Genomic DNA, 114,125 nt, shown 5'->3' on the forward strand with positions numbered 1-114,125 from the left:
CGATTGGGTCGCCCGCAGCCTGAAGGCCGTCTGGCATCCGTGCACGCAGATGAAGCACCACGAGCGGCTGCCGCTCGTGCCCGTGGCTCGAGGTAAAGGCGCCTGGCTCTACGACCGGGCGGGCCATCGCTATCTCGACGCCATCAGTTCGTGGTGGGTCAACCTGTTCGGCCACGCGAACGACGACATCAATGCCGCGTTGAAGCTGCAGTTGGACACGCTCGAGCATGCGATGCTCGCGGGCTGTACGCACGAATGCGCCGTCGAACTCGCCGAGCGGCTGTCGGCCATGACGCACGGCACGCTCGGCCACGCGTTCTTCGCATCGGACGGCGCATGCGCCGTCGAGATCGCGTTGAAAATGAGCTTCCACTACTGGCGCAACCGGGGCCGGGCGGAAAAGCGCGAATTCGTCTGCGTCGCCAACGGCTATCACGGCGAGACGATCGGCGCGCTCGGCGTGACCGACGTGGCCTTGTTCAAGGATGCCTACGACCCGCTGATCCGCTCCGCCCACATCGTCGCCTCGCCCGACGCGCGCCGTGCCGGATCCGGCGAAAGCGCGGGGGACGTCGCGCAGCGCGCGCTCGAGGACGTCCGAGCCCGGCTCGAAACGCATGGCTCGCGCATCGCCGCGCTCATCGTCGAGCCGCTCGTGCAATGCGCGGCCGGGATGGCGATGCACGACAGCGCCTACGTGGCGGGCCTGCGCAAGCTATGCGACGAATACGACGTGCATTTGATCGCCGATGAAATCGCCGTCGGCTGCGGCCGCACCGGTACCTTCTTCGCCTGCGAGCAAGCCGGCATTTGGCCCGATTTCCTTTGCCTGTCGAAAGGGATCAGCGGCGGCTACCTGCCGCTCTCGCTCGTCCTCTCGCGCGACGAGATCTATGCCGCGTTCTACGACGACGACACTACACGCGGCTTCCTGCATTCGCATTCGTACACGGGCAATCCGCTCGCCTGCCGGGCAGCGCTCGCCACGCTCGACCTGTTCGCGCGCGACGACGTGCTCGCGCAAAACGAAAAGAAGAGCGCCCTCTTGATGGAGGCGCTGTCGCCGCTTCGCTCGCATGAAGCCGTGCGCCACTTCCGTCGCACCGGCACGATCGTCGCGTTCGACGCGGCCGTCGAGGGGGACGCCGCACGCACGTTCTCCCGTCGCTTCTTCGAACAAGCTTTGTCGCGAGAGCTGCTGCTGCGGCCGATCGGCACGACCGTCTACTTGATGCCGCCGTATATTTTGGACTCCGAAACGATTGCACTGCTCGCCTCGCGCACTCGCGAGACGTTCGAAGCCACACTGGCAGCGGGAGTTCGATGATGGTTCTGCTCGATACCTTGAAAGAAGGCCTCTCCGATCTCGACGCGCGCGGGCTCACGCGCCGGCGCCGCGTCGCCGACACGCCGTGCGCCGCGCATATGACGGTGGACGGCCGTGCGATCGTCGGCTTCGCGAGCAACGACTACCTCGGGCTCGCCGCGCATCCGCTGCTGGCCGAAGCCGTCGCGCAAGGCGCGCATCGCTACGGCGCGGGCAGCGGTGGCTCGCACCTGCTCGGCGGCCATTCGCGCGCGCACGCGATCCTCGAGGACGAACTCGCGGCGTTCGCGGGCGGCTTCGTCGATACGCCGCGCGCGCTCACGTTCTCGACGGGCTACATGTCGAATCTCGCCGCCGTCACCGCGCTCGCGGGACGCGGCACGACGCTGTTTTCCGACGCGCTGAACCACGCCTCGCTGATCGACGGTGCGCGGCTGTCGCGTGCCGAGGTGCAAATCTATCCTCACGCGGATACCGAAGCACTCTCGGCGATGCTCGACGCCTCCGATGCCTCGGCGAAGGTGATCGTCACCGATGCCGTGTTCAGCATGGACGGCAGTATCGCCCCCCTCGCGCGGCTGCTCGAACTGGCCGAGCGGCATGGCGCGTGGCTCCTCGTAGACGACGCCCACGGCTTCGGCGTGCTGGGCCCGCAGGGCCGGGGCGCCGTGGCGCAGGCCGCGCTGCGCTCGCCGCATCTCGTCTACCTGTGCACGTTCGGCAAGGCCGTCGGCGTGGCCGGGGCTGCCGTCATCGCGCACGAGACGGTCGTCGAATGGCTGCTGCAGCGCGCGCGGCCCTATATCTTCACGACGGCCGCGTCGCCTGCCGAAGCGCATGCCGTCTCGGCCAGCCTCGCGCTGATCGCGGGCGAGGAAGGCGAGGCGCGCCGCCGGCATCTGCAGGCGCTGATCGAGCGCACGCGGACGATCTTGCGGAGCACGCGCTGGCGCCCGATCGATTCGCCGACCGCGGTGCAGCCGCTCATCATCGGCAGCAACGAGGAGACGCTCGCGCTCGCGGCCCGCATGGACGCAGAAGGATTATGGGTGCCGGCCATCAGGCCGCCCACCGTGCCGGCCGGTACTTCTCGCCTGCGCGTTTCGCTTTCGGCGGGCCACAGCTTCGCCGATCTCGACCGGCTAGAGGCCGCCCTCGCTCTCACGGGAGAATCTGCATGACGCGCATGACGCCGCCGCTTTCCTTGTTCGTCACCGGCACCGATACCGAGATCGGCAAAACGCTCGTCTCGTGCGCGCTGCTGCGCGGATTCGCCAAGGCGGGGCTGTCCGCCGCGGCGATGAAGCCGATCGCCGCAGGCGCGTATTTGAGCGCGGAAGACGGCCTCTGGCACAACGAGGATGCCGATCAGCTCGACGCGGCTTCCGGCGCGCTGCTGCCGCCCGAGGTCAGAACGCCTTACCTGCTCAAAGCGCCGGCCGCCCCGCACATCGTGGCCGCGCAAGAAGGCCGCACGCTCGAGATCGCGCCGATCGTCGACTGTCATCGCGAAGCGCTGCGACGCGCGGACGTCGTCGTCGTCGAAGGCGTCGGCGGCTTTCGCGTGCCGCTCGATCACAAGCGCGACACGGCCGACCTCGCGCTCGCGCTCGGGCTGCCCGTCGTGCTCGTCGTCGGCGTGCGGCTCGGCTGCATCAACCACGCGCTGCTCACGGCCGAGGCGATCGCCTCGCGCGGCCTGCATCTCGCGGGCTGGGTCGCGAACGTCGTCGATCCGCAGATGCGCTTCGCCGACGAAAACATCGAGACCCTCCGCACCTGGCTCCACCGCGAGCACGGCGTGCCGCTCATCGGCACCGTGCCTTATCTCGCACCGCCGTCGGCGGAACTGGCCGCGACGCACCTCGACATGACGACGCTGTTAAGCGCGCTGCAAGCGCACGCGGGTTGATCGGACCGCTTTCGACCCGCCCTTTAGACTCCATCGATTCCCAACCGGATCCACGCTATGACTGAAGCCCAAAACGCCATGCAGACCGCCTCGCAAGACTCCGACACGGCGCGCGGCGGCGATGCGAAGGAGACTGCCGCCCCGCGCTGGCGCGTCGCCGACGTCGTCGCGCTGTACGAGATGCCGTTCAACGATCTGCTCTACCGCGCGCAGCAAACGCATCGCGAGCACTTCGACGCCAACGAGATCCAACTCTCGACGCTGCTCTCGATCAAGACGGGCGGCTGCGAGGAAGACTGCAAGTACTGCTCGCAATCGTCGCACTACGACACGGGGCTCAAGGCCGAGAAGCTGATGGACGTCGACGCGGTGCTCGATGCGGCGCGCGTCGCGAAGGAAAACGGCGCCACGCGCTTTTGCATGGGCGCGGCGTGGCGCAGCCCGAAAGAGCGGCACCTCGAGCCGATCACGGCGATGATCCGCGGCGTGAAGGCGATGGGCCTCGAGACCTGCATGACGCTCGGCATGCTCGAGGACGACCAAGCGAAAACGCTGCGCGAGGCCGGACTCGACTACTACAACCACAACCTCGATACGTCGCCCGAGTTCTACGGCCAGATCATTTCGACGCGCAGCTATCAAGAGCGCCTCGATACGCTGGAACGCGTGCGCGATGCGGGCATCAACGTTTGCTGCGGCGGCATCATCGGCATGGGCGAATCGCGCCGCGAGCGCGCGGGGCTCATCGCGCAGCTCGCGAACATGGACCCGTATCCCGAGTCGGTGCCGATCAACAATCTCGTCGCGATCGAAGGCACGCCGCTCGGCCACGTCGATCCGATCGATCCGTTCGAGTTCGTGCGCACGATCGCCGTGGCGCGCATTACGATGCCGCGCGCGGTGGTGCGGCTTTCGGCCGGGCGTCAGCAGATGGACGACGCGCTGCAGGCAATGTGTTTCTTGGCCGGCGCGAATTCGATGTTCTACGGCGATCAATTGTTGACGACGGGCAACCCGCAAGCCGATGCCGACCGTAAGCTGCTCGACCGGCTCGGCATGCGCGCGGGAAGCGCGGAGCCGATGGAAGCCGGCGTATCGTGCTCGGGCGGCTGCGGCGGCCACTGACATCGCGCGCGCCTTGACGACGGAGGCCGCTCGCCCTAGCGGCCTCCGTCGTCTCGTTGTCGGCCTTTCTGCTCCGAGCCCCGCTCACGCGGCATCGTCCGCGAAACGAATGACACGGAATCGGCTTGCCTCGCCCGCGTTCGTCGCGCTCGCGGCGAGGTACGCTTGCGGACGGCCGATGTCGATCCGCGACACATAGTCACCGTTCACGGTACGCAACGTCATCGACGTTCGATCGGCATCGGCAAATTCGTAGTTGAACGTCGTCCATTCGTTCTTTTGAGCCGTGACAAGGCCGTCCACATGCGGTGTTGCCGGATCCGGCGCGACCGCCCAAAATCTGTCCGCGGCCGGATTGTAAAGAACCACGGTGGACTCGCCCGCGCCCCAACCTGCCCGCTGCCTGCAGCTCGCATCAGCTCGATCGTTCTTGATCGTCAGATCGCCGAATTGATCCGTGCAGACAAAACGTCCATTCTCCGTCATGAGATAAATCGTCTCGAAATCCATAAGCTCCAGCTCCGCTGAGTAGGTCAATCACGCCCCGGCCGTTCGCGAGAAACCTGGGCTGGGTTCTTGCGGCTAGGTTCGCGCCTTGCTGCCGTGCATTTATCGCACGTACAAAGCGGCCTACTAGCGGGTTCTCGAAATTTCAGACCATCGCGCCATCCGCTCCCGCGCCAGACATTGACGACACGCGTCGCCCCGTCTCGATTCACAAATTCTTCTTATCGTTTCGCCACACTGTCCGCCGCGCAGCCGCGCCTCGCGTGCGTGCGTGCGTATAGCGCTCGCCCCCGCCCTGCCTGCCGCAATCGAAAGCCCCGAACCCCTCGAACGAATACGCAGCGAAGAACCAGGAGAACTCGATGACTTCGAACAGCCGCCGTCGTTTCCTTCAATCGATGGCCCAATCGGCCGGCGCCGCCGCCGCGATGACGATCTTTCCGGACTCGATCCGCCGCGCACTCGCGATTCCGGCGGCCTCGCGCACGGGCACGATCCGCGACGTCGAGCACGTCGTCGTTTTCATGCAGGAAAACCGTTCGTTCGATCATTACTTCGGCCATCTTCCCGGCGTGCGCGGCTACAACGATCGCTTCCCGATCCCGCTGCCGAACGGCGCTCCCGTGTGGCGGCAGCCGTCGAAGGAGAACCCCGCGCAGCCCGTGCTGCCGTTTCACCTGAACACGCAGACGACGAGCGCCCAATGCGTGGGCGACCTCGATCACTCGTGGTACGCGACGCAAAACGCCATCGACGCCGGCCGCTACGACATGTGGCCCGCGTACAAGACCGACTTGACGATGGGCTACTACCTGCGCGCGGACATTCCGTTCCACTACGCGCTCGCCGATGCGTTCACCGTCTGCGACAACTACTTCTGCTCGATTCCCGGCTCGACGCACCCGAATCGCTCGTATCTGATGACGGGCACCGTGGATCCGACCGGCACGATGGGCGGGCCGCTGCTCGACAACAACGACTATGTGGACGGCGACGGGCCGCCCGCCTACCAGATTCTGTCGTGGCCGACTTTCCCCGAGCGCCTGCAGGCGGCCGGCATCTCGTGGCAGGTCTATCAGCAAGGGCTGACCTGGGTCGATCCGCTGAACGGCAACTACGGCACGAACATCCTGATGAACTTCGCGCAGTACATCGACGCGCCGCAGGGCTCGCCCCTGCAGCAGCGCGCGATGACGGTGCGTTCGCTCGATCAGTTGAAAGCCGACGTCCTCGCGAACAATCTGCCTCAGGTCTCGTGGCTGCTGCCGCCTGCCGCGTACTCCGAGCATCCGAAGTACACGCCGGCCTACGGTGCCGAGTACACGTCGCAGATTCTCGACGCGCTGACGGCGAACCCCGAGGTGTGGAGCAAGACCGTCCTGTTCATCATGTACGACGAAAACGACGGCTACTTCGACCACATCGTGCCGCCGCAGCCGCCGACCACCCGCGCACAGGGGCTCTCGACCGTCACGACCGACGGCGAGATCCACAATGTCGTCAACCCGGCCCGCGGCGGCCACTACACCGCCGACAACCTGCCCTACGGCCTCGGACCGCGGGTGCCGATGACCATCGTCTCGCCTTGGACCAAGGGCGGCTTCGTGTGCTCGCAGGTGTTCGATCACACGTCGGTGATCCGCTTCATCGAGACGCGCTTCGGCGTTCATGAATCGAACCTGACGCCATGGCGCCGCGCGGTTTGCGGCGATCTGACGTCGGCATTCGACTTCCGCTCGCCCGATGCGACGATGCCGCCGCTGCCCGATACGAGCAACTACAAGTCGATCGCCGACAACCAGTGCTCGACGCTGCCCCCGCCCAGCGTGCCGGCTACCCCCGGTGCCGTCGATCCGCAAGAGCCCGGCGTGCGCCGCGCGCGTGCCCTGCCCTACGAGTTGCACGTGAACGGGCACGCGGATGCCGACGAAGCAACGTTCGCGCTGCATTTCGTCAACACCGGCGAGCAAGGCGCGAACTTCTACGTCTATGCGAAGAATCGGACGGATGGCCCGTGGCGCTATACGGTCGAGGCGCACAAGTCGCTGCGCGATGCGTTCGATCTGCGCGTGACGAACGGTGTCTATACATTCACGGTCTACGGTCCGAACGGTTTCGTGCGCGACTTCGCCGGCACCGTGACGCTCGATGGCGCGGATAGTACGAATGGCACGAATGGCGAACTCAGCCGACGCCACGCGGGAAACGTGGAAGTCACCACGGGCTACGACGTCGCGAACGGGCACCTGTGCCTGCGCTTCGCCAATCGCGGCCATGATCACGTGAGACTTTCCGTCGTCGACAACGCCTACGGCGTACCGATGCGGCAAATCGAACTTGCGCCGCACAGCGAACACGAGGCCTGCTGGCGCCTGGCCGACAGCCATCATTGGTACGACTTGACGGTGACGGCGGAGACGACGATGACGGCCGGCGGTGCACCCACGTTCGTCCGGCGTTTCGCCGGTCACGTGGAAACGGGGCGCCCGAGCTTCACCGACCCGGCAGCCGTCGCGCCGGTGACGACGTTCGGCTGAAACCCCTCGCGGCGTTGGATCCGATGCGGCCCGCCGACGCGGGCCGCAGTCATATCGGCCAGCGCAATGGCAATGGCGATGGTGCTGGCAATGGCACGAAGAGGCCTTAAAATAGCGCCCATCGCCCGCAGAGATGGGGCGCGGCACAATCGCGCCCAAGCCACCGCATGAAGATCTTGTTGTACACACCGCAAGCCGATGACGCGCCCGCATGGATCGCGTCGCTCGCGCGCGAGCTGCCGTCTGCCGACGTGCGCCTCTGGTCGCCCGGCGATACGGCCGCCGCCGACTATGCCATCGTCTGGCGCCCGCCGGCCGAACTGTTCGCGCAGCGCGAGCGATTGCGCGCCGTGTTCGTACTCGGTGCGGGCGTCGATGCGCTACTTGCGCTCGAGCGGCGCGAACCCGGCACGCTGCCGGCCGGCGTGCCGCTCGTACGGCTCGAAGATACCGGCATGGCCGAGCAGATGGCCGAATACGCGATCCATGCCGCGTTGCGCTACCTGCGCCGCTTCGACGAATACGAACGGGCGCAGCGTGAAGGCATCGAAGGCACTCAAGGCGTGGCGCCGTGGCATGCGCTCGAACCTCATCCGCGCGAATCGTTTCACATCGGCGTGCTCGGGCTCGGCGCGCTCGGCGCATATGTGGCGACGGCGCTCGCCTCGCTGGGCTTCCCGGTACGCGGCTACAGCCGCAGCGCGAAGACGATCGACGGCGTCGCCACCTTCGCCGGACGCGGCGAGCTGCCCGTATTCCTCGGCGGCTTGAAACTGCTCGTCAACCTGTTGCCGAGCACGCCCGACACCGACGGCATCCTCAACCGCGACACGTTCTCTCATCTTGCGCCGGGGGCCTACCTGGTCAACTTGGCGCGAGGCGCGCACCTCGTGGAGGGCGATCTCATCGACGCGCTCCGCGAAGGCACACTCGCCGCCGCCACGCTCGACGTCGTCGCGCAGGAACCGCTCCCAAGCGAGCATCCGTTCTGGCGCATGCCGCGCGTGACGATCACGCCGCATATCTCCGCGCAGACACTGCGCGAGCCGGCGGTCGCGCAAATTGCGCGTAAGATTGAAGCGCTTGCACGCGGAGAGGAAATCGGCGGCATCGTCAACCTCCTCCGCGGCTACTAAAATCGCCCATCATGGCTGGCGGCTTCGCTTGCGTTCAGGCTCGTTCGCGCCGGACGCCGCGCCCATTTGCTTAGCATTCCAAACGAATATCATCGAGGAGACATTCCATGTCTTTGCCTAGCTCAGTCAAGATCGTCGAAGTCGGCCCGCGTGACGGGCTGCAAAACGAAAAGGAGTTCGTGGCGACCGAGGTCAAGATCGATCTCGTGAACCGCCTGTCGGCGGCCGGCTTTCGCAATATCGAAGCGGCATCGTTCGTCTCGCCGAAGTGGGTGCCGCAAATGGCCGACGGCGCGCAGGTGATGGCCGGCATCGAGCGCCGCCCGGGCGCGATCTACTCCGTGCTCACGCCGAACATGAAGGGCTTCGACGGCGCGCTCGCCGCCCATGCGGATGAGATCGTCATCTTCGGCGCCGCGAGCGAGGCGTTCTCGCAGAAGAACATCAACTGCAGCATCGCCGAGAGCATCGCGCGCTTCGAGCCCGTCGCGCGCGCCGCGAAGGAAAGCGGCCTGCGCGTGCGCGGCAGCATTTCGTGCGCGCTCGGCTGCCCCTATCAAGGCGACGTGCCGGTCCCGTCCGTCGTCGACGTCGTCCAGCGCATGGCCGCGCTAGGCTGCGATGAGATCGACATTGCCGATACGATTGGCGTAGGCACGCCGGGCCGCACGCGAGAGGTCTTCGCGGCCGTCACGAAGGTGTTCCCGAGGGAGCAACTGTCCGGGCATTTTCATGACACGTACGGGCAAGCACTCGGCAACATCTATGCGGCGCTGCTCGAAGGCATCGAGATTTTCCACGCCTCGGTGGCCGGGCTCGGCGGCTGCCCCTATGCGAAGGGCGCCACGGGCAATGTCGCGACCGAAGACGTCCTGTATCTGATGAACGGCCTCGGCATCGAGACGGGCATCGATCTCGAGGCCGTCGTCTCGATCGGCGAGTTCATTTCGAAATCGATCGGGCGCGCGAACGCCTCGCGCGCGGGACGCGCGCTGCTCGCGAAAGCGGCAAACGCCGCATGCGCCTCGTGAATTCGAACGTTCGACCACGGAACGATCGAAGCGCACAATAGAAACGCGGAAACGCAGGAACGAAGGCGACATGGAGCATCAGCACATCACACCGACCAACATGCCCGATGGAGCGGACGCATCGGAACCGCTCGCCGCGCTGCCCGATTCGGCGCAGCGCGTGGCGCTGCTGCTGCGCGAATGCGGACACGAAAAGCCCGTCGTCATGCTGCCGCAAACGGGCAAGACGTCGGCCGAGGCCGCCGCGGGGCTCGGCTGCTCCGTCGCGCAAATCGCGAAATCGATTCTGTTTCGCCGGCGTGACGACGATGCGCCCGTGCTCGTCGTGGCAAGCGGCGTCAATCGCGTGGATGAGGAGAAGGTCGCGCAGCATGTCGGCGACATCGCCCGGGCCGACGCGAAGTTCGTCCGCGAAAAAACGGGCTACGCGATCGGGGGCGTCTGCCCGATAGGGCATTTGACCCCGCCTGTCACGCTCATCGATTCGGATTTGCTGCAGCTCGATAGCCTCTGGGCCGCGGCGGGTCATCCGCACGCGGTGTTCAATTTGTCGCCGCAGGAATTGATCGCGCTGACGGGTGCGCCCGTCGTGGACGTCGCATTGCGCGCGTAGCCGCGCAGGTGCTGCATCGCGCCTAGCGGAGCCCGGAATCGGGAATCGTCGCACAAAAAAGAAAGCCGTTCATCATCGAGGACGAACGGCACAATTTACGACGTGATCAGCGCCGGGTGTCATGATACCGACGCGCCCGCGTGGGTCGCATCGGTGATTTCCCTGCAGATCGGCGAGCGCCGCGTTCAGTCGCATTCCGCGGCGCGATACGCCACGCGCCGGCGCGGCACGATGCGCCATCCGAAGTTCACCCCAGCCGCCGCGAGCAGAATGAGCACAGCGCCCACAACCTGCACCCACGCCAGCGTTTGGCCGAATGCGAAGCGGTCGCAGACGATCGCGACGATCGGGTAGATGAACGAGAGCGCGGCCGTCATCGACGTCGGCAATTTCTGAATCGCACCGTAAAGCAGGATGTATACCAGCCCCGTGTGCACGATGCCGATCGTGCCGAGATCGGCCCATGGCATCGCCGTGGCCGGCAGCGCATGGTAGTTCACGAAGGGTGCGAGCAGGAACACCCCGAGCGTGACTTGAATCAACGCGATCAATTGCGGCGGCGTTCCCTTGAGCCGCTTCGTGATGATCGAGGAGACGGCATAGAAGAACGCGGCACCGAGCGCGTAGCCGATCCCTTTCAGATATTGCCCGGGCACGGCCAGCACGGCCGGCTGCACCTTCACCACCAGCATGAGGCCGGCGAACGCGACGCCGAGCCACGCCGCCGTCGATGCCGTGATGCGCTCGCGGAACACGACCGCGCCGAGCGCGACGAGCATGAACGGCTGCGTGTTGTAAGCGACCGTCGCCATCGATATCGAGGCGCGCGAGTACGCCGCGAACAGCAGCACCCAGTTCGCGACAATCGCGGCGCCGCCCGCGGCTGCGAGGCCGAGCGTGCGCCACGTCAGCATGTCCTTGCGGATCAAGCCGAGCGCCCAGCAAATCGCCGCGAGCGTCGGCGCACCCAGCGCGCAACGCACGAAGACGACGTTTTGGGGCGACTGCCTCGACGCGACGACGAGCCATCCGATCGTGCCCGAGATCAACATCGCGGCAATCATTTCGAAGGCGCCGCGCCGGATTTCCTGTCCTGTCTGGTTAGCCATGGATGCACCTGTCCTGGGTTCTGGGTGTTTGGTTTTGCGGCTTTCGGTGGCTAGCCCCACGATGGAAGGCGCCGCCGAAAATCGAAGTCCGATGCAAATCAGTCTAGCGATTTGAAACTCGCATAGACATGGCTAAACTTAGGTCAATCATCAATTTTGTCTTCGAATCGAAGGTTGATATGTCAAAACGCCTTGCCAATGGTTCGACCGCCGGGGATCTCGACGCGACCGATCGCGCCCTGCTTCGGCTACTGGCCGAGGATGCCCGTACGCCCATCGCGGACCTCGCACGCGAGATCGGGCTTTCAGCGCCGAGCACCGCCGAGCGCCTTCGCCGTTTGGAGGGGCAAGGCGTGATCGAGCGCTACACCGTGCAAATCGATCCGCGCGCGCTCGGCTACACCTTGCAGGCGATCGTGCGCGTGAAGCCGCTGCCGGGGCAATTGCATCTCGTGGAAGACGAAATTCGCCGTATCCCCGAATTCGTCGAGTGCGACAAGGTCACGGGCGACGATTGCTTCATCTGCCGGCTCTTTCTGCGCACGATCGAGGAACTCGACGAGATCTTGATGAAGGTCGGCGAGCGCGCGGAGACGAGCACGGCAATCGTCAAGGCAACGCCCGTCGCGCGGCGCTTGCCGCCGCTCGGGCAGGCCGAGCCTCGCACGGCGCGCGGCGCCGCGGAGACTCGCAAGGACGAGGAGGGTGAAGCGGAGAAGCAACCGCGCGCGCTCAAGCGCGGTGTTCGCTGAGGCGTCCTTCGGGCTTCACCATGCGCTCGCCCGATTCGTCGGCTTCGAAGAAATCATGGATTTCGGCGATTAGCGCATCGGGCGCTTCCTCGGGGATGTAGTGCCCGCATGGGAGCGCGCGGCCGCTGACGTCGCGCGCGACGCGCTGCCACTCGCGCAACGGGTCGAAGCAGCGCGCAACGACGCCCTCCCCGCCCCACAGCACGCGCAACGGGCATCCGATCTTGCGTCCGCGCTCCAGATCGGCCCGGTCGTGCTCGAGATCGATCGTGGCCGAGGCGCGATAGTCCTCGCACATCGCATGGACGGCCCCGGGCGAGCACAACGCGTCGCAATACTCGCGCAGCGCGTCGGGTTCGAACGGCGCCAGCCCCGCGTGACGGTTGCCCATGACGCCTTTCACGTAGGCCTCGGGATCCGCGCCGATCAGCGTCTCGGGCAGCGGGTGGGGCTGAATCAGGAAGAACCAGTGAAAGTAGGCCGTTGCAAACGCGCGATCGGTGGCTTCGTACATGGCGAGCGTCGGCGCGATATCGAGCAGCATCATGCGCTCGACGGCGTCCGGGTGATCGAGCGCCATCCGATGCGCGACGCGCGCGCCGCGATCGTGCGCGCAGACGAAAAAGCGCTCGAACCCGAAATGACGCATGACGGCGACCTGATCGGCCGCCATCGTCCGCTTCGAGTACGGCGCGTGCGTGTTGTCGCTCGCCGGCTTGCCCGATCGGCCGTAGCCGCGCAGGTCGGTGGCGACTACGGTGAAGTGCTTCGCAAGGCGTTCCACGCAGCGATCCCAGATCCGATGCGTCTGCGGATGCCCATGCAGCAGCAGTAAAGGGGGACCGTCGCCGCCAGTCTGCCCGAAGATTTCGACGCCGTCGGCGTCGACGCGAAACGGAGTAAAGTCGGCGAAACTCATAGCGTTCGTCCTGCCTCTTAATCGTTGTTCGAACCTTCCGTATTTTAGGTGTGTGGATGACGCGCGCCCGTTCGGAGGGCCACGAAACGTAGAACCAGAGCACTCACTCCAAAGCTTCGGGCCGCAACGGCGCGGTTTAGATCGTTTATAATTCGAACGTTCGTTCTTTTATCGAGAGGAGACACGCGTCATGGCCCTGCCCGCCGCTTTACAGAATCTGACGCTGCCTGTCGTCGCGTCGCCGATGTTCATCGTCAGCTATCCGGACCTGGTGCTTGCGCAGTGCAAGGCCGGGATCGTCGGCTCGTTCCCCGCCCTGAACGCGCGGCCGGCCGAATTGCTCGACGAATGGCTGACGCAGATCGGCGAAGGGCTTGCCGCGCACCGCGCCGCGAACCCCGATGCGCGGATCGGGCCGATCGCGGTCAACCAAATCGTTCATCAGTCCAATACGCGGCTCGAGCACGACGTGCGCGTCTGCGTCGAACACAAGGTGCCGATCTTCATCACGAGCCTGCGCGCGCCGGCCAAGGAGATCATCGATGCCGTGCACAGCTACGGCGGCATCGTGCTGCACGACGTCATCAACCTGCGCCATGCGCAAAAGGCGCTCGAAGCCGGCGTGGACGGCCTGATCCTCGTCGCGGCCGGTGCCGGCGGACACGCGGGCACGACCTCGCCGTTCGCGCTCGTCGGTGAAGTGCGGCGGATTTTCGACGGCCCCATCGTGCTCTCGGGCTCGATCGCCAACGGCGGCTCGATCCTCGCCGCGCAGGCGATGGGCGCCGATCTCGCCTACATGGGCACGCGCTTCATCGCGACCCAGGAAGCGCACGCCGTGGACGACTACAAGCACGCAATCGTCAGTGCCAGTGCATCGGACATCATCTACACGAACCTGTTCACGGGTGTGCACGGCAATTACATCCGCGAAAGCATCGTCAACGCCGGGCTCGACCCCGAGGCGCTGCCCCTTTCCGACAAGACGAAGATGAACTTCGGCAGCGACAAGGCGAAGGCGTGGAAGGACATCTGGGGCGCGGGCCAAGGCGTCGGTTTGATGGACGATGTGCCGAGCGTGGCCGAACTCGTCGCCCGCCTGAAGCGCGAATACGACGAAGCGCGCGAGCGCGTGCTGGCGGCGCGGTAATTGGTTGAACGAAGCGGTGCGAGGCGGCGCTTCACATATTGCGCCGGTACTGCCCGCCCACCTCGAACAGCGCGTGCGTGATCTGCCCGAGCGAGCAGACACGCACCGCCTCCATCAGCACGGCGAATACGTTCTCACCGTCGATGACGGCGCGCCGCAAACGCTCGAGCATCGGACCGGCTTCGCCGCGATGACGCGCGTGGAACGCGGCCAACCCATCGAGTTGATTCTGCTTTTCCTCGCGCGTCGAGCGCGCTAGGGCGAGCGGCCCGTGCGCGTCGTGCTCCTGTTCGCCGACGAACGTATTGACGCCGACGATCGGATACGAGCCGTCGTGCTTGCGATGCTCGTAGCGCATCGATTCGTCTTGGATGCGTCCGCGCTGGTAGCCCGTTTCCATCGCGCCGAGCACCCCACCGCGCGCGGTCAAGCGGTCGAACTCGTCGAGCACGGCCGCTTCGACGAGATCAGTGAGTTCCTCGATCACGAAGCTGCCTTGGTTCGGATTCTGATTCTTCGCCAGGCCCCACTCGCGATTGATGATGAGCTGGATCGCGATCGCGCGCCGCACAGACGCCTCCGTCGGCGTCGTGATCGCTTCGTCGAAAGCATTCGTGTGCAGCGAGTTGCAGTTGTCGTAGATCGCGATCAGCGCTTGCAATGTCGTGCGGATGTCGTTGAACGCGATCTCTTGCGCATGCAGGCTGCGGCCCGACGTCTGCACGTGATACTTCAGCTTCTGGCTGCGCTCGTTCGCGCCGTACTTTTCGCGCAGCGCCACGGCCCAGATGCGGCGCGCCACGCGGCCGAGCACCGTGTACTCTGGCTCCATGCCGTTCGAAAAGAAGAACGACAAGTTCGGCGCGAATTCGTCGATAGCCATGCCGCGCGCGAGATAAGCCTCGACGTAAGTGAAGCCGTTCGCAAGCGTATAGGCCAGCTGCGTGATCGGGTTCGCCCCGGCTTCCGCGATGTGATAGCCCGAGATCGACACCGAATAGAAATTGCCGACGCCGTGCTCGATGAAATAGGCCTGGACATCGCCCATCATCTTCAAGCTGAATTCCGTCGAGAAGATACAGGTGTTCTGGCCTTGGTCCTCCTTCAGGATGTCGGCCTGCACGGTGCCGCGCACGTCGCGCAGCGCCTGCTTTCGGGTGTCGTCGATTTCGTTCGCGCTCGGCTCGCGCCCCTCGGCCTGGCAGCGCGCGTGCAGTTCCTCGAGCTGCCGATCGATCGCCGCATTGAAGAACATCGCGAGAATCGTCGGGGCCGGGCCGTTGATCGTCATCGACACCGACGTGGCCGGATCGCACAAATCGAATCCGTCGTAGAGCGTCTTCATGTCGTCGAGCGTCGCGACCGATACGCCCGAGTTGCCGATCTTGCCGTAGATGTCGGGCCGCTCGTCGGGGTCCTCGCCGTAGAGCGTCACCGAGTCGAATGCCGTCGAGAGGCGCCGAGCCGGCATCCCTTCCGAAAGCAGCTTGAAGCGCCGGTTCGTGCGCGGCGGATCGCCTTCGCCCGCGAACATGCGAGTCGGATCTTCGTTCTCGCGCTTGAACGGGAATACGCCGGCCGTGAACGGGAAGTAGCCGGGCAAGTTCTCGAGCATGAGCCAGCGCAGCGTCTCGCCGGGATCGGTGAACTTCGGCAGCGAGACTCGGCGGATCGACGTGCCCGAGAGGGTCGTTACGGTCAGCGGTGTTCTGATCTCGCGGCCGCGGATCGTCACGACGCGCTCGTCGCCCGCATATTCGGCCACCGTGCGCGGCCAGGCGTCGAGCAGCGCGTGCTCGCGCGCGCCGAGACGTGCATCGCGCTCGGCGATCAGCGCGTCGAGGCGCGCTTGCAGCGGATCGGCCGTGCTGCTCGCATCGGCACCCTGCGCGGCCATCCGCTTCGCTTCAGTCAACTGCCATCGCTCGCGCGCGCATTGCGCCTGCTCGTCTGCCTTCGCACGGTATGTGCGAACCGCTTCGACAACCTCCGATAGGTACCGGATCCGCGCGGCCGGCACGATCGCGCCGCCCTCATGCGAATGGCGCACATCCGTCAGAGGCAGCCGCGCGCCCGACGCTCCGCGTTCAGGCGCTCGCAAGCCGAGTTCGTGCAACGTGCCTACGATCCTCCTGTACAGCGCCGTCACGCCGTCGTCGTTGAAGCGCGACGCGATCGTGCCGACCACGGGCATCCGCTCGGGATCTTCGGTGAAGGCACCGCGATTGCGCTGCATCTGCTTGGCGACATCGCGCAGCGCGTCGAGCGCACCGCTGCGATCGAACTTGTTGATCGCGACGAAATCGGCGAAATCGAGCATGTCGATTTTTTCGAGCTGGCTGGCCGCGCCGAAGTCGGGCGTCATCACGTAGAGCGAGCGGTCGGCCACCTGCGCGATCGCGGCGTCGCCTTGTCCGATGCCCGACGTCTCGACGATAACGAGGTCGAAGCCGGCCGCCTTGCACGCAGCGATCGCGTCCGGGACGACCTCGGGCACTTCGGTCGCCGCCTCGCGCGTCGCCAGCGAGCGCATGAATATGCGCGGGCCGTTGCCCCACTCGCCGATCGCGTTCATGCGGATCCGGTCGCCGAGCAGCGCGCCGCCCGACTTGCGCCGCGACGGATCGATCGCGAGTACCGCGATCGAGAGGGTGTCGCCGTAATCGAGCCGAAAGCGTCGTACGAGTTCGTCCGTCAGCGACGACTTGCCCGCGCCGCCCGTGCCCGTCACGCCGAGCACCGGGACGGCCGGTGCCGCCCGTACGCGTTCGGCCAGCGCCGCACGCGTGGCGGCGTCGGCACGGCCGTTTTCGAGCGCAGTGATCACCTTCGCGAGCGCGCGCCGAGCCTGTGGGCCCTCGCCGTCAAGCTTCGCTAGTAGCTGGGTCGCCTCTGTTTCGCTGTGGGTATTGTCATGCACCGCCGCCTTCGCCTTCATGCATCGAGCGATCATGTCGTCGATCATGCCCTGCAGCCCGAGCCGCTGTCCCGCGTGCGGCGAGTACAGGCATTCGACGCCGTAGCGCATCAGTTCGTCGATCTCGTCGGCGACGATCACGCCGCCTCCGCCGCCGAACACGAGGATGCGCTCGCCGCCGCCCTCGCGTAGCGCGTCGACCAGATATTTGAAGTACTCGACGTGACCGCCTTGATAGCTCGACACCGCGACGCCGTCGGCGTCTTCCTCGAGCGCCGCGCTCGCGACTTCGGCGACCGACCGGTTATGGCCGAGGTGGATCACCTCGACGCCGCTCGCCTGCAGGATGCGCCGGATGATGTTGATCGCGGCGTCGTGGCCGTCGAACAGCGCGGCCGCCGTGACGAAACGCAGACGCGGGGCCGGCACCGGCCCCGTCGGGCCGAGACGTTGCGGCATCGAAAGATCGGTCATGGCTGCCCTCGCTGGCGCGTGCCGGCTGCGCACTTGATGATCGCAGTATAAGCAACTGTCGGGGCTGCCCGCTCGGGACGCGTGCGCACATAGGCGCAAAAAAAGCGCCTGCCCGTCACCGGGCAAGCGCCTTTTCGCAAGGCCGGACGCAAACCGCCCGGCCTTTCTTCCGAGTCCCTGAACCGCCTTAGAACTTCGCGCGCAGCCCCGCGCCGATCGTCTGGCCCGTCGACAAGCCGCTCAACTGGTCGTTCATGTACGCCGCGTAGAGATCCGTGCGCTTGGACAACGGGTAGTCGTAGCCGAGCGCCCACGTGCGGCGCGTCTGATTGAGACCGCCGGAATCGCGCGAGTACGCGTACGACGCCATCACGGTGCCCGGGCCGGCCGGCACCGTCACACCGCCCTGCCCCGTGTTGACGTGCCAACCGGCGCCGCCCACGACGTTCTCGTTCTTCGTGTACATGTACTGGCCGTAGAACTTCACGAACTTCAGATCGTAGCTGGCGCCGAGCTGGGCCACACCCTGGCTCTTGAAGGGGACGATCGTGCCGAACGCCGCGGGGTTCACGAGGTCGCCGGGGGCATTGTTGAAGTTCACGTACTGATAGACGCCCGTCGCGGCAAACGGACCGTGGAAGTACAGGAACTGCGCGCTCCACTTCTTCGCGCCGTTTTGGCCGGCTTGGTTGCCGAGGCCGTACATGACGCTGCCCGACAAGCCGTTGTAGTTGGGCGTCGAGTATTGCACCGCATTGTTCCAGCCCGAATCGCCGACGACGCCGGTGTCGGTGGCGTACGTCGCCCCCGTCGGAATCGCCGTGTTGCCGAGGAACACGTGATAGACCATCGGCGAGAACGTGTACGAATCGATGAACGGGTTGAACAGGATCGTCGAGACGAACAGATGCGTCGTCAAACGGCCCGCCGTCACCGTACCGTACGGCGATTCGATGCCGACGTAGGCGTTGCGCGAGAAGAAGCTGTCGCCCGTGAAGCGGCCATAGGCGCCGTTTTGCGGCAGGAAGAAGTCTTCCAACGTGAACACGGCCTTATAGCCGTTGCCCAGATCTTCCGTACCCTTCATGCCCCAGTACGACGTGGACATGCCGCCGCCGCCTTCCACCCAAGCGCGTTGCCCGCCCGGGAATTGCTGCATCCCGGCCCACGTGTCGACTTGGCCATAGAGCTGCACGCTCGATTGTGCATGTGCAGCCGTTCCTGCGGCGGCCGCGAAAGCGGCAACGGCCGCCATGCGAATACTGGTTTTCAGCGCGCGGCTGACGGTGGCTTTCATGAGATCTCCTGTCTTTTTTCAGAAAAGTGAAGCGTGCGAACCGCGTGGGGCGCTGTGGTCGCCGAATTTGTTCGGGGGCGGATCCATCGTTACGGACCATATTTATGGACAAAATTACGTCCGCTTATTGCCGGTATAGCGATTCGCTTAAGCGTGCGTCATACGAATGCGCTGTGGCGCGCGTCCGGTGCAGGCAAACCGGGCCGTGCACGGGCGCGGCGCGCGACGAACGACCGGAAAGGCGCGCCGGTGCTCGCTCGCAGCCGCACGCTCAGAGACAGGAACGAATATGACGCACGCGCGACGGACGGCAAAATAATTTCGTCCGAAGAGTGCCTCGCCCGCGCGAGAAGGGGGCTGAGGAGGTCAAAAGTGTGGCGTATTTACATCACGATGGCGTCGGGCACGCAGGCGAGATGCCGAAATCCGTCAGCCGAAAGGAAGAAAAGAGCGCAAACGAGCGGAATGAACTGCAGCGATCGACCCGACGGTGAGCGATGAACCGGTGGAATGAGGATGCCGGACGAGACGGTCGCGGCACCCAGCGTCCCGGGTCCCGGGTCCCGGGCGCGCTAATTGCGGTAGAGCGACGACTGCGGCGGCCGGGGCACACCCGCATTGGGCGGACGCGGCACGGGGCGGTTCGCCTCGCGCTCCTCGTTGTAGCGGGCAATGTCGGCGCGGATCGATCCCGCGCGCAGATAGGCGGCACCGCCTTCGCGCGCGAGCGTGCGGGCCTCTTCGCTGACTGGACGGAACGGTACGGTAGCAGGTGCGATCGCGGGTGCGGGCACCATGTGCGCGCCGCCGTGCCCGTACGGATCGGTTGCCATGACGAAGCTGCGGGAGCCCTGACGCGGAGCCATACCCGCCATCGGACGATTCGGCGCTCGCCAAGCCTGCCGAACGTGCGGCGCGGCGGCAGCAAATCCGCCGCGATGGCCGTGCGGCGGCTGCGCATGCACGGCGCAAGCCGCGGCCGCGCACAGCGCGCCCGCCATCCAACGTCCAATGAGGTTTAAAGCCGAATCCGCCATGATCGATGCACTCGCCTACCGCCCTACAGGATTGCCGTCGCGCACCGGCGCGCCACACGCGCCTTCTTTACCGAGCGGTCGTCAGATAAATCGTGCTCCGAGGGATCTCGATGTGTAATTTATGGGCCGCCCATCGACGTGTCGAGGCAAAAAGTGTTAGACGAGCGACGCCGTTGTAACTCGGTGTTACGGTGACGTTTTGTCTATGCAGCCGCATTTGTGCGACTATTTTGCTGCACCGCAAATCGACATTTGCACCCCATTTTTCACCCCTCGCTTTTTATGCCATTCGGCTAGTCGTACTTTGCGATAACGAGAAGTTTGCCCATGCGCCGTCTTACCTATCTCATTCCGGATAACTTCACCCTCTCTCTCGTCGGTACCGTCATCTTCGCCAGCCTGCTGCCGTGCAGAGGCGAAACGGCCGTCGCCGTCAATTGGCTCACCAATATCGCCATCGGCCTGCTGTTCTTTCTGCATGGCGGAAAGTTGTCGCGCGAAGCCGTCGTGGCGGGCGCCACGCACTGGCGGCTGCACGTCGTCGTGCTGCTGAGCACCTTCGTGATGTTTCCGCTGCTGGGGCTCGCCTTGAAGCCGCTCGTCGCGCCGCTCGTCACACCCGCGCTCTACACGGGCATTCTGTTTCTCTGCACGCTGCCCTCGACCGTGCAGTCCTCGATCGCCTTCACGTCGATCGCGCGCGGAAACGTACCGGCCGCCGTATGCAGCGCTTCGGCATCGAGCCTCATCGGCATCTTTCTCACGCCCGCGCTCGTGAGCGTCGTCGTCACGAACCACGCGGCCACGTCGGGCTCCGGCTGGCATACGGTCGGCGCCATCGTCATGCAGCTGCTCGTGCCGTTCGTCGCCGGCCAGCTGCTGCGGCCGGTGATCGGCCCGTGGCTCGACCGCAATCGGCGCGTCCTGAAGTTCGTCGACCAAGGCTCGATCCTGCTCGTCGTCTATACCGCGTTCAGCGAAGCCGTCAACGAAGGGCTCTGGCATCACCTGCCGCTCGCCGCGCTGGCCGGATTGTTCTTCGTCAACGCCGTGCTGCTCGCGATCGCGCTCGGCATCACGACGGTCACGAGCAAGCGCCTGGGCTTCAACCGGGAAGACCAGATCACGATCATCTTTTGCGGCTCGAAGAAAAGTCTCGCCTCGGGTATCCCGATGGCCAAAGTCATCTTCGCATCGCAGGCCGTCGGTGCCGTCGTCTTGCCGCTCATGCTGTTCCATCAAATGCAGTTGATGGTCTGCGCGGCCCTGGCCCAGAAATGGTCGATGCGCGACGCGCGCGCCGAACGCTCGCAGCCGGCCGGTGCACAGCAGCACTGAGTACCGCGCGACACCCACCCGGTGCCGCGTGCATCGGGTGAGCGCGCCGAAGCGCCGGCCTCATATTGCATCGCATCGAAAATCAGGGTTATAGAAAAAACCTAATACCGCCCGGGTATTTTGCACTGCGAAAGAAAACGGATGCGTCCGGCAAACGTTTGCGTTTTTGGCGATACACAAAAAGTCAGAATCGGCGGACTCCGCATTTGATCACGCCCGCGGCTTTCGGTACTCCGTCAAAGCCCGCCGGGACTGCCTTGCACCGCCCTCGAACCGCCGTCGGCCGCCCGCGGTTCATAAATCTTCTTAAAATCATTCCACTAGACATTTAGCGCTATTAGAATGGCGCGACGAAACGGGGTGCCGATAAGCTTTTCCATAAATGCAGAAAATTGCACGTCCAAGCGAGAGAATAAATGACCAGCGAGGATCGATCCGACAACGTGCGCCATGAGGCGGCGTCGCGCCGCATGCGGCGCATACGGGGGCGGCGCGCCAAGACGATCGAGGCGCCGGAAGACAACTATTCGTTCGAAGACTACGCCGCCCATCGGCTCTGGTCGTTCCTCTGCGCCCAACTCGCCACGGCACTCGTCGGCTATGTCGTGCTCCTTGCCGGCGATGCCTGGCTCGACAAGCAGCGCATGGCGCCGGCCGCGCTCACGAGCGCGCTGCCTGCGCTGCCGATGGCCGCCGCGCTCGTCATCGCTTGGAGCAAGGGCAGCGGATTGCGCGCAAGCTTGGCGGCGCTCGCCTTCATCGCGTCGCTCGAGGCCGGCATCGTCCTGCATGCGCTGCAGTGGGGCGACGGCACGCTGATCGTGCTGCCCGCCTTCGTGCTGATCCCGCTGACGTTCAGCCCGGTGCTGCTGCGAGGATGGGACTTTCCGGCCGCGGCAGCGCTCGCCGTGGCGGGCCCGCTCGCGCTCGTCGCGCTGAGCCAGCCGTCGGCGGTCGAACAGTTCGGCATCGTGCTGTCGATGTTCATCGCGATTTCGACGAGCCTCGTCACGAACCTGTTCGCCCTGCGCTCGCAAAAGAAGAGCTTTCGGCTCGAGCGTCAGTTGCGCGCATTCGCCGACATCGACGAGCTCACGCAGCTCCCGCGCCGGCGCCGCGTGTTCGAGCTCGGACGCCGCATCCTGCTGCGCGCGGAACGCGTGGGCCAGCCGTTTTCCGTGCTTTACATCGATGCCGATCACTTCAAGGCCGTCAACGACCGTTTCGGCCACGAGGCCGGCGACCGAGCGCTGCAGCTAATCGCCCAGCACATCCAGCACAGCATGCGCCCGAGCGACGTCGCGGGCCGGTTCGGCGGCGAGGAGTTCGTCGTGCTGCTGCCGGGCACCGACGAGCAAGATGCCGCGCGGGTGGCGGAGCGGCTGCGCCGGCGGATCGAGGACTGGCGCCAATTCGAAATCACGCTGACGATCAGCGTGGGCGTCGCCCAGCACGTGCGCGGCGAACCGATCGAACGCGTGATCCGGCGCGCCGATGCGGCGCTGCTCGACGCGAAAGGCAGCGGACGCAACCGCGTCGTCATCGCGGAGCGGCCGGCCGACGCAATCGTGCCGATCAAGGATGCGGAAACGATAGGCATGGCCGATCTCGTGCGCGACCACGTCCGGGCCGACGCCGCCAACGACTCGCTGGCCGTGCCCGGACGCGAGCCCCTCGCCGATTGACGGCCGCGCCGACACGGCGCCGGGCCCCGCGGTCCACGGCGACGCACCATCTCAGTGCACCGCTTCACCGAAAATTCACTCAATTCTCAAGCGTTTGGGTCGATAAGCCGAATGTCCAATCTTTCCGGCTTGTTGTCTCGTCATGTCTTTGAGCCAGTCCCCCCCGCCCGGCGAGTCTGACGTTGCCGAGCTGATCGCTCGGCGCACGCTGACCGCCGTCTTCCAACCGATCGTCGATTTCGACGGGGGCGCCATCCTCGGCTACGAAGGGCTGATCCGCGGCCCGGCGGGGACGGCACTCGAGGCGCCGGGAGCCCTGTTCGCCAAAGCGGCCCGCGAGGGGCTGTCGGTGGCGCTCGAACACGCCGCCGCGCGCACCTGCGTCGCGACATTCGCCTCCCTCGGGTGCGAGGGCAAGCTGTTCTTGAATTTCAGCGCCGAGGCCCTCGTCGCGCTGCGAGAAACGCGCGAGAGCACGATCGCCTGGATCCAGCGGCACGGGCTCGCCGTCGATCGGCTCGTCCTGGAGCTGACCGAGCAGTCCGCGATCGCCGACGTGGCGAGCTTCGCGCCGGCCGTCGGCGCGCTGCGCGAAACCGGCATCCAGTTCGCGCTCGACGATTACGGCACCGCCAATGCGAGCATGAATCTGTGGGTGCGCCTGCAGCCCGACGTCGTCAAGATCGACCGCTTCTTCATCCACGGCATCGCGGGCGATCCGCTCAAGTTCGAGGCCGTGCGCGCGATGCAGCATTTCGCCGGAGCGAGCGGCGCGCGGCTCGTGGCCGAGGGGATCGAAACCGCGGCGGATCTGATCGTCGTGCGCGACATGGGCATCGCGCTAGGCCAAGGCTTTTTCATCGGCCGGCCCAGCGCGCAAGTGTCTCGCGAGTGCGCGCAAGGCGCACGCGAAGCGCTCGGCGCCGGGCACATCGCCGTCTTCCCGGGCGCGACGCGCAGCCCGGTGGCCGCCTCGCCCTCGGGCGGCATGGCGGCCGCGAAGATGATCGTCACCGCGCCGGCGCTGCAAAAGAGCGCGACGAACAACGACGTGCTCGAACTCTTCAACCGCTTGCCGACGCTGCATGCCGTCGCCGTGGTCGAGCACGATCGTCCGATCGCGCTCATCAACCGGCGCAGCTTCATGGACCGCTATGCCCTGCCGTATCACCGGGAGCTATTCGGCAAACGCCCTTGCATGCTGTTCGCAAATGCGTCTCCCGTCCTCATCGAAAAATCGATGACCGTCGAGCAGATGGCCAAGCTGCTCGCGAGCGACGATCAGCGCTATCTGGCCGACGGCTTCGTCATCACCGACGAGGAACGCTATGTCGGCCTCGGCACGGGCGAGAACCTCGTGCGCGCCGTCACGGAAGTGCGCATCGAAGCGGCCCGCTACGCCAACCCGCTCACGTTCCTGCCCGGCAACATCCCGATCAGCTCGCATATCGCACGGCTCGTCGAACATCGCGCCGAGTTCTATGCCTGCTATGTCGATCTGAACCATTTCAAGCCGTTCAACGACCGCTACGGCTACTGGCAGGGCGACGAAGTGCTGAAATTCGCGGCGGCCGTGCTCGCGGACGCCTGCGACCCGACGCGCGACTTCCTTGGGCACGTGGGCGGCGACGACTTTCTCGTGCTGTTCCAAAGCGAAGACTGGTCCGAGCGCGCGGTGCGGGCGCTGCGCGCCTTCGACACCGGCGCACTGCGTTTTTACGCGGACGAAGACCGAGACGTGGGCGGCATTCACGGCGAGGACCGGCGGGGCAATCCCACCTTCTTCAGCTTCGTGACGATGGCGATCGGCTGCGTGCGCGTGACGCCCCGCGAGCGCGGCGGCGTGCATTACGGCAGCGAGGAGATCGCGTCCGTGGCGGCGCTCGCCAAGCATCGCGCCAAACAGCAGGCCGACGGCTTCTTCGTCATCGACCTCGACGAAGGCGCGGAGCAACTGCATCTGCATGAGCCGCCGGGCGCGGCGATACACCAGCGCGCACCCGCGCTCGGGTGATCGCTTGGCCGCTTGGCCGCTCGATCGCTCGATCGCTCGATCGGGTGGCGCGGTAACGCGCGGTAACCCCTTCGGAGCTGGGCGGATGCCGGCCTCGCCCTATCCGCATGGGTAACGGTGCCATACTGCACCGGTGCCGGCCGATCCCGCGCAGTGGGCGCGGACGCCTGCCGCGCCGCCACGAGCGGATAAGGGACACCCGACGATGGGACGACTGTACGACAGAGGCGCACAGCTCTTGCGCCGCTGGTATGACCGGCGCCTTGCCGAACCCGCCGTGCTGGACACGGCGCGATATTTCCCGGATGCGGAGCGCTTCGCCGCCGCGCTGCCCGCGCTGCGCGCCGAAGCGCTCGGCATCGCCCAGCAATTCAACGCCATTCCCCGCTTTCACGACATCATGCGCGAGCAGGCCGACATTTCGGCCAACGACGCGCGCGACTGGCGGATGTACATCATGCAGGCGTACGGCGTCCGCGTGCCCCGCAATCTCGCGCGCAGCCCCACGCTGGCGGCGCTCGTCGCGAGTTCGCCCGACGTGCTGTCCGCCTCGTTCTCGTTCCTCGCGCCGCACAAGTACATTCCGCCGCATCGCGGGCCGTTTCGCGGCATCGTGCGCGGTTATCTGCCGCTCGTCATGCCGCTCGACGGGGCCGGCCACCCCGCCGCCACGTTGACCGTCGACGGCACCGCGCATCGTCTGCACGAGGGCCAGTTCATGCTCTGGGACGACACGTTCGAACACGAAGTGCGCAACGCAAGCGAAGAGGTCCGCATCGTGCTGCTGCTCGACATCCGGCGCCGTCTACTGCCGGCGGGCTTGCGGCTGCTGTCGAGCCTCATCGTCGGCGTCGTCGCCTTCGGGATTCGGCTGCAACGCTCTAAAATGGCCGTTTAGCATTTTTTACTAAACAACATTTCTTTGCGTATTCCTTACCGCTTCAACGTTTAAGGTGAATTCCTAACGTTGATTGGGCGGTCGTTCGCCATTTTTACTATACAATTGGCCGCATTCCTTTCCACCGAGTGCGAGCGAGATGGCCACCACGATTCGCGACATCGCCCGAGCGGCGAACGTGTCGATCGGCACGGTGTCGCGTGCGCTGAAAAACCAGCCGGGATTGTCGGAAGCCACGCGGATGCGCGTCGTCGAAACGGCACAGCGGCTCGGCTACGACGCGGCGCAGTTGCGCCCGCGCATCCGTCGCCTCACGTTCTTGCTGCACCGCCAGCACAACAACTTCGGCGCGAGCCCGTTCTTCTCGCACGTCCTGCACGGCGTGGAAGACGCCTGCCGCGCACATGGGATCGTCCCGTCGCTGCTGACGGCGGGCCCGACCGAAGACGTGGCCGAACAATTGCGCCTGCATGCGCCCGATGCGATCGCGGTGGCGGGCTTCGTCGAGCCCGAAACGCTCGCGGCCGTCGCCGCGATGCAGCGCCCGCTCGTCCTGATCGACCTATGGGCGCCGAACATGCGCTCGGTCAACCTCGACAACGCCGCGGGCGCGGCGCTCGCGATGCGGCACCTGTTCGATCTCGGGCGCAAGCGCGTCGCCTTCATCGGCGGTTCGCTCGCGCACTACAGCATCGCCCAGCGGGCGCTCGGCTATCGGCGCGCGTTCTTCGAAGCCGGTCTGCTGTTCGATCCCTCGCTCGAAACGTCGATCGATGCGCACTTGCCGCCCGACGACGGCGCGGCACTGGCGATGCAGCGTCTGCTCGACACGCACGGGCCCGAGCGCGCGCCCAATGCCGTGTTCGCCTACAACGACGTGGCGGCGCTGGCCGCCATGCGCGTCGTGCTCGCACGCGGCTTGCGCGTGCCCGAGGACATCGCCATCGTCGGCTTCGACGACATCCCCGCTGCCGGACATGCCACGCCGGCACTGACGACGATTGCGATCGACAAGGAAGCGCTCGGCGCGCGCGGCGTGCAATTGCTGCTGGAAGATACGCCCGGTGAGCTGACGGTGCGCCTGCCCGTCAGGCTCGTCGTTCGGGCCAGTACGGTCGGCGGGGCCGGCGCGCACCACGCGCTCGGTTCGGCCGGCATTGAATCGGAAACGACGACATGACCAAGCTGCCCAACGCCTCTCGAAGCCCCAAACCCGCATCCAGCGTCGTCCATACGAATGCGATGGTGCCGCCCGTCGACGACTTCCGCAATCGCGGGTTTCTGCTCGAACACGTGGCCGACACGCTGGCGTTCTACGCGCCGGCGGCTCACGATCCGTCGGGCGGCTTCTTCCACTACTTCAAGGACGACGGCACCGTCTACAACCGTGCTTCGCGCCACCTTGTGAGCAGTTGCCGCTTCGTCTTCAACTACGCGATGGCGTACCGCCATTTCGGCGATCCTCAATACCTCGAATACGCGCGCCACGCGCTCGCGTTCTTGCGCGACGGACACTGGGATCCGGAACTGCGGGGGTACGACTGGGAGATCGAGTGGCGCAACCGCGAAAAGCACACGGTCGACGGCACGCGGCACTGCTACGGCCTCGCGTTCGTGCTGCTCGCGCAGGCGCACGCGGCGATGGCCGGCATCGAAGAGGCGCGGCTGCAGATCGCCGAGACGTTCGAGTTGATGGAGCGCCGCTTTTGGGATCCGGCCGCGGGCCTTTATGCCGACGAAGCGACGCCCGACTGGAACGTCTCGACGTATCGCGGCCAGAACGCCAACATGCACACGACGGAGGCGCTGCTCGCGGCCTACGAGGCGACGGGGCATCTCGTCTACCTCGACCGCGCCGAGCGGATCGCGACGAATATCACCGAGCGGCAAGCGAAGCTCTCGCATGGGCTCGTGTGGGAGCACTTTCACGCCGACTGGTCGGTCGATTGGCATTACAACGAGGAAGACAGCTCGAACATCTTCCGGCCGTGGGGCTTTCAGCCCGGGCATCAGACCGAATGGGCCAAGCTGCTGCTGATCCTCGAGCGGCATCGCCCGCTGCCATGGCTGCTGCCGCGTGCCGTCGAGCTGTTCGACGCCGCGCTCACGCATGCCTGGGACGACGAGCACGGCGGCCTGTGCTACGGCTTCGGGCCCGACGGCAAAATCTGCGATCACGACAAATACTTCTGGGTCCAGGCGGAGACGCTCGCCACGGCGGCGCTGCTCGGCCACCGCACGGGCAGCGAGCGCTTCTGGGACTGGTACGATGAGATCTGGAGCTATAGCTGGACGCACTTCGTCGATCATCGCTACGGCGCCTGGTATCGCATCCTCACGTGCGACAACCGCAAGTACGGCGACGACAAGAGCCCGGCCGGCAAGACCGACTATCACACGATGGGTGCCTGCTACGAAGTGCTGAACGCGCTCGGCGAGGCGAACGGCGACGCAAGCGCGCACGCATCGGCTCCGCAGGCAGCCGCCGTCGGTAACGGCCAGAGTAGCGGCAGCGGCTTGAACGGAAACGGAAACGGAAAAGGAAACGGCAGCGACTCCGCGAGCCGAGCTTGAACGGACCTTCTATGCAAACTCCGAGCACGACGAGCCCGGCCACCGCGACCGCCGGCGGAACGAACGCGGCACCAAAGGCTTTCCCGCTGTTCGTCAGCGCGGGCGACATCCTGACCGATCTCGTCCGCATGGACGGTCCGCACTGGGCCTCGCATCCCGGCGGCGCCGGATGGAACGTCGCGCGTGCCGTGGCGCGCCTGGGCGTGCCGACGGCCTTCGCCGGCTCGATCGGCACCGACTGCTTTTCCGACGATCTGTACCGCGCGAGCGAAACGGCCGGACTCGACTTGCGCTTCCTGCAGCGCGTCGATCGCGCGCCGCTGCTGGCGATCGTTCACGAGACGCACCCGCCCGCCTACTTTTTCATCGGCGACGCCAGCGCCGATCTCGCATTCGATCCCGAATCGCTGCCCGAGGGATGGATGGGCGGTGTGCGCTGGGCGCATTTCGGCGGCATCAGCCTCGCGCGCGCGCCGCTTTCCGCGACGCTGGCGACACTGGCCGCCGATCTGCGTTCGCAAGGCGTCAAGATCAGCTTCGATCCGAACTACCGCAACCTGATGCAGCAAGGCTACCGCCCGATGCTCGAGACGATGGCCGCGCTCGCGGATCTCATCAAGGTATCCGACGAAGACTTGCGGTGCCTGTTCGGCACCGACGAAGACACGGCGCTCGAGGAATTGCGCGCGATGAATCGCGAGGCCACCGTGCTCGTCACGCGCGGCTCGGGGCCGGCTACCTTGATCGCTCCGGGCGAGACGATCACGGCGATGCCGCCGCGCATCGAGGTGGTCGACACCGTGGGCGCGGGCGACGCCTCCATCGGCGGCCTGCTGTTCAGCCTCATGCAGCGGCCGGAACGCGCCTGGCGCGATCATCTGGCATTCGCGCTGGCCGCGGGCGCGGCCGCGTGCCGCCACGCGGGCGGCCATTCGCCAACGCTCGACGAAGTCGTTGCGCTCCTGCAATGAGCGCATAGCTTCTCAGAGTCGCTCTTCCGGCGCCCCACGCCTGTGCGCCCCGCCCCGGTGATCGGGGAATGTCCCTTGCTGATCGAGCCCTGCCCGCGGAGGAAATCCCCTTCGCGGGCGCGGTGCGTTCGCGGCGACCCTGCAATTCGCGCGAACAGGCCCTAAGATGGATTCATGCGTCCGACTAGGAGCGCCATCATGGAAGACGTCACCTACACGAAAGGGATCTACACGGCCACGCCCGGCGTGCAGAAACTCGAGGACGGCCGGTTTCAGGGCGTCGTCCAGCTAGCGCGCGACGACGCAACCGAGCCCGAAACGACGGTCTACGAAGTCAAGGGCGTCAGCGCCACGGTGTCGGAGGCGCTCGAGGAAGCGAAGGCGCTTGCGCACCAAATCCTTGGCGAAATCGAACTGTAAACTGCAGCGCGGCGGCGGAAGCGGTCCACGCGCGGGCCGCCCGTCCCTCTGGAACAACGCGCGCCGACGAACGGCGGATGGAGGTTTCAAGATGGCCGAAGAGCAATTCGTTTATGGCGTCTATTCGATCCATGTGCGGCCCATCGAACTGGAAGGCTCGCACTGGGATGCCGAATATGAAATCCGGCAGCACGAAAAGCCCGTGCAGCGCTGGATGACGGTCGGCGGCGACAAGGGCTATGCGAACGTGGCCGAGGCAATCGAATCCGCGCATCGCCAAGCGGTGGCCGACATCGAACACGGCGCGGGCGTGCCGAAGCCGAGGGCGTTCCCGTAGTCGCGCGCCGCGTCCGTGCGTGCTACGCTGCGCCCGTTCACGACGACGCGCCAGCGCGATGGCAACCGACACGCACAACGAGACCCCGCCCGACACACCCGCTCGCGAAACCGGCGCTACCGGCGCTACAAGCTCGCCGCGCCGCGTACCGCGCTCGCCGCATAACCGGCAGGTGCCGAAGCGTCGCGCCGCCGGCGGCCAGGGCGGCCGCATCCTGCGCACGGGCGCGGGCAACATCGTCACGCACGGGATGCCCGATCGCACGCGGCTCGATCTCTACCACCGCGCGCTGACTGCGCGCTGGCCCATGTTCTTCGCCGCGCTCGCCGGCTTCTTCGTCCTGCTGAACGCCTTTTTCGCCGTGCTTTATTCGTTCGGCCACGCGCCGATCGCGAATCAAACACCGGACGGATTCCTCGGCGCCTTCTTCTTCAGCGTGGAGACGCTCGCTACCGTCGGCTACGGCGACATGCATCCGCAGACGATCTACGCGCACACCATCGCCACGCTCGAAATCTTCACCGGGATGTCGAGCATCGCGTTGGCAACGGGCCTCATCTTCGTCCGCTTCTCGCGCCCGCGCGCGCGGATCATCTTCGCGCGCTACGCCGTGATCCGTACGCTGGACGGCCGCCCGACGCTGATGTTGCGCGCGGCCAATGCGCGCCAGAACGTCATCCTCGAAGCGAAAGCGCGGCTGCGACTGATGCGGCACGAGACGAAGCCGGAAGGCTACTCGCTTTGGCGCATCCACGATTTGGAGCTGATGCGCGAGCAGCATCCGATCTTCCTGCTCGGCTGGAACCTCATGCACGTGATCGATGAGGGCAGCCCGCTCTATGGCGAGACGGCCGAAAGCCTCGCCGCCTGCGAGGCATCGCTGATGCTCATGATCGAAGGCGCCGACGAAACGACAACGCAGACGATGTACGGACGTCACACCTGGGCGCACGACGAGATCCGTTGGCAGCATCGCTTCGTCGATCTGCTGCACGACGACGAGGAAGGCATCACGCACATCGACTACACGAAGTTCGACGACGTCGTGCCGATCGGCGAATCGGACGGGATGTCGTCGGCCGAATTGAACTAATCGGCCGCATCGCTTGCGGCGGCTTCGTCGGATGAACGAGCCGCGTCAAGCAGGCGCGCTCCCTCTAACCGGCAAGCCTAGCGGCGCTTACTCCTCGCGAGCCTTCCGCACCCGCTCCGGCAGTCCGTCGTGCGGCCCCAACGCGCGTTCGGGCCAATCCAGCCAGCGATCGGGCCGGGTGGCTTCGTGCGCTTCATTGCGCGGATAGCGGATGCGGTTTTCGTCCTTGGGCCGTTCACCCACGACGATGAGCCGCACCTCGCTGTCCGTATCGTTGATGAAGGTATGGCAAATGCCGGTGCCGGCAGGGAAGCCCACTGCGTCCCCGGGCGCGAGCCGATGCAGATGTCCGTCGATCCAGGCGTCGGGCGTGCCTTCGAGCACGAACACGAACTCCTCTTCGGCGCTTTCCGCATGCGGATACGAGGTGCGCCGGCCGGGCAACAGGCGGATGTGATGAATACCGATCCGAGTGAGTCCGAGCTTGGCGGCGAGCGGCGCGCCGATCGCCATCAATTCGGTGTCGCCTTTGTAGTGGGCGTCGTCTTCGCCTTCGAGTTCAGTCCAGTGGCGAATGAAGCTTGGGCGTTGCATTTTCGGATGCTCCTCGAGTCCAAGAAAAATTCTTCTTCGTTTTTAGGCTGCACGCGCAAGAACCTCCGAGTACAGCGCTCGCTCCAGTATAGATAAGAAAAATCCTCCCCCATCTCCGCGAAAGAATAGACGCTTCACAGCCCCACGCGCGACCCGCGTCATCCATCACCGGCCGCTCGCCGGCACGGCAGGGGCAAAGAAGGATCGAAGGAGACAAAACCATGACTGCCCGCCTGCCGACCGACGGCACGCCCGCTCTATCCGAGTACAAGCTCACCGACAACCTGTCCGCCACGCGCGGCCGGATCTTTCTCACCGGCACGCAGGCGCTCGTGCGCATCATGCTCCAGCAACGCGAACTCGATCGCGCACAGGGCTTGAACACCGCCGGCTTCGTCAGCGGCTACCGCGGCTCGCCGCTCGGCATGGTCGATCAGCAAATGTGGAAAGCGAAGAAGCTGCTCGAAGCGGCCGACGTGCGCTTTCTGCCCGCCATCAACGAAGAACTCGGCGGCACGGCCGTGCTCGGCACGCAGCGCGTCGAAGCCGATCCCGAACGCACCGTCGAAGGCGTGTTCGCCATGTGGTACGGCAAGGGGCCCGGCGTCGACCGCGCCGGCGACGCCCTCAAGCACGGCAACGCGTACGGCTCGTCGCCGCACGGCGGCGTGCTCGTCGTGGCCGGCGACGACCACGGCTGCGTCTCGTCGTCGATGCCCCATCAAAGCGACTTCGCGATGATGGCCTGGCACATGCCCATCGTGAATCCGTCGCACATCGCCGACATGCTCGAATTCGGCGCCTACGGCTACGCGCTCTCGCGCTTCTCGGGGGCGTGGGTCGGCTTCAAGGCCATCTCCGAAACGGTCGAATCTGGCTCCACGGTCGATCTCGACGCGCTTACGATGCACTGGCCCGCGCCCGCCGATTTCTCGGCGCCCGCGGATGGCCTGCACAACCGCTGGCCCGACCTGCCGAGCCTGACGATCGAAGCCCGGCTCGACGCGAAGCTCGACGCCGTAAGCGCGTTCGCACGCATCAACAGCATCGACAAGTGGATCGCCGCGAGCCCCCGCGCCGACGTCGGCATCGTCACCTGCGGCAAGGCCCACCTCGATCTGATGGAAGCGCTGCGGCGGCTCGACCTCACCGTCGCCGATCTCGATGCGGCCGGCGTGCGGATCTATAAGGTCGGGCTGTCGTTTCCCTTGGAGATGACCCGTCTCGACACGTTCGTCGAAGGTCTCAGGGAAGTCCTCGTCATCGAGGAAAAAGGGCCCGTCATCGAGCAGCAGATCAAGGATCATCTCTACAACCGAGCCGCGGCGGATAGGCCCACTGTGGTCGGCAAGCACGACGCCCAAGGCCGGCCGCTGCTGTCCTCGCTCGGCGAACTGCGCCCCTCGCGCGTGCTGCCCGTGTTCGCCGAATGGCTCGCGCGCCACAAGAGCGGGCTCGATCGGCGTGAACGCGTCGTCGATCTCGTCGCGCCGCAGATCCTCTCGAACGCGGCCGACGCCGTGCGCCGCACGCCGTACTTCTGCTCGGGCTGCCCGCACAACACCTCGACGAAAGTGCCCGAAGGCTCGATCGCCCAAGCCGGAATCGGCTGCCACTTCATGGCGTCGTGGATGGATCGCGGCACGACCGGCCTCATTCAGATGGGCGGCGAAGGCGTCGACTGGGCGTCGCACTCGATGTTCACGAAGACGCGCCACGTCTTCCAGAACCTGGGCGACGGCACCTACTTCCATTCGGGCATCCTCGCAATCCGCCAAGCGGTCGCGGCGAAGACGAACATCACCTACAAGATTCTCTACAACGACGCCGTCGCCATGACGGGCGGCCAACCCGTCGACGGCAGCATCTCGGTGCCGCAGATCGCACGGCAGGTCGAAGCCGAAGGCGTTTCGCGCTTCATCGTCGTATCCGACGAACCCGAAAAGTACGACGGCCATCACGGCCAGTTCCCGAAAGGCACGACGTTCCACCATCGGCGCGAACTCGATACCGTGCAGCGCGAGCTGCGCGAAACGGCCGGCGTCACCGTGCTCATCTACGATCAGACTTGCGCCGCCGAAAAGCGCCGCCGGCGCAAGAAAGGCGAGTTCCCCGACCCGGACAAGCGTCTTTTCATCAATGAGGAAGTCTGCGAAGGCTGCGGCGATTGCGGCGTACAGTCGAACTGCCTGTCGGTCGAACCCATCGAAACGCCGCTCGGACGCAAGCGCCGGATCGACCAATCATCGTGCAACAAGGATTTCTCGTGCGTGAACGGCTTTTGTCCGAGCTTCGTCACGATCGAGGGCGGCAAGCTCAAAAAAGCGGCCGGCGCGGCATTCGATGAAGCCGCGCTCGAGCGGCGCGTCGACGCCTTGGCCGTCCCGCAAGCGGGATTGGATGCCGCGCCGTACGACATTCTCGTGACGGGCGTGGGCGGCACGGGTGTCGTGACGGTCGGCGCGTTGATCAGCATGGCCGCTCACCTCGAAGGCAAGAGCGCTTCGGTGCTCGACTTCATGGGCTTCGCGCAGAAAGGCGGCTCGGTCCTCTCGTTCGTGCGCTTCGCCGCGCGCGACGAATGGCTCAATCAGGTGCGCATCGATACGCAGCAGGCCGACGTGCTCCTGGCCTGCGACATGGTCGTCGGCGCGGGCGCCGACGCGCTGCAGACGGTGCGCCACGGACGCACTCGCATCGTCGTCAACACGCATGCGATCCCGAACGCTTCGTTCGTCGGCAACCCGGATGCCAACCTGCACGCCGATGCGCTGATCGACAAGATGCAGCACGCCGCCGGTGCCGAGCGCATGTCGACTTGCGATGCGCAAGCGCTGGCCGCCAAGTTCCTGGGCGACACGATCGGCGCGAACATCCTCATGCTCGGCTTCGCCTGGCAGCTGGGCCTGGTACCGGTCTCGCACGCCGCCCTCATGCGCGCGATCGAGCTGAACAACGTCGCCGTGCCGATGAACAAGCTCGCGTTCGCCGTCGGCCGCCTCGCGGCCGGCGATCCGGCCGCGCTCGACGCGCTGTGGGCCGAGCGCCATGCCGCGCGCGCGGCCGCTGCGGCGGCGAGCGAGCAAGCCGATACGGCCATCGATCTCGACACGCTCGTCGCCGATCGCGAGGCGCGTCTCGCCGCCTACGGCGGCCCGCGCTATGTCGAACGCTACCGGGCGCTCGTTGCCGCGGCGCACGCCGCACAGCAGCGGGTGCCTTCGGCGAACATCGCGCGTGAAGTAGCGATCACGTTCTATCGGCTGCTCGCGGTCAAGGACGAGTACGAGGTCGCACGGCTGCACACCGACGGCGCTTTCCGCGCAGCCCTGGAAGCGCAGTTCGAAGGCACGGCCGGCAAGGACTTTCGCGTGAAGTTCAATCTCGCCCCGCCGACGCTCGCGAAAGCCAAGGCGGGCCAAGTGCCGAGCAAGAAGACGTTCGGCCAGTGGATGTGGCCCGTGCTCGGGCAGCTTGCGAAGTGGCGCGGCTTGCGCGGCACGGCGCTCGATCCGTTCGCCCGGACCGTCGAGCGCCGCATGGAGCGCGCGCTCGCCGACGACTACGAAACCACGATGCAGCGCGCGTTCGCGGTGCTCGATGCAGTCAACGCCGACGACGTGACCACGCTCGCCGCACTGCACGCCAAAGTACGCGGCTACGGGCACGTGAAGCTGCGCAACCTGGCTAGCGTCAAGCGCACCGAGCGCGAACTCGCGGCACGCCTCGCGCTCGAGGCGGCGACGAGCCGAGCCGTCCAGCAGGCGCTCGACGAAATGAAGGGGGCCGGCTCGCTACGCGGCATCCCAGTCGTGGTTGCCAAGTAAGCCGAAAAAGCCGGAACGCGGGCGGGAACGGGACAAGCGAGCAGCCTCGCCCATCCCGCTCCCGCCCCCGCGCAAGCCGCTTTACTTCGGCGATACCCAGTGTCCGTTCGGACCAAGCTCCCGGTAAGCCTTGAAATTTCCGCCTTCCGCGATGACGGCCATATAGACGGCATTGGCGCGGTCGCCCTTCTCGTTGAACGTGATGTCGCCGGTCGCGCCGTCGAAATTCGACACCTTATGCAAGGCGGCGACAATATCCGCCGGCTTCGTCGACTTCGCGTCGGCGATCGCCTTCGCCACCACCGACACCGCGTCATACTCGTAGATCGAGTACGGCCCGGGGCCGGTGTTATACGCCTTCTTGTAGTCGGCGACGAAACGCTTCGCCTTGGCATTGGTGAGGAACTGCGGCAGCGGTGCCGTCGTGCAGATCATGCCTTTAGCGGACGAACCGGCCGTTCGAATCAGCGTGGGATCGGTCGTGCCGTCGCCGCCCATCAGGTATTTGACGGGCAGCTTCAGTTGCCGGACGTCCTTCGCGAGCGCTGCAGCTTCGGGGTAATAGCCCGTGTAGTAGACGACGTCGGGCTTGAGGTCGGCGACATTCTTGGCCACATCGGCATAGTCCATCTGCCCCGGCGTCACGGCATCGTTATAGACGACGTCGACGCCCTCCTTCTTCAGCGCATCGACGGTATTGTCGGCCAAGCCTTTCGAGTAGGTCGTGTTGTCGTTGATGACGGCCACCGATTTCGCGTGCAGCACGTCCTTCATCAGCTTCGCCGCGAACGGCCCTTGCTCGTCGTCGCGGCCAATGGTGCGGAACGCATCGTCCCAGCCCTTCTCGGTCAATCCCGGATTGGTGGATGCATCCATCACGTAGGCGAGACCGGCGCCGTGAAACACGCGCATCTCGGGCAGCGCCGCGCTCGAGCAGTAACCGCCCGCCACGGCCACGACGCCTTTGTCGACGAGCGCCTGCGCCGCACCGGCCGCCGCATCCGCGTCACATTTGTCGTCTTCCTGCACGAGTTCGATCTTCTTGCCGAGCACGCCGCCTTTCGCATTGATGTCGTCGGCGGCGAGCTTCGCGCCGTTCAGGATGTCGTTGCCGGCGGTCGAGTAGCTGCCGGACAGCGGCACGGGCACCCCGATCTTGATCGTCTCTTGCGCAAACGCGGCATTGGGTACGATCGCGATCGATAGCGCGAGCGTGCCGGTACCGACTAGCGACGCTTGCCATAGACGATCGAATACGCGCGATCTGCGTAGATGCCGAACCATCATGTTCTTGCTCCTTGTGCTTGTTATGAATGGGAGCGCGTCTCGGCCTGCGGTGCAGCGAGCGTCGAGGCCCGGTCGCGGCGCGCGTATTGCAGATATCGGTATCGAAGGATATCGAATCGACAGCAAGACGCGCGCCGCGGCCGCTCGAACGGGTGATGCGCCGGTCGCGCCTATTCTGATGATAGGCGCCGAGGCGGACAGATCAAGCCGCCGGCAAGAACGCCGGGGGCTCTCGTAGGGAAAACGCTAGAGACGGCCCTCGCCGAGCCAATCGATATCGCCGCACAGCACGCATAGCCGCTCGCCGATCCGCACGGCCATCGACAGCGTCACGCAAGGCAGCGCTTCGTTGATCGACAGGTAAGGCTTCGTCGCATGAATGCGGTCGGGCGCCTCGAGGGCGGCGCTGAAATAAGGCCGGCGCATCCAATTCGCCCCCTGTGCATCGGCTACCGGCAAAAAGCGCGCTTCTTGCCCCGCACGGTCCGCGCGCAGCACGACGTTACGCCCCGCCTGCCGCCCTTGCTCGTCGAGCAGGAAGCAACGCGCCGCATGATCGAGCGCAAGGAAATTCCAGCACACCTCCTCAAGCGGCTCGCCTTGCGCTAGACGCTCGCCCGCGCGGGCAAACGCGTGCAAATATGGTGCGAGCCGGCCGGTGCGCGAGCGTTCGCGCGCTTCGCTTTGCGCGCGATGCCGCTCGGCCAGCGCCGAGATGCGCTCGCCGGCATAGGGGCCGTCGGCCGCGGCGGGGCTCGGCCGTCCGAAATAGAAGCCTTGGACGAAGTCCGCATCGCACGAAAACGCGAGCTGCGCTTCGTGCTCCGTCTCGATGCCCTCGACGAGCACGAGCTTGCCCGCTTCGTGCAGCATCGACACGAAGCCCGGCAGGATCTCAGCGGCCGGCGTGCGGTGCGCCGCTTGCGAGAGCATCATGCGATCGACCTTCACGATATCGGGATCGAGCTGCCAGATCCGTTCGAGATTCGAGTCGCCCGCGCCGAAATCGTCGAGCGCAATCAAAAAGCCTTGCTCGCGAAAACGCCGGGCCTCCTCGGCGAGCTTGTCGAACTCGTCGGCACGCACGGCTTGAAGCTCGAGCACGATGCGCCGCGGCGGCAACTGGAGCCGATCGAGGTGCGCGCGAAACGCCGCCGCATGATACGAGTCGGCCAACGCACCGGTGTGTACGTTCAGGAACAGCCATTCGCGCTCGGCATGCAGCGTCTTGAAGTTCTCCAGATGCAGGGACTGCGCGAGACGATCGACATAGTGCAGCTCGCCTTGGCGCGCGGCTTCGCCGAACACGTCGAGCGGCGGAATCGGGCGATCGAAGATGTCGTGCGCGCGCAGCAAACCCTCGTAGCCCACGGAGCGCAGGTGGGCCAAGCTGAAGATAGGCTGAAACACGCTCGTCAGCGTGAGGTCGCGATGGCGCAGCGCATAGCGTTGCTGGCCCGACGTCATGTCGGATTCGAGCGCGAGCCCGGCCGCGGTGTCCTCGCGCACGGGCGTCACCATGGCGACCTCCCCGCGCGGCGGCTGAAACTGTTCTCGGAACGAACGGCAAAAAGCGTCATCGACGGCTCCCTCGGATCTTCTCACTGTAGTGGTAGCCGTGACGAAAGCAAGCTCCATGCTCGCGCGCACCCCCAATGCGGGGGCGGCGCAACCGCGATACGGCTCGCGGTGCGGCAGGCGTGCGCGCCGCGAGCTCGACGCGGCATGCGCGCTACGATGCCGCAGGGCGGCGGTGCGGCGCGGTGGCGGACCCATGCACCGCCGCGGTGCAATTTAGCCCACCGCGCGCACGCGCTCAGGTCAAACCACGGTCCCTCGCCGCGCTTCGCCGCGCAGCAGCGCATAGAGCAGGATCGCGCCGAACGTCGCGGTACCGATGCCGCCGAGTGCGAAGCCGCCGATCTGCAGCGAGAAATTGCCGGCCCCGACCACGAGCGTGACGGCGGCGACGATGAGGTTGCGGTTATCGGAGAAGTCGACCTTGTTGACGACCCAAATACGCGCCCCCGTCACGGCGATGAGCCCGAACACGACGATCGACACCCCACCGAGGACAGGGCCGGGAATCGTTTCGATCACCGCGCCGAATTTCGGCGAGAAGCCGAGGATCAGCGCGATCACGGCGGCCATGACGAACACGACGGTCGAATAGATTTTCGTGACGGCCATCACGCCGATGTTCTCGGCGTAGGTCGTTACGCCCGTGCCGCCGGCGAAACCGGAGACGATCGTCGCGAGGCCATCGCCGACGAAGGCGCGGCCGATGTAGCGGTCGAGGTTCTGCCCCGTCATGGCGCTAACCGCCTTGATGTGGCCGAGGTTCTCGGCGACGAGGATCACGGAAACGGGTGCGAGCAGCAGCATCGCATGCGGATCGAAGACGGGCGCCGAGAAGTGCGGCAGGCCGAACCAGGCGGCATGGGCCACGACCGAAAAATCGATCGGCTTGCCCAGGCCCAAGCCGTTCGTGACGACGGCGTAGATCGCATAAGCGGCCACGAGCCCCACGAGAATGAGCAGACGCTGCACCATGCCGCGCGTGAAGACGGCGACGACGCCGACGCAGAGCACCGTCACGACGGCCATCCACGAATCGAACGTCGATCCGCTCACGCCCTTGACGGCGATGGGCGCCAGATTCAAGCCGATCACGGCGACGATCGAGCCCGTGACGGCGGGCGGCATGAGCGCTTCGATCCACTTCGTGCCGACGGCGCCGACGATGAGGCCGATGATCGCGTAGACGACGCCGCAGGCGATGATGCCGCCGAGCGCGACGGGAATGTTGGCGTTGGCGCCGTGTCCGGCATAGCCCGTCACCGCGATGATGAGACCGATGAACGAGAAGCTCGAGCCGAGGTAGCTGGGCACGCGGCCGCCGACGAGCACGAAGAACAGCAGCGTCCCGATGCCCGACATGAAGATGCACAGGTTCGGGTCGAAGCCCATGAGCAGCGGGGCAAGCACGGTCGAGCCGAACATCGCGACAACGTGCTGCACGCCCATGGCGAGCGTCTGCGGCCAAGGCAGGCGCTCGTCGGGCGCGACGACGCGGCCCTCGGCGGCGCGCGGCGCAAGGCGCCAGCGCGGAAAATAGGATTCGGCCATGCTCGTTGGGCTCCTTCTCGCGTGTTTATAGAGGTGAGTACCGGGAAGGCGCCGTCTCGTTGCGACGGCGCATCGGAATCACGCGCGAGTTTAAGGACGGCAATAACCGGTGACAAGCGCCGCGGCCGTTAGGCCTGGGCTTGTCACGCTTATGCCTGTTACGCCCAGGGCGGAGTGGCTACCCCAGGTGAAAGACGGCGACGGCCGACTTCAGCTCCCCGGCTTGGCTCGACATCGAGCCGGCGGCCGCGGCCGCTTCCTCGACGAGCGCCGCATTTTGCTGGACCGTGCGATCCATTTGCGACACGGCGATGGTGACCTGCTCGATGCCCTTGCTCTGCTCGCCCGACGCGGCCGAGATTTCGCCCATGATATCGGTCACGCGCCGCACGGCCTGCACGACTTCGGTCATCGTCGAACCGGCGCGCTCGGCCAGATCGGCGCCGCTGTCGACACTGGCCGTCGACGCTTCTATCAGCGTCTTGATCTCCTTGGCCGAGACGGCGCTTCGCTGCGCGAGCGAACGCACCTCGCCGGCCACAACGGCGAAACCTCGCCCTTGCTCGCCGGCACGAGCCGCTTCCACGGCCGCGTTCAAGGCCAGGATATTCGTCTGGAACGCGATGCCCTCGATCGTCGCGATGATGTCGGTCATACGCTTCGAGCCGCTCGCCAGTTCGCGCATCGTATCGACGACTTCGCCCACGAGGTTGCCGCTCTTCGTCGCGATTTCGGAAGCCGCACCGGCCAGCGTGCTGGCTTGGCGCGCGTTGTCGGCGTTGTGCCGCACGGTGGAGCTGAGCTCCTCCATGCTGGACGCGGTCTCTTCGAGCGAAGCGGCTGCTTGCTCGGTGCGCTCGGACAAATCGGCATTGCCGCGCGCCAGTTGATCCGATGCACCGGCAATCGCCACGCTCGAGCTGCCGATGCGAGCCACGATCTCGGCCAGCCGGTCGCGCATATCCTTCAACGTCCACAACAGGCTCGTACGGTCGCCCGCGCGCGTTTCGATGCGCACCGAAAGATCGCCGGCGGCGACGCAGCTTGCAATATGCGCGGCATAGCCGGGCTCGCCGCCGAGCTGGCGCGACAGCCGCCGGGCGATGAGCCAGGCGAGCGCGGCGCCCGCGACGAGCGATGCGGCCATGAACCCGAAAATGATCGCGCGCATCGACTCGAAATGCGCCGTCGCATCGGCCACGCTATCGGTCGCGATCTGGTGCTTATAGGTGATCGCCGTTTCGAGCGAAGCGCGCAATTCGTCGCTGGCCGCGATCACGCCCTGCACCATGGCGTGATCGTCCATGCCGGCGGGCATCGGCATGGCGCCCGTTTGATACTGGATGTACTTGTCCCAAGCCTGCTCTTTCGTGCGGACGTCCGCCAGGACAGCCTGCCCGTGCTCGTCCTTGAGCGTCGCGCCGAAGCGATCGAGATCCTCGTGGATGTTGGAGAGCGCGTCGGTCATCCGCTGCTGCAGTTTCTGCTTCGCGGCCGCATCGGCGGAGAATCCGAGGTTTGCGCCGGAGAGGTCGGCGTCGAGCCGATACTTGTTCGCTTCTTCGATGGCGTACAGGCCGTCCATCTGCGAGGTGCCGAGGTCGGCCGCGATGCCGTGCATCGTCGCGAGCCCCCATACGCCCACGCCGCCGACGACCATGCCGAGGCCGATAACGACGGCGAACGCCAGCAAGAGCTTGCTCAGCACCGTCATGCTGTCGAGTCGATTCATTTTGGGGTCCTTACCAATTTCCGAAAAAGTGCGCGGTGGCGATCTGACGCATGCCCGACGCACCCTTTCATGATTACGGCAGGACGCCGAAGACTTTTATACGCATATTCCGCAAATAATCAGCGGCGTATGCTTAGGGTCAAACCCGATGGTCGTCTGAATTTAAACGCCACAAGGTGAAAGGTTTTGCGTATGACGACCTGCGCGTTCCAGCGCGGCCGCCGTTCCATTAGCGTTTACCCGCGTCGCCGCGTTCGCAGTGAATGATCCGATAGCTGCCGACCGAACTCGCGTCGACGAACCGCCGAAAGATATTGATCGGCTCGCAGCGCACGCCGCAGGTGAACGCGTCGAAGAATGCGCGCCCCTCGCCGGGGTAGGTATGCAGCGAGACGTGCGACTCGGCGAGCAGCAGCAGCACCGTCACGCCGGCCGGCTCGAACGCATGGCGAATCGTGCCGAGCACCGTCGTGCCTTCGGCCAGCGCCGCCTCGGTCAAGGCCCGCGCGAGCGCCTCGCCGTCGTTCAGCACGTCGGCACTCGTGTCGGCGATATCGGCGAGCACATGCCGCCCATAGGCGAGATGGAGGGAATCAGTCATGGCGGATCGCCGCTCGCGCGGCGCCCACGCAGCCGACGGCAACGACGGCGATGCCGATCACGGAAATGCCGATCCCGACGGGCGCGACCACGCTCAGGGCGCCCGCGAACGCGCCGGACATTGCCTCGCTCGTATTGGCCAGCGTAGAAAACAGGCTGAAGTTCTTGCCGACATTCGCCTCCGTCGACAAGCGCTGGATGTTCGTCGGCAAGACCACGTCGACGAACGCGCCGATGGCGCCGAGCGCGAAACATCCGGCAAGCGTCACCGGGGCGCTGATCGCGCAGAGCGGCAGCAGTGCGAGCGTGAAGCCGTAGCAGCGCCAATAGCTCATTAGGCTCGGCGTGCTGAAATCGCGCGAAATGCTGCCGCACAGCAGCGCGCCGATCACCGCGCCGAGCGCGAGGAAGCTCATTGCGTAGCCGATCATGCTGTCCGCGAAGCCCGCCCCCTTGAGCATCGTCGGAATGAGCACGCGCAGCGCCGCGCCGACGAACAGAATGCACAACGCCGAGTAGCCGATGCTCACGAACAGGTCTCGCCGAACGAGCGCGGCTTTGAAGTTCGCGCCGAATTCGCGATAGAGCCCGCACAGCGTCGTCGAGCGCGTGGGCGTGGCGTGTTCGCTTTTGCTTTCGGCGAGGGCCGGTACCGCGATCGCATGACGAATGCAAAGCGCCGACACGAGGTAAGTCGCCGCATCGATAGCCAGGACGTAGCCCGGGGCCGCAACCGCATAGAGCAGCGTACCGCCGAGCGCCGGCCCCACTAGGCCGCCCAACTCCGCCGCCATTTGCGTCGCGCCGTTGGCCGCCGGCAGATGCTCGGCGCGCACGAGCGCGGGAATCGTGCCTTGAAAGGCCGGTTGGAACACCGTGCGAAACGCCGTCATCGACATGCCGATGAGCGCGAGCGCCGTCATACCGACACGCCCGCTCGAAAGCAGCAGACAAAACGCAACGGTGATCGCCATCCGCGCGAGATCGGCGTGAATCATCAGCGAGCGGCGCGGCCAGCGGTCGGACAGCGCGCCGCCGAGCGGACCGAGCACGACGTAAGGAATGAATCGAAAGAAATAGATGGCACCGGACAGCGCCACGTTCGCATGCGTGGCATGCAAGACCGTGACGATGAAGACGAACTCGTGGACGCCGTCGCCGATCTGCGACAACAGATTGCCGGTCAACAAGACGGAAAGACGGCGCTCCTTGCGCAGCATCGCAAGCATCGTGGCTCCTACGCCGGCACGGGCACGATCGGGAACAGGAGCTCTCGCGTCGAGAAGCGGCGTCCGGGGTCTTTCAGCTTGTCGATCACCATAGCGTTCATCAACAGCTGATCGGCGTGCGGCATCAGGAAAACCATCAGATTCACGTACCAGTACCAGCCGAGCTTGGTTAGCGACAGCGACTCGGCGTCTTCGGCGACGAGCGCCTCTTGCTTCAAGCGCTCGAGCTTCTCCAATACCTCGGGATGCACGGCGTCCCATCGCACGCGCCGCTTGTCGATGCGGCCGTGATAGGGCAAGCGCAGCACGAGGGGCCGCGCGTAATCGAGCGCGGGCTCGTGCATGCTGATCTCGCAAGGGATGCGGCCTTGAGAGATCGCCTCCCGATAAACCTTCTTGCTGTGCGTTTGCGTCATGACATGGCCGATCGTCGAGCTGATCGCATTGATGCCGAAGCCCATGAGGTCATGATCGTGATAGCCATATACGTGCTCGTGATAGGCGAACGAATAAGCGTCGCTAACGACATCGCCGCTCGTGCTTTCGCTCTCTCCGATCCGAAAGTAGCCATGACCGTTATGCGGCATGAAGCCGGCGTGGCGCATCGTTTGGTCGATCAGCACGTTCATGCCGAATTTGCGCATCGCCGAAGTCGGCATCGCGCCGGCTTGCGCGAGCTTCGCATGCAGCCCGACCTGGGTAACGATGTTGTCGATCGGATAGATGTCGACGTTCGTGGTGCCCAGTGCGGCGGCCGCCTGCAAATCGGCCATCAGCTCCTCTTCGTCCTGCCCGCTCATGCCGTACAGAATGTCGAACGTCTGAAAGGAAAAGCAGCGCTTGAGCAACGAGGCGGCGTCATAGATTTGATCGAGCGACGCGGTGAGATCGAACGTCTCGCGCCATTTCGGCGAGAAGGTCTGCAAGCCGAAGCGGGGATGCGTCACGCCGATCTCGCGCATCGCGTCGGCGCGTTCGGGCGTCAGGCTCTTCACTTCGACTTCGAACGAGAATTCGCGCAGGCGCGACAGATCGAACGCCTGGCGAATCGCCTGACCGATCGAAGCAATTTGCTCGGGATCGAGCAGGCTCGGCGTGCCTCCGCCGAAAAAGATCGCCGAGATCGGCACTTGCTTCAAATCGACGAGGTCCGCCTTCAGACGAATTTCCGCGAGCAGCATCGAAACGTATTCGTCGATGACGGCTCGGCTCGAATAGCGCCCCCGCGTGAACGGACAGAAGTTGCAGATCGTGTCGCAGAACGGAATATGAAAATACAGTGCGCGCGATCGGATGTGACGCGCCGCCTCCTCCCAAACTTCCGCGACGGTGGCCTGCGCGCGCGCCTTGCCCTGGCTCGGAAAGAAGAAGTTGTAGATCGGAAACTGCCGATCGAATTTGACGAGCGACTTCCCTGACAGCAGCTGCATGCGTTTCTCCGATTCGAAGGGGGAGATTCCCCCTTCTTCTTGTCTATCCCGAAACCTGCGGGTGGGTTACCAGCCGCCCATCTTCACGGGCATCGGGGCCACTGCCGGTGCTTCGAAGTAGCGTGAGACCTCTTCCATTTCGTACTCCTAAATAAATGAGATGCAGGACACCTCCTGCGGGATGCCGGCAATCGCGCCAACATTCGGTGGGACGGCGGCGCGTTGCCGCCGCGAAAACAGGGGATGCTGTGTGAGGAAGTCGCGGCGTAGCATCGCCGCCGGACCTCCTCGCCTGGGCAACGTTTATCTTGTTCGAGCTAATTTAACAAAGAGAGCCGGGCCGGCGAACCCGTCGAGGCTGATAGTTGCGGGGGGAAAGTGCGATGGTAGAGGGGGGCGAATTCCATCATTGAGTAACTTTACTCACCGATGTAATTCGACGCCGATGCTGCCTTGAAGATGGGCGATCATGCGCGACACGGCTTCGCGTCCTGATAGACGGTTGCCTTCATCGCACCCCGGTCCATTTGCGAAGGCCCCTGTGGGGTAAGCGCGACGCCCGAGCGGGCTAAAGGCTTAGGCTAACCGAGCCAACCGGTGACGGCACCGACGACGCCGGCAGCGCATACGGCGGCGGCGGCCGCACAGACGACCCATCGATATGCTCCACGCAACCGATGGGCCGCCGGCAACGCCACGATGCCGAGCACGATCAACGGGCCGACCACGAAGGGCAGCAGCAGCGCGTTGACGACCTGCGCGGCCACGTTGACCGACACGAGATCGGGCTCGAGCCAGACGAGGCAGGCACTGGCCAAGACGGCCGCGGCATAGACGCCGTAAAACCACGGCGCGCGCGCGGGACGTGATTCGAGCGAGCCACGATGACCCGACACTTCGCTCAAGCCCCATGCGAGCGCGAGCGAACAGACGATCGCGGCCACCAGCGAGGCCCCGAGCACCCCCACGCTGAAGATGAGCCTGCCCGCCTCCTCGCCCGCTACGCCGAAGAACGCGCTGGCGATCTCCCCGACGCTCCGCAGTCCTGACGAAGCGCCATGTCGAGACAGCGTGGCGGCCGCCGCGACGAGCACCGCACCCGTCAGCGCTTGCGTCAGCACCGCACCGACCGCCGTTTCGACGCGCGCGGAGCGATAGTCGGACAGCGAGCGACGTTCGTCGGCGATCGCGGCTTGCTGATAGAAGATCATCCACGGATTGAACGCCGCGCCGATCAATGCCGCGGCGAGATAGACGAACTGCGGATGGCGGATCGGCACGTCGCCCAACTGCCGGGCGAGCATCGGCCAATCGGGCCGAGCGTGCCAAGCGACGATGAAGAAGGCGAGTTCGAAGAGGCCGATGAACATCGCGACGCGGTCGACGCGCTTATGCGATCCCGTCGACACGACCGCCAATAGGAACGCGCCGGCAAGCGAGAGCGAGGCCGCCCGGGAGACGCCGTACATCTCGCCGATGCCGGCGATGCCCGTGAACTCGGTCACGAGCGAACTCATCACCGCGACGAAGAGCGCCGCGGCCGCGATCGCGGCCCACCCGCGACCCAACCGTTCGCGCACAAGCGCGCCGTATCCGCGGCCGCTCACGACGCCGAGCCGCACGCAGAGCGCCTGCACCATATAGAGCGGGACGGCCAGCACGAGCAGCAGCGGCAGCAGACGAATGCCCCATTGCGCACCGCTTTGCGCCGCGGCCACAACGTTGCCGGCATCGCAGTCGGCCAGCATGACCAGCAAGCCGGGGCCCCATCCCGCGAACGCGCGGCAGGTCTTTCGGAGGTTGGCCGCGAGCGACGACAAAGCGGTCACCCGCTCACTCGAGCGTCGGCTCGGTGTCGAGCCCCGCCCAACTGACGCTCGATACGCCCTTTTCCATGCTCAGGCGGCCCGCCACGTGTTCGAGCTTCGATTGGTCCTTCGGATGCAAACGCAGCGTCGCCGTCACTTCGATACGCTGCGGCTGGTCGGGCACGTCGCGGCTCATGAGGCTTTGAAACGACAGCGGCGCCGACGACATAGGATTGGCGAGAATGGAGCGCACGTGGATTTCGTCTTCTTCCCGGCACACGACCGTAATCACGTATTGGCGCACGAGATCGGCGGCCGAAACGGGCGTCGAGTTGATCATCCGGCTGACGTCGCGCAACACCGTGTTAGTAACGAGCACGAGGACGGTTCCGGCTAGTGCAGGCACGTAGTAGCCCGATCCGCACAGTACGCCGACGGCAGCCGAGCACCAGAGCGTCGCAGCCGTATTGATGCCCTGGATGGAGCCTTTGTCGCGCATGATGACGCCGCCGCCGAGAAAGCCGACACCCGAGACGACATAGGACGCGATCCGTGTCACGCCGTCGCCGCCGTTGCCGCCGTTGCCGATCAACGTGCCGAGCGTCACGAACAGCGCGGCGCCGCAGGCCACGAGCGTAATCGTGCGCAAACCCGCCGTGCGCTGGCGAATCTGCCGTTCGAGCCCAATGGCCACGCCACAGGCGAATGCGGCCAACAGCCGCCAAACGAAATCTGAACTCATAAGCATGACGTCGAAATGGTCCGTGCACGGGGCATCGCTATGCCCGGCGCGGTTGCGCACAACGCGAGAGCTTCACCGGCAACGAGAGGTAGGGCCGCGCCATTGTATGCGACTCATAAGACAGAAGCGATCATGTCCGGCCGCGCGATGGCCTTGGCGCCTGCCTTTGCGCGGAACCGACGATCGGCGCGAGAATGTGCTCGCCCCATGCACCGACCAACGATAACCAAACGATGGAAAAGAACCGACTGGAAGCATTCAGCGACGGCGTGATGGCCGTCATCATCACGATCATGGTGCTCGAGCTCAAAGTGCCGCACGGCGAGGATTTGAGTGCGCTGCTGCAGCTCTGGCCGATCATGCTGAGCTACGTGCTCAGCTTCATCTACGTCGGCATCTATTGGAACAATCACCATCACATGCTGCAGGCCACGCGGCGCGTGAACGGGACGATTCTCTGGTGGAACCTGCATTTGCTGTTCTGGCTGTCGCTGTTGCCGTTCAGCACGGGGTGGATGGGCGAGAACCATTTTGCTCGATGGCCGACGGTGCTCTACGGCGTCAATCTGCTCGCCTGCGCACTGGCATGGGCCGTCCTGCAGACGGGGCTCGTCCGCCATCACGGCCCCGACAGCCTTCTCGCCCGGGCGATCGGCAAGGGGATGAAGAGCAAAGCCTCGCCGATCCTGTATCTGCTCGGTATCGCTTCCGCGTGGATCGGCTATCCGAGCATCGGCCTCGCCTTTCTCGCGGGGACGGCATTGCTGTGGCTGATCCCCGATCGTCGCGTCGAACGTCTCGTCGAGGCGCGCGATGCGGACGACGAGGACTAACCGCCCTGTCTGCGCAGCCCTCGGCGCATGGCAGCCGAGATTGGCCCTTGAGGTGATGCGACGCTGTGATGACAGCAGCGTTTCGGTAGCCCGGCAAGATTGTCCGATCGATGCGAATCAGCTAGCTCGTACGGGTTTGTACCAGCTTTGTACCGGCGTTGTGGCCTGCTTTGTGCCGATCCGCCGATCGTTCGCAGAATCTTCTCGGCCGCCGTCAACCATCGCGTTCCGGCACCGTTAACGGGGAGAAGCGTTCCGCTTCACGCCACTTCAGGAGGGATGGTCATGTTGAACAAATTTGTCTTGGCTGCGATCGCGGGCATGTTTGCAGTGGGCGTGGCGCACGCCCAAGCTTCGGCGACCACCGCGGCGGCATCGGGGTCGAGCTGCGAAGCTCAAGCGATGGGCAAGAACAGCAAGCCGCTCGCCGGCGCCGCGAAGACGTCGTTCATGAAGAAATGTCAGGCAAACGCGATGAAAGCGGCCAAGTCCGGTTGCGAAACCAAGGCCGTCGGTTCGAACGGCAAGGCCCTCGCAGGCGCGGCCAAAACGTCGTTCATGAAGAAATGCGAGGCCGACGCGGCCAAGTAGCGCGTCGCTCCCCGCGGGGAACGGGCCGGCACGAAGCCGCGCAAGCGAGCTTCGTTCGCGCCCCGTTCCCGGTCGATATATCGTCGGCATATCAACAGGCTGGCCCACTCCCTCCGCGCGTTCTCGCGCCTCCCCAACGTTCCACCGTTTGCATCCGCAACTCGCCTAGACCTGGGCGCACTCGAATTCAACCCTGGTTTTTCCGCATCGCGAAAGATGTAACGAGCCCTTAGCTTTTGCCGCGCGCCGCCGACAACCAGATTGATGGCGCATCCCGCGGACGAAGCGGTTTGGGACGCCGGTCGGATTTCATATTGAGGGCACGCATGTCTAGTCACGACATCATGCACGATGAGCGCACGCAGCTCACGAGCAAGAACAAGTTCGAACTTCTGCTGTTTCGCCTGGGCACCGCCCGGCAGGGCATGGCGCCGGCGCTGTACGGCATCAACGTTTTCAAGGTTCGCGAGATCATCACGAACCGCGAGATCACGCCGATCGCCGGCGCGCCTGAGTCCGTGATGGGTGCGATCGACATTCGCGGCCAGATCATTCCGGTAATCGATCTGTGCCGTCTGACGGGCAACACGCCTTCGCGCGAACCGAACATCTTGCTGATCACGGAGTTTGCGCGTACGACACAGGCATTCGCCGTGGAGGACGTGGACGACATCGTGCGCCTCGAGTGGAGCCAAGTGCATCCGGCCGAATGCGCCGGCGGCACGGGCTACATCACGAGCATGGCGCGCTTCAACGGCGATTCGGGCGAGTTGCGCCTGGCGCAGGTGCTCGACGTCGAGCAGGTCATGCGCGACGTATTCCCCGAACAGCATCGCGACGTGAACAAAGCCGAACTCAGTGCCGAGGTCAATTACGCGGCCGGCGGCGGAAAGATCCTGGCCGCCGACGATTCGGCGTTCGCGCGCTCGCTGCTAGACCAGGCGCTGACCGCGATCGGCGCGCCGCATGTGATCGCCAATACGGGCGAGGAAGCGTGGCAGATGCTGCTGCGCTATGCCGACGAAGCGGACAAGGACAAGGTGCCGGCACGCGACAAGATCGCGCTCGTCATCACCGATCTGGAAATGCCCGAGATGGACGGCTTCATGCTAACGCGCAAGATCAAGGCGGACGAGCGGCTCAAGCATATTCCCGTGATCATTCATTCCTCGCTGACGGGTTCGGCCAACGAAGCGCACGTGCGCAATGCCGGTGCTAACGGGTATGTCGCGAAGTTCGCGCCGAAGGAGCTTTGCGAAGCGATCACCGAGGCGTTGGCGTCGTAGTCGTTGCGGGCCGGTCTACTGGCCGGCCACTCGAGCGTTTTTCTCGAAATCGAACGAAGCCGAAAAAGAGGAGCATGGCGCCGCGAAGCGCGATTTGGACTGCTCATCGTCCTAAATGCGCTATCGCACGAAACCTCATGAATTAATCTGATTAAAATACACCCCGACCGCGAAACGCGATCGTGCGACCCGAATCGCGCGATCCAACCGGCCGGGGTGAGCGAAGAGAGCGCCAATCCCCGGTCAGGACATCAATAACAGCGACCGAGGAAAACAATGAGCGAAAACCGGCGGCCGATCAAATCCAGATCGAACCGATTCATCGTCGCGATATCGGGCATGCTTGCCCGCAGCGCCGTCACCCCGAATCAAATTTCGAGCGCGAGCGTCATTTTCGCGGCACTAGGTGCGATCGCATTGCTGCGCATCGATAGCCCCTGGGCGATGATCGTCGCGATCGCAGGCATCCAATTACGCCTTCTGTGCAACGTCATCGACGGGCTCGTCGCCGTCGAAGGCGGGAAGAAGTCCGTCGTCGGCGCGCTTTACAACGAATTTCCCGATCGGCTTGCCGATAGTCTGCTGCTCGCGGCCGCGGGTTATGCCTCGGGAGTGCCATCGCTCGGGTGGGCCTCCGCGCTTCTGGCCGCGCTCACCGCGTACGTGAGAGTGTTCGGCGGCGCGGTCGGTCTTGAACAGCGTTTCATCGGCCCGATGGCCAAGCAACATCGCATGGCGCTGCTCACGCTCGCGTGCGTGGCCACGGCCGCCGAAACCCTGCTGCACCGGCATCACGTCTGCCTGCTTATCGCGCTTTCGATCATTGCGGCCGGCAGCGCCGTGACCTGCATCACCCGCACCCGCGCAATCGTTCGGGATCTGCAGGAAGCCAATACGAGTAGCGGGGCCACCCATGCGTAACGTCCTGCAAAGCTGGCTGCTCGGCGTGGTGCGGCTCGTCGTGGGCGCGCACGGCCGCTACGGCACGGCGCGGCCGAGCCCGCGCCAAACGATCTACTTCGCCAATCACTCGAGCCATGTCGACACGCTCGCCATCCTCGCGGCACTGCCTCCCGACGTTCGGGCCTTTGCCAGGCCGGCGGCCGCGCGCGATTATTGGGATTCGTCGCCGGTGCGACGCTTCATCGCGAACCGCATCCTTAACGTCGTCTTCGTCGAACGCAAACACGAGAGCGGCGGCGATCCGCTGGAACGAGTCAAAGACGCGCTCACCTACGGCTCGTCGCTCATCCTTTTCCCCGAGGGAACGCGCAGCCTCACAGGCGAAGTCGGACCGTTCAAAAGCGGGATTTACTGGCTATCCCTGCAGTTTCCGGACGTCTCGCTCGTACCCGTCCACTTGTCCAACCTTGCCCGAGCCATGCCCAAGGGGGCGGTGCTGCCGGTTCCGATCAGTTGCCATGTTTCCTTCGGCACTGAAATCGCTCGCGCCACGAGCGACAACAAGGAAGCCTTTCTCACCGAAGCGCGCGATGCCGTGGTGCGCCTGCAGAACACCGTCAAGGGATAAGCCATGCCTCACGTCTTTTGGATCACGCTCATTGGAATCCTGGCGCTGCTGAGCGTCTTCACGGCGACGGGTGCCGTTCTACGGGCGAGTTATGGCGCAGGCAATGCGACGATCGCCAACATGAACGCGCGCATCTCGGCGTGGTGGGTCATGATTGGCATCGTCTCCACTGCCCTATGGCTCGGTGCCAACACAACGATCGCCCTGTTCTTCCTGTGCTCGTTTTTCGCGCTGCGCGAGTTTCTCGCATTGACGCCGACGAAACCCTCTGACTACTGGTCGCTCGTTCTGACCTATTACGTTGCCTTGCCCGCGCAATACTTTCTGTTGGCGGTGCACTGGTACGGCCTGTTCGCCATATTTATCCCCGTATATGCATTTCTCGTGCTGGCTGCAGCGGCGGCGTTCTCGCAAGATACGGCCGACTTTCTCGAGCGCACCGCGAAGATTCAATGGGCGCTCATGGTCTGCGTCTACTCGCTGAGCTACGCGCCGGCGCTCCTGCTGCTGAAGTTTCCGCACTACTTCGGCAGCAACGGGCCACTGCTTCTCTTTTTCCTGCTGGTGGTGCAAGCGAGCGACGTATTCCAATACGTCTGCGGCAAGCTGTGGGGCAAGCACAAGCTCTCGCCGCTCGTCAGCCCGTCGAAGACATGGGAAGGACTCGTCGGCGGAGGCGCCCTCGCGATTGCACTGGGCGCCGGACTGTATCGTCTGACGCCGTTCAACCTCTGGCAGGCCGCCCTGATGTCGACCGTCATCGTCGTATGCGGCTTTACGGGCGGGTTGGTTTTGTCGGCAGTGAAACGCTCGCTCGGCGCAAAAGACTGGGGCGTCATGATCGCCGGCCACGGCGGTATGCTCGACCGGGTCGACAGCATCTGTCTTGCCGCCCCGGTCTTCTTTCATCTCACGCGGTTTTTCTTCGCGTACCCGTGAGGCAGCGCCTCGCCTGCGCATGCGGAGTTCATCGTTTCGTGGATCGAGGGCGTAACTGGTCAGAGCACCGTCGACGGTTTCACCGACATGCGGATCGCAGGACGAACAGCCACCTTCGCCGGTGCGGAAGCAGCACTGTTCGCCGCGATGCGGAAGATCGAAACCGCACGTCCGAGTTCGCTGCCTTGATCTTCGAGCGACTGAGCAGACGCCGCAGCTTCCTCGACAAGCGCCGCGTTCTGCTGGGTCACCTGGTCCATTTGTGTAATGGCCTGGTTGACCTGTTCGATGCCTCGGCTTTGCTCGTCCGAGGCCGCAGCGATCTCTCCCATGATGTCGGTCACGCGGCCGATGGCGACGGTCACTTCGGACATTGTCCGTCCGGCCTCTTCGACTTCGGTCATGCCGCCGCGAATCTTGTCGATCGACGCGCCGATGAGTTCCTTGATTTCCTTGGCCGCCGCCGACGAGCGCTGCGCGAGGCTGCGCACTTCGCTGGCGACGACGGCGAAGCCCCGGCCTTGCTCTCCGGCGCGCGCGGCTTCGACGGCCGCGTTCAGCGCGAGGATGTTCGTCTGGAACGCGATACCTTCGATGATGCCGGTGATCTCTCCGATTTTGCTCGAGCTTTCGTTGATGTCGCCCATCGTCGCCACCACACGGCCCACGGCGTCGTTGCCCTTGTCGGCGACTTCCGAGGCAGTGGAAGCTAGGCCGCTCGCCTGACGGGCGTTGTCGGCGTTCTGCTTCACCGTCGCCGTCAACTGTTCCATGCTCGATGCCGTCTCCTCGAGCGAGGCGGCCTGCTGCTCCGCACGGGATGACAAATCGGCATTGCCGGCCCTGACCTCGCCCGCGGCAACGTTGATCGAGTCGGTCGACGTTTTGATGGTGGAGATGACCGAGGCGAGCTTGTGCTGCATGCCCGCAAACGCGCGCATCAAGGCGCCCACTTCATCGGTCGTGCGGGAATCGATCGTGCGCGTCAGGTCGCCCGCGGCAATCGCTTCGGCATGAGCCACGGCCTCACGCAACGGCGAGGCAATGAGCCGCGAGATCCACGTCGCGAAAATGAACGCAAGTACAACCCCCAGCAGCGTGCCGCCGATCAGCGCGACCTTGGTCTCCATCTGCCGTGACTCGGCTTGCGCCGCGCGCACCGCAAGCAGCGACGACTCGTTCGCAGCGACCTCGTCGAGCGTTGCACGCATCGCGTCCATCTGCGTTTTACCCGTGTTTGCCTTGTACGCATCGACGAACTGATCCATCGTCATGCTGACCGCCAACACCAATTTGCGCTTCGCGAGCAGATTATCGACGAAGCTCGATACCCATTGCGACTCCTCGGCTTCGAGTTTGCGCAGCAGCTCCTGCTGTCGCGGGTCGTCGCTCGTGAGATTCCGGATCGCCGCCAATCGCTCCTTGAACGATTTCGCTCCGGTGAGGTACGGCTCCAGCATGGCGTCTTCGCCGACGAGCGCGTAGCCGCGAAGGCCCGTTTCCATATTGATCAGGCTTTCGGACAACAGCCGCGTCTCATCGATGACTTGATACGTATGGATGTTCAGGCGGTTCGCGCTCGTCACCGACGAAAAGAACGAATAGAAGGTGGCACCGAGGATCACCAGCACGGCGATCACGGCGCCGAAGGTCGTGTAGAGCTTCCGAGCAATGGAAAGGTTGGCGACTTTCATCTGGTCTCCGAAACGCGGGTTGTTTTTTGGTCACGCGCGGTGCGGGGAACTCACGGTGACAAATTCGTATTACGGCGAAAATTGTAATACTTTATTTGATCGGAAAGGGCTTCCAATGCCGTCTGTAAGGCTCAGGAAATCCCTATGTTGATGGCGCTCTAAGCCCTTATTTAAACGGACATTTACAGGCTATCCACAGAAAGAACCATGACGACGACCGGACAACGGAGCAATCCAGGTCTTTATATTAGTCTTACTTTTTACCGACTACCGGGACACGAACCGGGTGGGCAGCAAAATGATTATTTTTACGGAAGCTCCCCGTTTCTTACGACATTCTTCGTATGATAGAGCCCTAGTTTCCCTCCCCAAAGGGTTCAAGGGGGCGAAGCTAGCTGTGATTGCCGCGCTCCGATCTGGGATCGCGGCAACCCAGGCACGATGTTCATCAGCGTTCACCGGTAACAAGGAACGTCGGGGCGGCGCTCGCCGGCGCCTCTCCATGAAAGTCGCGCCACGCATAGCCGAGGACCTGAAGAATCTGGCCCAAAAAACAGCGATGTCGCAGACAGATGTCATCAAGTCCGTGATTTTTCAGATTGAGTCGGATGTGCTGGAGTCTCGTAAGCCGGCCCTGATGAGAGAACTCAGCACGCTATCGCTGTTCGCCGCCTAACCGCTGTTTATGCGCCGGTCAGGCCGGCCTATCATGAGCAAGGGACCGCGCATTCGATTCCGAAGGCCGTCGACGCGATGTTCCTCGAACAGCATGCGCCCGACGCGCAGCGCATCAAAGACATGATCGAACGGTTCAATCGGTCGCAGGCGGCAAAGCTCGAAGAGGATATGTTCAACCAACGTACCCGGCTTGCCGATGCAGAGCGGGCCCTTCAGGCGAAGGCGACGAAAGCCGCGGCCGACAGCAAGCGAATCGCCACCAACAAAATCGATGCCCTGCGCCGCAGGCTGGATGCGATAGCGTCAAGCAGGTCAGTCACGTGGTTGCATCTCGAGCCACGTCGACGGTCACTCTTTCCATTCGTCGAGAATCTGTTGCGCAAGATAATCGCAAGGGGGCCGATCGGATTTGGCGCTGCGCGCGAGGACGACCTCGGCATCATCCATCGCAGGTACCCCATCGCTCTCCGTGAGTTGAATGAAATTTCCCGGAATGCTACATTTTGCGAGCGGCGCTATCGCGAGGCCTGCCTGGACCATGGCGAGCAGACCGAGGAAGCTCGGGCTTTCATAGTTCATTCGGAACTTGATGTTGTTCCGTCTCAAGGCTCGCACTGCGTGGTCACGCGCCATGCTGCCGTCCGCGAATACTGCGATGGGTAACGGACGCTCGAGCCAAATCTTCCGCTTTTCAGAGCCCGTCCAGATGATTGGCTCATACCGGATAAATTCGCCAGCTAGTCCTTTTACTTTAGTCAGGCAAGCCAGGTCGATGGTGTTGTCTTTCAGCATCGGCACAAGGCCGATGCTGGGCAGTCCGATAACGCGGATGTCCACCCGTGGATGCATGACCGCGAACCTTGCCAGTACTTGAGGCAACAGCGAAGACACATAGTCGTCGGGAACGCCGATTGCGACCTGTCCCTCCACTTCGGGTCGAACGATCGAAGCCCACGCCTCATCACGCATCTCCAGCATGCGACGTCCGTAGTCCGCCAGTCTTTTGCCTTCCGCAGTAGCCGCCACGTTGCGAGTGTCACGCACGAAAAGCTGCTTACCGAGCGATTCCTCGATTGTGCGGATTTGCATGCTGACGGCCGACGGCGACCGAAACACTGTCTGTGCCGCTTTGGCAAATGAGCCCGAGTCCGCCACAGCCACGATCATCTCAAGCACGTCCAAATCGAGCTTCTTCATATTATTCAGAAAATCTGACGAGTTGATGCAGTTTAATTCATTTCCCTTCAGAGGCGGGTGGTCGGAAAATCGAGTCATCAAGCTTATCGAGGTGACTCAATGCACATTTCAGGGTCGATGTACCAATTTCTGGCGGTGGGTGGCATGCTCGCGATTACGCCCGGCCCAAACATGGTCTACGTGATGTCACGCTCGATTGCACAGGGCCGCGGAGCTGGCCTTGTCTCGTTAGCCGGGGTCATGCTCGGATACCTCTTCTACATGTTCAGTGCCGCGTTTGGAATCACGGCACTCGTACTTAAAGTGCCGGGTGCGAGCGCCATTCTCGGCGCAGCGGGCTCGGCATACCTTCTTTACCTTGCCTGGCAAGCTGTGAAGCCCGGGGGACGCTCACCATTTGAGGTGCGTCAATTGCCGCAGGAACCGCCGCTTCGGCTACTTGCGATGGGTGCGACAACCAGCCTGTTGAACCCCAAGCTAGCGATGCTCTTCATTTCGTTGCTGCCGCAGTTCATTGACCACGAACGAAGCGATGTGTTTGGTCAGTCCCTCACGCTCGGATCGTTGCTGATCGCGGCGTTCGCTCTCGCGAACGGCTCGGTTGCCGTCGCGTCTAGCGGGATGGCCAGGTTTCTCAAAGGCAGGCCTGGTCTGATGCTCGCTCAGAGATGGGTGATGGGCGCAATGCTGGGTGGACTTGGGATAAGCCTGGCGATGGACGCCGTGAAGTATCTGGTGATGTCCTGACCGTCGTGAGGCATAGGCCGATGTGGCCTCGCGTCCAAAACCGACGGGAGATTTGCGGAGCGGAGAGAGGCGGAAGCGGCGGGAGAGGCTAGAGGAATCGAGGGGACAAACCTGGGCCGAAACCCGGGTATGCCCGCTCGACGAATTCATTTCGAAGGCGCTATACCGGCGGTAGGGAAGTGTTCGCCGCCCCCCTCACTCCACCGTAACCGACTTCGCCAAGTTCCGCGGCTTATCCACGTCGGTCCCGCGCGCACATGCCGTGTGATACGCGAGCAACTGCAGCGGCACCACATGCAGAATCGGCGAGAGCATGCCGTAATGCTCGGGCATCCGAATCACGTGCATGCCTTCTTCATTGACGATCTTCGTATCCGAATCGGCAAACACGTAAAGCTGGCCGCCGCGCGCACGCACTTCCTGCATGTTCGACTTCAGCTTCTCGAGCAGTGCATCGTTAGGCGCCACCGTCACCACCGGCATCGCTTCCGTCACGAGCGCCAGCGGCCCGTGCTTCAGTTCGCCGGCCGGATAAGCCTCGGCATGGATGTACGAGATTTCCTTGAGCTTGAGCGCGCCTTCGAGCGCGATCGGATAGTGCAGCCCGCGCCCCAAGAACAGCGCGTTCTCCTTGCGAGAAAACTCCTCCGACCACGCGATGATCTGCGGCTCTAGCGCGAGCACGCTGTTCAACGCGGCCGGCAAGTGGCGCAACTGCCTCAGGTAGCCCGCTTCCTTGTCCGCATCGACGAAACCGCGGATCTTGCCGAGCGTCACCGCCAGCGTGAACAGACCGACGAGCTGCGTCGTGAACGCCTTCGTCGATGCCACGCCGATCTCCGTGCCCGCGTGCGTCAAGAATTGCATCTCGGTCAAACGCACCATCGCGCTCGTGCTGACGTTGCACACCGCCAGCGTATGACGATGGCCGAGTTCCTGCGCATGCTTGAGCGCGGCCAGCGTATCGGCTGTCTCGCCCGACTGCGAGATCACGACAACAAGCGCCTTAGGATTCGGCACCGATTCGCGATAGCGATACTCGCTCGCGATTTCCACCTGCGTCGGGATCTTGGCGATCGATTCGAGCCAGTACTTCGACGTCAATCCCGAGTAGTAGCTCGTGCCGCATGCAAGTATCAGAATACTATCGATGTCATCGAATGCCGCCGACGCGCCGTCACCGAAAAGCTTCGCCTCGAACGCGTCGCTGGCCGGAATCGTGTCGGTGATCGCGCGCGGCTGCTCGAAGATTTCCTTCTGCATGAAGTGGCGATACGGGCCGAGTTCGACCGCGCCGCCGTACGAATGCACCGTGCGGATCTCGCGCTCGACGCGTGCGCCGCTGCGATCGCTGATGCGCACGCCCTCGCGCGTCAGCTCGCAAACGTCGCCTTCTTCGAGGAACATGAACTGATCGGTGCTGCCGGCCAGGGCCAGCGCGTCCGAGGCGAGGAAATTCTCGCCCTGCCCCACGCCGACGACGAGCGGCGAACCTTGCCGCGCGCCCACCACCGTGTGCGGTTCGTCCTTGTGGACCACGGCAATCGCGTAGGCGCCGTGCAATTGCTTCACCGCTTCGCAGACGGTGTCGTACAGGTTGCCGCTGTACAGGCTGTGAATCAGGTGCGCGATGACTTCGGTATCCGTCTGCGAGACGAATTCATAACCCTTGCCGCGCAGCATCTCGCGCAACGCCTCGAAATTCTCGATGATCCCGTTGTGCACGAGCGCGACCGTGTCGCGCGAAAAGATCGGATGCGCGTTGTCGGTCACCGGCGCGCCGTGGGTGGCCCAGCGCGTGTGCGCGATGCCCGTGACGCCTTCGAGATGTCGCTCGCTCACTTGCGCGTCGAGGTCGGCCACGCGTGCGACGCTGCGCGCGCGGCGCGGCGCGCCGTTCGTCAGCACGGCCACGCCGCACGAATCGTAGCCGCGATATTCGAGGCGGCGCAGTCCTTCGACGAGGACGGGAACGATATTACGCTGCGCTACGGCGCCGACGATGCCACACATGGGAATTCTTCCTTTCGCAAGTCTTGCTTCATTCTTCAATCATGCGCCGCGCTCGCGCTCGCTTCCGTGCGCGAGCGCATGCGGCGTCAACGCGGCTCAGCTCTTCACGGCTCAGCTTTTCTTCTTGACGGGGCGGACGTAGCCGCCGCGCGTCACTTGGGTCTTTTCGTTGAGCACGAGCGTGCCTTCGGGCACATCCTTCCACACCGTCGTGCCGGCCGCGATCGTCACGCCGCGGCCCACCCGCACCGGTGCCACGAACTGCGTGTCCGAACCGACGAAGACGTCGTCCTCGATCACCGTGCGGTGCTTGTTCGCACCGTCGTAGTTGCAGGTGATCGTCCCCGCCCCGACGTTCACGCGCGCGCCGATGTCGGCATCGCCGATATACGTCAAATGGTTCGCCTTCGCGCCGTGGCCGAGGGTTGCGTTCTTCACCTCGACGAAATTGCCGACGTGCGCTTCCTCTCCGAGCACCGCGCCGGGCCGCAGCCGCGCGTACGGCCCCAGCACCGCGTTCGCGCCCACGTTCGCCCCTTCGATGTGCGTGAACGGCTCGATGCGCGTGCCGGCGCCGATCGTCGCGTCGCGCAGCACGCAGTTCGCGCCGACCGTCACGCCGTCCGCCAACGTCACGCTGCCTTCGAAAACGCAATTGACGTCGATCGACACGTCGCGACCGCACGTGAGTTCGCCGCGTACGTCCAACCGGGCGGGATCCATGAGCGTCACGCCCGCGCCGAGCAACACGTCGGCCAAATTGCGCTGGTGGATCCGCTCGAGTTCGGCCAGTTGCGCCTTGCTGTTGACGCCGAGCGTTTCCCATTCGTCGTCGGGCTGCGTCGTGACGACGTCGAAGCCCGCTTCGATCGCATGCTCGACCACGTCCGTCAGGTAATACTCGCCCTGTGCGTTGTCGTTTCTCAGTGCGCCAAGCCACATCGCCAGCTGCGCCGTCGGCGTCACGACGATGCCCGTGTTGATCTCGGCGATACGCAGCTGATCCGGCGTCGCGTCCTTCTGTTCGACGATGCGGGTCACGTAGCCGCCGGCGTCGCGCACGATGCGGCCATAGCCGGTCGGATCGTCGAGCGTGACCGTCAGAATGCCGTAGCGGCCTTCGACCGCCGCATCGGCCAAGCGCTTGAGCGTCGACGGCTTCGTGAGCGGCACGTCGCCGTAAAGCACGAGGGTCGGGAGAGCCGGATCGAGCAGCGGCAGCGCCTGTTGCACGGCGTGCCCCGTCCCGAGCTGCTCGGCCTGCAGCGCGAACGCGACATCCGGCGCGGCAACGGCCTCGCGAACGGCCTCCGCGCCATGGCCGACGACGACGACGATCCGCGCCGGGGCAAGCGACCGAGCGGTATCGATGACATGCGAGAGAAGCGGCCGGCCGGCCAACCGGTGGAGCACCTTGGGCAGCGCGGAACGCATGCGCTTGCCGGTGCCTGCAGCCAAAATGACGATGTTCATGGCATCGGCGAAAAATAGGAGTACAAAGTGCGCGATTTTAGCATGCAGCCTCTCATGCAAAAGCCGTGCGACGGGCGTCGCCAGCCCATGCTCCGTATGGCCGAACGCGGCGTGCGCGCCTTATAGTTCGTCGAACGGAACGAAGGAAATCGCCTGAGCGCCGCGTCCTTCGCCGCCGTCGCCCGCCGCCCCCGTGGCACACGGCTCGTCGTCGAACGCGATGTCGCCCAGCGGGTCGGCCTGCCCCGTCGCACGCAGCCCCGCGAACGGAAACAGCCCCGCATCCATCAGGTGCGACGGCACCACGTTCGACAACGCACTGAACATGTTGTCGACACGCCCCGGAAAACGCTTGTCCCAATCGCGGATCAGCGCCTTCATTTCCGCACGTTTGAGGTTGGGCTGGCTACCGCACAAATTGCAGGGAATGATCGGAAACGCACGCAATTGCGCGTATTTCTCGAGATCGACTTCCTTCACGTAGGCAAGCGGCCGAATCACGATGTTCTTGCCGTCGTCCGATTGCAGCTTCGGCGGCATTCCCTTGAGCTTGCCGCCGTAGAACATGTTCAGCAGCGTCGTTTGCAAGATGTCGTCGCGATGGTGGCCGAGCGCGATCTTCGTCGCGCCGAGTTCGCCGGCCACGCGATAGAGAATGCCGCGCCGCAGCCGCGAACAGAGCGAGCACGTCGTCTTGCCCTCGGGGACAAGACGCTTGACGATGCTGTAGGTGTCCTGGTTCTCGATATGGAACGGCACGCCCAGGCTCGTCAGGTATTCGGGCAGCACATGTTCGGGAAAACCGGGCTGCTTTTGGTCGAGGTTGACGGCGACGATGTCGAAATCGATCGGCGCGCGCTCGCGCAGACGCATGAGGATATCGAGCATCGCGTAGCTATCCTTGCCGCCCGACATGCAGACCATCACCTTGTCGCCGTCCTCGATCATGTTGAAGTCGCCGATCGCTTGACCGACGAGCCGAGCAAGCCGCTTGAACAGCTTGTTGTTCTCGTACGCTTCTTTTTGCTCGCGGCGCGTCAGCGCGGGACGCGAGAGCGCCTCACCGGGCGTGTCGTTCGACGGCGCTTGCGCAAGCCCTGCGGCGTGTTCGTCGGATGGCTCGGCCGTGCCCTCAGGCGTGATCCTCTCGGGCGCGTTCATGCGGATTCCTCTTTGATGCGAAATACTTCGACGCCCACGGCGTCGCAATCGGGATAGACGTCGGGCTTTTCCGTGGAGACGGATACGGCGCGCACGCGCGGATGCTCGAGCATCATCGCCGCGATGTCGTCGCACAACGTCTCTTGCAGATGGATATGACCCTTGCCGACGCGGCGCGCGATCGTCGCGCGCATGAAGTCGTAATCGACGACCTCGTGCAGCTTGTCCTCGGTCGGCGTCGTTTGCGCGAGCGGCACGAACAGTTCGACGTTGATGACGACACGCTGCTCCCCGCGCTTCTCGAACTCGTGCACGCCGATGTTGATGTAGACCTCGTAATTGCGCAGAAACAGCCTACGGCAGTCGGCGAGTCGGGGATGCAAGAGAGCGGCAACCATATTCGTTCCAATCAAAAAATGCGCTGCTCGAGCGCGACAGACCCATTGCGGCCGGGGCCGGGGCCGAAGCGCCTCAGCGCGTCAAAAACATCACGTCGCGCGGCAGCGGCACCAAGTGCTGTCCGCCGTCGACCACCAGCGTTGCGCCCGTCACGCCGCGCGCATCCGCCAAATAGCAGGCCGCCGCGACGATATCCTCGGGCGTCGAGGCGCGGCCGAGCGGCGTCACGCGATGCGCCTCCTCGAACTCGCCGGGGGTCTGGTCCGCCGACTGCAGCGTCAGCCCCGGCGCGATGCCGACGACACGAACTTTGGGCGCGAGGGCCTGCGCCAGCGTGACCGTCGCCGTTTGCAGCGCCGCTTTCGACAGCGTGTACGACAGATAGTCCGGATTCAAGTTGTACAGCTTCTGATCGAGCACGTTGATGACCACGCCGCGCAGCGTCTCGTCCTCGCGCGCGGCGTCGGGCGTCGCCTCGAACAGCGCTTTGGCCAGCACGAGCGGCGCGCCGACGTTCACCGCCATATGCGCGAGCAGCGTCTCGTAGCCGACGTCGCGCGCCGTATCCTCGACGAAGCGCGACGCGTTGTTGACGATGCAGGCGGGCCGGCCGAGCGCTTGCGTGCAAGCCGCGACGAGCCCCGCCACCTCGCATTCGACCGCCAGATCGGCGGCCAGCACGGCGGCGCGGCGGCCCAGCGCGCGAATCTGCGCGGCGAGCGAATCGGCATCGGCCCGCGCCGTGCCGTAATGGATGGCGACATCCCACCCCTTGGCCGCGAAGCCGAGCGCCAGCGCGCGCCCGATGCGCCGCGCCGCGCCCGTGACGAGTACGACGCGCGAGGGTGGCGCCGCGACGCCGGCGTCAGGGCGAGAATCGACGGAGACGGTCATTTACAATGCGGGAATGAATCAAAATGCTCACGAACCCGCTAGTTTACCCGTTCCGACCGCCGATGCGCTCGCCGCCAGTGCCGAACTGATCGCGCGGATCCGCGATGCGGTCGCAGCCGCCGGCGGCTGGCTGCCGTTCGATCGCTACATGGAGCTTGCTCTCTACACGCCCGGCCTCGGATATTACAGCGGCGGCGCGCGCAAATTCGGCCGCCGCGCCGAGGACGGCAGCGACTTCGTCACGGCCCCCGAGCTTTCACCGCTTTTCGCGCGGACGCTCGCCCGCGCGCTGGCTCAGGCACTCGATGCGAGCGGTACGCGCCAGCTGATGGAATTTGGCGCCGGCACGGGGCGGCTCGCGGCCGGCATCCTGTCGGCCCTCGATGCCCTCGGCACGCCGCTCGAGAGCTACACCATCGTCGATCTGTCCGGGGAGCTGCGCGAACGTCAGCGCGAAACGATCGAAACGCTGGGCGGCCCGCTGGCTTCGCGCGTACGCTGGCTCGATGCATTGCCCGAGCGGTTCGAGGGCGCGATCATCGGCAACGAGGTGCTCGATGCGATGCCGATCCAGCTATACGCGCGCACGGGCGGCGTTTGGCACGCACGCGGCGTCGGCATCGACGAGGCCGGCGCGCTGCGCTTCGAAACTCGTGCCCTCGATGCCCCCGGGATCTCGCTCTCGAAGGAAGACAGCGCCCTGCTCGCGCAACTCGACGCCGAGATTGACCCGCACGTCGACTACGTCGCCGAGGCGCACCCGGCCGGCGCGGCCTTCGTGCGCACCGTCTGCACGATGCTCGCGCGCGGCGCGGCGTTTTTCATCGATTACGGCTTTCCGCGCGGCGAGTACTACCACCCGCAGCGCACCGAAGGCACGTTGATGTGCCACTACCGGCACCGCGCGCATGGCGATCCGTTCCTTTATCCGGGGCTGCAGGACATCACGGCCCACGTCGAATTCACGCGCATCGCCGAAGCGGGCGTCGAAACGGGGGCGGATCTGCTCGGCTATACGTCGCAAGCTCGCTTCCTGATGAACGCCGGCATTACCGACGTCCTTTCCGAGATCGATCCGGCCGATGCGGCCCAGTTCCTGCCCGCGGCCAACGCTGTGCAGAAGCTGCTGTCCGAGGCCGAAATGGGCGAACTGTTCAAGGTGATCGCGTTCTCGCGCGCCATCGACGGGGCGCTCGACGCATTCGCGCGGGGGGACCGGACGCACACGCTGTGAACGGCTAAGCCCAGGGGAGCGGAGCGTCACTCGCCCCGCTTTTCCTTTTCATCGCCTAACGCGTCGGCCACCGCCTTCGCCCGTGCCCGATGCACAGCGTCCTTGATCTTCGCCGGATCGTTCGCGAACGCCTGCGCCACTGCGCCCGCATCGACGCCGCGCGCAGCCACCAGCGCCACGCGCAGCCGATCGGCCTGCGGATACTCGCGCGTCTCGAACCCAAGCCGCCCGCGCGCGTCGGCTTCGCAAGCCTGCAACGCCTCGGCGAAGCGTGCCGGCTTGCGCAGCGCATCGCAACGCTCGAACAGCCGCACGAGCGCCTGCGCGCCCATCTCCATCACACGATGAATATTGCCGTGCTCGCGCGCGACGAGCAGCGCCAAGTCGCGGCACTCGTTCGGCACGCGCAGGCGCTCGCACATCGGCCGCAGCAGATCGACGCTGCGCGTTTCGTGACCGATGTGGCGCGGCAAGATGTCGTCGGGCGTCGTGGCCTTGCCGAGATCGTGCGTCAAGGCGGCGAAACGCACGGTCAAGGCATAGCCGCGAGCCGCTGCGTAATCGACGACCATCATCACGTGCACGCCGGTATCGACTTCCGGGTGATAGTCGGCGCGCTGCGGCACACCGTACAGCGCATCGATCTCGGGCAGCACGCGCGCCAGCGCGCCGCATTCGCGCAGCGCCTCGAACATCCGCGACGGCTTGCGCTCCGAGAGCCCGCGCGAAATCTCCTGCCAGACGCGTTCGGGCACCAGGGCGTCGACTTCGCCCGCTTCGGTCATCGTCCGCATCAGCGAGAGCGTCTCGGGTGCCACCACGAAGTCGTGAAAGCGCGCCGCGAAACGCGCCACGCGCAAAATCCGCACCGGGTCCTCGACGAACGCCTCGCCGACGTGCCGAAAGCACCGGCCGCGCAAGTCGTCCTGCCCGCCGAACGGATCGATGACTGGGCCGACCAACTCGCCGTCGGGCCGCACTTCGCGCGCCATCGCGTTGATCGTCAGGTCGCGCCGGGCGAGATCCTCCTCGAGCGTGACGTCGGGCGCGTAGTAGAACTGAAACCCGTGATAGCCCGCCGCCGTCTTGCGCTCCGTGCGCGCGAGCGCGTATTCCTCGTGCGTCTGCGGGTGCAGGAACACGGGAAAATCCTTGCCGACGGGACGATAGCCCTGCGCGACCATCTGCTCGGGCGTCGCGCCGACGACGACGTAGTCGCGGTCGGATACCGGCACGCCAAGGAGCGCATCGCGAATCGCGCCGCCTACCGCGTAGATCTTCATGCGTCGTCGCCGAAGACGATGCCCATTCGTTTCATCATGATCCTGGGCCGCATCGACCAAGATGGGTCGTTTTTATCACCGATGATGAGTTTCATGCGCCACCGAAAGAAGCGTTTGAGAACAGCGTTGAAGTTTAATCGCGCGGGGCGTGAAAGCTTACGCGAAACGGCCATGGTGCCATGAGCACGCAATCGACGCTCGGCGCACCGCCGAGCCGAGCCGCATTGAACCACACCGCGCGGACCGGGCCGGAGCGGCCCCGGTTTCCTTCCGGCTCAACGTCCCGCCGTCGCGCGAAATGCGCTGAAGCGCGAACGCAGCGAAGCGTCGTTCAGATAGGTCGGCGCGATCGCGTCGATGGCGACGGGTTCGATGTTCAGCTCCTCGGCAAGCGGGCCGCTCATGACCGCGTCGAGCGACATCGAATCGAGGTTGTCGCGCGTGATGAGCGGTGCGCCCGGCAGCGTCTCGAACGTCATCGCCTGCATGTAGGCCAGTGCATCGGGCAGCCGCACGATGCGCGGATGGCGGCCGATCATCTCGCCGCACATGCGCACGAGCGATTCGAGCGTATAGACCGTGGGGCCGCCGAGTTCGTAAGTCCGCCCGGACGCCGCATCGAGATCGAGCGTCCCGACGATCGCCTTGACGACGTCGCCGACGTAGACGGGCTGGAACTTCGCGTCGGGCTTGGCGAGCGGCAGCACGGGAAAGAGGCGCGCCAGCGCCGCGAACGTGTTGAGGAAGCGGTCCTCGGGACCGAAGACGACCGAAGGCCGAAAGATCGTCGTCGCGAGCTGGGCCGCCGCGAGCGCGGCTTTTTCGCCGTCGCCTTTCGAGCGCAGATACATGCTCGGGCCGCTCGAATCGGCGTTGATCGCGCTCAGGTGAACGAGCCGGTGAACGCCCTTGCCTTCGCAGGCCGCGGCGATCTTCGACGGCAATTCGACGTGCAGCCGGGCGAATTCGGCTCCGTAGGGCCGGCCGCGCCCGCCGTGCAGCGTACCGATGAGATTGACGACGGCATCCGCGCCCTCGACGAACCGAGCGAGCGCAAGCGGATCGAACAGATCGAGTTCGATCACATCGAGCGGCAGCATGGTGAGGTGGCTCGCATGGCTGCGCTTGCGCGTGGCGATGCGCACGTTCTTGCCGGCCGCGACGAGCGCGTTGGCGAGATGCGTGCCGATGAAGCCGGAACCGCCGACCAGCGCAATGGATTGATGTCGCATTTTTCGACTCCCTGCGGGCGGCCGCCGCCACGGCACCGCCGGCATGCGGGCGCGCATCGCGCGCGCAGGCCGGCTCGCAGCGCCTCGCTTACTGCGTCTGAGGCAGGATGACGCCGAGGCGCTCCTTCAGCGACTGCGGGCGGCCTTCGAACAGCGCCGCGTAGTAGACCGTGTTCGACAGCACGTTCTTGACATAGTCGCGCGTCTCGTTGAACGGAATCGTCTCCGCAAAAATCGCGCCTTCGACCGGACGCTGCAGCGTCGCCTGCCATTGGCGCGGGCGGCCGGGCCCCGCGTTGTAGCCCGCCGTGGCCAGCACGGCCGAACCGTCGAATTGATTGTAGATCATCGACAGATACGTCGTGCCGAGCAAAATGTTCGTATTCATGTCGTTCATTTGCTCGGCCGAGAGCGGTCCGAGCCCGATCTTGCGCGCCACCATCCGGGCCGTGCCCGGCATCAGCTGCATCAGCCCGCCCGCGCCGACGTCCGACTGCGCGTTGATGATGAAGCGCGATTCCTGGCGAATCAGCCCATACGCCCATTCGACGTCGAGCCCCGTCGATTTCGCGTCGCGCTCCACGATATCGCGAAACGGCGCGAGGTAGCGCAGCGAAAAGTCATGCTCGGTCTGCGTCCGATCGGCCGTATTGACCGTGCGATCGTAGAGCTGAATCCGGCGTGCATACTCGGCGGCGGCCAGCAGTTGCCGATCGGTCATGCCGCGCAGCGGCCAGTTCCACTCGCGATTGCCCTCGAGGCGCAAGTTCAGCGCGTAGAAGCGGCGCGCGAGGTCGAAACCCGGGGTATGGCTCGCCGCTTCTACTTCGGCGTCGGTCACGGACGTCTTCGGCGGCACGGTGATCTTGCGGCCGAGTGCTTCGGTGGCAAGCTGCCCGTAGAAGTTGAAGCCCGAGGCGATGCGCTCGTATTCTTGCGTGGCGAGCGCCTTGTCTTCGGGATTGCCGCTCTGCTCGAGTGCGCGAGCGTGCCAGTAAATCCAAGCCGGCTCGCTGCGCAGCGCGCTCGGCATCTGCTCGATCGACCAGCGCACCATCGTCCAATCGCCGGCGAGCAGCGCACTGCGCGTGCGCCACTTGTAGGCCGGATACGATAGCGGCGCGTTCGACGAGAGCCGGTACCAATCCACGGCGCCCGGCACCTGGCGCACGGCCCCCTGATATCCGATCGTGCCCCATCCGATCGCACGCTCGGCCAGCGACAGCGACGGCGCGATCGTCGCGAACGTGGCCGCGGCCGTGACGACGTCGTTGCGCGCCATCGTCGTGACCGCGAGCAGCGCAAGCGCGTGCGAAGCCGAATCGGGCCCGACGCCGCGAGCGAGCAGGAGCGGCGGCGCGCTCGTCGCCTGATCGATGAGTTTCTGATCGGGACGCTGCGGGCCGAGCGCGTCGAACAGCCGGCTGCCGACGCCCGTGGCGTTTTGCTCGTAGGCCAGGCGAATCTGCTGCCAGACGTCGTCGTCGGTGAATTGATGGCTCGTGGCCAGGGCGGTGATGAGATCGACGCAGCCGTCGCCGTAATACTTCGGCTGAACGAGCAGCGCGCGCGCCGCTTCGGCGACGTTTTCGCCGCGGGCGGCGCGCGACTCGAGCGCGTAGCACTTCACTTGCGTGTCGTCGTTGAGCACGAAGCGCGGATACTGTTCGTCGAAATCGCGCCAGTCGTGGCGCGCACCCAACACCACGAGGTAATCGTTGCGCAGCCGGTCGGCGATCGCTTCGCCGTCATGGCGCTGCAAGAACGAAAGCACGGCCTGGTCCGGCGCGTCGAGGCGCGCATGGCCGCTGCCGTCGAAGAGCTGGGGCCGGAGCTGGTAGTACTCGAGGTACGACGGCGCCGGGTAGTTCGGAATCATCGCCGCGAGCTGCGCCGCGCGCACCGGGTCGTTGCCCAACGCAGCCTGACGCAGCTTCACGAAAATCTGGTCGTCCGTGGGTGCGGCGGTCGGACGCGAATGGCGTCCCGCGGAGGCCGTGCCGCAGGCGACGAGCGCAACGGCGGCGAGGGCGAGAGCGGCCGCGCGATATACTCGAACAAAGCGTTTTGACATCGTGGTTCGGGGAGCAAAAAATTGAGCGAAAGCATAGCACGCAACCCCTCGGCGGAATCGAAAGCCGAACTGCGAAAACGCTTGCTGCAAGCGCGTTGCGAGGCCGCAACAGCGGGCTTCGCCAACGCATCGCTCGCCGTCCATCTGCGCGAGGCGCTCGCGCGTCACGCACCCCACACCGTGGGATTTTATTGGCCGCTCACGGGCGAATTCGACGCACGCACGATCGTCGGGGAATGGCTCGCGCAAGATGCGCGGCGCCAGGCTGCGCTGCCGGTCGTTGCCATGAAGGGACACGCGCTTCGTTTTCACGCATGGACGCCGGATACGCCCATGCGCATCGGACACCATCGCATACCGGAACCGGAACAAACGCAGCCGGTGCTGCCCGATCTATTGCTCGTGCCCTGCGTGGGCTTCGACGGCGACGGCTATCGGCTCGGCTACGGCGGCGGCTATTACGACCGCACGCTGTCGTCATGGTCCGGCGCCGCCAAGCCGGTTACGATCGGAATCGCTTACGAAGCATGCCGAGCGGCATTGCCGCGCGAGGTGCACGACATACCGCTCGACGCGATCGTCACGGACGCCGGGTTGTTCGCCAGCCCGCAGATGCCCACATAAAGGCGAGGCGTAGCACGAAGCGTCATGTCTCACCGCGCGTGCGGCGCAGCACGGCGGGCGAAATCAACTCCAGTCTTAAAGCGATGCAGCGGCGCGCGCGGCCGTATCGTAGAGGCCCGATGCATTCCGCATGAGTTGAGCGGCCTCGCCGATCTGCTCGTTGGCAAGCCCGCTTTCCTTGAGCGCCGCGATGAGACAGCTTTCCCTCACCTCGCGATACTTGTTGCAGAGGTCTCGCCCGGCCGGCGTCGCGGAGAAGAAGACTTCCTTGCCGGTCTTTTCGCTTTTTACATACCCTCTACTCACGAGCTTCTTCAACGCATACGTGGCGACGTGCGTGTCCTCGATATTGAGCACGAAGCAGATATCGGCGAGCTTTTTCTTGCGTTCGCGGTGGCTGACGTGGTGCAGCAGCGACACTTCGATGGCCGTCATGTCCTTGGCCCCGGCCGCCGACATGCATCGCACCATCCAGCGGTTGAACGCGTTGCTCGCCATGATCAGGCCGTATTCGAATTCCGAGAGCTCGACGCTCGTCTCGGAGACGAGGTGTTCCGAAGATACGATCTTGGTCGGATGGCGCGACATAGCGGCGACTAGCAAGCTGATGATGAGAAGAAGGAGTGTGCGAAGTGTACGCTGCCCGCCCCTCGACTATCACTAGCGGAAACGCTTATGGGTAAAATATCGATAATTTATCGATAATGCGACCTGATCCAGGCCCCGCGTGCACTGAGATGACAGAACCTCGAATCTACCCGTTCGGCGATAGCGCGCTCGTGTGCGAGGCCCCGGCGCCGGCGACGCTCGCTTGTCAGGAGCGGATCTGGGCGCTCGCTCAGGCCTTGGGGGAATGGCCGAACGTGGTCGAAGTCGTGCCGGGCATGAACAACCTCACGGTCGTCTTCGATCCGCGGTCCGCCGACCTCGAAACGCTCGCGTCCGAGCTTTCGGTGGCGTGGAACCGGGCGGTCGGCGTACAGCCGTCCACGCGCGAGGTCGACATTCCCGTACGCTACGGCGGCGCGGACGGGCCCGATCTGCAAGCCGTGGCCGACTACACTGGGCTGAGCGTCGACGAAGTCGTCAAGCGTCACGCGAGCGCCGAATACATCGTATTCTTCGTCGGCTTCCAGCCGGGCTTCGCCTACCTCGGCGAGCTCGACGAATCGCTGCACATGCCGCGCCGCGCGGTACCGAGGCTCGAGGTGCCGGCCGGATCGGTCGGCATCGGCGGCGCGCAAACCGGAATTTATCCGGCCGCCTCGCCGGGCGGCTGGCAGTTGATCGGGCGCACGCCCTCCGTGCTCTTCGACCCCACGCGAGATGCGCCGACGTTGCTGCAGCCCGGCGACCGCGTACGCTTCACCGTCTTGGAGATCGTTCGATGATCGACGTACTGCGTGCCGGCGTGCTCTCTTCGGTGCAGGATCTCGGCCGCCCCGGGTACCGGCACCTGGGCGTAGCGAAGGCCGGCGCGCTCGACACGCTCGCGCTCGAAGTCGGCAACCGTCTCGTCGGCAATGCGCCGGAGGCGGCAGCGATCGAGGTGACCGTCGGCCCGACGGCGCTTCGCTTCGCCCAGGCCGCGCGCGTCGCGATCACGGGTGCGCAATTCAGCGCGACATTGGACGGCTCGCCCGTGCACACTTGGTGGAGCCTGCCGGTTCGTGCGGGTCAGGAATTGGTGCTGCTTGGGCCGACGCGCGGCATGCGCGGCTACATTTGTGTGCGAGGCGGCATCGACGTCGTGCCGGTGCTCGGCTCGCGCAGCACCGATCTGAGCGCCGCGTTCGGCGGGCTCGGCGGACGCAAGCTGCGCGACGGCGACCGGCTGCCGATCGGCTCGAACACCCGGCAGCAGGGAAAAGCGACGTCGGTCGATGCGCCGGCATTCGGCGTGAAGGCACCGGAATGGTGCCGTTTCGCCGAGGTGGCGCGCGGGCCGATGCGACGCGGCAAACATGCCGTCGGCGCCGAACGCGCGGCGGTGATCCGCGTGCTGCGCGGCCCCGAGTACGACACGTTCGGCGAGGCGGCGCGCACCGCGTTTTGGCTGGACGAATGGCGCGTGACGCCGAACAGCAATCGCATGGGCTATCGCCTGGAGGGCAGCCCGCTCGTCCGCGAGCAGGAAACCGAGCTGCTCTCGCACGCGGTGCTGCCCGGCACGATCCAGGTTCCGGGCAGCGGGCAGCCGATCGTGCTGATGGGCGATGCGCAGACGACGGGCGGCTATCCCCGCATCGGCGTCGTGATCGCCGCCGATCTATGGAAGCTCGCCCAGGTGCGGCTCGGCGCCGCTATTCGCTTTGTCCGTACGACGCGCGAGGAAGCGCGCTACGCGCTCGCCGAGGAACACGCGTATCTGCGGCAGATCGATGCCGCGATCGCCATGCATGAAGAGCGGATGCGACGTGTTTCGCGCGCCGCTTGAAGGTTTTGTAACGAGGAAGTCATGAATATCGATTTGAACGCCGATCTCGGCGAAGGTGGCGATGCCGATGAAGCGCTACTCGGTCTCGTCAGCTCGGCGAATATCGCCTGCGGCTGGCACGCCGGGGGCGCGAACGCGATGCGCGATTGCGTGCGGCTTGCCGCGCAGCGGAAGGTGGCGATCGGCGCCCACCCTAGCTTTCACGATCCGGCCAACTTCGGGCGCAAGGAAATGCATTTGCCGCCCGACGACATCTACGCCGGCATTCTTTATCAACTCGGTGCGCTGTCCGCGATCGCCCAGGCGGAGGGCGTGCGGGTCGTCCATTTGAAGCCGCACGGGGCGCTCTACAACCAAGCCGCGCGCGATCCCGCGATCGCCGAGGCCATCATCTCGGCCGTGCACGACTTCGATCCGTCGGTCGCGATATTCGGACTGGCGAACAGCCGTTTCATCGAGATGGCGCGCGAAGCAGGCCTCACCGCGGTCGAGGAGGGATTCGCCGATCGCGGCTACCGCACCGACGGCTCGCTCGTGCCGCGCAGCGAGCCCGGCGCGCTCATCGACGACGACGACGAAATGCTCGCGCACGTGCTCTCGATGGTGCGCGACAAGCGCGTGCGCACTGTCACCGGCGAGTGGGTGCCGCTCGACGTGCGCACGCTGTGCCTGCACGGCGACGGTCCGCACGCGCTCGCGTTCGCGCAGAAGCTGCGCCGGACGCTCGAGGAAAACGGTGTCGAGGTGCAGGCGGCTTCGGGCTTGTCGCACTGACCGGATTCAACTCGCAGTCCAAGCAGGGCAAGCGGCCGATAGAGCCGTGTCAAAAAAAGGCGATGAATATTAGATAAACGCATCGCCTGCGTTTGCCGCGACGTGCGTGCAGGCAATACAAAAAGAAGTGGCGCGAAGCGATGTTATCGACGTTCGTGTAATGGAGACAAACCAATGCAGACCAATCTATGGCCGTTACTGGGAGTGGCCGTCATCATCGTCGGCTTCCTCCTGCGCTTCAATCCGATGTTGATCGTCGCCGTGGCGGCGGTCGTCACCCCGCTTTGCGCGCATTTCCCGCCGGACAAAATTCTCGCCGCCATCGGCACCGGCTTTCTGAAGACCCGCAATATCCCGCTGATTATCTTGTTGCCGCTTGCCGTTATCGGCCTGCTCGAACGGCACGGCCTCAGGGAGCGCGCGCAGATGTGGATCTCGAGCATCAAAGCGGCCACGGCCGGGCGTCTCCTGATCGTCTACCTGCTCGTGCGGGAGCTGACCGCGGCAGTCGGCCTGACGGGTCTCGGCGGCCATCCGCAGATGGTGCGGCCGCTGCTCGCGCCGATGGCCGAAGGCGCGACCGAAACGCGCTACGGCAAGATCTCCGACGCCGTGCGCTATCGGTTGCGCGCTTATTCCGCCGCGACCGACAACGTCGGCCTGTTCTTCGGCGAGGATATCTTCGTCGCGTTCGGTGCCATCGTGCTGATGGTTACGTTCTTGAAAGAGGCCGGCATCTCCGTCGCGCCGATGCATGTGGCTGTCTGGGGCATGCCGACCGCGCTGGCCGCGTTCATCATCCACAGCGTGCGGCTGTATCTGCTCGACCGGCGTCTTGCCAAGGAACTCGGGCACGGGGCGCAAGCCTCGTCTGCCGTTGACGGAAGCAGCGCGCCGCGCGTGGGCGGCGTATCCGCGCAATCGTCGGCCAACGCCGCGGGAGAGTGAACATGACGCTTTTACTCACCCATCTCTTTTGGCTCGTCGGGGCCCTGCTCCTCATCGTCGGCGTCATGATCGTCACCGATAAGCAGCATCCGCGCCGCTTCGCGGCCGGGGGCTTTTGGATCATCTACGCGGTGATCTTCCTCGTCGGCGATGCGCTGCCGGCGGAGCTGGTCGGCGTGCTCGTCATCGCAATGGCGGTCATCGCGGGCTTCGGTGGCGTGCTCGGCGCCAAACCGAACATGCCGAGCGACGAGACGCGCAACGCGAGCGCCAAGCGGCTCGGCAACCTGCTTTTCGTTCCGGCACTGACGATCCCCGCCGTGACGGTGATCGTGACGCTGTTGGCCGGGAAGCTCGTCGTGGGCGGGGTACCGCTCATCGATCCGAAGAACGCGACGCTCGTCGGCTTCGGCATCGGCTGCGTCGTCGCGCTGGCCGTGGCCTGCTTCGTCACGCGCGACTCGGTGGGGCAATCGGCCAAGGAGGCGCGGCGCCTGATCGATGCGCTGTCTTGGGCTGCGGTGCTGCCGCAGATGCTGGGGATGCTCGGGCTCGTGTTCGCCGATGCGGGTGTCGGCAAGGCGGTCGCGCACGTGGCGACCGACTATGTGAACCTCGATTACCGGTTCGTGGCGGTGGCGGTCTATTGCGTCGGCATGGCCCTGTTCACGATGGTGATGGGCAACGGCTTTGCGGCTTTTCCGGTGATGACGGGCGGTATCGGCGTGCCGATCCTCGTGAACGTGTTTCACGGCAATCCGGCCGTGATGGTTGCGATCGGGATGTTCTCGGGCTACTGCGGCACGTTGATGACGCCGATGGCGGCGAACTACAACATCGTGCCGGCGGCGTTGCTGGAATTGCCGGACAAGAACGCCGTCATCAAGGTGCAAGCGCCGACCGGTATTGTCCTGCTGATCGTGAACATCGTGCTGCTGAATATGTTTATGTTTCGGTGAGGGGATGTGCTGCGGCCCGTCAGGGCCGCTTGCGCTGCCCCAGATAAAACACGAGTGTAGCCAAAGCGCTGCATGCAGCCATAACAAGCATCAAGGCACGCGTCGGGGTATCCGGTAGAACGTGAGTGACGATCGCGCCGCTGGCTACGCCAATACCGAACAACAATGATCCTAATAGCGCCGCTGCCGAACCCGCGGAATCCGTATGCCTTGCAAGGGCAATCGCCGCAGAATTCGGTGCGACGAACCCGATTGTCGACAAATAGACGAAGACAGCAGCAAACAATACTGAGGCTGGCGGCTTTTCCGCGAAGCCTGCGAGGAACATCAGCGATGCAACCGATGTCCAGAGCCCCCATCTGACGATGCTTTGCAGGTCAACCCGCCGAATCAGCCAAGCATTGATCTGGGCTGCGACCACCATTCCAAGTGAATTGGCCGCGATCATGATGCCGAACCTGCCGGAAGATAACCCGTACTCATCGAGGAAAACGATCGCCGACATCGCGATATAAGCGTACATGCCGCCCTGCAAAAACCCGCTGGACAAGGCGCAAGCGACAAACTGGCGATCGCGAAATATTTCGCGCCAATGATGCGGCCCGGGTGAGCGCGTGTCCAAGTCGCGTCGGCTACGGTCCAGCGTCTCCGGTAAAGCTCTACAGACAGCGAACAGGATGACCCCGAACGAACCCATCGAAGCGAATATCACGCGCCAACCGCCCATATGAAGCAAGGTGGCCCCAAGCAGCGGCGCCATCAGTGGAGCAACGCTCGCTATCAGCATTAGTGCGGAAAACGCGCGTGCCGCATCGCGCGTGTCCGTACGATCGCGAATCATCGCCCTTGTCAGCACCATCCCGACACTTCCGCCAATCCCTTGCAGAAACCGCAAGGCGACAAACCAATCGACTCGCCCCACGCACGCACATGCAAACGACGACACGCTATAGATCAGCAATCCCACGTAGAGCGGCGGCTTCCTGCCGTATCGATCACTCGCGAACCCATGAGCCAATTGCCCGATGAGTACCCCAGCGAGGTAACTCGGGACCGACAGTGCAATCTCATTTGCGCCCACGCCAAACGCGACGGCCATATGGGCCGCCGCGGGCAAATACATGTCGATGGACACCGGCCCAATGGCGCAAAGGGCGCCGAGAGATGCAAACCAGACCTTGTGCTTCACGCGCTTACTTGAAGCGAGCGCCGGTTGCGGCTTGTACCGCACTCATACATTTTTGCCTCAGCGCTCCACCGCTCATTACATCCATCGGCGCGACATGATCCCAATTGCCGAGAGCATCCTCGCCGCTAACCAGCCACGTATAGGCAGGCCTCACAGCCGGGACGACCTGAGGCGCCACGTAGCGCGTCACGAGGCCAATACGGGCCAAATCGCTGTCATTCGGTCCTGATGCATGAAACAACAGCGGATGATGCACCGAAAATTCGCCCGCATTCAGGTTAACCTGTGCAGCCCTGCTCTCATCAACCGCGCCACGCACATGCTGCGCCCGAGTCAGCATGTTATTGGGATTGGGTTGCTCCGTATGTTCGACGAGCAAGGAGTGGCTACCCGGCAGAACCCGCATTCCCCCGTTAGCCGCGTTCGCGTCGGTCAGCGCAAGCCAGACCGTCACCATCGGAATTGCGGGCAAGTCGTTATATCGGTGCTGCCAGTAGTAGAGATCCTGGTGCCAGGAAAAAAATCCGTTCGTCTGCGGCGGCTTGACATTGAACTCACTGACCCATACGAGCATGTCTGGACCTATCAGAGCACGTACGACTTTCAGCACGGCCGGGTGTGCGACGAGTTGCGCGACCCACGGATGCAAAAGATGCCCGAATACTCTCTGCTCCCTTTTCGGCAAAACCTGACCGCGATCACATATGGACCGATAGTTGTCCTGGGTTTCCCTAACCTCGCGCATAGACAGTCCCGGCAGAGGATAGACGGCTCCCGCGTCTCGATAGGTCCTTAACAAGTAATCGGCGTTCAATTCCGCACCTCGTCAACACACAGCGTGTGAATTTCACTGGCGCGAATTGCCGTCGTATGATGCGCCGCCACCTTCTGCGCGGCTCTCTCTGTGATCACGGACCAACACTTGTCGCTGCTGCTAAAGGATCGTTGAACGGCTGCGCAATCCTCCATTGCGTGAAAAATATCGGTCCCGAGATAATGCTCGTTTTCATGGAACCCTAGCGCCGCGAGCCGGAGGCCCAGCGATGATCGATCTGCGACGATCAAACATCCGGCCGCCATTCCTTCAAATACTTTGGCCACCAGGTAGTTGAATATCGAGCCGCATACGAGCATCGCCGGATGACGGCGCAACAGCGACGCGTATCGCTCCCCGCCAACGGCCGCCAGTGCCTTGGTGTCAGCCCGCATTTGATTTGCCTTGTCGCCCGGATAGCCTGGGTAGCCCGGGTGATCGACAACGTGGCAAACCTCGGGCGAGAGCTTCGCGGCGCAAAATTGACGGAAGGGATAGGGCCACGCCCGCGAGCCCGATAGCAATATGCGATCGGAGGCAGGCGCAAATATGGGCGTGAAGTAGGATGCCGCCGCATGAGGCACCCATTTGATATTTCGTTTCGTCTCCGGAAACCAATCGACGAGCTTTTCCGGATAAGTGGCCAAAATTAAGTCTGCCCAATCAAACGCGCGCTGCCGCTGTGCGCGCCGATGAGCGCTGAAATAGTGGACGTCATCGCAAAATACGATACGACGAACGCCGTGGGGCAGCGCAGCGAACGGCTCTGCGTGTCGCTCCAAAAGCTCATAGCACTCCCAAAGCAGCACGACACGTGCTCGATGAATGGACTCCAGTAGTTGCTCCTCTTCTACTGCACCCACAACCATCAACTTCCATCCGAGTGCCACCAAATTCCGATGGATTTCATGGAATTCCCTGGAAATATAGGTATCCCAGCCCATGGGAACACAGAGCACGAGATCACCCGTTGCTACATCGTCACTTGATTCCATCACGTCGACCAATAGTTTTTCCGGCGGTAATGAACAGCGACGATCGAAAAATGCCTGCGGAAAATCGCCGCCACAATCAGGCGATCAGCGGGACAAAGGCTGACCGCGCGCCGGTCGAACTATAGGCATGTGCGAAGCACAAGCGGCTGGACCTTGGAAATTTCGGACGAGTTGAAGTGCAGACCGGCTGCCAATGCGCCGGCATCGACGCAGCCCAAGCGAGCGATCGGCAGGCGGCGAGATGCCGATCACCCGGGCTCGACCGTAAACCCGCGCTGACGCAGGAGCGCGAGCACCCCTTTCGGCCCACCCAAATGCAGTGCCCCGATCGCGACGAAAATCGGACGATTGGGCGCGGCGATCGCGTTCATCCGCACCGCGAAGCGCCGGTTGCGCTCATAGACGATGCGGTTGTCGAGCGCTTGCGCGACAGCGAGCGTGCGCGCGAGCCGCTCCGACTTCGCCGACGCCCAAGCCGCGATCGCGTCGGCATCGCCGATCCGCCACAGCCGATGCAGCGTCTTCACGTCGTCCATGTTCTGCGTCGGCGTCTGCGCGATGTCCTGCGCCAGCATCTCGCGCTGCTCGGCCAGCGTCAGATTCGTGAACGCCCGCATCTGCTCGGCCAGCGTCTCCAGCCCGACGATCTTGCCCTTGGTCGGCAAAAAGACGTTTTCGAGCTGCGCCTCGGTGCCGTATTCGGTTTGCAGGCCCGCGGCCAGCGAATCGTAAGTTTCGACGAGCAGCGCGGCCAGCCAAGGCCGTGTCTTCTTGATTTCCTCGAGCGCAGCCGGATTGCCGCGCAAGCGAAACGCGAGCTTGTGCATGATCGCCTCGGGCAGCAAGCGCGGCAGGCAGGCATAGGAACAGACGCCGTACTTCGAGACGTCGTCTTGCGAACGCAGCAGATCGTCGGGCGAAATCTCGAGCGCAAGCGTAGGCGACGCCCTCAGCGCAGCCATGATCGGCGGCCGAAATGGCTGATTCTGGGGGTAATCGTAGGGATCGCCGACGTGCAGCGTCCCAAGCAGGTAGATCGTCGTCGTGCCTTTCGTGGCGACGTAAAACGGCATATGAGCCGGCTCGGCCCGCACATGGCCGCTCGCGGTGGTCCCGCCGAAGCCGGGCGGCGGCCCATGAAAACCGGGAATCGCCGCGCTCGGCGAAGGCGCCGCTTGCGCGACGGGTGCGGCGGCAGGCCCCGCGAAAGCCGGAGAAATCGGCCCGCCGGAGCGCGGATCGAGCGCCAGCGTGAAGAGAAACGTGAGCACGAGCACCTGCAACCGTCGCAGGCAGGCCCGTGCCCGCCGCGCGAGGACGGCCCCGAAGGCGTCCTCGCGCGAGCGGCGCGCACGGTTACGCGCCGCTCGCGCTTCAGCCATCCGCGTCCCCCACCTCTTCGGCGCGGTGACACGACACGAGGCGGCCGTCGACTTCGCGCAGCTTCGGCTCCTCCGCCCGGCACCGGTCGATCGCGTACGGGCAGCGCTGATGGAACGTACAGCCCGAAGGCGGATTGAGCGGCGACGGCATTTCGCCTTCCAGCTTGATCTGCGTGCGCCGGTCGGCCTCGAAGATGGCCGGCGTGGCCGACATCAGCGAACGCGTGTACGGATGGCGCGGCTTGGCGAAGATCGTCTTTTTCTCGCCCAACTCCGCCACGCCGCCGAAGTACATGACCATCACGTCGTCGGCAATGTGCTCGACGACGGACAGGTTGTGCGAAATGAAGACGTAGCTCGTCTTGAACTGCTCTTGCAGGTCCATAAACAGATTCAGGATCTGCGCCTGGATGGAAACGTCGAGCGCCGAAACGGGCTCGTCGGCCACCACGATACGCGGATCCAGAATCATCGCACGAGCGATGGCAATCCGCTGCCTTTGTCCGCCGGAAAACATGTGCGGATAGCGTTTTGCGTGTTCCGGACGCAACCCGACCGTGCGCATCATCTGCGCCACGCGGCCCGCGCGCTCCGTCGCGCTCATTTGAGCGTTGATGACGAGCGGCTCGGAAAGCGTCTGCTCGACCGTCTTGCGCGGATTGAGCGAGGCGAACGGGTTCTGGAACACCATTTGCACGCGGCGGCGCAGTTGGGCCAGCTTCTCCTTGTCGGCCCCCGCCACGTCCTCGCCTTCGACGAGCAGCCGTCCCGACGTGGGCGGCTCGATCATCGTCAGCTGCCGGGCGAGCGTCGACTTGCCGCAGCCCGACTCGCCGACGACGGCCAGCGTCTTGCCGCGCACGAGCGAAAACGACACCCCGTTCAGCGCCTTGACCGTCGCCTGGCCGAACATGCCGCGCCTGACGGGGTAATGCTTCGCGAGCCCATCCGCGACCAGCACGAGGTTATCGTCATGCCGCGGCGCGCGCGTCACTTCCGGGACTGCGTTCATCGGGCGCCTCCGTGCTGGGTCGTGTTCGAGCGCATGGCTTCGAGGTTCAAAGGTTTGATGCAGCGCACACCTGCGAGCGCATTGTGCGGATCGACCGCATCCAACGCCGGCCGGCCCTTGCGGCAGTCGTCCACCGCGTATTTGCAGCGCGGGGCGAACAGGCACCCGCTCGGGCGGTCGTCACGGCCCGGCACCATCCCGGGCAGCGCCGAGAGCCGCTTGGCACCGCGATTGTGCTCGGGAATGGCCGCGAGCAGCGCTTCCGTGTACGGATGATGCGGCTGCGCGAAGATGTCGGGCACCCGATTCGTCTCGATGACTTCGCCCGCATACATGACCGCCACGCGCTGAGCCACTTGGGAGACCACGGCCAGATCGTGCGAGATCAGCACGAGCGCCATGCCGCGCTCCTTCTGCAGCTTGACGAGCAGATCCATGATCTGCGCCTGGATCGTCACGTCCAGCGCGGTCGTCGGTTCGTCGGCGATCAACAGCTTCGGGTTGCAGGCCACGGCCATCGCGATCATCACGCGCTGATTCATGCCGCCCGAAAGCTGATGCGGAAATGCCGTGATCCGGCCTTTGGCGTCGGGAATGCCCACCTGATCGAGCAACTCGAGCGCGCGCCGATCGAGCGCCGCGCCGCGCAGCCCCTCGTGCAGCTTCAGCACTTCCTTGATCTGATAGCCGACGGTGTAGCTCGGATTGAGGCTCGTCAGCGCATCCTGGAACACCATCGCGATGTCCTTGCCGACGATCTTTCGGCGCGCTTTCGCCGAGGCTTTCAGCAGATCCTTGCCGTCGAACGTGACTTCGTCGGCGGTGACGACGCCTGGCGCGTCGATGAGGCCCATCAGCGCCATCATCGTCACGCTCTTGCCCGAGCCCGATTCGCCGACGACGCCCACGACCTCGCCGGGGGCAACGGTGAGGCTCATGCCGTCGACGGCCGGTGCGCCGCCGAATGTGACAGCCAGATTACGGATGGTCAGAAGATTGTTCATGATTAAGCCAACCGTTTCAGTTTCGGATCGAGCGCGTCGCGCAGCCCGTCGCCGAGCAGATTGATCGCGAGCACCGAAATGAGAATCGCCATGCCGGGCATCGTCACGATCCACCAGGCGTTGTCGATATAGTCGCGCGCCGATGCGAGCATCGCGCCCCACTCGGCCGTCGGCGGTTGCACGCCGAGCCCGAGGAAGCCGAGCGCGGCCGCGTCGAGAATCGCCGACGAAAACCCGAGCGTCGCCTGCACGATCAGCGGTGCCGTGCAGTTGGGCAGCACCTGCGAGAACATGAGCCGCGGCGTGCCGGCACCGGCCACGCGCGAGGCGGTCACGTACTCCTTCTGCAGTTCGCCCTGCGCCGATGCCCGCGTCAAGCGCACGTAGCCGGGCAGCGCGACGATCGCGATCGCGAACATCGTGTTGGTCAGCCCCGGGCCGATGATCGCGACGACGGCCACCGCCAGCAGCAGCGACGGCAGCGCGAGCAGCACGTCCATCGCGCGCATGATCGGCGTATCGGCCCAGCCGAAGAACGCCGCGCAAAGGCCGAGCACGATGCCCGGAAGCAGCGCCAGCACGACCGACACGAAGCCGATCCAGAACGACATGCGCGCACCGTACATCAGGCGGGACAAGATGTCGCGGCCCGCTTCGTCGGTGCCGAGCACGAACTTCCAGTTGCCGCCGTCGAGCCAGGCCGGCGGAATCTTGACGTAGTCGCGGTACTGCGCGATCGGGCTATGCGGGGCGATCAGCGGGGCGAAAATCGCGACGAAAACCAGCACGAGCACGACGATGCCGGCCGCCACCGCGCCGCGATTGCGCGAAAAGTTGCTCCAGAACTCGCGCAGCGCGAGTGCGCGTCCACTGGGCGGCGTGACGCTTTGAGGAACCGTGTTTTGAATGTCTGCCATGATTGCGGGCTCCTTTAGCGCGTGTGGCGAATGCGGGGATTGAGCACGCCGTAGAGCAAATCGACGCAAAGATTCACGACGATCACGAGCGACGCGATCATCAGAATCCCGCCTTGCACGACCGGGTAGTCGCGCCGGCTGATCGCATCGATGAGCCATTTGCCGATGCCGGGCCACGAAAACAGCGTCTCGGTCAGCACCGCGCCCGCGAGCAGCGTGCCGACTTGAAGACCGATCACGGTCACGACCGGAATCAGCGCATTGCGCAGCGCATGCACGACGATCACGCGCACGGGCGAGAGCCCTTTCGCGCGCGCTGTGCGGATGTAGTCCTCGCGCAGCACCTCGAGCATCGAGGACCGCGTCATGCGGGCGACGACCGCGAGCGGAATCGTGCCGAGCACGATCGCGGGCAGGATCAGGTGGCTCACGGCGGATTTGAACGAACCTTCATCGGGCGCCAGCAGCGCATCGATCAGCATGAAGCCCGTCACGTGAGGAATGTCGTACTCGACGGCGATGCGGCCCGACACGGGCGTCCACCCGAGTGCGACGGAGAAAAACATGATGAGGATGAGGCCCCACCAGAAGATCGGCATCGAATAGCCGGTCAGCGCGGTGCCCATCACGCCGTGATCGACGATCGTGCCGCGCTTGAGCGCCGCGACGACGCCGGCCGGCAGGCCGATGACGAGCGCGAACACCATCGCGCAGATCGACAGCTCGACGGTGGCCGGGAAACGTGCCAGAAATTCGTTCATCACGCTCGTATTGGTGATGATCGATACGCCGAGGTTCCCGTGCAGCGCACGCCACACGTAATGGATGTACTGCATCGGCAGCGGCTCGTCGAGCCCGAGCCGGTGCAGCGCGGCCGCGTGCATCGCCGGATCGACGCCGCGCTCGCCCATCATGACTTCGATCGGGTCGCCGGGAATCAGGTGGATGAGCGCGAAGGCGAGAATCGTGATGCCGATGAACGTCGGTATCACCATCCCGATGCGACGTAATACGAATCGGAACATGGTTCGTCCCTTTATCTTGCAGGAGAAAAAACGCGACCGGCGACGAGGGACGCGAGGTCCCTGTCGCCGGAGAACGAGCTAGCGCTCCCGGGCATGCCCGAAAGAGCGTACCGCATCGCCGTTACTTCAGGCTGACGCCGTCGAAACGGGCATAGCCGAGCGGCTCGATGCGCATGTCGACGACGTTCTTGGTCGTCGGTTGATAGATGGTGGAGTGCGCGATCGGAGAGAACGGCAGTTGCTGGGCGAAGATCTGCTGCGCTTGCGTGTAGATCTTCGAGCGTGCGTCCTGCCCATTCGTCGTGCGGCCCTTCTGGATCAGATCGTCGAACGGCTTGTAGCACCACTTCGAGAAGTTGTTGCCGTTCACAGCCTCACAGCCGAGCAGCGTGCCGAGCCAGTTGTCGGGATCGCCGTTGTCGCCGCTCCAGCCGATCAGCATCGAATCGTCTTCGCCCGCGTGCGCGCGCTTGATGTACTCGCCCCACTCATAGGTGACGATCTTCGCCTTGACCCCGATCTTGGCCCAGTCGGACTGGATCATCTCGGCCATCAGCTTCGCGTTCGGGTTGTACGGCCGCTGCACGGGCATGGCCCAGAGCGTGATGTCGAAGCCGTTGGGGAATCCGGCCTTCGTGAGCAGCGCTTTCGCCTTGGTCGGATCGTAGGAGGGCAGATTCAGGTTGCCGTCGTACGACCATTGCGTCGGCGGCATCGGCGCCTTCGCCGGCTGGCCTGCGCCTTGGTAGACGGAGTCGATGATGGCCTTCTTGTTGATGGCCATGTCGAGCGCATTGCGCACTTCGACGTTGTCGAGCGGCTTATGCGACACGTTGAACGACAGGTAGCCGAGGTTGAAGCCCGCCTGCGACGGCATCGCGATGTCGGCGTCCTTCTTCAGATCGGCGATGTCAGCCGGATTCGGATAGCTCATGACCTGGCATTCGTTGCGCTTGAGCTTCTGCGCGCGCACGCTCGCATCGGTCGTGATGGAGAAGATCAGGTTCTTCAGCTTCACGGCGCCCGGCTTCCAGTAGTCGGGGTTGCCGGTGAAACGGATCGTCGCGTCCTTCGTATAGCTCTTGAAGACGAACGGACCCGTGCCGAGCGGCTTCTGGTTGATGTCCGACGCCTTGCCTTCCTTCATCAATTGATCCGCGTACTCCTTCGACAGGATCGATGCGAATTCCATCGCCATGTTCTGGATGAACGGCGCGTTCACTTGGCTCAGCGTGAAGCGCACCGTGTACGGATCGACTTTTTCGACCTTCGTGATCAGCTTGTCGAGACCCATGTCGGTGAAGTACGGAAACGACACCGGATAGGCCTTGCGGAACGGCTGGTTCGGATCGAGCATGCGCTCGAACGTGAAGACAACGTCGTCGGCGTTGAACTCCCGCGTCGGCTTGAAATAGTCAGTCGTTTGGAACTTCACGCCGTGACGAAGATGAAAGGTATACGTCTTTCCGTCAGGCGAAACATCCCACGACTCGGCGAGCGCCGGCTCCACCTGCGTGCTGCCGCGCTTGAATTCGACAAGGCGGTTGTAGACGGTGAACGTGTTCGCGGTGAAGTCGGTACCCGTCGTGTATTGCGCGGGATCGAAACCGGCAGGACTCCCCTCGGAGCAGTACACGAGGGTCTTGTTGGGGATGTCGGCCGCGTGCGAGATCGTCGCTGCGAGCGATACCGTCACGGTGGCGGCCGCGATCGCGCTCAACCGCACAGCGCGCAACAGTCTGTTTTGCTTCATGTTTCCTCCAGGTCTCATGCCGGCCGTAGCCAGCGTACGCGGATATTACTGAGCTTTGATTACCCGAACAAGCGGTCGGGGAAAGCCAACGATCAGCAATTGCTCGCGTTGACTTTTGCCTCGCACATGTTTAGTGCCACTAAAATTGTCTGTCAATCTACGTCCTCTGATATCTAGTCGAAAGATCGGAGGATTCAACGCGGAGTTACCCGCAAGCACGATTGATTCCGGGGGCGCCGCGAGCGTCGCGGCGCGGCGTTGCCGGGTTGCTATTTCAGGCCCACGCCCCAGAACTGCGTGGGGCCGAACGGATCGATCTTGAAGCCCGTGACGTTCTTGCGCAGCGGCTGGTACACCGTCGAGTGCGCAATCGGCGTAAAAGGCACCTGCTGTTTGAAGATTTCCTGTGCTTTCGTGTAGAGCCGCGTGCGCTGCCCGACGTCGTTCGTCTCGCGCGCCTTGACGATCAGATCGTCGAACGGCTTGTAGCACCACTTCGAGAAATTGCTGCCGTTCACGGCCGCGCAACCGAGCAGCACGCCGAGCCAATTGTCGGGATCGCCGTTGTCGCCCGTGAAGCCGATCAGCATCGCGTCGTGCTCGCCCGCATGCGCCCGCCGCACGTACTCGCCCCATTCGTAGGTCGTGATCTTCGCCTGCACGCCGATCTTCGCCCAGTCGGCCTGGATCATCTCGGCCATCAAACGCGCGTTCGGATTGTAAGGACGCTGCACGGGCATGGCCCACAGCGTCAACGCGAAGCCATTCGGGTAGCCCGCTTTCGCGAGCAGCGCTTTCGCTTGCGCGGAATCGTAAGGCGCATCCTTGAGCGCCGCATCGTACGACCACTGTGTGGGCGGCATCGGGTTGACGGCCACCTCGCCCGCGCCTTGATAAACCGATTTGACGATCGCCTGCTTGTCGATGGCCATGTCGAGCGCGCGGCGCACGTCGACGTTATCGAGCGGCTTGTGCGTCGTGTTGTAGGCGAGGAAGCCGAGATTGAAGCCGACCTGGTGCGGCACTTGCAGATTGGGGTCGCTCGACAACGACGCGACGTCCGCCGGGCTCGGATAGTTCATCACGTCGCATTCGCCCGCTTTGAGCTTTTCCTCCCGCACCTGCGGATCGGGCGTGATTTCGAACACGAGCTTGCTCAAGCGCACGACGCCGCTCTTCCAATAGTCGGGGTTGCCGTCGAAACGGATTGTGGCGTCCTTCTCGTAGCTGTGAAAGATGAACGGCCCCGTGCCGATCGGATTGCGATTCAAGTCGGCGGCCTTGCCCTCGCGCATCAATTGACCGGCATATTCCGCGGAGATGATCGACGCGAACGGCATCGCCAGTTCCGACAAGAACGGCGCGCTTGCGGTATGCAGCGTCATGCGCACGGTGTACGGGTCGAGCTTCTCGACCTTAGCCAGGTTCGCGGCTAGACCTAGATCGACGAAGTACGGAAAAGAGACTGGATAGGCCTTACGCAGCGCGTCGTTCGGATCGAGCATGCGCTCGAACGTCTGCACGACATCGTCGGCATCGAACTCGCGCGTGGGCTTGAAATACGGCGTCGTATGGAACTTCACGCCGTGACGCAAATGAAACGTATAGACGCGGCCGTCGTCGGAGATCTCCCACGACTGTGCCAGGCCCGGTTCGACTTTCGTGCCGCCGTGCTCGAATTCGACGAGGCGGTTGTAGACGGTGTACGCCGCGGCGGAAAACTCGACACTCGTCGTGTATTGCGCCGGATCGAAACCGGCGGGGCTGGCATCGGAGCAGTAGACGAGCGTTTTCGCAGGCAGCTCGGCGGCTGCGCTGTGGCCAGTGCCGAGCAGGACGCTGGCCATAGCGGCCGCCACGATCATGAACGAAGTGAAGCGGACGGCGGGAAACGGACGACGTACCGGCATAAACGCTCCTTCATTGGCAAGCGAGCAAGCGTAGCACGGCGCCCGTACGATGAAATGCACCGTCCATGTAATAACCATCACGACACCGATTACCTTAGATGAATCGTATGCGCCTTATGTCGCGGGTAAACACTGAGCCATTGCGCCGTTGACGAACGTTTTTGGCTTGTTAGCATTCCGTCAACGTAATGAACGTTACATTCCGGGCTACGGCCCGCTCATGCAGCCGAAGATTTCATCGATTCATCGAACGAGGCATCGTGACCCGCCCTTCCGTGCGCATCCTGCTCAAGCAGCGTGAAGACAGCTTTACCGTCGCGGAGCGGCGCGTCGTGGCCGTCCTGCTCGCCAACTACCCGAGCGCGGCACTGACGTCGATCTCGCAGCTTGCCGGCGCTGCCGGCGTCAGCGATCCCACGGTTCATCGGCTCGTCTTGAAGCTCGGATTCGAGGGCTATCCCGAATTTCAACGCGCCTTGCTCACCGAAGTCGACGCCCGCATGAACTCGCCGCTCTCGCGGCTCGAATCGTCGGCCGACGAGCCGCACACCGAAGACACGCAGCAGGCGATGCTCGGCTCGATGACGCTCGCGATCGGCAAGACGGCGGAGATGGCATCGCGCGAGGACTTCGAGCGCACCGTCTCGCTGCTCGCCGATCAACAGCGCACCGTGCTTTGCTGCGGCGGCCGCGCGAGCGAGTTCATCGCATCGTGGCTCGCGAGGCTCCTAAGCCAGTTGCGCCCGCGCGCGCGCCACGTCGAACCGTCGCTCGAACGCGGATCCGAAGCGCTCGCCGATCTCGCGCCGGGCGACGTGCTCGTCGTCTACGACTATCGCCGCTACCAAGAGAGCGTCGTTCAATTCGCACGCGTGGCGCGCGAACTCGGCGCGCACGTCGTGCTGTTCACGGACGAGTGGCGCTCGCCCATTGCGAGCTTCGCCGACGCCGTCTTGGTCTCGTTCGGACAGGCCGCATCGCCGTTCGACACGAAGGTGCCGGTCCTCGCGCAAACCGAAGCGCTCATCGCCGCGCTCGTGCAACGCGCGCCCGACGAGGCCAAAGCCAGATTGAAACGCATCGAAGCACTGAGAGCCGGGCGCGTCGCCGAGGACGCATAACCGGCCGTCATTCCCCTGAACCGATAACAAACCTCTCACAGCGAACAGACACGATGAAGATGAAGATGAAGATGAAGAAAGACACCCCCCTCGTTGCCGCGCTGACCGCGGCGTTCATCGCAACGAGCACGCTCGCCGTCGGCGCCATGGCCGCCTCGCGCCCTGCCGTCGAGGCGCGCGACGGCATGGTCGTCACCTCGCAGCATCTCGCCTCGCAAGTCGGCGTCGACATCCTGAAGATGGGCGGCAACGCGATCGACGCGGCCGTGGCAGTCGGCTATGCGCAGGCGGTGGTCAATCCGTGCTGCGGCAACATCGGCGGGGGCGGCTTCATGACGATCCACCTCGCCGACGGCCGCGACACCTTCATCAACTTCCGCGAAACGGCGCCAGCCGCCGCCACCGCGAACATGTACCTCGATGCGCAGGGCAACATCAAGAAAGGCGCGAGCTTGTTTGGCTACGGTGCGGTAGGCGTGCCGGGCACGGTGATGGGGATGGACCTCGCCGAGCGCAAGTACGGCAAGCTCACGCGCGAACAAGTGATGGCGCCGGCGATCAAGCTCGCGCGCGACGGCTTCGTGCTGACGCGTGCCGATACCGACATCCTCGACACGACCGTCAAGCGCTTCGCGCAAGACCCGGGCATCGCCCGCATCTTCCTGCGCAAGGACGGCACGCCGCTGCAGCCCGGCGATCGCCTCGTGCAGAAGGACTTGGCCAATACGCTCGAAGCCATTTCGAAGCGCGGCCCCGACGCGTTCTACAAGGGCAAGATTCCGCAAGAAATCGAAGCGGCATCGAAAGAAAACGGCGGCCTGCTGACGGCCGCCGATTTCTCGAATTATCGCGCCACCGAAATGACGCCCGTGACCTGCGACTATCACGGCTACACGTTCATCTCGGCGCCGCCCCCGAGTTCGGGCGGCACGACGATGTGCGAGATTCTGAACACGTTGGCAGGCTACGATCTGAAGAGCTACGGCTGGCATTCGGCCGAAGCGGTGCACTACATGGCCGAGGCGATGCGTCATGCCTACGCCGATCGCAACACGAAGCTCGGCGATCCGGCATTCGTGAAGAACCCGCTCGACCAACTGCTCAGCCCGTCATACGCGGCGCAGATTCGCGCCTCGATCCCGGCCGACAAAGCCACGCCGTCGATGGACCTGGCCGACGCCGCATCGCTGCCCGAAAAGAAGGAGACGACGCATTATTCGATCGTCGACAAGCAAGGCAATGCCGTTTCGACGACCTACACGGTCAACGGCCGCTTCGGCGCCGTCGTCATGACGCCGGGCACGGGCTTCTTCCTGAACGACGAGATGGACGACTTCACGTCGAAGGTCGGCGCGCAAAACATGTTCGGTCTCGTGCAAGGCCCGAACAATGCAATCGCACCGGGCAAGCGCCCGCTGTCGTCGATGGCGCCGACGATCGTGACGAAGGACGGCAAGGTGTTCCTCGTGATCGGCTCGCCGGGCGGCTCGCGCATCATCACGACGACGCTCGAGACGGCGATCGACATCATCGACTACGGCATGGAGCCGCAGGAAGCGGTCGATGCCGCGCGGATTCACGAGCAGTGGCTGCCTGATGTCGTCTACTACGAGCCGTACGGGATCTCGGCCGATACGCTGAAGATTCTCAAGAGCGAAGGCTACAAGATGGTCCAGCAAACGCCGTGGGGCGCGGCTGAGCTGATCGAAGTGGGACTCCCCGGTCTTGCCGCGGACGCTTCGCAAAGCTCGGGGAACGATTCGTCGGTGGGGGGCAAGGTGCGCGTCGGGTATTTCTACGGCGCGAACGACGAGCGGCGTCCGGCAGGGGAAGCGCTAGGGTATTAAGCGCTGGTAGAGACCGATGATCAGGACTGCCGACGATTCGCAATCGCTATTGCGAACGTCGGCAGTCCTAACGAACAAAGTAACGACGGAACAAAGCCGGCGGCGACTTCAGTTACCGTGGCGACGCGCTGGCCTTACGCCAACCGCTCGCAAATCGCCTTGGTCGCCGTAGCGGCATTGAGCGTATAGAAATGCAGCCCCGGCGCGCCTTCCTTCACAAGCCGTTCGCATAGCTGCGTCACGACGTCGAGCCCGAAAGCGCGAATCGCTTCCCGGTCGTCGCCGAAGCTTTCCAGCCGCTTGGCCACCCAGCGCGGCACTTCCGCCCCGCACATCTCCGAAAATCGCATGAGTTGCGAATAGTTCGTGATCGGCATGATGCCCGGCACGATCGGCACATCGACGCCGAGCTTGCGAGCTTCGTCGACGAAGCGCAAATACGCGTCGGCGTTATAGAAATACTGCGTGATCGCGGCATCCGCGCCCGCTTTGACCTTGCGCGCGAAGTTCTCGAGATCGTGGCGCGGCGAGCGCGCCTGCGGGTGATACTCGGGATACGCGGCCACTTCGATGCGGAACCAGTCGCCGTGCTCGGCACGGATGAAAGCGACCAGTTCGGACGCATAGCGCAGTTCGCCCACCTCGCCCATGCCCGAAGGCAAATCGCCGCGCAACGCGACGATATGGCGGATGCCGTTCGAGCGATAGCGCTCGAGAATCGCACGCAGGCTTTCCTTCGACGAGCCGATGCACGACAGATGAGGCGCGGCTTCGATACCGTCCTTGGCCATGTCGAGCACGGTATCGAGCGTGCCCTGCTGAGTCGATCCGCCCGCGCCGAAGGTGACCGAGACGAACTTGGGCTTGAGCGGCGCCAATTGCGCGCGCGTCGCGCGCAGCTTCTCGACGCCGTCGGGCGTCTTAGGCGGAAAAAATTCGAAAGAGATTTCGATGGGATTCATGATCCGCTTCTTGATCCGGTGTTATCCGAGCCGCGATCAGCCGAGGCTGCGATTGCCGAAGATCAGTGCCGACAACAGCCACGACACGATGCTGTACAAGATCGAACCGAAGAACGCCGACCAAAACCCCGACACCTCGAAGCCCTTCAACAGCGACGCCGCGAGCCAGAAGCACAAGGCGTTGACGACGAGAATGAAGAACCCGAGCGTGACGATCGTGACCGGCAGCGTGAGCACGATCAACACCGGCCGCAGCAAGGCATTGATGAGCCCGAGCACGAGCGCGACGATGAGTGCCGTGCCGAAGCTGCGAATGTGGATCGACGGCACGAGATACGTGATGATCAGCAGCGCGAGCGCATTGATCACCCAAGTCAGCAGCACGGTCATAGCGGGTTCCTTCGGCGTTTGGTCGAATGTTCTCGGACGGTTGACGGCAAGACGGCTTCGAGTCGCGGCGCGATGCCGCGCGGCTCGGTATTGCATTGAACGAAGGCGGCGCCGCGCACCGGCGGCACCGCCTCGATACCGTTACCCGCCTCTGCCGGTGGCGGGCGCGCCTCGCACTCATGTCGAGCGAGACGTCCCGGCCGGCTCACGCGATCAATAACGATAGTGGTTCGGCTTGAACGGGCCGTTCTTCTCGACGCCGATGTAGTTCGCCTGCGCATCCGACAGCACGGTCAGGTTGACCCCGATACGGGCCAGGTGCAGTCGTGCGACCTTCTCGTCGAGATGCTTCGGCAGCACATATACCTTGTTCTCGTACTGGCCGCCGCGCGTGAACAGCTCGATTTGCGCGAGCGTCTGGTTGGCGAACGAGTTCGACATCACGAACGACGGGTGGCCCGTCGCGCAGCCGAGGTTCACGAGACGCCCTTCGGCCAGCAGAATCACACGCTTGCCGTCCGGGAAGATGATGTGATCGACCTGCGGCTTGATGTTTTCCCACGTGTATTGGCGCGTCGAAGCGACGTCGATTTCCGAATCGAAGTGGCCGATGTTGCAGACGATCGCGTTGTGGCGCATCGCCTTCATATGATCGTGACCGATCACGTGGTAGTTGCCCGTGGCCGTCACGAAAATATCGGCCTTGTCGGCCGCGTAGTCCATCGTCACGACGCGGTAGCCTTCCATCGCGGCCTGCAGCGCGCAGATCGGATCGATTTCCGTGACCCACACCGTCGCACCGAGCCCGCGCAGCGATTGTGCGCAGCCCTTGCCCACGTCGCCGTAGCCAGCCACGACGGCGATCTTGCCCGCGATCATGACGTCGGTCGCGCGCTTGATGCCGTCGACGAGCGATTCGCGGCAGCCGTAGAGGTTGTCGAACTTCGACTTCGTGACGGAATCGTTGACGTTGATGGCCGGGAACGGCAGGCGGCCGTCCTTTTCCATCTGATAGAGGCGATGCACGCCCGTCGTCGTTTCTTCGGTCACGCCCTTGATCTGCGAGAGGCGCTTCGAGTACCAGGAGCCATCGATCTCGAGATGGCGCTCGATCGACTTGAACAGCGCGACTTCTTCCTCGTTAGTCGGCTTGCCGATGACCGAACGATACTTCTCGGCCTTCGAGCCGAGGATCAGCAGCAGCGTCGCATCGCCGCCGTCGTCGAGGATCATGTTCGCGAACTCGCCGTTCGGCCATTCGAAGATGCGGTGCGAATACTCCCAGTACTCGTCGAGCGATTCGCCCTTGAACGCGAACACGGGCGTGCCGCTCTTCGCGATGGCGGCCGCGGCATGGTCCTGCGTGGAGAAGATGTTGCACGATGCCCAGCGCACGTCGGCGCCCAGCGCCTTGAGCGTCTCGATCAGCACGCCCGTTTGGATCGTCATGTGCAGCGAACCGGCGATGCGCGCACCCTTCAGCGGCTGAGCGGCTTTGTATTCTTCGCGGATTTGCATGAGACCGGGCATTTCGGTCTCGGCGATCGTCAATTCCTTGCGGCCCCAATCGGCGAGCGACAGGTCGGCAACGATGAAATCTTGATTTTTCGAATCGATAACTGCGGCGTTCATCACGCCCTCCTTTTCTAAATGAGTTCTAGAAAAAATAGACGTGAGCGCCGTTCGATGGAGCGGCACGCCCGCGCAGCTAACGCGCTAACGGCATACCGTCCGATTGAATTCCGAGCCTGGCGGGTGGCCCCGTCGCAACGCTCCTCGGAAGTGGCTGGCATTGTAGCATCAATAATCATCACGCCATTGCGGCAAAGACCGTGCCGCGACGCGGGTGTTTCCTAGCCCAGCGTCGCGCCGAGCAGCGGTGCGAGCAGCACCATGACGACGCCGGCGATCATCATCGTCAGGCTCGCGATGACACCTTCCTCGCTGCCGAGTTCACGCGCCTTCGCGGTGCCCACGCCGTGCGCGGCCGCGCCGAACATGACACCGCGAGCCAGGCGGCTGCGCAGCGGCAGGACAAGCAGCACGAGTTCGCCGAGCAGCATCCCGCAGATGCCCGTCGCGATCACGAACAGCGCCGTCAACTGCTTCGGCGCGTGAATCTGATCGGACACCGCGAGCGCGAACGGCGTCGACACGGAGCGCGTCATGAGACTGCGCGCGACATCCGGTGCGAGATGCAGCAGCTTCGCGAGGGCGAACGATCCGCTGACCGCCACGACGATCCCCACCGTCACGCCGGCCGCGAGCGAGATCCAATGGCGCCGCATCAAGTCGCGGTATTCGTAGATCGGCACGGCGAACGCCACCGTGGCCGGGCCCAGCAGCCACATGAGCCAGCGGGTATCGGCGAAGTAGACCGAGTAGGGAATGCGCATCGCGAGCACCACCACGGCGAGCATCGCGGGGACGATCACGAGCGGCGTGAGCCACGGCTGCTTGAAGCGGGCATACAGGCGCTTGCCCAACGCGTAAAAGGCGATCGTCAACACGAAGCACGCCGCGGCCACCCATTGCGGCCGGGCCTCGGCAACGGGCCAGGACAGGATCGATGAAACCGACATGACGTATTCCCCGGTATCGTTTTGCAGTCTTTCGACGGTTCAACTTTTCAATTTCACGGCGTTGCGTGCTGCGTGCTATCCGCGCTTCACGCCGCCGCCACGTGCGCACGGCGCAGCGCGAGCCGGCGCTCGAGACGCACCGCCTGATCGACGGTGAACGCGACGGCCACCAAGACCGTCAACGTCCCGCAGATGACGACGAGCGCGAGGCGCCACCCGTCGGACTTGAACAGGCCGCCGTATTGCACGACCGCGACAGCCGCCGGAACGAAGAACAGGAGCAGCTCGGACAGCAGCCAGTCGGCGCCGGCCTTGACCCAGCGCGGCCTGATGCCGCCCGTGAGCAGGGCGACGAGCAACACCCCCAGGCCCACTACGCTGCCGGGGATCGGCAGATCCAGATGCCGCGAGGCGAAATCGGCAACGAACCATACAGCGGCCAACAGCGCGCTCTGCGCCACGATCCGGGCCACGCCGGTCAGGCTCTCGATCGATTTCTTCGTCATGGCAAAACCCCCTATTGACTCCACGAAGAAATTGTATAAGCACACACTCCATAAATAAAATGACTTAAACTTATCGCTTGCATTCCAATTTGGAACAATCGCAATCGAGGACCGTCATGGAGCTACGCGCGCTGCGCTATTTCGCCGAGGTCGTCCGGCAGCAGAGTTTCACGCTCGCGGCCGAGCGCATGTTCGTCACGCAGCCCACCATCAGCAAGATGGTCAAGGCGCTGGAGGAAGAGATCGGCGCGCCGCTGCTGCTGCGCGAAGGCCGCCAGATGGTGCTGACCGACGAGGGACGCATCGTCTTTCAGCGCGGGCAGGACGTGCTGGCGGCCTATGCGCAATTGCAGGCCGAACTCGACGACGTCGGCACGCTCGGCCGAGGCGCCCTGACGATCGGCATTCCGCCGATGGGCGGCTCGCTGTTCACGCCCATCATCGCCGCGTTCCGCCGCCGCTATCCGAAGATCGAACTGAAGTTGTTCGAGCAGGGATCCCGCGCCATCGAGGCGGCGCTGCTGGCGGGGGAACTCGAATTCGGCGGCGTGCTGCTGCCCGTCGACGAGCAGGTGTTCGACGTGCTGCCGATGTCGCTGCAGCTGCTGTGGGTCGTCGCGCCCCACGGCTCGCGCTTCGACGCCGCGCGCGAAGTGCGCCTGCCCGATCTCGCCGCCGAGCCGTTCGTCTATTACGGCGAGAGCTTGGCGCTCAACGATGTCGTCACGCGCGCGTGCAGCGACGCGGGCTTCGCGCCGCAGATCGTCTCGCGCAGCAGCCATTGGGATTTCATGGCCGCGCTCGTGCGCGCCGGGGTCGGCATCGCGCTGCTGCCCGCGCCGTACTGCCGGCGGCTCGATCCCACGCAGTTCACCTGCCGGCCCGTGGTCGAACCCGAGATCCGCTGGGAGATGGCCATCGCCTGGCGCAAAAGCGGGTATCTCTCGCATGCCGCGCGCGCGTGGCTCGATGTCGCACGCGAAACGCTGCCGGGCCAGCCGGGTGACGACGATTTCGTCTACACGCGCGCGGACAATGCGGGCGAAACGCCCAAAGACAAGGACGATTGAGCCCCACCGCGCGCCTGCGCGATGAAATCCGCGGCGCGCTCGGCGATCATGACGGCCGGCGCGTTCGTATTGCCGCCGATCAGCGTCGGCATCACCGAAGCATCGACGACGCGCAGGCCTGTGACGCCCCGCACACAGAGCATCGGATCGACGACGGCGTGCGCATCGCTGCCCATGCGGCACGTGCCGACCGGGTGATAGATCGTATCGGCATGGCGCGCGATCGCCTCGCGCAGTTCGGCGTCGGTCGCGTGCGGCGGAACGTAGAGCAGGCGCCCCCCTTGCTCGGCCAGCGCCGGCGAAGCGACGATGCGCAGCGCGACGCGCACGCCGGCGAGCAGCGTCTCGGCATCGGACGGATCCGCAAGGAAACGCGGATCGATTCGGGGCGCCACGCGTGCGTCGGCGCTCGCGAGGGTGACAGTCCCGCGGCTCCTGGGCCGCAGCACGCAGACATGGACCGAGTAGCCGTGCCCCCAATGTAGACGCCGGCTGTGATCGTCGACGAGCGCCGCGCAAAAGTGCAGCTGCAGGTCAGGACGATCGAGCAACGCATCGGTCTTGATGAAACCGCCGGCCTCGGCGACGTTGCTCGACCACATCCCCTCGCCGCGCCGCAAGAAGGCCGGCAATTGCGCGATCATCTTCGCGAAGCCGCGCAGCGAGTAGCCGACCGGCTCCGTGCTGGAGACGCGCACGTTCAATGTGAAATCGACGTGATCGACGAGATTGCGGCCTACGTCCGGCGCTTCGTGCACGAGCGGCACGCCAAGCGCGCGCAACGTCTCGCTCGGGCCGATACCGGAGCACATCAGCAACTGCGGCGAGCCGAACGCACCGGCCGCGAGGATCACTTCAGCGCGCGCGGTCAGCGTTTCGATGCGACCCTCGCGCATGATCTCGACGCCGGTGGCTCGGCGTGCGCCGTCGAACAGCACACGCAGCACGCAAGCGCCGACGATCGTATCGACGTTCGCAAGCGAACCCGCACCAGACGATGAGGCGCTCGGGTCATACAGATACGCACGGGCGACGCTGCAGCGCCGTCCATCGCGCTGCGTCACCTGATAGAAGCCGACGCCTTCTTGATCGGCGCCGTTGAAATCGTCGTTCGCGCGATAGCCCGCTTCGATCGCCGCGGCGACAAAGCGCGTCGAGAACGGATTGCGGAAGCGCAAGTCGGACACCGCGAGCGGCCCGCCCACGCCGTGCCATTCGTTCTCTCCGCGCGCGTTGTCTTCTGCGCGGCGAAAGTACGGCAACACCTCGGACCAGCCCCACCCGGTGCAGCCTAGACTTGCCCATTCGTCGTAATCGAGCGGATGGCCGCGCGTGTAGATCATCGCGTTGATCGCGCTCGAACCGCCGAGGCCGCGTCCGCGCGGCTGGTAGCCGCGGCGGCCGGCGAGGCCGGGCTGCGGCGCCGTGAGATAGCCGTAATTCGTCTTTAGTTTGAACGGCACGAGCGCGGCGAGGCCGAGCGGCGTATTGACGAGCCAATTGCGCGCCGTGTGTGGGCCCGCCTCGATCAATGCGATCGTCGCATCGGGACATTGCCGCGCGAGCCGTCCCGCGAGCGCGCAGCCGCCGGAGCCTGCGCCGACGATGATGTAATCGTATTGCATCCGCCCCTCCCTCTCTCCCATGTTCAGCACCGTGCGGCGTAGGCGCGCCGGCCCGCATTCCGATGTTTTTCGCGCATTGTAGGGAGCGCGGCGAGGCATGCGGAACGCCCATCGCAGAGCGATTCCTCTAAACAAGGGCACTGCGCGAACCTATTATTGAGCCAGACGCGCATGCACGTGCCACCCTTTCCGCATGCGGTTCGAACGCCGACGCATCCCCCTTCCCCAGACCGCTCGCGGCTTGTGCGCCGAATGTCGAACGCATCGCCGCCGAAAGCCCGCGCATGGGACCCGACTGGAGACACGCATATGGAACCGCAAGCCCCGCCGGCGACGCACGAAATCACGAATCAAGTCCCGCCACTCGAGCACTACAACCTCTACGAGTGCGATCCGACGTTGCGCGCCGCTGTCGAACGCGAAGGCGCGGCATGGCATGCGCCGTCGCTGGCGCTCGACGGCGCCATGCTCGGCAAACCCGAGGTCATCGCACTCGCCGGCGCGGCGAACCGCCACGAGCCTGAACTCTTCACATTCAGCCCGCGCGGCGAGCGGATCGATACGCTCGAGTTTCACCCGAGCTGGCATAGGCTGCTCGCGCTGCTGAGGCACGAAGGGCTGCACGCGCTGCCGTTCGACACACCTCGTTCGGGCGCGATGGCCGCGCGCTGCGCGGGCTATTTCCTGCATGCGCAGCTCGAATCCGGCTCGCTGTGTCCGCTGACGATGACGTTCGCCAGCATCCCGGTGCTGCAGCGCGAGCACATGCTGTTCGCCCAGCTCGCCGAGAAGCTTTTCTCGCGCGAGCACGATCCGAGCGATGCGCCGCTCGCGCGCAAACGCTCGATGATGGTGGGCATGGGCATGACGGAAAAACAAGGCGGCTCCGACGTGCGTACGAATCAGACGCGTGCGTCCGCGCTCGGTGCGGCGTCGGGGCGCGGCGCCGAGTATCGGCTCGTCGGTCATAAATGGTTCTTCTCGGCGCCGCAGTGCGACGCACATCTCGTGCTCGCGCGAACGGGCACCGATGCGCCGATCTCGTGCTTTTACGTGCCGCGCTACACACCCGACGGCACACGCAACGCGATCCGCGTCCAGCGTCTGAAGGACAAGCTCGGCAATCGCTCGAACGCGAGCAGCGAGGTGGAATTCGCCGGTGCCTACGGCATCATGATCGGCGACGAAGGGCGCGGCGTGCCGACGATCATCGAGATGGCGAACTACACGCGGCTCGATTGCGTGATCGGCAGCGCGGCGCTCATGCGCGCGGCCCTGGTTCAAGCGATTCATCATGCGCGCCACCGCGTCGCGTTCTCGCGCAAGCTCGTCGATCAGCCGCTGATGCGCAACGTGCTGGCCGATCTTGCGCTGGAAACCGAGGCGGCCACGGTGCTGTTCATGCGGCTGGCGCGCGCGTTCGATGCGCATCTCGCCGCCGGACGCACCGGCACCGCGGAGAGCGATGCCGAACGCGCCTGGCGACGCATCGTCACGCCCGCGGCCAAGTTTTGGGTCTGCAAGCGCGCGCTCGAATTTACCGGCGAGGCGATGGAGGTGTGGGGCGGCAACGGTTACGTCGAAGAAGGACCGATGGCGCGCTTTTATCGCGAAGCCCCCGTCAATTCGATCTGGGAAGGCTCGGGCAACGTCATGTGTCTCGACGTGCTGCGCGCGCTCGAACGCGATACGCAAGGTGCGCACGCGCTACTTGCCGAATGGCGGGCCGATGCGCAGGGCTCGCCCGCCCTCGTCGCAGCGCTCGACGCACTCCAGGCATCGCTCGCCGCACCGCCCGAAGAACGCGAAGCCGGCGCACGCGCGCTTGCTCAGCAACTCGTGCTGTGCGCGCAGGCGGTCTTGCTGTTACGCGCGGGACTAAACGATCACGCGCAGGCATTCATCGCGACCCGCCTCGCGACGTCGAGCACGGGAGGCTCGTGCGGACGCGTCTACGGCACCGTGCCCGCCACGTTCGATCACGGCGCCCTCATCGCGCACGCGTTCAACGCCTGAAAACCGGCGGCGGCCGGGCCGCCAGCGAAAGGAGACAACCGCAGATGAAGAACGACTTGCCCAGCGCGACGACACTAGAGGCGTTGCTGCAATTGCAGCGCGAAGCCCACGCACGTGAGCCGTACCCGTCATGGGAAACGCGAGCCGCACATCTGAAAGCACTGCGCACGATGTTGCTGGACAACGAAGATGCGCTCGCCCAAGCGCTGGACGCCGATTTCGGCCAGCGCTCGAAAGCCGAACTCATGCTCTCCGAGCTTTGGCTCGTCAAGAGCGAGATCGATTCGGCGCTCAAGCACGGCAAGCGCTGGATGAAGCCGCAACGGCGCGCGACGGGCGTTTGGCTCAGGCCGGCCACGGCCAAGGTGATCCCTCAACCGCTCGGCGTCGTCGGCATCGTGGCGCCATGGAACTATCCGATCCTGCTCGCCGTCGGCCCGCTGATCGGCGCGCTCGCGGCCGGCAACCGCGCGTTGATCAAGATGTCGGAGTACACGCCGCGCACGGCGGAACTCGTGCGGCAACTGATCGAGCGCACGTTCGCACGCGAACAGGTGGCCGTCGTCACAGGCGATGCATCGGTCGGCGCCGCCTTCTGCGCGCTGCCGCTCGACCATCTGATCTTCACCGGCTCGACCGCGGTCGGGCGCGAGGTGATGCGGGCCGCGGCGGCCAATCTCACGCCGGTCACCCTCGAGCTGGGCGGCAAGTCGCCCGCGATCATCGGGCCTCACGCGCGCTTCGATGCCGCGGTCGACCGCATCGTTGCCGGCAAGACGCTCAATGCCGGCCAAACCTGCATCGCCCCCGACTACGTGCTCGTGCCGCGCGGCATGGAGCAAGCATTCGTCGAACGAGCGCGTTCGCGCGTGGCGCGCCTTTATCCCGACTTCGCGCGCAACCCCGACTACACGACGCTGATCTCCGCGCGCCACTTCGATCGCATGCGCAACCTCGCCGACGAAGCGCTTCAGGCGGGCGCGTCCCTCCATCCGCTGACCGACGCCTCTCCTGACGCCGCGCGCAGGCAGTTTCCGCCGTGCGTCGTGACGAACGCGCCCGATACGAGCGCATTGATGCAAGAGGAGATTTTCGGGCCGCTGCTGCCGCTCGTGCCGTACGACACGCTCGACGATGCGCTGCGCTACGTCAACGCCAGGCCGCGGCCGCTCGCGCTCTACTTGTTCGATGAAGCGCGCGGAACCGTCGAACGCGTGCTGCGCGAGACGGTCTCGGGCGGCGTCGCGGTCAACGAGACGCTATTGCACATCGCGTGCGAGGGGCTGCCGTTCGGAGGCGTGGGGGCGAGCGGCATCGGCGCCTACCATGGGTACGACGGCTTCACGACCTTTTCGAAGATGAAACCCGTGCTCATGCAGCCGCGCATCAACGCGCGCTCGCTGCTGCTGCCGCCGTACGGACGGCGCTTTCACGCGCTGATGCGTCTGATGTTCAAGCTCTGAGCAACGAAGCAAGGCCCCAAAGAGACGAGGCGATATGACGAAAAGGGTGCGGCGAGGCGCAGCGGCACTCACGTCACACCGGCCATAAAGGCCCTTCCTGCATCGCGCCGATCTGCTCGCGCAACTCGAGCACGCGCTCTTCCCAGTACCGCTGCGTGTTGAACCACGGAAATGCGGCCGGGAACGCCGGATCGTCCCAACGCCGAGCGAGCCACGCCGTGTAATGCATCAAGCGCAGTGTGCGCAGCGCTTCGATCAAATGCAGCTCGCGCGGCTCGAATTCGCAGAAGTCCTCATAGCCCGCGAGCAGATCGGACAGCGCGCTCGACGCCTCCGCTCGCCCGCCCGGCAGCAGCAGCCACAGATCCTGAATGGCGGGCCCCATGCGGCTGTCGTCGAAATCGACGAAGTGCGGGCCGGCATCGGTCCACAGTACGTTGCTCGCATGGCAATCGCCGTGAAGCCGCAAATGGGCTACCTCGCCCGCCGCATCGAAAGCGCGCTCGACGCCTTCGAGCGCCAATGCCGCCGCCGCCTCATACGGCGCGCGCAACTCGGGCGGCACGAATGCGTGCGACAGCAGAAATTCGCGCGGCTCGTAGCCGAACGCCGCGATATCGAGCGTGGGCCGCGCGGCATACGGCTGTCGCTTGCCGAGCGCATGAATGCGGCCGATAAAGCGCCCCATCCACTCGAGCGTGTCGCGCCGATCGAGATCGGGCGCGCGTCCGCCACGCCTGTCGAAAATCGCAAACCGGAAACCGCCGAACGCATGCAGCGTGCGCGCGTCGATCTCTCGTGCCGGAACGGCGGGAACCTCTGCCCGCGCAAGTTCGGCGACGAACGCATGCTCCTCGAGAATCGCTTCGTCGGACCAGCGCTGCGGCCGATAAAACTTCGCGACGACAGGGGGCCCGTCTTCGACACCGACCTGATAAACGCGGTTTTCGTAGCTGTTGAGCGGCAGCAGACGCCCGTCGGTGCGCACGCCGGTTGGGGCCAGCACGCTGTCGATCGCGTCGAGCACGCATTCCGGCGTGAGCCGGGTGAAAGGATGCGCGGCAGCTAGGCCGGGCACATCTGAGGAATCGGAGAAAGGCTCGTTCATGCCGGCATTGTGCCGCATCGGCACGCGGCCCGGCGTACGTCTACTTCGGCAGCCCGAGAAAACCCAACGTCAATGGACCAGCGAACCGGCAGGGCGTGCAACGAGTTCGCCCGTGTCGATCAGATCTTCGAGGAAGAACGGCTCGGTATTCAATTGCAGCGACGCGCCAGGCTCGCCGGCGAACCAGACGACCATCGCCATATCGCCGAGCACGCGCATGACGATTCCGCGCGCACCCGACGGCACGGCCATATGCACCGATCTGACGATCGAACCCACTTGCATGATGTCTCCCCTTCAGGGCATTAAACGATGACTAGATTGTTCACGCAACCGGCCATCGAGGAAAGCCGAATGTAACGGCCGATTGACCGTCATTTCTCGCAATCGTCCTTACAAAAAGCTGACCATTTAAATTATAAGAACCCTCGAAACGCTCGATCGCGCCTGCCTGCCCCTGTAAAACGGTGTCTGAACGCCTGCGCCCCGCATTACGTTACTCGGACCAGGCGGTATAGTCCAAGCATAACGCGCCGTGCCCGATACAGTCGATCCGCGCGCGGCCGCGCAACCCATCTCGCCGACGGCTCCCGCAGGGCACACCGCTTGCGCACCGGCGAGCAAGCGCGCAGGCGCCCTGTGCCTGCGCCGGGCGCCGACAGGAGAACGAATGATGAACAAGCTTTCGCAACACGGCACGCGGTCTGCCCGCCGCGCGCGGCGACTTCTCGCCGTCGGCTTCACCGTCGCACTGGGGGCGTGCGCAAACCATGGTCTAGACGACGTCAAACCCACAGCCACGACGGCGTATCGCTCGGCGCAACCCGCCGCGCCGCAACCGGCGCCCGGCGCGGTAGCAACCCCGGCCCCGCCCCGGGAGTAATGTGCCGGCAACCGCACCGTTTCTCGAACGCGGCTCGCGCGCTTACTGGCGAGCGAGTCTGGCCCTACTCTTTGCCGGTTATGCGACGTTCTCGCTGCTTTACTGCGTGCAGCCGCTCCTGCCGGCGTTTTCCTCCACGTTCGGCACGACGCCCGCGCAAAGCTCGCTCGCCATCTCCCTCACGACCGCCGTGCTCGCCTTCGCGATCTTCGCGGCCGGCTTCGTATCGGAGGGCCTGAGCCGGCACGGACTCATGACGGCTTCGCTGACCGTATCGTCGCTGCTGACGCTCGCCGTCGCGGCCGTCCCCCATTGGTCGCAGCTGCTCGTGCTGCGCGCGCTCGAAGGCGCGGCGCTCGGCGGTGTGCCTGCCGTGGCAATGGCTTACCTCGCCGAGGAAGTGCATCCCGACGGACTCGGCCTGGCAATGGGGCTTTACGTCGGCGGTACGGCGATCGGGGGCATGGCCGGCCGCGTCATCGCCGGCGGGCTGGCCGATCTGTTCACTTGGCGCATCTCGATCGCCGTGATCGGCGTGCTCGGGTTGGCGTCGATGTTCGCGTTCCGCGCCTTGCTGCCGCCGTCGCGGCACTTCGTCCCGCGGCGTGGCCTGCCCCTCGCTCACCATCGGCAGGCACTCGCGGCGCATCTCGCCGAGCCCCGGCTGAGAGCGCTATTTGCAATGGCGTTCGTGCTGATGGGCAGTTTCGTGACGCTCTACAACTATGTCGGCTACCGGCTGCTCGCACCGCCCTACGACCTGAGCCAAGCACAGATCGGAGCGATTTTCGTCGTGTATCTGGCCGGCGTCGTCGCTTCGCCGTTTTCCGGGCGCATGGCCGACCTGTTCGGCCGCGCACGCGTCTTGATAGCGAGCCTGGTTCTGATGCTCGCGGGAGTCGCGCTCACGCAGCTCGGCGCGATCGCGGCCATCGTGGCCGGCATCGCCTGCGTGACCTTCGGCTTTTTCTCGGGGCACGCGGTGGCGAGCGGCTGGGTGGGGCGCCTCGCCGAGCGCGCGAAAGGGCAGGCCGCGGCCTTGTATCTGCTCGCGTACTACCTCGGCTCGAGCCTCGTCGGCTGGTACGGGGGGCGATGCTTCGGCACCTACGGCTGGAACGGCGTGACCGCGCTCGTCGGCGCGCTGCTCGTTGCGGGCGTCGTCATCGCCGTCTGGCTCAGCGCGCGCGAACGCGCCGGTACCACATAACGCAAATCGCGCTCCGTCTCCTATACTCGGATCAATGCGTGTGCGTGTTTGCAGCACTGCAGCGCAGCAAAAACAGGGAGGAGACGAGCATGTCGACTTACTTCACCATCAGCGACTTCATCCTAGTCATTCCGATGGCGCTCGCCGGCGCGTTGTTCCTCGGCGCGTGCCCGGCGCATTCGCGGCTCGTGCACAACGTCCTGCGTGTGATAGGAGCGATGCTCGGCGTCGTATTCGCCGTCGTGCTCGTCGAAGGACTGCCGGTGCTGATATAGCGCCGCACGGAGCCTATCGACGAACACAGGGCCGTATTTCCAGTCGCGCTTCGGTTCAGATGCGCTGATCGGTCGACGGCTTTTCCCACAGGTTGATGCCGCCCTCGGTCGCATGGCGATCGATCTCGGCGATCTCATCGCTCGAGAACGCGAGGTTCGCGAGCGCCCCCACGTTTTCGCGCACTTGCTCGGGACGGCTCGCGCCGATCAGCGCCGAAGTCACGCGAGCGTCGCGCAGCACCCAAGCGAGCGCCATCTGCGCGAGGCTTTGCCCGCGCCGCTTCGCGATCTCGTTGAGCTTTCGCACGTGCTCGATGTTCTCGCGGCTCAAATGGTCTTGCTTCAGTGAGCCGCCGCCGGGCTTGTTGACGCGGGCATCTTCCGGCACGCCGTTCAGATACTTCGAAGTCAACAGCCCCTGCGCCAGCGGCGTAAAGGCGATGCAGCCGGTGCCCTCCTCCTCGAGCGCGCCGAGCAACTCGCTTTCGATCCACCGGTTCAGCATGTTGTACGAGGGCTGATGGATGAGCAGCGGAACCTTGTGCTCGCGCAGCAGCGCGGCCATCTCGCGTGTTTTCGCGGCCGAGTATGACGAGATCCCGACGTAGAGGGCTTTGCCTTGCTGCACCGCGGTAGCGAGCGCGCCGGCCGTCTCCTCGAGCGGCGTATCGGCATCGAACCGGTGCGAATAGAAGATGTCGACATAATCGAGCCCCATGCGCTGCAAGCTCTGATCGAGGCTCGCTAGCACGTATTTGCGCGAGCCGCCGCCTTGGCCGTACGGCCCCGGCCACATGTCCCAGCCCGCCTTCGACGAAATCAGCAACTCGTCGCGGTAGGGACGGAGGTCATCCTTGAACAAGCGGCCGAAATTCGTTTCGGCGCTGCCGTACGGCGGCCCGTAGTTGTTGGCCAGATCGAAGTGGGTAATGCCGAGATCGAACGCCGTGCGCAAAATATCGCGCTGCGTCGAGAGCGGCGTCGTATCGCCGAAGTTGTGCCACAAGCCCAGCGACAGCGCGGGCAGCTTCAGCCCCGAGCGGCCGCAGGTGCGGAATTGCATGTCCGAGTAGCGGGCGGATGCGGCTTCATAGGCCATGAGAGTCCTCGATGTGTACGTGGAAGAGTGTGTCGACGGCGCTGCCGCGCGGCGACGGGGGGTGCGAACCGATGGACACGCACGCGACAAAGTTCTTACACTGCCGCCTGCTTACGGCTTTCAAACCATCGATAAGAGAATCCATGATCAAAGCGATTTCCTTGGCGTTGATCGCGGGTGGCGTCGTGCTGCTGTACTTCGGCGGCCAATCGTTCCATTCGCTTGCCAACGACGTATCGCGCGTTTTCACGGGCGCGCCCACCAACAAGACGATTTGGCTGATCGCGGGCGGCGTCGTCGCGACGCTCGCCGGGCTCATCGGACTGACGATGCCCTCCGGCAGACGTTGACCGCCCTCCCGGCGAACGCGGCGCCGCCGGCGCCACGCGTCAGATCGATACTTCGGGCTTCAACGCCGACCGCGTGCCCGGCAGCGGCTCATTGCTCGCGCCGTGGTAGGTGTACACGAGCGAGAACTTGACGTCGCCGGTGACGTTTTGGCCCGCCGAGTGCAGCGTGTTGCAATGGAAGAAGACGACATCGCCGGGATCGAGTTCCGGCGATACGGCCGTGCGGATCAACGCTTCGTTCTCGGGGAGATCGGCGCGGAAAAACTTCTGCGCGTCGAACTGCTCCGACGTGAACGTCATCATGTGCGACCCGGGCACGAGCCAAAGCGCGCCGTTGCCCACCGTCTCCTTGCCGAGCGCGAGCCACGTCGAAACGAGGTCGTCGCGCCCGAACGACCAGTAGCGCGCATCGCGGTGCCAGCCCGTCAAGCTGCCGTACGCCGGATGCTTCGTCATCATGCAATTGTGATGCGCGCGCGAAAGCCGCGGCGATTCCCCGAAATAAAGCTCCATCCAGCCTTTGATTTCCGGCGCCGTGGCCCACTCGTGAAACAGGACATCGCGCGTGTAGGCGTCCAGCAAGCGCCGCACCGTGTGTCCCCCGGGGGCATGCTTGGAATCGGGCGCACCGGGATAACGCAAATCGGCTTCGAACTCGACCGGCTGCGCCGCCTCGTGCAATTGCCGCACCGCAACAGCCTTGATCGCCGCGCACCGCTCGCTCGATACGAGCCCTTTCACGACGACGAAGCCGCGCTCGCGCAGCTCCTGCACTTGTTCTTTTTTCGATTGCGCTGACATGAAACCTTCCTTGCTGAAGGGCCGCACGGGGCGGAAACGCTTCATTTTAAAGCGCCCGCGAGGAGTGCGTCGCGGCACCGATCGCGTGCAAGGGTCCGCACGACTTACACATGTCACGTTTCGCGTGTAGCCTGCATCGCATGTCGATCGTCACTCCCGGCTGCCCGCGGCCCCGCCCGATGCCGCGCGCCGTCGCCGCATTCCCCGATTTCGCCCTCGCCGCAGTTGACGGCCCGCGCTGCTCGACTCGCGCGTGGCATGCTCCTTGCGCACACGCGGCGGTCTCGCATTCGTCGTGAGACAGCTCACCGTATTCCCGTTGCCATGCAAAAACGTCTTGCCTCTCGTCATAGCCAAACGCGTATGACGCTCAGCCCGGCCCGCCTTGGCCGCCGTACCTCCATGCGCGCGCTGCGGCACCATGCCGCGCGCGCCGACGCGCTGTCGCGGCGCGAAGCGATGCCCGTCCGCGCCGAGCACACGGGCGGATCGTTCCGGGCGTGGCTGCGCGCCGTGCTTTCCGCGCTGCGCACCGGCACGCGCGGAACGCGTGCGCGCCGCGTGCTCCTGCGACGGCTGCTGCGCCGCGCGACGGTGCGCCGCTTGGGGACGGAGAGCACCCAGGGATCCACCGCCACCGTCGGCAGCCGTCGGCCGCGCCGTCTTTCGGCCAGCGCGGGCTGGTTCGCGTTCGCGGCCCGCTAACGTGGCTGCGGCCTCGTACGGATGCTCCGGCCGCGCGGGGCAAGCGTAAAATCGTAAGGTCCTTTACCGAATCGGCCTGGCCGCAACGAGCCAGGATTTGCGATGAATACGCCTACCCCCGAACCGCGGCCGCACAAGGGGCCGTCCAAGCGCACGCTGAACGTGCTGACCGCGCTGGTCGGCGCCGGCACGCTTGCGGCCGGTATCGGCTGGCTCGTCTACAGTTGGACGACCGACCTCGAGGTCCCCTACTTCGCCATTCCGCTCGTGCTCTGCGTACCCGTCATCGCGGCGGTTGCCTTCCGCAACTGCTGGGATTGAGGGGCGGGCTCGGCCAAAAAAACAAAACCCCGGCCGCGGCAGGGGTTTTGTTTTTGCACTTCCGCGCTCTATCGAGCGCAGACGGTCGTTACGCTAGTTCCGCAACCGGCTCCGTGCCGGCCGCCTCGGCCAGCACGAGCGCCTTGTCGGTCGCTTCCCACGAGAACTCGGGCTCTTCGCGGCCGAAGTGGCCGTAAGCCGCCGTCTTCTCGTAGACAGGTCGCAGCAGGTCCAGCATTTGGATGATGCCCTTCGGACGCAGATCGAAGTGCTCGCGCACGAGCTTCGTGATCGTCGCATCCGACACCTTGCCCGTGCCGAACGTATTGACCATCACCGAAGTGGGCTGCGCCACGCCGATCGCGTACGACACTTGGATCAAGCAGCGCGACGCCAGGCCCGCCGCCACGATGTTCTTCGCGACGTAACGGCCCGCGTAGGCGGCCGAGCGGTCGACCTTCGACGGATCCTTGCCCGAGAACGCGCCGCCGCCGTGCGGTGCCGCACCGCCGTACGTGTCGACGATGATCTTGCGGCCCGTCAAGCCGCAATCGCCCTGCGGGCCGCCGATGACGAACCGGCCCGTCGGATTGACGAGGAACTTGATGTCGCCCTTGATGAGATCGGCCGGCAAAGTCGGCTTGATGACCTGTTCGATGACGGCTTCACGCAGCGCGGACAGCTCGATGTCCGGAGCATGCTGCGTCGACAGCACGACGGTGTCGATCGAATGCGGCTTGCCGTCGACGTAACGAACGGTGACCTGCGATTTCGCATCGGGACGCAGCCAAGGCAGACGGCCGTCGCGGCGCAAGCACGCTTGGCGCTCGACCAAGCGGTGCGACAAGTGGATCGGCAGCGGCATCAGTTCCGGCGTTTCGTCGCAGGCATAACCGAACATCAAGCCTTGGTCGCCCGCGCCTTGATCGAGGTTGTTGTCGTGCGCGCGGTCCACGCCTTGCGCGATGTCGGGCGATTGCTTGTCATAGGCGACGAGCACCGCGCAGCCGCGATAGTCGATGCCGTAATCGGTGTTGTCGTAGCCGATGCGCTTGATCGTGTCGCGCGCGACCTGGATGTAGTCGACGTTGGCCGTCGTCGTGATTTCGCCTGCCAGCACGACGAGACCCGTGTTGCAGAGCGTTTCGGCGGCAACGCGCGAGTACTTGTCCTGCGTGAGGATGGCGTCGAGAATGGCGTCCGAGATTTGATCGGCGACCTTGTCGGGATGGCCTTCGGAAACGGATTCGGACGTGAAGAGATAGTCGTTTGCCACGTTGCAGACTCCTAGAGGTTACGGTGTTGAGTTCACGTAGCCAGCTTCGGGAGCCTGAAGCGGCGACGCTTTAGCGGATTTCCCATATCGTCCGGACGCTGCTGGCGCCCGGCGACTTCGCCCCGCAAGTTGTCTATTAACTCGGCGAAGCCCGTATTATAACGGCTTCTCGAGAATGTCACAGAGCGAACTGCCGTGCTTCCACCCCTCTATTCGACGCATTGCGCGCCGCGCGCATGCGTCTCGCGGGCTCCGCACCTGCCTTGCGCGTCGCTGACCGAGGCCCGCGCATGCTGAAGCGACTCGGCACGAAGTGCGCCATCGGCGTGCTCAAGCTTCTCGGGATCTTGCCGTACGGCTTCGTCGCGCGCCTGGGCGACGGCCTCGGCTGGCTGCTCTATCAAATCCCCAGCAAGCGCCGCCGCATCGTTCATACGAATCTGAAACTGTGCTTTCCGGAATGGAGCGATCAAAAGCGCGAGGAGATCGCCGGCAAGCACTTTCGTCATGCGATCCGCAGCTACGTCGAGCGCAGCGTGCAGTGGTTCGGCTCTCTGGAAAAGCTCACGAAGCTCGTCCAGGTCGACAGCGAAGTCGATCTGACCGATCCCGACATGCCGCCCACGCTGCTGCTCGGTTTTCACTTCGTCGGCATCGAAGCGGGCTCGGTCTTCATCAACGTCGCGCTGCAACGCCAATGCGCCGCGCTCTATCAGCCGATGTCGAACCCCGAACTCGACGACATCGCCAAGTACGCGCGCGGCCGCTTCGGCGCCGACATGGCGAGCCGCGCGGACAGCGCGCGCGTGGTATTGCGCTGGCTGCGCGAGCGCAAGCCCGTCATGTTGGGCGCCGACATGGACTACGGCGCGCGCAATTCGACGTTCGTGCCGTTCTTCGGGATCCCGACCTGCACGCTCACGGCCGTCGGCCGCTTCGCCCAGGTCGGCAAGGCGCAGGTGCTGCCGTTCATCGGCGAGGTGCTGCCCAACTACAAGGGATATCGGCTCAAAGTCTTCAAACCTTGGGAAAACTTTCCGACGGGCGACGACGATGCGGATGCCCGCTACATGAACGCATTCCTCGAAAAGCAGATCCCGCGCATCCCCGAGCAGTACTACTGGGTGCACAAGCGCTTCAAGACGCGCCCTCCCGGCATGCCGAGCCTCTACGATTGAGCGGCGCGCCGGGCTCGCCGCAGTATTCGAGCGTTCGAGCAGTCCTGCCGCGGCGCCCCTTACCGCTTACAATATCGGCACTATGAAGCTCAAGTTCACCAAGATGCACGGCGCGGGCAACGACTTCGTCGTGCTCGACGGCTACAGCCGCTCGCTCGCGCTGACGAGCGAGCAAGTGCGCGCGCTCGCCGATCGCCATTTCGGCATCGGCGCCGATCAGCTGTTGCTCGTCGAACGGCCCACCGTCGATGGCGCGGATTTCAAATACCGCATTTTCAATTGCGACGGCGGCGAGGTCGAACATTGCGGCAACGGCGCGCGCTGCTTCGTCAAATTCGTCCGCGATACGGGGCTGACCGATAAGCGCAGCGTCCGCGTGCAAGTGCACGGCGGCCTCATCACGCTCACGCTGCAGGAAAACGGCGAAGTGGTCGTCGACATGGGCGCGCCCGTGTTCGAGCCCGCCCGCGTGCCGTTCGACGCGCACGGCCTCGCGGGCCGCCGCGAAGGCGCCGATACGCTCTGGCCCCTGGAGATCGGCGGCGGCACGTATTGGGTGTCGGCCGTCTCGATGGGCAATCCGCATGCCGTGCAGGTGGTCGACGACGTCGCCACGTTTCCCGTCGCGAGCGTCGGCCCGAAAATCGAGCATCACGCGCGCTTCCCGCAGCGGGTCAACGCCGGCTTCATGCAGGTGCGCTCGCGCCGCGAGATCGCGCTGCGCGTGTTCGAGCGCGGCGCGGGTGAAACGCTCGCCTGCGGCACGGGCGCCTGCGCGGCGGTCGCGGCCGGCATTCGCCGCGGGCTGCTCGACTCGCCCGTGACCGTGCACGCGCTGGGCGGCACGCTGACGATCGCCTGGGACGGCGTGCGCGACGAAGCCGCCGCACTCATGATGTCCGGACCCGCCGCGACCGTGTTCGACGGCGAGATCGAACTCGCCGATTGATACCGACACCGATACCGACACGGCGCGATTGCCGCCTCTTATCCATTCGCTCTTGCCTGCTCTTTTGCCGACACGAAACCCATGAACGATCGCGAAGTCGCCGACTACCTGCTCGCCAATCCGGAGTTCTTCTCGCAGCACGCGGAGCTGCTGGCCGCGATCCGGCTCGCCAACCCGCACGGTAAGGCCGCCGTCTCGCTCCAAGAGCGTCAGATGGACATGCTCAGGGAAAAGAACAAGCTGCTCGAGCGGCGCCTCGCGGAACTCTTGCGCTACGGGCACGAGAACGACAGCATCGCCGCCAAATTCAACCGCTGGACGGCGCATGTGATCGCCGAGCGCGATGCCCACGCCCTGCCGCGCACGGTCGCGCAAGGCCTCATGGAGGTGTTCGACGTGCCGCGCGCCGCGCTGCGCCTGTGGGATGTCGCCGACACCTATCGCGATGCCGAGTTCGCGCGCCAGGTCGGCGAGGAGGTGCGCCTGTTCGCGAGCGGCCTCGACGCACCGTATTGCGGCGCGAACGCGGGCTTCGAAGCGGCGCAGTGGCTGGCCTCGAGCGACGCCGCCGCCAGCCACGCCGGAGGCGAAGCAGGCGCGGGCGATGCCGCGCTCGTTCAGTCGGTCGTGCTGCTTGCGCTGCGCGAACCGCGCGCGGGCAACACCGATGCCGCGCAGGACATCGCAGCCGCTGCGCCGGCCGCACCGGCGTTCGGCTTGCTCGTCATGGGCTCGCCCGATCCGCGCCGTTTCCACGACGGCATGGCAACCGATTTCCTGATGCAGATCGGCACGCTCGCGAGTGCGGCGCTGAGCCGGCTGCTCGCGCGCTAAGGCCGCCGCCCGCGCGCATCGAACGAAGAACGAAGAGCCCCGCTCGTGTCCGCCGCCGATTCCGAACTGATCGCGCAGTACCTTGCCGGTCTCGCTCATGCGCGGCGGCTGTCCGAGCACACGCTGCGCAGCTATGCGCACGAACTCGACACGCTGCTGCGGCTGGCCGACGGCCGGCCGCTCGCGACGCTCTCGGCCGTCGACATGCGCGGAGCCGTCGCCAGAGCCCATGCGGGCGGGCTGTCGGCCCGCTCGATCGCGCATCGCCTGTCGGCCTGGCGCGCGTTCTACCGGTGGCTCGGCGAGCGCGCCGAACTCCCGGCCAACCCGGTGGCGGCGGTGCGGGCGCCGAAGCAGCCGAAGCGGCTGCCGAAGGCGCTGTCCGTCGACGACGCATCCGCCCTCATGGACGGCAGTTCGGCCGATACGGCCGAGGGGCTGCGCGATTCGGCGATCCTCGAGCTGTTCTACTCGTCGGGGCTGCGGCTTTCCGAACTCGTCGGGCTCGATGCCGCATTCGCCGACGGCGACGGCTACCGCTCGGCCGGTTGGCTTAATATGGCGGCGGCCGAAGTGACGGTGCTCGGCAAGGGCAAGCGGCAGCGGACGGTGCCCGTCGGCCGCAAGGCGATCGAGGCGCTCGGCGCGTGGCTTGCCGTGCGCGGCCAATTCGTCAAGGCCGACCCGCATCCGCTGTTTCTCTCGGTGCGCGGCGCGAGGATGTCGCCGAACGTCGTGCGCGAGCGCGTCAAGCGCGCCGCGCTGCGGGCCGGCATACCGGCCAACGTCCACCCGCACGTGCTGCGCCACTCGTTCGCGACGCACCTGCTGCAATCGAGCGGCGACCTGCGCGCGGTGCAGGAACTGCTCGGCCATGCCAGCGTCGCCGCGACGCAGATTTATACCTCGCTCGATTTTCAGCACCTCGCGCGAATCTACGATACGGCCCACCCGCGCGCGAAAAAGCGCGATTGAGGCGCAAGCGCGCGCAAGGCCCGCCGGTGCCGGCGACGTATCGCCCCATTTCGTTTTTGCTCGTTTTTGCTCGTTTTTGCTCGTTTTTGCCGAACTGATCTGATCGATGAACACCGTTACGCTCAAGCCTTCGAAAGAAAAATCGCTGCTGCGCCGCCATCCGTGGGTCTATGCCAACGCGATCGACCGCGTCGAGGGCAAGCCGGCATCCGGCGCCACCGTCGTCGTGCGCGCCCATGACGGCCGCTTTCTCGCGCGGGCGGCGTACAGCCCGCACTCGCAGATTCGCCTGCGCGTCTGGAGCTTCGACGAAGCCGAGCCGATCGACCACGCGTTTTTCAAGCGGCGCGTGCAGCGCGCCTTCGCGCACCGGCAAGCGTTCGTGCGCGACACGGGTGCCGTGCGGCTGATCTTCGGCGAAGCCGACGGGCTGCCGGGGCTCGTCGTCGACTACTACGTGCAAGACGGCGGCGCCGGCAGCGGCCAGCTCGTTTGCCAATTCATGGCCGCCGGCGTCGAGGCATGGAAGGAAGCGATCGTCGCGGCGCTCGTCGGCGCGACGGGATGTCCGAATGTCTACGAGCGCTCGGACGTGTCGATCCGGGAAAAGGAAGGCCTCGAACAAATCACCGGCGTGCTGGCCGGAGACGCGCCGGCCGATACGCTGATCACGCGCGAAAACGGCGTGCGCTATCACGTCGACGTGCGAAGCGGCCACAAAACCGGCTTTTACGTCGATCAGCGCGACAACCGCGCCCTCGTGCAGGCGTACGCGGCAGGACGCGACGTTCTCAATTGCTTCTGCTACACGGGCGGCTTCTCGCTCGCGGCGCTCGGCGGCGGGGCGAAGCGCGTGGTCTCGATCGACTCGTCGGGCGAGGCGCTGGCGCTGGCGCGCGCGAACGTCGAAGCCAACGGCTTCGATGCGGCCCGCGCCGAGTGGCTCGATGCCGATGCGTTCCGTACGCTGCGCAGGCTCGTCGACGACGGCGAGCGGTTCGATCTCGTCGTGCTCGACCCGCCGAAGTTCGCGCCGGCGCGCGAGCACGTCGACCGCGCGGCGCGCGCCTACAAGGACATCAACCTGTCCGGTTTCCGCCTGCTGCGCCCGGGCGGCCTGCTGTTCACCTACTCGTGTTCGGGCGCGATCGATGCGGATCTGTTCCAAAAGATCGTGGCCGGCGCGGCGGCCGACGCACGCGTCGACGCGCGGATTCTGAAGCGCCTCGGCGCGGGCCTGGACCATCCGCTGCTGGCCGCGTTCCCCGAAGGCGAATACCTGAAGGGCTTGCTGTTGCAAATCGTCTGAGCGCCCCCATCTACGCTGTTTAGGGCACGCTCAGGCTTTTTCAGGAGTGTGCTCGTGCCTCTCGACGCCGGTGGGCGCCCCGCGAAGACACGCGCACACCGGTATGCTTCTAGTTTTTCGTGGCCGGCTCCGCTCGAACCGTCCCTGATTTTCGACCATAGGCGATTGAACATGATCCCCGTCACCATCTTGACCGGCTTCCTCGGCAGCGGCAAAACCACGCTGCTCAAGCGCATCCTCAACGAAAAGCACGGCATGAAGATCGCCGTCATCGAAAACGAGTTCGGCGAGGAGAACATCGACAACGAGATCCTCGTCCAGAACCAAGCCGAGCAAATCGTGCAGATGAGCAACGGCTGCATCTGCTGCACGATCCGCGGCGACTTGCATCGCGCGCTCGCCGATCTGGCCGAGCGCAAGCGCTCCGGCGAGATCGCGTTCGACCGCATCGTCATCGAGACGACGGGCTTGGCCAACCCGGGCCCCGTCGCTCAAACGTTCTTCATCGATAGCGAAATCGCCGACGAGTTCTTGCTCGACGCGATCATCACGCTCGTCGACGCGAAACATGCGAACGCGCAGCTCGACGAGCACGAAGTCGTGCAACGGCAAGTGGGCTTCGCCGATCGCCTGTTCGTCACGAAATCCGATCTCGTCGACGAAGCCGTGCTGGCCGACCTGCGGCACCGCCTGATCCACATGAACCCGAAGGCGACG

Annotated in this window: 100 protein-coding genes, 1 pseudogene and 1 riboswitch (1 of these 102 cut by a window edge); of the genes and pseudogenes, 52 read left to right on the plus strand and 49 right to left on the minus strand. The window is 64.8% G+C overall.

The genetic code is table 11. The features are described from left to right. Positions 1-19 precede the first annotated feature (19 nt). From bioA to bioB, 4 genes are read left to right on the plus strand one after another with little or no spacing between them, the layout of a single operon-like run. Positions 20-1,327, plus strand: coding sequence for an adenosylmethionine--8-amino-7-oxononanoate transaminase (gene bioA / locus DWV00_RS06290; RefSeq protein ID WP_245964755.1), 1,308 nt, complete (start codon positions 20-22; stop codon positions 1,325-1,327). Next, positions 1,327-2,508, plus strand: coding sequence for an 8-amino-7-oxononanoate synthase (gene bioF, locus DWV00_RS06295; RefSeq protein WP_115532664.1), 1,182 nt, complete (start codon positions 1,327-1,329; stop codon positions 2,506-2,508). The genes bioA and bioF overlap by 1 nt, the downstream gene beginning before the upstream one ends. 5 nt (positions 2,509-2,513) lie before the next feature. Then, complete coding sequence (gene bioD, locus DWV00_RS06300; RefSeq protein ID WP_115532857.1) at positions 2,514-3,239, plus strand: dethiobiotin synthase; 726 nt, start codon at positions 2,514-2,516, stop codon at positions 3,237-3,239. A 57-nt stretch (positions 3,240-3,296) separates the two neighbouring features. Then, entirely contained in the window at positions 3,297-4,364 is a 1,068-nt protein-coding gene (gene bioB, locus DWV00_RS06305) for a biotin synthase BioB (protein ID WP_181885374.1), read from the plus strand. A gap of 84 nt (positions 4,365-4,448) precedes the next feature. Here bioB and DWV00_RS06310 read toward each other — a convergent pair whose 3' ends face one another. Beyond that, positions 4,449-4,874 carry a fascin domain-containing protein gene (locus tag DWV00_RS06310; protein ID WP_115532665.1) on the minus strand — a complete coding sequence of 142 codons (426 nt, stop codon included), beginning with the start codon at positions 4,872-4,874 and terminating at the stop codon, positions 4,449-4,451. Between the two features lie 359 nt (positions 4,875-5,233). Between DWV00_RS06310 and DWV00_RS06315 the strand changes: the two genes are divergently transcribed. The 4 genes from DWV00_RS06315 (at position 5,234) to DWV00_RS06330 (ending at position 10,188) form a co-directional block, all read left to right on the plus strand. Further along, complete coding sequence (locus DWV00_RS06315) at positions 5,234-7,408, plus strand: phosphocholine-specific phospholipase C (protein WP_115532666.1); 2,175 nt, start codon at positions 5,234-5,236, stop codon at positions 7,406-7,408. Between the two features lie 167 nt (positions 7,409-7,575). After that, complete coding sequence (locus tag DWV00_RS06320; protein WP_115532667.1) at positions 7,576-8,544, plus strand: 2-hydroxyacid dehydrogenase; 969 nt, start codon at positions 7,576-7,578, stop codon at positions 8,542-8,544. Positions 8,545-8,651: 107 nt separating this feature from the next. After that, positions 8,652-9,575 carry a hydroxymethylglutaryl-CoA lyase gene (locus DWV00_RS06325; protein ID WP_115532668.1) on the plus strand — a complete coding sequence of 308 codons (924 nt, stop codon included), beginning with the start codon at positions 8,652-8,654 and terminating at the stop codon, positions 9,573-9,575. Positions 9,576-9,675: 100 nt separating this feature from the next. Then, positions 9,676-10,188, plus strand: a complete 513-nt coding sequence (locus DWV00_RS06330; protein WP_115532859.1) for a YbaK/EbsC family protein — start codon at positions 9,676-9,678, stop codon at positions 10,186-10,188. A 185-nt stretch (positions 10,189-10,373) separates the two neighbouring features. Here DWV00_RS06330 and DWV00_RS06335 read toward each other — a convergent pair whose 3' ends face one another. Then, a complete protein-coding gene (locus DWV00_RS06335; protein ID WP_115532669.1) occupies positions 10,374-11,297 on the minus strand; it encodes a DMT family transporter in 924 nt (307 codons plus the stop codon). Between the two features lie 179 nt (positions 11,298-11,476). Here DWV00_RS06335 and DWV00_RS06340 point away from each other — a divergent pair. Beyond that, positions 11,477-11,956: pseudogene (locus tag DWV00_RS06340) on the plus strand (Lrp/AsnC family transcriptional regulator); the annotation flags it as partial. Positions 11,957-12,029: 73 nt separating this feature from the next. Here the strand turns inward: DWV00_RS06340 and DWV00_RS06345 are convergent. Continuing rightward, positions 12,030-12,968 (minus strand): alpha/beta fold hydrolase, encoded by a 939-nt coding sequence (locus DWV00_RS06345; protein ID WP_115532671.1) that lies wholly within the window; start codon positions 12,966-12,968, stop codon positions 12,030-12,032. A gap of 190 nt (positions 12,969-13,158) precedes the next feature. Here DWV00_RS06345 and DWV00_RS06350 point away from each other — a divergent pair, with 190 nt between their 5' ends. Beyond that, positions 13,159-14,118: an NAD(P)H-dependent flavin oxidoreductase gene (locus DWV00_RS06350; protein ID WP_115532672.1), complete on the plus strand. Its 960-nt coding sequence runs from the start codon at positions 13,159-13,161 to the stop codon at positions 14,116-14,118. Positions 14,119-14,149: 31 nt separating this feature from the next. Here DWV00_RS06350 and icmF read toward each other — a convergent pair whose 3' ends face one another. The 3 genes from icmF to DWV00_RS06365 form a co-directional block, all read right to left on the minus strand. Further along, positions 14,150-17,509, minus strand: coding sequence for a fused isobutyryl-CoA mutase/GTPase IcmF (gene icmF, locus DWV00_RS06355; RefSeq protein WP_115532673.1), 3,360 nt, complete (start codon positions 17,507-17,509; stop codon positions 14,150-14,152). Positions 17,510-17,696: 187 nt separating this feature from the next. Continuing rightward, positions 17,697-18,806, minus strand: a complete 1,110-nt coding sequence (locus DWV00_RS06360; RefSeq protein ID WP_115532674.1) for a porin — start codon at positions 18,804-18,806, stop codon at positions 17,697-17,699. 572 nt (positions 18,807-19,378) lie between these two features. After that, positions 19,379-19,843: a peptide-binding protein gene (locus DWV00_RS06365; protein ID WP_115532675.1), complete on the minus strand. Its 465-nt coding sequence runs from the start codon at positions 19,841-19,843 to the stop codon at positions 19,379-19,381. Between the two features lie 327 nt (positions 19,844-20,170). On the opposite strand from DWV00_RS06365, the gene DWV00_RS06370 reads away from it, so the two are divergent. The 10 genes from DWV00_RS06370 (at position 20,171) to DWV00_RS06415 (ending at position 31,173) form a co-directional block, all read left to right on the plus strand. After that, a complete protein-coding gene (locus DWV00_RS06370) occupies positions 20,171-21,181 on the plus strand; it encodes a bile acid:sodium symporter family protein (RefSeq protein WP_115532676.1) in 1,011 nt (336 codons plus the stop codon). A 416-nt stretch (positions 21,182-21,597) separates the two neighbouring features. After that, positions 21,598-22,866 carry a GGDEF domain-containing protein gene (locus DWV00_RS06375; RefSeq protein ID WP_115532677.1) on the plus strand — a complete coding sequence of 423 codons (1,269 nt, stop codon included), beginning with the start codon at positions 21,598-21,600 and terminating at the stop codon, positions 22,864-22,866. Positions 22,867-23,008: 142 nt separating this feature from the next. Then, entirely contained in the window at positions 23,009-24,880 is a 1,872-nt protein-coding gene (locus DWV00_RS06380; RefSeq protein ID WP_115532678.1) for an EAL domain-containing protein, read from the plus strand. A 205-nt stretch (positions 24,881-25,085) separates the two neighbouring features. After that, positions 25,086-25,778, plus strand: a complete 693-nt coding sequence (locus DWV00_RS06385; protein ID WP_115532679.1) for an aspartyl/asparaginyl beta-hydroxylase domain-containing protein — start codon at positions 25,086-25,088, stop codon at positions 25,776-25,778. A 139-nt stretch (positions 25,779-25,917) separates the two neighbouring features. Beyond that, complete coding sequence (locus DWV00_RS06390) at positions 25,918-26,958, plus strand: LacI family DNA-binding transcriptional regulator (RefSeq protein WP_115532680.1); 1,041 nt, start codon at positions 25,918-25,920, stop codon at positions 26,956-26,958. Between the two features lie 62 nt (positions 26,959-27,020). After that, the gene (locus DWV00_RS06395) at positions 27,021-28,352 is read left to right on the plus strand and encodes an AGE family epimerase/isomerase (RefSeq protein ID WP_115532860.1); all 1,332 of its coding nucleotides are present in this window, start codon (positions 27,021-27,023) and stop codon (positions 28,350-28,352) included. A gap of 128 nt (positions 28,353-28,480) precedes the next feature. Further along, on the plus strand, positions 28,481-29,323 hold the full coding sequence (locus DWV00_RS06400; RefSeq protein WP_245964756.1) for a carbohydrate kinase family protein: 843 nt from the start codon (positions 28,481-28,483) through the stop codon (positions 29,321-29,323). Positions 29,324-29,521: 198 nt separating this feature from the next. Then, the gene (locus DWV00_RS06405) at positions 29,522-29,743 is read left to right on the plus strand and encodes a hypothetical protein (protein WP_115532682.1); all 222 of its coding nucleotides are present in this window, start codon (positions 29,522-29,524) and stop codon (positions 29,741-29,743) included. 91 nt (positions 29,744-29,834) lie between these two features. Then, positions 29,835-30,080: a hypothetical protein gene (locus DWV00_RS06410; RefSeq protein ID WP_115532683.1), complete on the plus strand. Its 246-nt coding sequence runs from the start codon at positions 29,835-29,837 to the stop codon at positions 30,078-30,080. Positions 30,081-30,138: 58 nt separating this feature from the next. Continuing rightward, positions 30,139-31,173, plus strand: a complete 1,035-nt coding sequence (locus DWV00_RS06415; protein ID WP_115532684.1) for an ion channel — start codon at positions 30,139-30,141, stop codon at positions 31,171-31,173. 87 nt (positions 31,174-31,260) lie between these two features. Here the strand turns inward: DWV00_RS06415 and DWV00_RS06420 are convergent, their stop codons facing one another. Beyond that, positions 31,261-31,767 carry a cupin domain-containing protein gene (locus tag DWV00_RS06420; RefSeq protein ID WP_115532685.1) on the minus strand — a complete coding sequence of 169 codons (507 nt, stop codon included), beginning with the start codon at positions 31,765-31,767 and terminating at the stop codon, positions 31,261-31,263. A 221-nt stretch (positions 31,768-31,988) separates the two neighbouring features. Between DWV00_RS06420 and DWV00_RS06425 the strand changes: the two genes are divergently transcribed. After that, a complete protein-coding gene (locus DWV00_RS06425) occupies positions 31,989-35,594 on the plus strand; it encodes an indolepyruvate ferredoxin oxidoreductase family protein (protein WP_115532686.1) in 3,606 nt (1,201 codons plus the stop codon). Between the two features lie 81 nt (positions 35,595-35,675). On the opposite strand, the gene DWV00_RS06430 is transcribed toward DWV00_RS06425, so the two are convergent. The 9 genes from DWV00_RS06430 to DWV00_RS06475 all read right to left on the minus strand — a co-directional run bounded on the left by DWV00_RS06430 (position 35,676) and on the right by DWV00_RS06475 (position 47,551). After that, positions 35,676-36,881 carry a branched-chain amino acid ABC transporter substrate-binding protein gene (locus tag DWV00_RS06430; protein WP_115532687.1) on the minus strand — a complete coding sequence of 402 codons (1,206 nt, stop codon included), beginning with the start codon at positions 36,879-36,881 and terminating at the stop codon, positions 35,676-35,678. A 246-nt stretch (positions 36,882-37,127) separates the two neighbouring features. Next, positions 37,128-38,402, minus strand: coding sequence for an EAL domain-containing protein (locus DWV00_RS06440; RefSeq protein ID WP_115532689.1), 1,275 nt, complete (start codon positions 38,400-38,402; stop codon positions 37,128-37,130). Positions 38,403-38,702: 300 nt separating this feature from the next. Then, the gene (locus DWV00_RS06445) at positions 38,703-40,010 is read right to left on the minus strand and encodes a solute carrier family 23 protein (protein WP_115532690.1); all 1,308 of its coding nucleotides are present in this window, start codon (positions 40,008-40,010) and stop codon (positions 38,703-38,705) included. 178 nt (positions 40,011-40,188) lie between these two features. Further along, positions 40,189-41,742, minus strand: a complete 1,554-nt coding sequence (locus DWV00_RS06450) for a methyl-accepting chemotaxis protein (protein WP_115532691.1) — start codon at positions 41,740-41,742, stop codon at positions 40,189-40,191. A 229-nt stretch (positions 41,743-41,971) separates the two neighbouring features. Next, positions 41,972-42,343 (minus strand): adenosylmethionine decarboxylase, encoded by a 372-nt coding sequence (gene speD, locus DWV00_RS06455; RefSeq protein WP_147297847.1) that lies wholly within the window; start codon positions 42,341-42,343, stop codon positions 41,972-41,974. Then, on the minus strand, positions 42,336-43,571 hold the full coding sequence (locus DWV00_RS06460; RefSeq protein WP_115532693.1) for an MFS transporter: 1,236 nt from the start codon (positions 43,569-43,571) through the stop codon (positions 42,336-42,338). The genes speD and DWV00_RS06460 overlap by 8 nt, the downstream gene beginning before the upstream one ends. A gap of 8 nt (positions 43,572-43,579) precedes the next feature. Continuing rightward, positions 43,580-45,001, minus strand: coding sequence for a coproporphyrinogen-III oxidase family protein (locus DWV00_RS06465; RefSeq protein WP_115532694.1), 1,422 nt, complete (start codon positions 44,999-45,001; stop codon positions 43,580-43,582). Between the two features lie 581 nt (positions 45,002-45,582). Beyond that, positions 45,583-46,830 carry an NRAMP family divalent metal transporter gene (locus tag DWV00_RS06470; RefSeq protein WP_245964741.1) on the minus strand — a complete coding sequence of 416 codons (1,248 nt, stop codon included), beginning with the start codon at positions 46,828-46,830 and terminating at the stop codon, positions 45,583-45,585. A gap of 4 nt (positions 46,831-46,834) precedes the next feature. Then, positions 46,835-47,551: an MgtC/SapB family protein gene (locus tag DWV00_RS06475; protein WP_115532695.1), complete on the minus strand. Its 717-nt coding sequence runs from the start codon at positions 47,549-47,551 to the stop codon at positions 46,835-46,837. Between the two features lie 233 nt (positions 47,552-47,784). On the opposite strand from DWV00_RS06475, the gene DWV00_RS06480 reads away from it, so the two are divergent. The 6 genes from DWV00_RS06480 (at position 47,785) to DWV00_RS06505 (ending at position 52,731) form a co-directional block, all read left to right on the plus strand. Beyond that, complete coding sequence (locus tag DWV00_RS06480) at positions 47,785-48,384, plus strand: TMEM175 family protein (protein WP_115532696.1); 600 nt, start codon at positions 47,785-47,787, stop codon at positions 48,382-48,384. A gap of 285 nt (positions 48,385-48,669) precedes the next feature. Then, positions 48,670-48,975, plus strand: a complete 306-nt coding sequence (locus DWV00_RS06485) for a hypothetical protein (RefSeq protein ID WP_115532862.1) — start codon at positions 48,670-48,672, stop codon at positions 48,973-48,975. Between the two features lie 326 nt (positions 48,976-49,301). Further along, positions 49,302-50,261: a chemotaxis protein CheV gene (locus DWV00_RS06490; protein WP_115532697.1), complete on the plus strand. Its 960-nt coding sequence runs from the start codon at positions 49,302-49,304 to the stop codon at positions 50,259-50,261. A gap of 276 nt (positions 50,262-50,537) precedes the next feature. After that, entirely contained in the window at positions 50,538-51,182 is a 645-nt protein-coding gene (locus DWV00_RS06495) for a CDP-alcohol phosphatidyltransferase family protein (RefSeq protein ID WP_115532698.1), read from the plus strand. After that, positions 51,175-51,792 carry a lysophospholipid acyltransferase family protein gene (locus DWV00_RS06500; protein ID WP_115532699.1) on the plus strand — a complete coding sequence of 206 codons (618 nt, stop codon included), beginning with the start codon at positions 51,175-51,177 and terminating at the stop codon, positions 51,790-51,792. The genes DWV00_RS06495 and DWV00_RS06500 overlap by 8 nt, the downstream gene beginning before the upstream one ends. A gap of 3 nt (positions 51,793-51,795) precedes the next feature. Then, positions 51,796-52,731 carry a phosphatidate cytidylyltransferase gene (locus DWV00_RS06505; protein WP_115532700.1) on the plus strand — a complete coding sequence of 312 codons (936 nt, stop codon included), beginning with the start codon at positions 51,796-51,798 and terminating at the stop codon, positions 52,729-52,731. Between the two features lie 59 nt (positions 52,732-52,790). Here DWV00_RS06505 and DWV00_RS06510 read toward each other — a convergent pair whose 3' ends face one another. Beyond that, a complete protein-coding gene (locus tag DWV00_RS06510) occupies positions 52,791-54,425 on the minus strand; it encodes a methyl-accepting chemotaxis protein (protein ID WP_115532701.1) in 1,635 nt (544 codons plus the stop codon). A 502-nt stretch (positions 54,426-54,927) separates the two neighbouring features. On the opposite strand from DWV00_RS06510, the gene DWV00_RS33925 reads away from it, so the two are divergent. Next, complete coding sequence (locus DWV00_RS33925) at positions 54,928-55,101, plus strand: hypothetical protein (protein WP_181885377.1); 174 nt, start codon at positions 54,928-54,930, stop codon at positions 55,099-55,101. A gap of 350 nt (positions 55,102-55,451) precedes the next feature. Here the strand turns inward: DWV00_RS33925 and DWV00_RS06520 are convergent, their stop codons facing one another. Next, complete coding sequence (locus DWV00_RS06520) at positions 55,452-56,300, minus strand: LysR family transcriptional regulator (RefSeq protein ID WP_115532703.1); 849 nt, start codon at positions 56,298-56,300, stop codon at positions 55,452-55,454. A 99-nt stretch (positions 56,301-56,399) separates the two neighbouring features. Here DWV00_RS06520 and DWV00_RS06525 point away from each other — a divergent pair, with 99 nt between their 5' ends. Further along, positions 56,400-57,047 (plus strand): LysE family translocator, encoded by a 648-nt coding sequence (locus DWV00_RS06525; RefSeq protein WP_115532704.1) that lies wholly within the window; start codon positions 56,400-56,402, stop codon positions 57,045-57,047. 195 nt (positions 57,048-57,242) lie between these two features. On the opposite strand, the gene glmS is transcribed toward DWV00_RS06525, so the two are convergent. From glmS to DWV00_RS06550, 5 genes are all read right to left on the minus strand, one after another. Continuing rightward, positions 57,243-59,060, minus strand: a complete 1,818-nt coding sequence (glmS, locus tag DWV00_RS06530) for a glutamine--fructose-6-phosphate transaminase (isomerizing) (RefSeq protein ID WP_115532705.1) — start codon at positions 59,058-59,060, stop codon at positions 57,243-57,245. Positions 59,061-59,171: 111 nt separating this feature from the next. Then, positions 59,172-60,533 (minus strand): bifunctional UDP-N-acetylglucosamine diphosphorylase/glucosamine-1-phosphate N-acetyltransferase GlmU, encoded by a 1,362-nt coding sequence (gene glmU / locus DWV00_RS06535; RefSeq protein WP_115532706.1) that lies wholly within the window; start codon positions 60,531-60,533, stop codon positions 59,172-59,174. Between the two features lie 120 nt (positions 60,534-60,653). After that, the gene (gene ttcA / locus DWV00_RS06540; protein WP_245964742.1) at positions 60,654-61,694 is read right to left on the minus strand and encodes a tRNA 2-thiocytidine(32) synthetase TtcA; all 1,041 of its coding nucleotides are present in this window, start codon (positions 61,692-61,694) and stop codon (positions 60,654-60,656) included. Next, a complete protein-coding gene (locus DWV00_RS06545; protein ID WP_115532708.1) occupies positions 61,691-62,092 on the minus strand; it encodes a dihydroneopterin aldolase in 402 nt (133 codons plus the stop codon). The genes ttcA and DWV00_RS06545 overlap by 4 nt, the downstream gene beginning before the upstream one ends. 73 nt (positions 62,093-62,165) lie before the next feature. Then, on the minus strand, positions 62,166-62,987 hold the full coding sequence (locus DWV00_RS06550) for an SDR family oxidoreductase (RefSeq protein WP_115532709.1): 822 nt from the start codon (positions 62,985-62,987) through the stop codon (positions 62,166-62,168). A gap of 13 nt (positions 62,988-63,000) precedes the next feature. Between DWV00_RS06550 and DWV00_RS06555 the strand changes: the two genes are divergently transcribed. Then, entirely contained in the window at positions 63,001-64,221 is a 1,221-nt protein-coding gene (locus DWV00_RS06555; protein WP_115532710.1) for a class I SAM-dependent methyltransferase, read from the plus strand. Positions 64,222-64,247: 26 nt separating this feature from the next. Here DWV00_RS06555 and DWV00_RS06560 read toward each other — a convergent pair whose 3' ends face one another. The 4 genes from DWV00_RS06560 to DWV00_RS06570 all read right to left on the minus strand — a co-directional run bounded on the left by DWV00_RS06560 (position 64,248) and on the right by DWV00_RS06570 (position 68,810). Then, the gene (locus tag DWV00_RS06560) at positions 64,248-65,504 is read right to left on the minus strand and encodes a multifunctional CCA addition/repair protein (RefSeq protein ID WP_115532711.1); all 1,257 of its coding nucleotides are present in this window, start codon (positions 65,502-65,504) and stop codon (positions 64,248-64,250) included. Next, the gene (locus tag DWV00_RS35180) at positions 65,501-65,599 is read right to left on the minus strand and encodes a thioredoxin domain-containing protein (RefSeq protein ID WP_484419725.1); all 99 of its coding nucleotides are present in this window, start codon (positions 65,597-65,599) and stop codon (positions 65,501-65,503) included. Before DWV00_RS35180 ends, DWV00_RS06560 begins: the two co-directional genes overlap by 4 nt. Positions 65,600-65,779: 180 nt before the next feature. After that, positions 65,780-66,736 (minus strand): complex I NDUFA9 subunit family protein, encoded by a 957-nt coding sequence (locus DWV00_RS06565; RefSeq protein ID WP_115532712.1) that lies wholly within the window; start codon positions 66,734-66,736, stop codon positions 65,780-65,782. 88 nt (positions 66,737-66,824) lie between these two features. Further along, positions 66,825-68,810, minus strand: coding sequence for a lytic transglycosylase domain-containing protein (locus tag DWV00_RS06570; RefSeq protein ID WP_115532713.1), 1,986 nt, complete (start codon positions 68,808-68,810; stop codon positions 66,825-66,827). A gap of 21 nt (positions 68,811-68,831) precedes the next feature. Here DWV00_RS06570 and DWV00_RS06575 point away from each other — a divergent pair, with 21 nt between their 5' ends. Then, positions 68,832-69,434 carry a 5-formyltetrahydrofolate cyclo-ligase gene (locus tag DWV00_RS06575; protein WP_115532714.1) on the plus strand — a complete coding sequence of 201 codons (603 nt, stop codon included), beginning with the start codon at positions 68,832-68,834 and terminating at the stop codon, positions 69,432-69,434. A 75-nt stretch (positions 69,435-69,509) separates the two neighbouring features. Here DWV00_RS06575 and DWV00_RS06580 read toward each other — a convergent pair whose 3' ends face one another. Next, positions 69,510-70,022, minus strand: a complete 513-nt coding sequence (locus DWV00_RS06580; protein WP_115532715.1) for a winged helix DNA-binding protein — start codon at positions 70,020-70,022, stop codon at positions 69,510-69,512. A 149-nt stretch (positions 70,023-70,171) separates the two neighbouring features. On the opposite strand from DWV00_RS06580, the gene pxpB reads away from it, so the two are divergent. The 5 genes from pxpB to DWV00_RS06605 all read left to right on the plus strand — a co-directional run bounded on the left by pxpB (position 70,172) and on the right by DWV00_RS06605 (position 74,552). Beyond that, entirely contained in the window at positions 70,172-70,825 is a 654-nt protein-coding gene (gene pxpB / locus DWV00_RS06585; RefSeq protein ID WP_115532716.1) for a 5-oxoprolinase subunit PxpB, read from the plus strand. Then, the gene (locus tag DWV00_RS06590) at positions 70,822-71,871 is read left to right on the plus strand and encodes a 5-oxoprolinase subunit C family protein (protein ID WP_115532717.1); all 1,050 of its coding nucleotides are present in this window, start codon (positions 70,822-70,824) and stop codon (positions 71,869-71,871) included. Before pxpB ends, DWV00_RS06590 begins: the two co-directional genes overlap by 4 nt. A gap of 21 nt (positions 71,872-71,892) precedes the next feature. After that, a complete protein-coding gene (gene pxpA, locus DWV00_RS06595; protein ID WP_115532718.1) occupies positions 71,893-72,645 on the plus strand; it encodes a 5-oxoprolinase subunit PxpA in 753 nt (250 codons plus the stop codon). Between the two features lie 174 nt (positions 72,646-72,819). Then, positions 72,820-73,593, plus strand: a complete 774-nt coding sequence (locus tag DWV00_RS06600; protein ID WP_115532719.1) for a DUF969 domain-containing protein — start codon at positions 72,820-72,822, stop codon at positions 73,591-73,593. 2 nt (positions 73,594-73,595) lie between these two features. Next, entirely contained in the window at positions 73,596-74,552 is a 957-nt protein-coding gene (locus DWV00_RS06605; RefSeq protein WP_115532720.1) for a DUF979 domain-containing protein, read from the plus strand. A 19-nt stretch (positions 74,553-74,571) separates the two neighbouring features. Here the strand turns inward: DWV00_RS06605 and DWV00_RS06610 are convergent, their stop codons facing one another. The 10 genes from DWV00_RS06610 to DWV00_RS06655 all read right to left on the minus strand — a co-directional run bounded on the left by DWV00_RS06610 (position 74,572) and on the right by DWV00_RS06655 (position 86,508). After that, complete coding sequence (locus tag DWV00_RS06610; RefSeq protein WP_147297848.1) at positions 74,572-75,741, minus strand: multidrug effflux MFS transporter; 1,170 nt, start codon at positions 75,739-75,741, stop codon at positions 74,572-74,574. 4 nt (positions 75,742-75,745) lie between these two features. Further along, on the minus strand, positions 75,746-76,555 hold the full coding sequence (locus DWV00_RS06615) for a phytanoyl-CoA dioxygenase family protein (RefSeq protein ID WP_147297849.1): 810 nt from the start codon (positions 76,553-76,555) through the stop codon (positions 75,746-75,748). Next, positions 76,552-77,553, minus strand: coding sequence for a glycosyltransferase family protein (locus tag DWV00_RS06620; RefSeq protein ID WP_245964757.1), 1,002 nt, complete (start codon positions 77,551-77,553; stop codon positions 76,552-76,554). Before DWV00_RS06620 ends, DWV00_RS06615 begins: the two co-directional genes overlap by 4 nt. A 245-nt stretch (positions 77,554-77,798) precedes the next feature. Then, positions 77,799-78,932: a TraB/GumN family protein gene (locus DWV00_RS06625; RefSeq protein WP_115532724.1), complete on the minus strand. Its 1,134-nt coding sequence runs from the start codon at positions 78,930-78,932 to the stop codon at positions 77,799-77,801. After that, on the minus strand, positions 78,925-79,944 hold the full coding sequence (locus DWV00_RS06630; protein ID WP_115532725.1) for a peptide ABC transporter ATP-binding protein: 1,020 nt from the start codon (positions 79,942-79,944) through the stop codon (positions 78,925-78,927). The genes DWV00_RS06625 and DWV00_RS06630 overlap by 8 nt, the downstream gene beginning before the upstream one ends. Then, positions 79,941-80,951 carry an ABC transporter ATP-binding protein gene (locus DWV00_RS06635; RefSeq protein WP_115532863.1) on the minus strand — a complete coding sequence of 337 codons (1,011 nt, stop codon included), beginning with the start codon at positions 80,949-80,951 and terminating at the stop codon, positions 79,941-79,943. The genes DWV00_RS06630 and DWV00_RS06635 overlap by 4 nt, the downstream gene beginning before the upstream one ends. Then, positions 80,951-81,865, minus strand: a complete 915-nt coding sequence (locus tag DWV00_RS06640; RefSeq protein ID WP_115532726.1) for an ABC transporter permease subunit — start codon at positions 81,863-81,865, stop codon at positions 80,951-80,953. Before DWV00_RS06640 ends, DWV00_RS06635 begins: the two co-directional genes overlap by 1 nt. A gap of 14 nt (positions 81,866-81,879) precedes the next feature. Next, positions 81,880-82,890: an ABC transporter permease subunit gene (locus tag DWV00_RS06645; protein ID WP_115532727.1), complete on the minus strand. Its 1,011-nt coding sequence runs from the start codon at positions 82,888-82,890 to the stop codon at positions 81,880-81,882. A 121-nt stretch (positions 82,891-83,011) separates the two neighbouring features. Next, positions 83,012-84,643 (minus strand): ABC transporter substrate-binding protein, encoded by a 1,632-nt coding sequence (locus DWV00_RS06650; RefSeq protein WP_115532728.1) that lies wholly within the window; start codon positions 84,641-84,643, stop codon positions 83,012-83,014. Positions 84,644-84,912: 269 nt separating this feature from the next. Further along, positions 84,913-86,508, minus strand: a complete 1,596-nt coding sequence (locus DWV00_RS06655) for an ABC transporter substrate-binding protein (protein ID WP_245964758.1) — start codon at positions 86,506-86,508, stop codon at positions 84,913-84,915. 305 nt (positions 86,509-86,813) lie between these two features. On the opposite strand from DWV00_RS06655, the gene DWV00_RS06660 reads away from it, so the two are divergent. Both DWV00_RS06660 and ggt read left to right on the plus strand, forming a co-directional pair. Then, complete coding sequence (locus DWV00_RS06660; protein ID WP_181885378.1) at positions 86,814-87,674, plus strand: MurR/RpiR family transcriptional regulator; 861 nt, start codon at positions 86,814-86,816, stop codon at positions 87,672-87,674. Positions 87,675-87,745: 71 nt separating this feature from the next. Then, on the plus strand, positions 87,746-89,521 hold the full coding sequence (gene ggt, locus DWV00_RS06665; RefSeq protein WP_115532864.1) for a gamma-glutamyltransferase: 1,776 nt from the start codon (positions 87,746-87,748) through the stop codon (positions 89,519-89,521). 134 nt (positions 89,522-89,655) lie between these two features. Here ggt and metF read toward each other — a convergent pair whose 3' ends face one another. The 5 genes from metF to DWV00_RS06690 all read right to left on the minus strand — a co-directional run bounded on the left by metF (position 89,656) and on the right by DWV00_RS06690 (position 93,961). Then, positions 89,656-90,483, minus strand: a complete 828-nt coding sequence (gene metF / locus DWV00_RS06670; RefSeq protein ID WP_115532731.1) for a methylenetetrahydrofolate reductase [NAD(P)H] — start codon at positions 90,481-90,483, stop codon at positions 89,656-89,658. Positions 90,484-90,519: 36 nt separating this feature from the next. Next, a complete protein-coding gene (locus DWV00_RS06675) occupies positions 90,520-90,873 on the minus strand; it encodes a phage holin family protein (protein ID WP_115532732.1) in 354 nt (117 codons plus the stop codon). 213 nt (positions 90,874-91,086) lie between these two features. Then, a complete protein-coding gene (gene ahcY, locus DWV00_RS06680; protein ID WP_115532733.1) occupies positions 91,087-92,505 on the minus strand; it encodes an adenosylhomocysteinase in 1,419 nt (472 codons plus the stop codon). A 35-nt stretch (positions 92,506-92,540) separates the two neighbouring features. Next, positions 92,541-92,657, minus strand: a riboswitch (S-adenosyl-L-homocysteine riboswitch). 69 nt (positions 92,658-92,726) lie between these two features. After that, a complete protein-coding gene (locus DWV00_RS06685) occupies positions 92,727-93,455 on the minus strand; it encodes an LrgB family protein (RefSeq protein ID WP_115532734.1) in 729 nt (242 codons plus the stop codon). Between the two features lie 86 nt (positions 93,456-93,541). Continuing rightward, positions 93,542-93,961, minus strand: a complete 420-nt coding sequence (locus DWV00_RS06690) for a CidA/LrgA family protein (RefSeq protein WP_115532735.1) — start codon at positions 93,959-93,961, stop codon at positions 93,542-93,544. Between the two features lie 116 nt (positions 93,962-94,077). On the opposite strand from DWV00_RS06690, the gene DWV00_RS06695 reads away from it, so the two are divergent. Further along, entirely contained in the window at positions 94,078-95,031 is a 954-nt protein-coding gene (locus tag DWV00_RS06695; protein WP_115532736.1) for a LysR family transcriptional regulator, read from the plus strand. Here the strand turns inward: DWV00_RS06695 and DWV00_RS06700 are convergent. Further along, on the minus strand, positions 94,980-96,656 hold the full coding sequence (locus tag DWV00_RS06700; protein ID WP_115532737.1) for a GMC family oxidoreductase: 1,677 nt from the start codon (positions 96,654-96,656) through the stop codon (positions 94,980-94,982). The genes DWV00_RS06695 and DWV00_RS06700 overlap by 52 nt on opposite strands. A 309-nt stretch (positions 96,657-96,965) precedes the next feature. Between DWV00_RS06700 and DWV00_RS06705 the strand changes: the two genes are divergently transcribed. Together DWV00_RS06705 and DWV00_RS06710 are read left to right on the plus strand one after the other, a co-directional pair. Next, positions 96,966-98,672 carry an isovaleryl-CoA dehydrogenase gene (locus tag DWV00_RS06705; protein ID WP_115532738.1) on the plus strand — a complete coding sequence of 569 codons (1,707 nt, stop codon included), beginning with the start codon at positions 96,966-96,968 and terminating at the stop codon, positions 98,670-98,672. A gap of 44 nt (positions 98,673-98,716) precedes the next feature. Beyond that, positions 98,717-100,135 (plus strand): coniferyl aldehyde dehydrogenase, encoded by a 1,419-nt coding sequence (locus tag DWV00_RS06710; RefSeq protein WP_115532739.1) that lies wholly within the window; start codon positions 98,717-98,719, stop codon positions 100,133-100,135. Positions 100,136-100,208: 73 nt separating this feature from the next. Here the strand turns inward: DWV00_RS06710 and DWV00_RS06715 are convergent, their stop codons facing one another. Both DWV00_RS06715 and DWV00_RS06720 read right to left on the minus strand, forming a co-directional pair. After that, positions 100,209-101,243: a serine/threonine protein kinase gene (locus DWV00_RS06715; protein ID WP_115532865.1), complete on the minus strand. Its 1,035-nt coding sequence runs from the start codon at positions 101,241-101,243 to the stop codon at positions 100,209-100,211. A gap of 69 nt (positions 101,244-101,312) precedes the next feature. After that, on the minus strand, positions 101,313-101,528 hold the full coding sequence (locus DWV00_RS06720) for a hypothetical protein (protein ID WP_115532740.1): 216 nt from the start codon (positions 101,526-101,528) through the stop codon (positions 101,313-101,315). 599 nt (positions 101,529-102,127) lie between these two features. On the opposite strand from DWV00_RS06720, the gene DWV00_RS06725 reads away from it, so the two are divergent. Together DWV00_RS06725 and DWV00_RS06730 are read left to right on the plus strand one after the other, a co-directional pair. Continuing rightward, positions 102,128-103,336, plus strand: a complete 1,209-nt coding sequence (locus DWV00_RS06725; RefSeq protein ID WP_115532741.1) for an MFS transporter — start codon at positions 102,128-102,130, stop codon at positions 103,334-103,336. Between the two features lie 89 nt (positions 103,337-103,425). Continuing rightward, the gene (locus DWV00_RS06730) at positions 103,426-103,611 is read left to right on the plus strand and encodes a hypothetical protein (RefSeq protein WP_115532866.1); all 186 of its coding nucleotides are present in this window, start codon (positions 103,426-103,428) and stop codon (positions 103,609-103,611) included. Between the two features lie 55 nt (positions 103,612-103,666). Here the strand turns inward: DWV00_RS06730 and mgrA are convergent, their stop codons facing one another. Beyond that, positions 103,667-104,710, minus strand: a complete 1,044-nt coding sequence (mgrA, locus tag DWV00_RS06735; RefSeq protein WP_115532742.1) for an L-glyceraldehyde 3-phosphate reductase — start codon at positions 104,708-104,710, stop codon at positions 103,667-103,669. Positions 104,711-104,853: 143 nt separating this feature from the next. On the opposite strand from mgrA, the gene DWV00_RS06740 reads away from it, so the two are divergent. Further along, on the plus strand, positions 104,854-105,060 hold the full coding sequence (locus DWV00_RS06740; RefSeq protein WP_115532743.1) for a DUF3185 family protein: 207 nt from the start codon (positions 104,854-104,856) through the stop codon (positions 105,058-105,060). Between the two features lie 39 nt (positions 105,061-105,099). On the opposite strand, the gene DWV00_RS06745 is transcribed toward DWV00_RS06740, so the two are convergent. After that, positions 105,100-105,861, minus strand: coding sequence for a phytanoyl-CoA dioxygenase family protein (locus DWV00_RS06745; RefSeq protein WP_115532867.1), 762 nt, complete (start codon positions 105,859-105,861; stop codon positions 105,100-105,102). Positions 105,862-106,185: 324 nt separating this feature from the next. Between DWV00_RS06745 and DWV00_RS06750 the strand changes: the two genes are divergently transcribed. Both DWV00_RS06750 and DWV00_RS06755 read left to right on the plus strand, forming a co-directional pair. Next, positions 106,186-106,566 carry a hypothetical protein gene (locus DWV00_RS06750; RefSeq protein ID WP_115532744.1) on the plus strand — a complete coding sequence of 127 codons (381 nt, stop codon included), beginning with the start codon at positions 106,186-106,188 and terminating at the stop codon, positions 106,564-106,566. A gap of 102 nt (positions 106,567-106,668) precedes the next feature. Continuing rightward, the gene (locus DWV00_RS06755) at positions 106,669-106,887 is read left to right on the plus strand and encodes a hypothetical protein (protein ID WP_115532745.1); all 219 of its coding nucleotides are present in this window, start codon (positions 106,669-106,671) and stop codon (positions 106,885-106,887) included. A gap of 88 nt (positions 106,888-106,975) precedes the next feature. On the opposite strand, the gene metK is transcribed toward DWV00_RS06755, so the two are convergent. Continuing rightward, positions 106,976-108,163 carry a methionine adenosyltransferase gene (metK, locus tag DWV00_RS06760; RefSeq protein ID WP_115532746.1) on the minus strand — a complete coding sequence of 396 codons (1,188 nt, stop codon included), beginning with the start codon at positions 108,161-108,163 and terminating at the stop codon, positions 106,976-106,978. Between the two features lie 290 nt (positions 108,164-108,453). Here metK and DWV00_RS06765 point away from each other — a divergent pair, with 290 nt between their 5' ends. From DWV00_RS06765 to DWV00_RS06790, 6 genes are all read left to right on the plus strand, one after another. Continuing rightward, the gene (locus DWV00_RS06765) at positions 108,454-109,341 is read left to right on the plus strand and encodes a lipid A biosynthesis lauroyl acyltransferase (RefSeq protein WP_115532868.1); all 888 of its coding nucleotides are present in this window, start codon (positions 108,454-108,456) and stop codon (positions 109,339-109,341) included. Positions 109,342-109,423: 82 nt separating this feature from the next. Then, positions 109,424-110,290, plus strand: a complete 867-nt coding sequence (gene dapF / locus DWV00_RS06770) for a diaminopimelate epimerase (RefSeq protein ID WP_115532747.1) — start codon at positions 109,424-109,426, stop codon at positions 110,288-110,290. A gap of 81 nt (positions 110,291-110,371) precedes the next feature. Continuing rightward, on the plus strand, positions 110,372-111,124 hold the full coding sequence (locus tag DWV00_RS06775; RefSeq protein WP_115532748.1) for a DUF484 family protein: 753 nt from the start codon (positions 110,372-110,374) through the stop codon (positions 111,122-111,124). Between the two features lie 45 nt (positions 111,125-111,169). Beyond that, entirely contained in the window at positions 111,170-112,099 is a 930-nt protein-coding gene (xerC, locus tag DWV00_RS06780; protein ID WP_115532749.1) for a tyrosine recombinase XerC, read from the plus strand. A gap of 106 nt (positions 112,100-112,205) precedes the next feature. Continuing rightward, positions 112,206-113,408, plus strand: a complete 1,203-nt coding sequence (locus tag DWV00_RS06785) for a class I SAM-dependent rRNA methyltransferase (protein WP_115532750.1) — start codon at positions 112,206-112,208, stop codon at positions 113,406-113,408. Positions 113,409-113,579: 171 nt separating this feature from the next. After that, a protein-coding gene (locus DWV00_RS06790) for a CobW family GTP-binding protein (RefSeq protein ID WP_115532751.1) crosses the window boundary here: on the plus strand, positions 113,580-114,125 show its 5' portion. 525 nt of this gene lie beyond the right edge of the window; 546 of the gene's 1,071 nt are visible here — the first part of the coding sequence; the start codon lies at positions 113,580-113,582; its stop codon lies off the right edge, out of view.

It is taken from the genome of Trinickia dinghuensis (assembly GCF_003367175.1).
In the GTDB taxonomy this organism is placed as follows: Bacteria; Pseudomonadota; Gammaproteobacteria; order Burkholderiales; family Burkholderiaceae; genus Trinickia; species Trinickia dinghuensis.

What these genes read in the sequence shown, in the direction of transcription:
- bioF (WP_115532664.1), top strand. Translation starts at nt 1,327, where the DNA reads ATGGTTCTGCTCGATACCTTGAAAGAAGGCCTCTCCGATCTCGACGCG.
- bioD (WP_115532857.1), top strand. Translation starts at nt 2,514, where the DNA reads ATGACGCCGCCGCTTTCCTTGTTCGTCACCGGCACCGATACCGAGATC.
- bioB (WP_181885374.1), top strand. Translation starts at nt 3,297, where the DNA reads ATGACTGAAGCCCAAAACGCCATGCAGACCGCCTCGCAAGACTCCGAC.
- DWV00_RS06310 (WP_115532665.1), bottom strand. Translation starts at nt 4,874, where the DNA reads ATGGATTTCGAGACGATTTATCTCATGACGGAGAATGGACGTTTTGTC.
- DWV00_RS06315 (WP_115532666.1), top strand. Translation starts at nt 5,234, where the DNA reads ATGACTTCGAACAGCCGCCGTCGTTTCCTTCAATCGATGGCCCAATCG.
- DWV00_RS06320 (WP_115532667.1), top strand. Translation starts at nt 7,576, where the DNA reads ATGAAGATCTTGTTGTACACACCGCAAGCCGATGACGCGCCCGCATGG.
- DWV00_RS06325 (WP_115532668.1), top strand. Translation starts at nt 8,652, where the DNA reads ATGTCTTTGCCTAGCTCAGTCAAGATCGTCGAAGTCGGCCCGCGTGAC.
- DWV00_RS06330 (WP_115532859.1), top strand. Translation starts at nt 9,676, where the DNA reads ATGCCCGATGGAGCGGACGCATCGGAACCGCTCGCCGCGCTGCCCGAT.
- DWV00_RS06335 (WP_115532669.1), bottom strand. Translation starts at nt 11,297, where the DNA reads ATGGCTAACCAGACAGGACAGGAAATCCGGCGCGGCGCCTTCGAAATG.
- DWV00_RS06345 (WP_115532671.1), bottom strand. Translation starts at nt 12,968, where the DNA reads ATGAGTTTCGCCGACTTTACTCCGTTTCGCGTCGACGCCGACGGCGTC.
- DWV00_RS06350 (WP_115532672.1), top strand. Translation starts at nt 13,159, where the DNA reads ATGGCCCTGCCCGCCGCTTTACAGAATCTGACGCTGCCTGTCGTCGCG.
- icmF (WP_115532673.1), bottom strand. Translation starts at nt 17,509, where the DNA reads ATGACCGATCTTTCGATGCCGCAACGTCTCGGCCCGACGGGGCCGGTG.
- DWV00_RS06360 (WP_115532674.1), bottom strand. Translation starts at nt 18,806, where the DNA reads ATGAAAGCCACCGTCAGCCGCGCGCTGAAAACCAGTATTCGCATGGCG.
- DWV00_RS06365 (WP_115532675.1), bottom strand. Translation starts at nt 19,843, where the DNA reads ATGGCGGATTCGGCTTTAAACCTCATTGGACGTTGGATGGCGGGCGCG.
- DWV00_RS06370 (WP_115532676.1), top strand. Translation starts at nt 20,171, where the DNA reads ATGCGCCGTCTTACCTATCTCATTCCGGATAACTTCACCCTCTCTCTC.
- DWV00_RS06375 (WP_115532677.1), top strand. Translation starts at nt 21,598, where the DNA reads ATGACCAGCGAGGATCGATCCGACAACGTGCGCCATGAGGCGGCGTCG.
- DWV00_RS06380 (WP_115532678.1), top strand. Translation starts at nt 23,009, where the DNA reads ATGTCTTTGAGCCAGTCCCCCCCGCCCGGCGAGTCTGACGTTGCCGAG.
- DWV00_RS06385 (WP_115532679.1), top strand. Translation starts at nt 25,086, where the DNA reads ATGGGACGACTGTACGACAGAGGCGCACAGCTCTTGCGCCGCTGGTAT.
- DWV00_RS06390 (WP_115532680.1), top strand. Translation starts at nt 25,918, where the DNA reads ATGGCCACCACGATTCGCGACATCGCCCGAGCGGCGAACGTGTCGATC.
- DWV00_RS06395 (WP_115532860.1), top strand. Translation starts at nt 27,021, where the DNA reads ATGGTGCCGCCCGTCGACGACTTCCGCAATCGCGGGTTTCTGCTCGAA.
- DWV00_RS06400 (WP_245964756.1), top strand. Translation starts at nt 28,481, where the DNA reads ATGGACGGTCCGCACTGGGCCTCGCATCCCGGCGGCGCCGGATGGAAC.
- DWV00_RS06405 (WP_115532682.1), top strand. Translation starts at nt 29,522, where the DNA reads ATGGAAGACGTCACCTACACGAAAGGGATCTACACGGCCACGCCCGGC.
- DWV00_RS06410 (WP_115532683.1), top strand. Translation starts at nt 29,835, where the DNA reads ATGGCCGAAGAGCAATTCGTTTATGGCGTCTATTCGATCCATGTGCGG.
- DWV00_RS06415 (WP_115532684.1), top strand. Translation starts at nt 30,139, where the DNA reads ATGGCAACCGACACGCACAACGAGACCCCGCCCGACACACCCGCTCGC.
- DWV00_RS06420 (WP_115532685.1), bottom strand. Translation starts at nt 31,767, where the DNA reads ATGCAACGCCCAAGCTTCATTCGCCACTGGACTGAACTCGAAGGCGAA.
- DWV00_RS06425 (WP_115532686.1), top strand. Translation starts at nt 31,989, where the DNA reads ATGACTGCCCGCCTGCCGACCGACGGCACGCCCGCTCTATCCGAGTAC.
- DWV00_RS06430 (WP_115532687.1), bottom strand. Translation starts at nt 36,881, where the DNA reads ATGATGGTTCGGCATCTACGCAGATCGCGCGTATTCGATCGTCTATGG.
- DWV00_RS06440 (WP_115532689.1), bottom strand. Translation starts at nt 38,402, where the DNA reads ATGGTGACGCCCGTGCGCGAGGACACCGCGGCCGGGCTCGCGCTCGAA.
- DWV00_RS06445 (WP_115532690.1), bottom strand. Translation starts at nt 40,010, where the DNA reads ATGGCCGAATCCTATTTTCCGCGCTGGCGCCTTGCGCCGCGCGCCGCC.
- DWV00_RS06450 (WP_115532691.1), bottom strand. Translation starts at nt 41,742, where the DNA reads ATGAATCGACTCGACAGCATGACGGTGCTGAGCAAGCTCTTGCTGGCG.
- speD (WP_147297847.1), bottom strand. Translation starts at nt 42,343, where the DNA reads ATGACTGATTCCCTCCATCTCGCCTATGGGCGGCATGTGCTCGCCGAT.
- DWV00_RS06460 (WP_115532693.1), bottom strand. Translation starts at nt 43,571, where the DNA reads ATGCTTGCGATGCTGCGCAAGGAGCGCCGTCTTTCCGTCTTGTTGACC.
- DWV00_RS06465 (WP_115532694.1), bottom strand. Translation starts at nt 45,001, where the DNA reads ATGCAGCTGCTGTCAGGGAAGTCGCTCGTCAAATTCGATCGGCAGTTT.
- DWV00_RS06475 (WP_115532695.1), bottom strand. Translation starts at nt 47,551, where the DNA reads ATGAGTTCAGATTTCGTTTGGCGGCTGTTGGCCGCATTCGCCTGTGGC.
- DWV00_RS06480 (WP_115532696.1), top strand. Translation starts at nt 47,785, where the DNA reads ATGGAAAAGAACCGACTGGAAGCATTCAGCGACGGCGTGATGGCCGTC.
- DWV00_RS06485 (WP_115532862.1), top strand. Translation starts at nt 48,670, where the DNA reads ATGTTGAACAAATTTGTCTTGGCTGCGATCGCGGGCATGTTTGCAGTG.
- DWV00_RS06490 (WP_115532697.1), top strand. Translation starts at nt 49,302, where the DNA reads ATGTCTAGTCACGACATCATGCACGATGAGCGCACGCAGCTCACGAGC.
- DWV00_RS06495 (WP_115532698.1), top strand. Translation starts at nt 50,538, where the DNA reads ATGAGCGAAAACCGGCGGCCGATCAAATCCAGATCGAACCGATTCATC.
- DWV00_RS06500 (WP_115532699.1), top strand. Translation starts at nt 51,175, where the DNA reads ATGCGTAACGTCCTGCAAAGCTGGCTGCTCGGCGTGGTGCGGCTCGTC.
- DWV00_RS06505 (WP_115532700.1), top strand. Translation starts at nt 51,796, where the DNA reads ATGCCTCACGTCTTTTGGATCACGCTCATTGGAATCCTGGCGCTGCTG.
- DWV00_RS06510 (WP_115532701.1), bottom strand. Translation starts at nt 54,425, where the DNA reads ATGAAAGTCGCCAACCTTTCCATTGCTCGGAAGCTCTACACGACCTTC.
- DWV00_RS33925 (WP_181885377.1), top strand. Translation starts at nt 54,928, where the DNA reads ATGAAAGTCGCGCCACGCATAGCCGAGGACCTGAAGAATCTGGCCCAA.
- DWV00_RS06520 (WP_115532703.1), bottom strand. Translation starts at nt 56,300, where the DNA reads ATGAAGAAGCTCGATTTGGACGTGCTTGAGATGATCGTGGCTGTGGCG.
- DWV00_RS06525 (WP_115532704.1), top strand. Translation starts at nt 56,400, where the DNA reads ATGCACATTTCAGGGTCGATGTACCAATTTCTGGCGGTGGGTGGCATG.
- glmS (WP_115532705.1), bottom strand. Translation starts at nt 59,060, where the DNA reads ATGTGTGGCATCGTCGGCGCCGTAGCGCAGCGTAATATCGTTCCCGTC.
- glmU (WP_115532706.1), bottom strand. Translation starts at nt 60,533, where the DNA reads ATGAACATCGTCATTTTGGCTGCAGGCACCGGCAAGCGCATGCGTTCC.
- ttcA (WP_245964742.1), bottom strand. Translation starts at nt 61,694, where the DNA reads ATGAACGCGCCCGAGAGGATCACGCCTGAGGGCACGGCCGAGCCATCC.
- DWV00_RS06545 (WP_115532708.1), bottom strand. Translation starts at nt 62,092, where the DNA reads ATGGTTGCCGCTCTCTTGCATCCCCGACTCGCCGACTGCCGTAGGCTG.
- DWV00_RS06550 (WP_115532709.1), bottom strand. Translation starts at nt 62,987, where the DNA reads ATGACCGTCTCCGTCGATTCTCGCCCTGACGCCGGCGTCGCGGCGCCA.
- DWV00_RS06555 (WP_115532710.1), top strand. Translation starts at nt 63,001, where the DNA reads ATGAATCAAAATGCTCACGAACCCGCTAGTTTACCCGTTCCGACCGCC.
- DWV00_RS06560 (WP_115532711.1), bottom strand. Translation starts at nt 65,504, where the DNA reads ATGAAGATCTACGCGGTAGGCGGCGCGATTCGCGATGCGCTCCTTGGC.
- DWV00_RS35180 (WP_484419725.1), bottom strand. Translation starts at nt 65,599, where the DNA reads ATGAAACTCATCATCGGTGATAAAAACGACCCATCTTGGTCGATGCGG.
- DWV00_RS06565 (WP_115532712.1), bottom strand. Translation starts at nt 66,736, where the DNA reads ATGCGACATCAATCCATTGCGCTGGTCGGCGGTTCCGGCTTCATCGGC.
- DWV00_RS06570 (WP_115532713.1), bottom strand. Translation starts at nt 68,810, where the DNA reads ATGTCAAAACGCTTTGTTCGAGTATATCGCGCGGCCGCTCTCGCCCTC.
- DWV00_RS06580 (WP_115532715.1), bottom strand. Translation starts at nt 70,022, where the DNA reads ATGTCGCGCCATCCGACCAAGATCGTATCTTCGGAACACCTCGTCTCC.
- pxpB (WP_115532716.1), top strand. Translation starts at nt 70,172, where the DNA reads ATGACAGAACCTCGAATCTACCCGTTCGGCGATAGCGCGCTCGTGTGC.
- DWV00_RS06590 (WP_115532717.1), top strand. Translation starts at nt 70,822, where the DNA reads ATGATCGACGTACTGCGTGCCGGCGTGCTCTCTTCGGTGCAGGATCTC.
- pxpA (WP_115532718.1), top strand. Translation starts at nt 71,893, where the DNA reads ATGAATATCGATTTGAACGCCGATCTCGGCGAAGGTGGCGATGCCGAT.
- DWV00_RS06600 (WP_115532719.1), top strand. Translation starts at nt 72,820, where the DNA reads ATGCAGACCAATCTATGGCCGTTACTGGGAGTGGCCGTCATCATCGTC.
- DWV00_RS06605 (WP_115532720.1), top strand. Translation starts at nt 73,596, where the DNA reads ATGACGCTTTTACTCACCCATCTCTTTTGGCTCGTCGGGGCCCTGCTC.
- DWV00_RS06625 (WP_115532724.1), bottom strand. Translation starts at nt 78,932, where the DNA reads ATGGCTGAAGCGCGAGCGGCGCGTAACCGTGCGCGCCGCTCGCGCGAG.
- DWV00_RS06630 (WP_115532725.1), bottom strand. Translation starts at nt 79,944, where the DNA reads ATGAACGCAGTCCCGGAAGTGACGCGCGCGCCGCGGCATGACGATAAC.
- DWV00_RS06640 (WP_115532726.1), bottom strand. Translation starts at nt 81,865, where the DNA reads ATGGCAGACATTCAAAACACGGTTCCTCAAAGCGTCACGCCGCCCAGT.
- DWV00_RS06645 (WP_115532727.1), bottom strand. Translation starts at nt 82,890, where the DNA reads ATGTTCCGATTCGTATTACGTCGCATCGGGATGGTGATACCGACGTTC.
- DWV00_RS06650 (WP_115532728.1), bottom strand. Translation starts at nt 84,643, where the DNA reads ATGAAGCAAAACAGACTGTTGCGCGCTGTGCGGTTGAGCGCGATCGCG.
- DWV00_RS06655 (WP_245964758.1), bottom strand. Translation starts at nt 86,508, where the DNA reads ATGATCGTGGCGGCCGCTATGGCCAGCGTCCTGCTCGGCACTGGCCAC.
- ggt (WP_115532864.1), top strand. Translation starts at nt 87,746, where the DNA reads ATGAAGAAAGACACCCCCCTCGTTGCCGCGCTGACCGCGGCGTTCATC.
- metF (WP_115532731.1), bottom strand. Translation starts at nt 90,483, where the DNA reads ATGAATCCCATCGAAATCTCTTTCGAATTTTTTCCGCCTAAGACGCCC.
- DWV00_RS06675 (WP_115532732.1), bottom strand. Translation starts at nt 90,873, where the DNA reads ATGACCGTGCTGCTGACTTGGGTGATCAATGCGCTCGCGCTGCTGATC.
- ahcY (WP_115532733.1), bottom strand. Translation starts at nt 92,505, where the DNA reads ATGAACGCCGCAGTTATCGATTCGAAAAATCAAGATTTCATCGTTGCC.
- DWV00_RS06685 (WP_115532734.1), bottom strand. Translation starts at nt 93,455, where the DNA reads ATGTCGGTTTCATCGATCCTGTCCTGGCCCGTTGCCGAGGCCCGGCCG.
- DWV00_RS06690 (WP_115532735.1), bottom strand. Translation starts at nt 93,961, where the DNA reads ATGACGAAGAAATCGATCGAGAGCCTGACCGGCGTGGCCCGGATCGTG.
- DWV00_RS06695 (WP_115532736.1), top strand. Translation starts at nt 94,078, where the DNA reads ATGGAGCTACGCGCGCTGCGCTATTTCGCCGAGGTCGTCCGGCAGCAG.
- DWV00_RS06700 (WP_115532737.1), bottom strand. Translation starts at nt 96,656, where the DNA reads ATGCAATACGATTACATCATCGTCGGCGCAGGCTCCGGCGGCTGCGCG.
- DWV00_RS06705 (WP_115532738.1), top strand. Translation starts at nt 96,966, where the DNA reads ATGGAACCGCAAGCCCCGCCGGCGACGCACGAAATCACGAATCAAGTC.
- DWV00_RS06710 (WP_115532739.1), top strand. Translation starts at nt 98,717, where the DNA reads ATGAAGAACGACTTGCCCAGCGCGACGACACTAGAGGCGTTGCTGCAA.
- DWV00_RS06715 (WP_115532865.1), bottom strand. Translation starts at nt 101,243, where the DNA reads ATGAACGAGCCTTTCTCCGATTCCTCAGATGTGCCCGGCCTAGCTGCC.
- DWV00_RS06720 (WP_115532740.1), bottom strand. Translation starts at nt 101,528, where the DNA reads ATGCAAGTGGGTTCGATCGTCAGATCGGTGCATATGGCCGTGCCGTCG.
- DWV00_RS06730 (WP_115532866.1), top strand. Translation starts at nt 103,426, where the DNA reads ATGTCGACTTACTTCACCATCAGCGACTTCATCCTAGTCATTCCGATG.
- mgrA (WP_115532742.1), bottom strand. Translation starts at nt 104,710, where the DNA reads ATGGCCTATGAAGCCGCATCCGCCCGCTACTCGGACATGCAATTCCGC.
- DWV00_RS06740 (WP_115532743.1), top strand. Translation starts at nt 104,854, where the DNA reads ATGATCAAAGCGATTTCCTTGGCGTTGATCGCGGGTGGCGTCGTGCTG.
- DWV00_RS06745 (WP_115532867.1), bottom strand. Translation starts at nt 105,861, where the DNA reads ATGTCAGCGCAATCGAAAAAAGAACAAGTGCAGGAGCTGCGCGAGCGC.
- DWV00_RS06750 (WP_115532744.1), top strand. Translation starts at nt 106,186, where the DNA reads ATGCAAAAACGTCTTGCCTCTCGTCATAGCCAAACGCGTATGACGCTC.
- DWV00_RS06755 (WP_115532745.1), top strand. Translation starts at nt 106,669, where the DNA reads ATGAATACGCCTACCCCCGAACCGCGGCCGCACAAGGGGCCGTCCAAG.
- DWV00_RS06765 (WP_115532868.1), top strand. Translation starts at nt 108,454, where the DNA reads ATGCTGAAGCGACTCGGCACGAAGTGCGCCATCGGCGTGCTCAAGCTT.
- dapF (WP_115532747.1), top strand. Translation starts at nt 109,424, where the DNA reads ATGAAGCTCAAGTTCACCAAGATGCACGGCGCGGGCAACGACTTCGTC.
- DWV00_RS06775 (WP_115532748.1), top strand. Translation starts at nt 110,372, where the DNA reads ATGAACGATCGCGAAGTCGCCGACTACCTGCTCGCCAATCCGGAGTTC.
- DWV00_RS06785 (WP_115532750.1), top strand. Translation starts at nt 112,206, where the DNA reads ATGAACACCGTTACGCTCAAGCCTTCGAAAGAAAAATCGCTGCTGCGC.